Genomic DNA, 115,343 nt, shown 5'->3' with positions numbered 1-115,343 from the left:
CCGGCACAATACGCCTGTTCTGAGAGCGCGCCTCCTCTTCTAGGATGTCCTCTAGCGTCGAGTTTCCATACCCTATCACAATCACGTCTTCTGTCGGGCTATAGGCATTCAGTATATCCATGTTGATGTTGGCCAGCGTCTTGTTAAGTGGGTACAGTGGGTTCTCTGCATAGTACTTGGAGCCGAGCAGCCCTTTCTCCTCAGCCGTGACTGCCAGGAAAAGAATTGAGCGTTCAGGTTTGGTGGGTAGTTCAGCGAAAGCCTCGGCAAGTTCCAGAAGTCCGGCGGTGCCGGTCGCATTGTCGAGTGCACCGTTGTATACCTGGTCTCCCTTCAGCTTGTCGTCTTTGCCCAAGTGGTCCCAATGAGCTGTGTATACCACATACTCCTCCTTGAGTTGCGGGTCAGCGCCCTCCAACTTGGCGACAATGTTTCTGGATTTTATTTCGCGCAGCTGGTTCTTAATAGTGAAGTTAGCCTTTGCGTTCAGAGCGACAGGCTTGAAGCCTTTCTGCTTGGCGGCCTCCTTCAGCCTTTCAAAGTTATTGCCGGCAGCCGTGAAAAGCTCTCGGGCCTTGCCCTCCGTTATCCAGGACTCCACCGCCACACGATCCATGTTTTTGCCGGGGTTGCTGATGTCGAAGTTCTCGCGGCTCCAGCTGCCTGACACCACCTCGTAAGGATAGCCAGCAGGCTCCGTCTCGTGGATGATGATGGCAGCGGCGGCGCCTTTCTCAGCGGCTATCTCATATTTGTATGTCCAGCGGCCGTAGTAGGTCATGGCCTTTCCCCCGAACATAGTACTGTCGAGTTGGTTTGGGTTTCCCGGGCTAGGTATAGGCGGGTCGTTGATAAGCATCACAATCGTCTTGCCTTTCACATCTATACCTTTGTAGTCGTCCCAGCCGTATTCGGGTGCCACAATGCCGTAACCTACAAAGACGATGTCTGAGTTGTTGACGTTGACATCTGGCACAAAGCGACGCGAAACCGCCACATAGTCGCTTGGGAAATTCAGGTTGATGGTTTTGCCGCCTGCTGTAAGGTTGGCTTTTGGTTGTGCTGTGAAACCGAACATGGGCACTTCCTGCACAAAGGTGCCATCCGGGTTGCCGGGTTGCAGTCCTATGCGCTTGAACTCACGAGTGAGGTAGTTGACTGTGGAGTCTTCGCCGGCGGTGCCAGGGCCTCGGCCTTCAAAGGCGTCTGAGGCAAGCACTTGGGTATGGCGCAGCAAATCGTCGGTAGTGATGCTTTGCAGAGCGGGCTGCAGGTTCGTGCTGTCGTTGACTGCTTCTGTTCCGTTCTCCTCTTCAGTGGTTTCGGCCACTTCACGGGAGCTCTCGTTGCAGGCAAACGCGAGCAGGCCAAGCAGTGCCAGGCAGGCTACATTCTTTTTCATAGGGTAGGTTGCTAGTTTAGGTACTGAAGATAATACTTTAATTCATACCTATAGTTGCACCACCCCGCGTTTTGGTCAGGCTGCTACCTGCCAACTGGGCGGCACACCCCGGTGCAGCTCCCGTATCAGCGTGATACAGCCATCCAGATTATCTCGCAACTGGCACTCCCAGATGACGAGCTGATGCCATCCAGCTTCCCGGTACATCATCTTGTAACGTTCATCGCGTTGCTGGTTCCGGCGGAACTTCTCCTCCCAGAACGGCTGGTTTGATTTAGGGAAAGCCGGTTGGCAGTGAGGGCACCGGTGCCAGAAACAGCCATGCACAAAGATGGCTAGCCTTCTGGAGGGATAGCAGATATCAGGCTTGCCGGGAGCTTTACGCCAGTGCAGACGGTAGCCACGCAAGCCGTTTTCCCATAGCGCACTGCGTAGCAGCAGCTCAGGTATGGTATTTTTGGCTTTGTTGCCCCGCATATAACGCGCTGTTTTCTCCTGTGCGGTAAGAGGGGCCGCTGCGGCCGTGGCTTTATATTTCTTAGTTCTCTTTTTGGTAGCCAATGGTGCTTCTCGTGTTGCTCTACCAAAACAACCATTGGCCGCTATAAGTGCCTATGTTTCTATTTACTTCTGCTTCGCTTCGCAACAGGCTATACATCAATCAAAAAGTACATAAGCGGGGAAAGACGCCGCTGCTCTTGCCGATGTCTTAGGGATAACAACTTAGACTAATACAGGTATAAGGGTATGGTAGCTAGTTGTAAAACAGGCATATTTGTGTATGCGAATACATAAAGTTTGATTTCTTGTAAATACTCATAACTTTGCCTTTACACACAGCCGTAAAGTTGACTATGGATAAATATACCTATATCGCCAATGCGCATGGTGCCTACATCGATGAGTTGTACAAAGCTTATCAGCAGGACCCGGAGTCAGTAGACTTTGGATGGCGCAAATTTTTTGAAGGCTTTGAGTTCTCAACAGCCTATACCGAAAACGGACATGAGGCAGATGGCGCAGCCAAAGCCGCTCCAGCCAAGGCTCCTGTAGCCGCCGGTGAATCAGACAAGGAAGTGGCCGTCCGTAATTTTATATATGCCTACCGCACCCGCGGCCACCTGCGTTCCAAGACTAACCCGGTGCGCGAGCGCAAAGACCGTAAGGCCCTGCTCGACCTGAAAGACTTCGGTCTCTCCGAGGCAGACCTGGATACGGTGTTCCAGGTGGGTGAAATCATTGGCATCGGGCCCGCTAAGCTGCGCGACATCGTGGCAGCCGTACAGAAAATCTACGAAGGTCCGATTGGCTACGAGTACATGTATATCCGTGACCCGGAGACGCTGGCTTGGCTGCAGAATAAAATCGAGAAAGAGTTCCTGACCTTCAACCCGGGTATAGAATACAAAAAGCGCATCCTGTCTAAGCTGAACGAGGCGGTGGTGTTTGAGAACTTCCTGCATACGAAGTTCCTTGGCCAGAAACGCTTCTCGCTGGAAGGCGGCGAAACGACTATACCTGCCTTGGATGCTATCATTGACAAAGCGTCCGAACTGGGCACAAAAGAGGTGGTGATAGGTATGGCTCACCGCGGTCGCCTGAACGTGCTGGCCAACATCATGGGCAAGACCTATGAGCAGATTTTCTCTGAGTTTGAAGGCACAGCCGTTCCGGATTTGACCTATGGTGACGGGGACGTGAAATACCACATGGGCTTCTCTTCTGAGGTGGTGACTCCGTCAGGTAATACTGTAAACCTGAAGCTGGCCCCGAACCCATCGCACCTGGAGGCGGTGAACCCGGTGGTGGAAGGCTTTGTGCGTGCCAAGATTGACTGCATGTACGACAGAGACCCGAAGCAAATCCTGCCGATACTGATTCATGGAGACGCGGCCTTGGCTGGTCAGGGAATTGTGTACGAGGTGACGCAGATGGCCAAACTAAACGGCTACCAGACCGGCGGCACGATACACTTCGTCATCAACAACCAAGTAGGTTTCACTACTGATTTCGAAGACGCCCGCTCTTCTATTTACTGTACTGACGTAGCCAAGATAATCGATGCACCAGTGCTGCACGTGAACGGAGACGACCCGGAAGCGGTGGTGTTTGCCGTGCGTTTGGCAACTGAGTATCGTCAGAGGTTCGGAAACGACATCTTTATCGACATGGTGTGCTACCGCCGTCATGGCCACAACGAGGCGGACGAGCCGAAGTTCACCCAGCCACACTTGTACAACCTGATATCCAAGCACCCGAACCCGCGCGAGGTATACAACAAAGAGTTGATAAGCCACGGCGAGATTGATGCAGAACTGGCCCAATCAATGGACAAGGAGTTCCGGCAGATGCTGCAGGACCGCTTGGATATGGTGAAGCAGAAGCCGCTTCCTTACAACTACCAGAGCCTGGAGAAGGAGTGGCAGTCGCTGCGTCGCTCCAAGCCTGAAGATTTCAACCAGTCGCCAGAGACAGGTATATCCGAAGAGGCGATAGCCAAAGTAGGGCAGGCGCTTTCGTCTGTGCCGCAGGGCTTCAAGCCGCTTAAGCAGATTGAGAAGCTGCTTAAGGAGCGCCGGGATATGTTCTTTGAGAGCCGTCAGCTGAACTGGGCTGCCGCCGAACTGCTGGCCTACGGTTCTGTCCTGTTGGAAGGAAAAGTTGTACGCCTGAGCGGGCAGGATGTGCAGCGTGGCACGTTCTCACACCGTCATGCCGTGCTGCGCGATGCCAACACAAGTGCCCCTTACTCCAGCCTAAACTACATTCAGGAAAAACAGCCAAAACTGGAGATTTACAACTCCCTGCTTTCAGAGTATGGCGTGCTAGGCTTTGAGTTCGGTTACGCCATGGCCAACCCGAACGCGCTGGTTATATGGGAGGCTCAGTTCGGCGACTTCGCCAACGGCGCCCAGGTAATGATAGACCAGTTCATCTCTGCCACTGAGTCGAAGTGGCAGCGCATGAACGGCGTAGTGATGCTGTTGCCGCACGGCTACGAAGGCCAAGGCCCGGAGCACTCCAATGCCCGTCCGGAACGCTTCCTGCAGCTGTCTGCCGAAAACAATATGTACGTGACAAACATCACGACACCTGCTAACTTCTTCCACTTCCTGCGCCGGCAATTGGCGCTGCCGTTCCGCAAGCCAGCCATCAACATGGCGCCTAAGTCATTGCTGCGCCACCCGAACGTGGTTTCTCCGGTGGAGGAGTTCACGAAAGGAGGGTTCAGGGAAGTGATTGGCGATGCGAACGCATCTGCAAAATCTGTGAAGAAAGTATTGCTGTGCACTGGTAAGGTATACTTCGACCTGTTGGAAGAGCAGCAGAAGAACAACCGTACCGATGTGGCCATCATCCGTATGGAGCAGCTGGCCCCGTTCCCGAAAGTGCAGCTGGAGGCGGAGCTGAAGCAGTACAAAAATGCGAAAGTATACTGGGTGCAGGAAGAGCCGGAGAACATGGGCAGCTGGATGTACATCCTGCGCACCATGCGCCACGGTGTGGAAGATGTGGTGGCTCGCAAGCCAAGCGCATCGCCTGCCACCGGCTACAACAAGATACACGGCAAAGAGCAGCAGGAGCTGGTTGAGCGCGCGTTTGCCATCTAATCATGGGCAGGTATAGGGGATAATCCAACATGGTGTTGTCCGCTATACCTGCGCATGCGTAATTCATAATTCGTAATTCATAATTGATAAAAAAATATGAGCTTAGAAGTAAAAGTGCCTGCTGTAGGTGAGTCAATCACCGAGGTGACCATAGCCCAGTGGCTAAAGAAAGACGGCGACCGTGTGGAGATGGATGAGGTAATTGCTGAGCTGGAATCTGACAAAGCCACCTTCGAACTGCCCGCTGAAGCCGCAGGCATTTTACGCATCGTTGCGCAGGAAGGCGATACCATTGAAGTAGGCGCCACCATCTGCCGCATCGAGCAGAACGGAGCGACAGGCAGCGCACCGGCTGCGGCCCCTGCCGCCAAACAGGAAACGGCAGCCCCTGCTGCCCAACAAGCCGCCGCTCCTGCTCAAGATTCAGCTCCGGCTGCTGCGCAAGGCACCGCCGAAACTGTGGAGATGCGCGTACCGACCGTAGGTGAGTCTATCACGGAAGTGACCATAGCCAACTGGTTGAAGAACGACGGAGACCAGGTTGCCATGGACGAGGTTATCGCCGAGTTGGAATCAGACAAGGCGACCTTTGAACTGCCAGCCGAGGCTGCCGGTACACTGCAAATTGTAGCCCAGCAGGGCGACACAGTAGAAATTGGCGGGCTGCTTTGCCGCATTGTGGCAGGAGCCGGTGCAGGCGCTGCTAGACCAGCTGCTCAACCAAGTGCTCCTGCTGCCCAGCAGGCGGCTCAGCCAGCCGCTGCCGCTGCGACAGGCGCTCAGACTTATGCTTCTGGCACACCGTCTCCGGCCGCCGGTAAAATATTGGCTGAGAAAGGCATCAACCCAGGTGATGTACAGGGTTCAGGTCGTGACGGCCGCATCACCAAAGAGGACGCGCAGAACGCCCAGGCAAGACCTGCCGCTCAGCCAGCTGCGGCCCAGTCCGCGGCTCCGGCCGCCAAGCAGGAGGCTGCTGCTCCTGCTGCTAGTGGCGACCGCAATCAGCGCCGTGAGAAAATGAGCTCACTGCGTAAGACAGTTGCCCGACGCCTGGTACAGGTGAAAAACGAGACGGCCATGCTGACTACCTTCAACGAGGTAGACATGAAGCCTATCATGGACATCCGCGCGAAGTACAAAGACAAGTTCAAGGAGAAGCACGAGGTGGGCCTTGGTTTCATGTCCTTCTTCACGAAGGCGTGTACCGTTGCCCTCCAGGAGTGGCCAGCGGTAAACGCTATGATTGACGGAAATGACATGGTGTTCAACGATTTCTGCGACATCTCCATCGCCGTCTCTTCTCCAAAAGGCCTGGTGGTGCCGGTTATCCGCAACGCGGAGCAGCTGACGCTGGATGGCATCGAGAAAGAAGTGATTCGTCTGGCCAAAAAAGCGCGCGACGGTAAATTGTCTATTGAGGAGATGACGGGCGGTACCTTCACCATCACCAATGGTGGTGTATTCGGCTCCATGATGTCGACGCCAATCATCAACGCGCCGCAGTCGGCTATACTAGGTATGCACAACATCGTGCAGCGCCCGGTTGCCGTGAACGGACAGGTGGAGATTCGCCCGATGATGTATTTGGCGCTCTCTTATGACCACCGCATCATCGATGGACGTGAGTCCGTGAGCTTCCTGGTTCGTGTGAAAGAGCTGTTGGAAGATCCAATGAGACTGCTGTTAGGCGTTTAATTTATTGAAAGAATGGAGGAGGGGTAAGCGACAGAGTTTGCTCCTCCTTTTTTTGCTTAGAATCAAATACAGAACGAGGGTTCGGCTCTCACTAAAGTATAAAACAAATGAAATACGATGTAACCGTAATCGGTTCTGGTCCTGGCGGATATGTGGCGGCTATACGCTGTGCACAGCTGGGGCTTAAGACTGCTATTGTTGAAAAGTATAACGTGCTGGGTGGTACCTGTCTGAACGTAGGCTGTATACCTTCCAAGGCGCTGCTCGACTCATCGGAGCACTACCACAATGCGGCGCATACCTTCCAGACGCACGGCATTGAGTTGGACAACCTGCAGGTGAACATCCAGCAGATGATTAAACGCAAGGGCGAAGTGGTGAAGTCAAACAACGACGGCATTGCGTTCCTGATGAAGAAGAACAAGATTGACACATACTATGGCCTGGGTTCTTTCGTGGACAAGAACAGAATCAAGGTAGCAGGTATAGACGGCAACGTGCAGGAGATTGAGACAGACAAGACCATCATCGCGACAGGTTCTAAACCGACAGCGCTGCCCTTCCTGCCAATTGAGAAGAAACGCATCATCACGTCTACAGAGGCTTTGTCGTTGACAGAGGTTCCGAAGAAGATGGTCATCATTGGCGGTGGTGTGATTGGTCTGGAACTTGGGTCTGTGTATGCGCGCCTGGGTACCAAGGTGCAGGTGGTAGAGTACATGGATGCCATCATCCCGACCATGGACCGCTCGCTGGGCAAAGAGCTGCAGCGCATCCTGAAGAAGACGCTCGGCTTTGAGTTCTTCTTCAACCACAAAGTGACCGGTGCCACCAACGAAGGCGAGACCGTGACTGTGACGGCCGAAAACCCGAAAGGGGAGACGGTGACTTTTGATGGGGACTACGTGCTGGTATCGGTAGGACGCAGGCCATATACCGAAGGCCTTGGCCTGGAGAATGCGGGCGTGCAGATGGGAGAGCGCGGCATGATAGCCGTAAACGACCACCTGGAGACGAATGTACCGGGCATATATGCCATAGGCGACGTGGTGCGTGGCGCTATGCTGGCCCACAAAGCCGAAGAAGAAGGTGTGTTTGTGGCCGAGCACATGGTAGGGCAGAAGCCGCACATCAATTATAACCTGATTCCGGGTGTGGTGTATACCTGGCCGGAAGTGGCAGGCGTAGGCTTTACAGAGGAGCAGTTGAAGGAGCAGGGCCGTGCCTACAAGACAGGTTCCTTCCCGTTCAAAGCCTCTGGCCGTGCCAAAGCGTCTATGGACACCGACGGGTTTGTGAAGGTGCTGGCCGATAAGGAAACGGATGAGATTCTGGGCGTGCACATGATTGGCCCGCGTATAGCCGACCTCATTGCCGAAGCGGTGGTAGCAATGGAATTCCGTGCCTCTGCAGAAGACATCGCCCGCATGAGCCATGCCCACCCAACCTATACCGAAGCCATGAAAGAAGCCTGCCTGGCCGCTACGGATAACCGTGCGCTGCACATTTAGTGATTAGCCTTAAAGCAAGGTATAGAAGAGCCACCTCCTAAAGTGGCTCTTTTTTTATAACTATATAGCAATACCAACTTTATAACGATGTAGCCGTAAAGCTATAACATGGAATATTTATAATGTTATAAACGGCCTTGCTATGGAGCAGATGAAGCGCGTACCCGGAAACACCATCAGGTTGATTTTTGTATTGGGCTTTATTCTGCCCCTGCTACTGGCAGGCTACGTCGGCGGCAGTGTAGGCGCAGGTATAGCAGAAGTATTCCTAGTCTTTTGTATGGTCTTCCTGTTCAGTTTTTTGTCCTATTGGATAGTCGCCAGGGCAGTGGTGCTGCAACTGGAAGAATAAGTCAGCCAACCATACCTTACCCTGGCAACAAAGCCTGTTTGGTAGCAGCACCGATAGTTGATGATTTTATAGCACGTCGGATAATATCATTGCTGTTAACGATAAAGACAGATACCCACATAATAAAACAGGCAGTGCTATTCTTAGGAGTAGCACTGCCTGTTTTGATTTATCTCAATCTGTTATTTCTTGGGTTTGTCGATGTGCCTGATGGCGGCGCTGATGTATAAGTAGCTGTTCGTGATGGTGCTTTTCGTAAGTTGCAGGGTGATGTCAGGAGTCAGCCCTTTGCCGTATACCCTGCCGCTGCGGTCCGCCGCTCTGGAGGAGGTCAAGTTCAGCCACGCACCATCCGATAAAACTCTTGGGTTATTGCCGGTGGTCAACCCAACTGTGTTGGTGCCTATGAGCTTTGTATGCTTCCTGCCTACAAACGCGATGGCCGTCATTTCGCCTGAGCTTGCGGTGCTGCTTCCTATCAGCACTGCTATGGGCAGGTTCTTGCTTTTTACCGTGTATGGCTTTTCAATGCTATGCTCCAGGCTGTCGAACAGGCCGGTGACTGCCCCATTCTTGTAGGTCTGGTAGGTTATCTTGTTATCTGCATCTGCCCAGCCAATCAGTTTCCCTTCCCCTAACAAAGGTATCAAACCCGCATACATTGGTTCCAGGTTTCCACCTTGGTTCAGGCGCAAGTCTATAATCCAGCCTTTGGGGTTCTGCGCATCCAAAAATTTGATTACGCTCTGCACAGAGTCTACAAAAGCGAGCTGTTCTTTGTTCTGCATAGCAGCAAAACCAGGTATGGAGATAAAGGCATACTTCCCGTCAATCATGTTTCCTGTTGGCATAGGCAGCTTTTGAGTAGTTGTTCCGGCATACCCTGATTCTTTCAAAGAACGGATGATTTCGGGCTCGTATAGCCTGCTGTGGCCGTCCTTCAGTTCCGCTAAGGCATAGTTGATAGCCGGGTAGGCTTCTTTTATGGTGCTGACGTTCTTCGCTTTCTCAAAGGTCTGGGCATAGACTTTGTCCCAATCCACCTGGTGCTTGTGGATGGATTCTCTCTTCATGATATCCAGCGCCTGCGTCACATAGGCCTTCACGGAGTCGGGCATTGTTTGGGCGAAAGAGAGCTGTACAGAGGCAAAAAGAAGAACGAAGATGCAGAGTGGCTTTTTCATGGGTATAGTGTGTGTTGTGTCTGTAGCGATTAACTGATACAAACATACACGCCCCGGAGCAGGCCTAGCGAACACAATACACCAACCGGCGTTTTCAGTTGACGAACGCCAGATGAGGGGCAGAAACAGGTTGCTACAGCAGGTATAGCGGTTGCTGTATGTTTTTACTTAGTTGGTATATTTTGCTAGTCATATTCAAATCTATTCTTCTATTTTTAGGGATGAATAAGAAGAAAATCATCCTCTTCCACTGCCTGTTCTGGTTCTTCGACTTCTTCAAGGACACGATTTACGGCTTCCAGTATTACTACTTCTATGATGCCCAGTACACACTGGCCTCGCTCTATAAAACCACGGCCATCGACTTTGTGCGCACGCTGCTGACAGCGGCATTGTTTTATGTCAATGCGCTGGTGCTGGTACCCTGCTTTTTCGGCAAGGGCAGGTATGGGCTGTATGCGCTGAGCGTGCTGCTGCTGCTGGTGGCCTTTACGCCGGTACACTACCTGCTGGAAATCATCCTTTTGAAGTACTTCAGTTGGGCCACCTATGGACGCGAAATTACGATGGTCTGGATTTTCCAGAGTGTGCTCAACGCGAGCCTGATGTACCTGATGCTAGGTATAGCTTATGGCTATGTGGTGGACTATTTCAAGGCGCAGGACGAGAAGAAGGAGCTGGAGAAGGCAAAACTGACCACGGAACTAGCCTTCCTGAAGTCGCAGATAAACCCACACTTCCTGTTCAACACCATCAACGACATTTACGCGCTCACCTACCAGAAATCAGACCTTGCGCCCAATGCCCTGCTTAAGCTGTCGGGTTTGCTGCGCTACATGCTGCGCGAGAGCGAGCAGGAGCGAGTGCCGCTCAGCAAGGAGGCCGATTACCTGCAGGATGTCGTGGAGCTGCAGAAAATCGGGCTAAAAGGGAATGCCTACATCAGGTATAGCTGCGCAGGAAACATGGCAAAAAACCATATTGCGCCGCTCCTGCTCATCTCCTTCGTAGAGAACGCCTTCAAACACGGCATCTGCACAGACCCGGCCCACCCGATAGACATCCGGCTGCAGGTAGAAGGTGGCACGCTGCTGTTCAGGGTGTATAACCGGAAAAACAGAGACCAGAAAGACAGGACCGGCGGCATCGGGCTGGCCAATGTGCGCCGCCGACTGGAGTTGCTATACCCGGACAGGTATGACCTGGGTATCTCTGAAGACGAGCATACCTATACCGTCAACCTCACTCTACAACTGCACAACATCCTGGCTGCCAAAGCCAAAACGATGAAAGCCAAGGCTATACCTGCAGAGGCACTTTAGAACTGAATAAGACACACCATGAAAACAATACGCTGCCTTGTGGTAGACGACAAACCCCTGGCCCTGGACATCCTCACAGACTACATCAACAAGATAGATTTCCTGGAGTTTGTGGCCAGTACCACCAGTGCGCTGGAGGCGCTCCGGCTCGTGGAGCAGGAAAAGATAGACCTACTCTTCCTGGACATACAGATGCCTGAGCTGACAGGTATACAGGTGATGAAGATTCTGGGGGACAAGTGCCGCGTCATCCTGACGACCGCCTACACCGAGTATGCGCTGGAGGGCTATGAGCACAATGTCATAGACTACCTGCTCAAGCCCATCGCCTTTGACCGGTTTTACAAGGCGGCGCAAAAGGCACGGCAGCTCCTCGAAATGCAACAATCCAACGTGCCGGCTCCCGCGCCTCAACCGATAGAAAACGCAGTTGATAAGATTTCCCGCGACATCATCTTTGTGAAGACGGAGTATAAAATCGTCAAAGTGAGGTTGGATGACATTCTGTATGTGGAGGGTCTGCAGAACTACGTGTCCATCTACACGAAGACGGAGCGGATACTTTCGCTGCGGAACATCAAGAAGATGGAAGAGCAGCTTCCGGGCCAGCAGTTCGTGCGGGTGCACAAGTCCTACATCATCTCCCTTGACAAGATAGACTCCATCGAGCGGAACAGGATTTTCATAGGCGAGGCCGTCATACCTGTAGGCGAAACCTACAAAGAGAACTTCTTGGCGATGATTGAGCACCTGAATACTTCCCCCAGCAAACCCTAATCCTGGATAATAAAGCAAGCTATACCTAAGCCAGCAAACCGAGCACCCGCTCAAAACCCGCTGCTGCACCTAGGTCTTTTACGGGTGGCAGCCCCAGCCACTCCACCCGCACCCGGTTGACCAGCTGTACATCAAGGGCAGGTATGTCTGATTGTCTGGAAGCGATGCTGGCGGCCAATGCCGTCTTGGGTGTGTTGGCTTTGATGCGCCAGGTATGGGGGGAGTAACGGGCCGGGTGCAGGTGCACATGCCTACCGGCCACAGTGCCCCAGCGCAGTATCCAGCCGGAGCCATCCGATAGGGGCAGGGTGCTATAGTCTGCGCCACCAGCGTTGAGGTGGAGCCGGAATGCGGCGGGCCGCAGCAGGCTCTGGCTTTGCAGGTATACCACTACCTCCTCGGCTATCTGTGCCACTGTCATCTGCCCGATATAGACATCCATTTGCGAGGAGCCCAGCGTGCGCAAGGCCGCTTGCAGTTCCGCCGTGGGAGCATGCAAACCTTGCTCTATGAACGCTTTGGCATACCCCAGGTGGTGTTTCAGAGGGTGAAAAAGGACCGGTTCAGGCAAATCAGGTGAGAACATGGGCTTAAATACAGAAGCGGAGGCAAATTTTCAGGCAATTCGTAGTTGTTTTATTGTAAATATTATATATTTAAACGAACCAATATTTACTTCTATGATGACAAGCGCAGACATTACTTTCGGTGGACTAGGTCCTTTTGAGTTGCTCCTGCTCACGCTTCCCGTGGCCCTATGGGGTTTTGCCATTTTTGAGGTGATGACCAGCTCGTTCAAAGAGTCTACGGATAAACTCATTTGGTTGCTTGTGGTGGTGGTGCTGCCTGTAGTGGGCATGGTATTCTACTACGCTTTCGGCAAAAAAAACCTAGTGCCATCGCCCGAAGAAGCCTGATTCACATCCTATTTGATTCATTAACAATGTAACAGGCCTGCTTCTGCAGGTCTTTTTTTTATGCCCTTCGCAGCCGTATGGCCTATCCCATACCTGGTGCTGCTCAAAAAACAGGGAAGCACAGGCAACCTTCACTCATCCTGCGGCATCTATTCCAACAAGAGGTGCTGTTAGCTCAAAACCGGTTTGCTTTTTACTTAAGGAAGGTAGGCTTTGGCTAAAAAACTTCCACATTCAAGCTAAAAATTACTGGGTTTGGTAGAAAACCAAGAGCAGTTTGTCGAGAATGAAGCGTTGTAGGTATAATACAGCGTAAAGATTAACAAAATATATAGTACCTTGTATTGCAAACTAGCGTACACATAGTTACCGGCATATCCATTCTCCGCCTATGATACACTTACACAACATTCACAAGTACTATGCGGTGGGGCACAACAAGTTGCATGTGCTCAAAGGTATAGACATGGAAGTGCACGAAGGGGAGTTGGTGTCCATCATGGGCTCTTCCGGCTCCGGCAAGTCTACCCTGCTCAACATACTGGGCATACTGGATGACTATGACATGGGCGAGTATACCTTGGCCGGAACCCCCATTCGCAACCTGTCGGCTGCGAAGGCGGCCTATTACCGCAACAAGTTCCTGGGGTTTGTTTTCCAGTCGTTCAACCTGCTCTCCTTCAAAAATGCCATGGAGAACGTGGCGCTGCCGCTCTACTACCAGAACGTAGGCCGCAAGCAGCGCAACAAACTGGCCCTGGAGTACCTGGACAGGGTAGGGCTGAGAGACTGGGCAGAGCACTCGCCAAACGAGCTATCGGGTGGGCAGAAGCAGCGCGTCGCCATTGCTCGGGCCCTTATTTCGCAGCCCAAGCTCATACTGGCCGACGAACCGACCGGAGCCCTCGACACGCAGACCTCTTACGATGTGATGGACATCTTCAAGGATGTGAACCGCAAGGGCATGACTGTCATCATCGTGACGCACGAGAATGATATCGCCGCCCAGACGCAACGCATCATACGCTTGAAAGATGGGCTAATCATGGACAACGACCAACAGGCAGAGGAGACAATCTTGGCTGCAGAAGCCGTCGCGGCCAAGGGTTAGGCAAAAGACATATACTACCAATCAACCACCACCAGTAACCAGCAAAGAGATGTTCGATGTAGACAAATGGCAGGAGATATTGGGCACGATGCAGAAAAACAAGCTGCGTACGTTCCTAACGGCTTTTGGCGTGTTCTGGGGCATCTTCATGCTGGTGCTGCTGCTGGGAGCGGGCAAGGGCCTAGAGAATGGCGTGTATAACCGTTTTGGGGCGGGCGCGAAGAACAGCATCTACGTGTGGAGTGGCAAGACGGCGCTGGCGCACAAAGGCATGCCGCCGGGCCGGGAGGTGAAGTTCACGAATCAGGATTTGAGCGCACTGGAGCGGGAGGTGAGCGACATCAACACACTGGCACCCCGCAACCGGGTGATGGGCGAGTATACCATCAACTACAAAAACCAGAACGGTTCTTACCAGGTGTTTGGTGCGGAGCCCGGCTTCCTGAAACTCAACGGGGAGATACCTTTTCGGGGGCGCCTGCTGAACGAGTACGATGAGCGGGAGAAGCGCAAGGTGGTGGTGCTAGGCGACCAGGCGAGCCAGGTGCTGTTTGGAGAGGAGGCAGACCCGGTGGGCGAGTACGTCAACATACGGGGTATACATTTCAAAGTGGTGGGCACTTTTAAGATGCGCGGCAACAACAGCAGCCGCCGCGAAGAACGTGCTTATATTCCCTTCTCAACGCTTCAGACCGCCTTCAACCAACCCAACCAAGTGCAGATGATGGCGCTGGTGGCCGAGCCTGGTGTGAGCGCCGAGGTCATGGAGGACCGCCTTCGGAACCTGCTAGCGCAACGGCACAAGTTCGCTACAGAAGATGAGATGGCCATCGGCATCGAGAATACTGAGGCTGAATTCCTCAAGGTGATGGGCCTGTTCACCGGCATCAAGATTTTTGTCTGGATTGTAGGTATAGGCACTTTGATAGCGGGTATAGTCGGAGTGAGCAACATCATGCTCATCATTGTGAAGGAAAGAACCCGTGAGATTGGCGTACGCAAGGCGCTGGGGGCGACACCCATGTCCATCGTCAGCCTCATCCTGCAGGAGTCCGTGGTGATTACGGCCTTCTCGGGTTACCTGGGGCTACTGACCGGAACGGGTGTGCTAGCCGGGCTGGAGTACATGATGGAGTCGTCGGGGGAGGAGGCGCCTTTCTTCGCCAACCCGGAGGTAGACCCTGGCGTGGCATTGGCAGCCACCCTGGTGCTGGTGGTATCAGGCGCCCTGGCCGGTTTGATGCCCGCCCTGAAAGCAGCCAGAATAAAACCGATTGAAGCGCTGCGGGCGGATTAAGATGGTGGTTGGTTTTCAACAGTAGGTGTGGATTCAGCTACGCGCAATTACTGTCGCTTCAACGCATGCCTATCAAAGAGCAAGACATTTTCCAATCAAAGACACAATGATTGACATCGATAAATGGACCGAGATTTACAACACCGTGAAGAAGCACAAGCTCCGCACGGCGCTGACGGCTTTCGGGGTGTTTTGGGGCATTTTCATGCTGGTGTTGCTGTTGGGAGCCGGCAAGGGTCTTGAGAAGGGCATCGTGAGTGAGTTCAACATCGCCAAGAACGCCGTGTTCTTGTGGACGCAACGCACTAGTGTGCCTTACATGGGGCTGAAGGCGGGCCGCACCATCCAGATGACTAACGACGATGTGGCGGCTATACGCGCCTTTGTGCCGGAGGTGGCCGTCATCGCGCCAAGCAACCAGTTGCGCGGAAGCTTTTCGGTGGTGTACGGCACCAAGAGCTCGGCCTTCACCGTGAACGGCGAGACACCCGAGGTGCTGCAGGTGAAGCCGACCAATGTGACCAGCGGGCGCTTCATCAACCAGAAGGACATAGACGAGAAACGGAAAGTGGCCGTGGTGGGTCCTCGCACGCTGGAGCTGCTGTTCGAGAAAGGGGAGAACCCCATTGGCAAGTACATCAGCATCAAAGGCATCTACTTCCAGGTGGTGGGTGTGTTTGAGCCGCTGGGCAAAGACGAGGACGTGGTGGAGGACGCACAGACGATTTATATACCCAATACCACGTTGCAGCAGGCCTTCAACCAACCAAATCAGGTAGGCTTTCTTGCCTTGACGCCCAAGCCAGGTATACCAGCCGAGGTGGTGGAGGAGAAGGTGAAAACCCTGCTCATGAAACGCCACAATGTGGCACCCACCGATCTTAAGGCCTTTGGCTCAGCCAACATAGAAAAGGAGTTTCAGGACGTGCAGGGGCTGTTTGCAGGTATAGCGGGCTTCAGTTGGCTTGTGAGCATCGGCACTATCCTGGCCGGTATCATTGGGGTGGGAAACATCATGCTGATTGTGGTGAAGGAGCGTACCAAAGAGATAGGTATACGCAAGGCGCTGGGGGCCACGCCGATTTCTATCGTCAGCCTGATTATACAGGAGTCTATTGTCATCACAGGTTTTGCCGGCTATACCGGCCTGCTGGCCGGCACCGGATTGATTGCCCTCATAGAGTACATCATGGTGAAGAACGAGGTGCAGGCGGGCTTCTTCGGGCCTCCAGAGGTGAACCTGGGCGTCGCCGTGACGGCCACTGTGCTGCTGGTGGCGGCTGGTGCGCTGGCCGGTCTTATACCTGCCACCAAAGCCGCGCGGGTCAACCCGGTGGTGGCGCTGCAGGAAGAGTGATTTTAGCGGAGTATCAACACAAACAAACACACATTAGCATCTATCCCTATGAAAAAGGTATTTATCGGACTGTTCGTACTGGTCTTCCTGGCGCTGTCGGTGTGGCTGGGCAACTACTTCTACAAGAAATCGAACACAGACCCGGTAGTCTACAAAACAGAGGCGCCCTTCACCACCGACATCGTGAAGAAAACAGTGGCCACCGGTTCCATCGTGCCCCGCAAGGAAGTGCAGGTGAAGTCGCAGGTGTCTGGCATCGTGGAGGAGCTATACGTGGAGGCAGGCCAGATTGTGAAGCAGGGGCAGCTGCTGGCTAAAATCAAAATCGTGCCCAACATTGTGAACGTGAACAACGCGCAGAACACGCTGGAGACCGCCCGCATCAACTTCGACGAGGCCAAACGTGAACTGGAGCGGTATGAGCAACTGTATGCTAAGAAGGTGATTCCGGAGCAGGAGTACCGCAAGTACAAGGCAGACTTCAGCCTGAAGCGCGAGGCGCTGCAGTCAGCGGAGAACAACCTGCAGCTGGTGCGCGAAGGCGCGTCTAAGCGCAGCGGACAGGCCTCCAATCTGGTCTATTCCACCATCGACGGCATGCTGCTGGACGTGCCGGTGAAAGCGGGTACCTCCATCATCGAGCGCAACAACTTCAACGAGGGCACCACCATCGCCATCGTGGCCGATATGCGCAGCCTCGTGTTTGAGGGCAAGATAGACGAGTCGGAGGTGGGCAAGCTGAAGGAGAACATGGACCTGCTGCTGACCATAGGCGCCATCGAGGGCCGCGTGTTCAATGCCAAGCTAGAATACATCGCCCCGAAAGGGATATTGGAGGAAGGCTCCATCAAGTTCCCCATCCGGGCCAAGGTGATGCTCGACGAGAAGGATTTCATCCGGGCAGGGTATAGCGCCAACGCTGATATCGTGCTGGACAAGCGCGAGAAAGTGCTGGCCATCAAGGAGAGCATGCTCAAGTTTGAGAAGGACAAGCCGTACGTGGAGGTGGAGAAAGCGCCGCAGGTGTTCGAGAGACGCGAAGTGAAAACCGGCATATCAGACGGTATCAACATAGAAGTGGTGTCGGGGCTCAAGACCTCTGAGAAGGTGAAGGTGCCGGACGCCAATTCCCCACAAAGTATTTAGTGTTTGTTTAAGGTGAGTAAGAAAGCGGGTTCTGCCCGCTTTTTTATTGCCCCTGGTTAGTTGAAAATCCACTGCAGCAGCAAGTGCGAGGGCAGGTATATGCCTACTGGGAAGAAGAGCAGGGCCAGCACCAGGTATAGCCCAGGCGAAATGCTACGCTGTGGCTCGTCGCCCAGACCAAATACCCAGTTGACGTTCTCCTTCGGGTCGGTGTACAGATAGCAGAGCGGCAGCACCACCCAGGCCAGGGCCGTCTGGTAAAAAATAGCGCGGGTATCGTAGCCCCACTCCACCAGCAGCCAGATGACAATGGCCGGCAGAAAGACATGGAACAACGACAGTCCCCGCAGGAACAGGCTCTTGTCTTTATGGAACATGTAGTTGCTCAGTCCCAGTAGTCGCCTGCGTGTGAGCAGCCGCCCGAAGTAGTCCAAGTTCCAGACGAGCTCCAGCCCCAGCACCCCCACGGCCATCATGCTCAGCAGCAGGCGGCTCTCCGTCCACAGCACGATGCCTACTGAGAACAGCGCCACATCGGAGAACCACAGGAAGTTGCCGGGGCCGTAGTGCCGCCAGTACACGGGCACCAGCACCAGCAGAAACAAGGTATAGGCGATGGGTAACCAAAGGGAGATGGTCTGGTCCATAAGCTGCAGACAAGGATTTGAAAGTCCAAGAGGTATACTGCTGATGCCGTGGAAAAGATAGGGTGTAGCAGCTTGCTCATTTGGCACTGCCCTTACCTTCCCGTAAATTTGCAGAAATCACGTACCCAATATGCATACCACCGATTCCGAAGCAACCGTACAGATACTGGATTTCGAGTCGCAGCACGCCGACATGTTCCGTGCTCTGAATGAAGAATGGATAACCCGGTATTTCGTGCTGGAGGAGGCGGACCGCAAATCGCTCGGCGACCCGCAGGGCTATATCCTAGACAAAGGCGGACATATCCTGATGGCGCGTTACAAAGACGAGATAGTGGGTACCTGCGCCCTGCTGAACGATGGAGAAGGAATATACGAACTGGCCAAAATGGCTGTGACGCCCAAGGCGCAAGGTCTTAAAGTAGGAAAACTGTTGGGGGAAGCGGCCATTCGGAAAGCCAGAGAAATCGGGGCATCCAAGGTATACCTGGTATCGAACAGAAAACTGGTTCCGGCGCTTAATCTATACCGCCGGCTGGGCTTTGTGGAGGTGCCCATGCCGCCAAGCATCTACGAGCGCGCCGACATCAGAATGGAACTGGCGCTGTAGGCAAATCCGATTTGTGCCATACCTGCTCTTGTAAAAAGGTGAATATTAAATCAGGCTGCTCTGCCTGTTGCTGGCGTCCTGGCGTGCTACGCCCACGGTCATCCAACAGCCTTTGTACATGCCTTTGCGCTGCTTCGCCAGAATGAACAGGTAAGCGGCTTCTTCGCCATTCGCCCCTCTCACCAGCACCAATTGGTAGGCCGTGTCATCGGTTGTCACCAATTTTCCGGTTTTGTACGAAACAAAGTTCAGCATAGGACTGTAGGCCGGGTCGCGCACCATCATCCGGAAGTGGTTTAAAGGCCCGAGGCTCACGCGGCTGGCCGGTGAAGAGAAGTTGAAGACCGTGATGATGCCGCTGTCGCTTATGTCGTTCCGCTGCAGGGCGTGCAGCTGTATTTTGATGACCTGGCGTGGCGAAAGTGCTTTGGAAGGCTTTAAAAAGCGGGCTTTGGAGTTGAGCACCACCTCCGACTCATCGGAGGTATAGCGAATGTGGTCTTGCGCATCCATCTCTGGTATTGCCGGAAACTGCACCCACAGCAACCCCAGCAATACAACCCCTACACCGAGCAGGAGTTTGTCGTACATATATTCAAACCCTCTCATAGGAATATGTACTTTATATATACCTAAGAAGTTGTCAGTAAACAGTTTTACCATGTAGACAGGCCTTTTTCAAGGGCTAACCGTATTTTGGGTCAAACTATTTGAGGGGATTTCGTATTTAGATTGGACTTTTCTCCTATGAAAAATTTTCTCACGCCCCTGTTCCATACCTTTATCGCCTGGCTGGCCCGGCAACCACTTGTGCAGCGGCTGCAGCGTCGTTTCCCCAGAGCCTTCCGTTTTCTGCTGCGGCGCTTCGACACGACTACCTTCATTGGTCTGCCCCTGACCATACTGGTATTGGTGATTGGCATCAATGCGGCGTTGCTCTCGCAACTGGCGGAGGACGTGGTGGAGTCAGAGGGAGTGGTGGCGCTGGACGAAAAATTCACGGCCTTCCTGTACGGCATCCGGAGCAATTGGCTCAGCCAGCTGCTTTACTCTTTTACGCAACTGGGCACGCGGGAAGCCGTGTTCGCCATGGGCGGGCTGGCGACGGTTATTTTCCTATACCGCCGGCGCTATACGGCCATTCTTGTTTTCTGGCTCACCATGGCGGGCGTGGGGCTCTCGGTGCAGTACGGCAAGAAACTCATCAGCCGTGAGCGGCCTGATAAGGTGGCGTTTTACCCGGAGCACAATTTCTCGTTCCCGAGTGGCCACGCGACCACGGCCATGGGCCTTTACGGCATGCTGGCCTATTTCCTGTACCGGCACTTCAGGGGGCAGCGGCGCGAGCGGCGGCTGTCGCTGCTGGCTACAGGTATAGCTATTGTCCTGATTGGTTTCAGCAGGATATACCTGGGGGTACATTTCCTGTCCGATGTGCTGGCGGGGTTCATACTGGGTGCCATGTGGGTGCTGCTGGGTATCAGCCTGATGGAAGTGCTTACCTACGTGCAGCAGCGCAAGCCCGCTAGGGCCGGTTGAATATAGGGGCTATACTATCTATTATCAGGAAACTGCGTACAACACCATACGCACACCTGCCTTTATGAACCGTAACACCCTTATCCGATTAGTAGCCGGCATACCTGTCGTTCTGCTGCTGTTACTGGCCAATCCCGCCAAGGGGTATGGCGTGCTGACGCACCAGGCCGTCATCGACGCCGCCTGGAAAGACTCTCTGGAACCTTTGCTGCGCAAGCGCTTCCCCAAGGCCACGGAAGAGGAATTGCAGGCCGCACATGCCTATGCCTATGGTGGCTCCATCCTGCAGGATATGGGGTACTTTCCCTTCGGCAACACCTTCTTCACAGACCTGACACACTACGTGCGCAGCGGCGACTTCGTGGAGAACCTACTCAACGCATCCACTACCCTGGAGGAATACGCCTTTGCACTAGGAGCCATGTCGCATTACAACGCGGATATACATGGGCACCCGCTCGGCACCAACAAGGCGGTGGCGCTGGTATACCCCAAGGTGAAGGCGGAGCATGGGAAGGAAGTGACCTACGCTGAAGACCCGGTAGCGCATATTAAAACAGAATTCGGCTTTGATGTGCTGCAGGTGGCTCGAGGCAATTACGCACCGGAGGCTTACCAGTCCTTCATTGGGTTCAAGGTGGCAAAGGAGGTGCTGGAGCGGGCTTTTGTCCAGACGTACGGGCTTGAACTCAACGAGGTGTTCCTCAACGTGCCGCTTGCCATTGGCACCTATCGCTACACCATCAGAGGCTTCCTTCCCGACCTGACCAAGTCGGCCTGGCAAGCCAAGAAAGGAGACATACAGAAAGCCAGTCCGGGCACTACCCGGCGGGAGTTCCAGTACCACATGAGCCGGGCGGAGTTCCACAAGAACTGGGGAGCCGATTACCAGCGCCCCAACCTGCTGGCGCGCGCTGTCGCCTGGGTCATCAAGGTGCTTCCCAAGCTTGGCCCGCTCAAGCCACTATCCTTCAAGCCGCCCACCCCGGAGGCAGAGAAGCTGTTCTACCACAGCTTCAACACCACCGTGGAGAACTATACCCGGCTCATCGCGCAAATCAGGCAGCAAGGCACTCCCAAACTTCCCAACACCCAGCTTGATACGGGCCGGCCTACCCGGGCAGGCACCTACAAACCCACCGACGAAGCCTATGCCGAACTGGTTCTCCGTCTCAGCAAATCAGACTTCAAGCATACCTCCCCCTCCCTACGTCAGGATATCCTGACGTTTTACCAGCAGGAAAAAGCCAAAGAAAAAATGGAGCCGGAGGAGCGGCAAGAGGTGACTGTAGCGCTGTCAAAGCTCAAATCTGTTCATTTGTAGTGCTATTTATGCACTGTGCTTGCTGAAGGCAGCATGCACGCCATGGGAGCGCACAGAGGCCGTTGACTCAGGATATGACTATAAGAGGGCATTGTTGTGCAGAAGATGGAACAGTCAGAAAAGTGCAACCATCTGCGCCCAAAACCGATACATATAAGTCTGATGTTCTGGCTCAAAGCCTACAGTAAGTGGGCACTAAGAAGCCAGAGCAGCTACATTAAGTTCATATAAACTTCATACAACTATGGAAAACAAAGGAAATAAAAACCCGCAGTCCAACATGAATCCCAACGCGCAGAGCAACCAGCAGTCTGGCACCAGCGCGCAGTCTAATACAGCAACAGGCTCAGCTAGCCAGTCTTCCGCTAACCAGTTTTCATCTGGTAGCTCTGCCAACCAATCCGGTAGTTCCAGTGGCAGCTCTATGAACAAATCCGGTACTTCCGGCAAAGGCGGGCTGAACAACATCACCAGCAAGCTGCAGGAGTTTGGCAATTCTACCCTGAACAAGGTGAACAACCTGAGCACCACCCAGAAAGTGGTAGGCGGTTCGCTGTTAGCCCTGGGAGCAGGCTGGGTAGCGATGAACTCGAAGAACAAGAACAAGTTGAAAAACCTGGGTTCGAACATGACAGGAGCGAAAAACTCAAACAAAAAGAACCCCAACAGAAACGCGTAGTCTCAAAAGACTTGCTAAAAACAAAAAGCCGGGCAGCAGTGTCCGGCTTTTTGTGTCGTAGGGTATACCTGCCGCATCGGTTGGCGAAGTGTTTTCCCCATCCGTAGACTGCTGGTTGCGTATACACCCAAATGCTACACATTTGAACCAACAAAGACTATACCTATGAACATGATGAAAGCGTTGGCGGGAGGGCTGGCAGGAGCCGTGGTCCTGACCGTCGCCCACGAGACCCTCAGGCGATTCGTGCCGCAGGCTCCGCGCATGGATGTGCTGGGAATGCGCGCCATAGCCAAGACGATGAAGAAAGTTGGCAAGGAGCCGCCTGCCGACGGTGACCTGCATACCTGGGCGCTGGTAGGCGATGTGATTTCCAACTCGCTTTACTATAGCCTGGCAGGAACAGGCAAGGGCGCTTGGCTTCGAGGCGGATTCTTGGGAGCCAGCGCAGGCGCAGGCGCGCTGTTGTTGCCCGGCCCTATGGGCCTAGGCTCCGACCCAAGCAACCGCTCCACCGAAACCCAGGCCATGACCGTGGGGCTATACCTGCTGGGTGGTCTGGTGGCCGCCGCTGTAGGCAGCGCAATAGCCTCCGAAGAAGATTAACAGACAAAAACCTAAAGGTCCTCTGTGCGAAAGGTTGACTTACTCCGGTAGGTTGGCGCAGGTGCAGAGGACTTCTCTTTTCGGCTCCACCGGTTGGTAATCGGGTAAGGTGTATTCCTTCATGTACACCACCTGCAGCTCGCGCACCGGGTTGTGTGGGTTGGCCTCGTTCCAGCGGCGCACCAGGTAGTTGCAGTAGTACGGGCGCAGGAAGGCATAATTCACAAACAGATAGTTCTCAGAATATTTCCGCCATCGGTCGTTCTTGAACAGCGACACCACAGAGGATGGTTTAGCGTAGTCAGCGGCCTCTCCTTCCCGGTTCAGGTCAATCAGTTGCCCCTTGTTGTTGTGGCCCTCCAGCACGTACCAGCCATCGTCTTTGAACACCGCCGGCGCAAACATACCCCAGCGCTGGTCCACCCGCAGGAGATTGCCCAGCCAAGTGGTATGCCCCGTCATGGCAGGCACACGTGCATCAGCTCCCGATAGGTTCCACCAGATGCAGTAGAAGAGGATGAAGCTCACAAAGCCTTCGCGTAGGTAGCGCAGTTGTGCCTGGGACAGGAGTGGCTTATCCAAACTAAGCCGTACTTGAAGGGTAGCCGGGCTTTTGAGGCCCCTGAAGATGCGCTGGAACTGCCCCGTGAGCGGACGCCTGAACGAGGAAAGCAAATGCTTCTCCACCCAATCCATGGCTTTGGGAGGAAGCATGCCGGCAATGGAGGCAATGTTGATGAGGTAGAACAAGCCCACAAACAGTGTCAGGCTAATGCCGATGTGGAACCCGAACAGCACACCGACCACCACCAGGCGGAAGAAGCTATTGTAAAAGGGAATGAGCAGCAGAAAGGGCAGGAGCAATTCGACATACCAGGTAGTAAGCGTCAGGAACTCCAGCAACTCTGGGTAAGGGTATATCAGGCGGCCCACCGGCATCAGAATCTGGTCGAGGCTGAGGGCGTAGTAGAGGGCGGTGCCTTCGGTATGCCACTCGGGCGAGTTCTTGAGGAGAGCGGTGCAGAAGTATACCAGGAAAATCTGTAAGATATAGGCTGCCGTGGCAGCACTGAAATACGTTGTCTGCTGCAGTCCAGGCTCCCTGGACTTGGCGGCATCGTAGCTGTAGAATTTTCCCCAAGGCAGGAACATGCCCCAGAAGAGCAGCATGCGCAGCAGGTCATCGCCGCCCTGCGAGATAAAAGTGTTCCGGTTCTGCAACGACACCAGCAGCACCCAACTGACGATGGTGGCAGTGCGGGTCTTGTAGCCTAGCAGCAGGCACACGGCAAATGCAGCCGCAATGAGAAAGAGGATAGCCTGAATCTGCCACAGCCCGCTCAGGGTATGGAAAGAGAAATGGTAGGGGTTCCAGCCGAACTGGTGCAGCACATGCAGCGGCAAAACGCCCATGTTAGAGTAGTGCGCCTCCAGGTCGGTAGCCCGAATGGCCAGGTCTGTCAGGATGATGCCGGCCACCCAGATGCGCATGATGGCCAATGCACGAAGGTCAACTGTGAAAACCTTTCGCAGGTATCGGTGCAGTTGATTCATGGCATGTCAGGTTAAGGGTTGAATAAAGCAAAAAGGCAAAAACCCGGAGGTGCTTGCCTTTCTGCTGCTATACTAGTACGTGTTCGGTTACTAGCGTGGAGTTGTACCCATTGTGGTAGTACCGCCAGTAGTTGTACTACTTGTAGTTGTACCAGAGGTAGTTCCTGTCGTTGTGCCGGTAGTAGTACCAGTTGTTGTTCCAGTAGTGGTACCTGTAGTCGTACCGGTTGTGGTACCTGTGGTTGTTCCGGTAGTAGTACCTGTAGTGGTTCCAGTAGTGGTACCTGTCGTTGTACCGGTAGTAGTGCCTGTTGTAGTACCAGTTGTGGTTCCGGTAGTAGTGCCAGTTGTCGTACCCGTAGTGGTTCCAGTTGTGGTACCTGTCGTTGTACCGGTAGTAGTACCCGTTGTAGTGCCAGTGGTTGTGGTACCGGTTGTGGTTCCAGTCGTCGTGCCGTATTCAGTGTCGGTTTCCGTTGCATCTGTTTCGGTGCCAGTTGTGGTGGTGTCAGCACATCCTGACATAACCGTAGCTAGTACAAAAGAAGATGCGAGTAGATTAATGAATGTTTTTTTCATAGTCTTAATTCGTTATACTGTGTTAGTTTAAATTTCAGTATCCTTTTTACGGCTCTTTAAAGATTTGGATAAGTTTTTTACTATTTAAGTCTTTCGGAAGATGGGTAATTAGCGTTTTCTCCACGTCAATACTAGGTAGAAGTACGGAAAAGTGCAGCTGCGTTTAGTCAATCCTGGTTGTAGTGCAGGTAGAATTGTGTTGATACTGGCAACCTTGGAAACCATCAGGCATTGGCCTGCTGCTGCAGGTAATCCAGCCGGGCCTGGTCCAGTTCATCCAGAATCTCCTGCCGCTGCAGCCTGAGCTGGTTTGCCATGGAGTCCTTGCTCAGCGAGAGCCGCAGTAAGCGCCACCGCCCACGGGCATGGAGCAGCATGTTCCAGTACTGTAGTGTGAAAAAGCCGGCTGGCGGCAGGCTGAGCAAGTAAAGCAGCAGGGAGGCAGGTTCAGGGAGCAGCTGCCAGAAAAGCACCGCCTGCAAGGTATAGCACAACGGAAAGCTGAAGATGCCCACCGATAGCATGATGGGAGCCAGGAACTCCTCTTCCTCGGTGAGTGCATTTGCCACCCTGGCAGGCAGGACGTAAGGGAGGTAGTTGTTCAGCAGCCCGTACAGGTATACAGGGAAGCCTGCCACCAAGAACAAGGTAGTTCTGACGCCCCACCAGGACAGGGAGTTGCTCTTCTGCTCCGCCGTCACATGCGATAGCCCCAGGTCTTGTAGCAGCCTGTCGTAGGAGCGGAGCTTTTCCTGCAGCCTGGTCACCCGGTGTGGCTGCGTGCTAATAAAGTGCGCCAGGCTTTTCGCGATGGCTTTTGTGAGCAGGAAATCCTGCCCCTGGCTTGATGGTGTCACGGGCGTATGCGCCGCTAGTCTGTCTTTGTACACTGACTCAATCTGGCGTACTAATTCGTCCTCCTCATCTGTGGGTGTCACAACAATCAAATCTTCCAGCTGCGCCCGCATCTGCTCTGTCAATTCTGTAACGGTCCGTACGCCATCCTGCCTATACCTCTCCAGGAAACCAGCCACTTCTATGGGTTGGCCAACGTTCACAAACACATCGCTGCGAAAGCGCGTGGGGGCCGAGTAGTTCAGTCCGACGGGGAGAAGCTTTAGGTTGGCTGCCAGTCCTGCGTCTGCGGCGCTAAGCGCCATGCGAGCAGCTCCCGTCTTGAGTTTGCGCAGGCGTCTTTCGTTGAAGCTGTTCCCCTCCGGGAAGATGAGCAGCGTTTTGCCTGTGGCCAAAGCCTGGTTGCTCGCCCGAAACGTTTCCTCGTTGTTGATGGGTTGGTCCGGTGCATCCTCGCGGCGGTGGATGGGGATGAGGTTCATGCGTTGCAGCAGCCACTTCTTGAAAAGAGAGTTGAAGACCGTGCTTTTCGCGATGAAGTATACCTGCTGCCGCAGCAGCGAGGCGATGGCGATAGGGTCCATGAATGTGTTGGGGTGGTTGGCTACAATCAGCAGCGGACCCTGCTCTGGCAACAGGTGCCGGTTGCGCACTTCAAACCTCCTGAAGAAAACCCAGAGGCCGATTCTGTAAATCAGTTTCAGTATTGCGTACAGCATGTGCCAATATAGGGATTTTGCTTTGGCTTTACATAAGATGAGGCGAGGGCATGGCGGCTGTGATTTTCACGCTACAGGTATACCCAAAACAGCGACACGCGTAGTTAGGGCAGAACCCTATTCCTGAGCATCAGCAGACTCTTTGCCCATGGAACACCTCTGGCTACTTGCAGGCTTACTTATCATTTTGGTGACGGTGGCAGACCTCGCCTTTACCACCTTGTCCTCCAGCGGGGCGGGTTACTTCACGAACCTGATTACGAATACCATCTGGCGAGTAGGGTTGGGTATGGCCGGGAATGATGGGTCTAAGAAGTTTCTGGAGAAGGCAGGTATTGTCACCATCGGCTGCGTAATTGCTTTCTGGTTTCTCTCCATTTGGTTGGGTAGCGCGCTTATTTTCTGCTTCTCCGAATCATCGGTTGTGTATGGTCAGACAGGGCGGCTCACTACTGCCGCAGAGAAGTTCTACTACAGTGGTTTCACGCTGAGCACGCTTGGGGTGGGCGATTACGTAGCCAATGGCGATGGCTGGCGGATTTTTACGGTGGTGCTATCACTCACCGGCTTCATGTTGATTACAACCGCCATCACGTACATGCTCCCTGTGCTTTCTGCGGATGTGGAGAAAAAACGAATCAGCACCTTTGTCAACTCGATGGGCAGCAGCCCACAGGAGATTCTAATCAACCACTGGCAAAACGGTGAATTCAAGGGGTTGGAGAGCCATGCGCTCCAACTGGCCGACCACCTCATCATGCACAGCCAACAACTGCTGGCTTACCCCGTTTTGTACAGCTTTCACAACTCCGACCTAGAGAAGTCCGTCGCAGTTAGCATTGGCAAGCTGGATGAGGCCCTGACCATTCTGCTGGTACACATACCTGAAGCGCACAGGCCGAAGGGGCGCGCCATCATCACGCTCAGGAGAGCGATTACCCATTACCTGGTCACCCAAAAAAATTATTTCCTGAACATGCAAGAGGAGGAGCTGAATGAAATACAGATGCCAGACCTGCAGGAGCTCGAGGCCCAAGGTATACCTTTGTTGGAAATTGGGGAAGAGGTAAAGCAGCAGCAGCGGAAGCTTCTTAAAAGGAAGTCTTACATGAAACTGATTCTACGAAACGAAGGCCGCAAGCTAGAAGATATCTACAAAGCAGGTATGCCCGCTCACGCTGAGCTGGAGTTGTGAGCGTCGTGGCTAAGGTGCTTTTTACTCTTTTGACACAAGCCAGTCGTAGGCAGAGGTCAGGTCCTCGAATTCCTTCATTTCAAAGGGAAGTCGCTTTTTGGTGCTGAAAATCTGGTGCACCTGCTGGTCAGCCGTCGGGTCGAAGGGGCACAGGGAGGCGGAGCGTTTGAGCGGCAGTTTACGGAAAGCCTGTGCGTATACGTCCTTTGTCCAAGCCAAATCATCGGGCTGGAGCGGTGAAAGCAGCCGGCTGTCGGTGATGGCGTAGGAGGGGGCTAGTTGCTTGGCCAGACGGATAACCTGGATGAGCGCCTGCCGGTACTGCAGGCTGCTGCACTTGCCATACCACTGACTCAGCAATACGTTATTGGCGGCATGGTACTCTACAAGAAGGTAGTCGGTCTGGAAGTACACCATAGTTCCTGAGTTAAACTGGTGAAATACAGGCTAATGATAAATAAAAATCATGAATGTGCCAAATGTTCTTAACAATTTAAACCACTATTAATATTGTAAAATTTATATATATCTGCAGCTATATGAGTTTGTGAGGCTAAAAGCTGCAAAAGTGGGGAAAGAAAACACGATATGCTTCGGGATTAGGCAGTTAACTTAAAAAATAAGCCGCAACAAGAAGCAAATTTTTTGCTCTTGTTGCGGCTTAGGAATGTGCAGTGATTTTACTTTGTGCGCAAGTTGTTGGCATTGCTGCCGTCCAGTTCCCGTGTGTCTTTCTCTTCTTTGGCGGCCACGTTGCCCCCTTCTTCCTTGCCCTCCGGCTCCGGGTCCAATATGTCACGGTCTTCTTTTTTGATACCTTCAAGTGGCTCTGGGCTCTCGTCTGGCAGGCGCTCGCTTTCCTCTGAGTTGGTGATGTAATCGTCTTCGCGTGGTGTTTGCATGGCGTTTTAGGTTTAGGTTATACCTTGTGTACGGCTTCCGCCCCGAAGGTTTGGGTACAGGCTATGTTATACCTCGCGTGCGGAGGCGCCGGTCTGTGAATTTTCGGCTGGGCTCAGTTTTCTTTTGCCTGCCCGAACATTTTGCGCTAACTTTGGGCAATTTATACCTACCCAAGCACATGCCTAGAGACACCAGTATTAAATCCGTTCTGATTATTGGTTCTGGCCCCATCGTTATCGGCCAGGCCTGCGAGTTTGATTATTCCGGCTCCCAAGCCTCCCGCTCCCTCCGCGAAGAGGGGATTGAGGTGACCCTCATCAACTCCAATCCCGCCACTATCATGACCGATAACATCACGGCGGACAACGTATACCTGAAGCCTCTGGAGAAGAAGTACATCATCGAGATTCTGGAGAAACATAAAATCGATGCCGTGTTGCCGACCATGGGCGGGCAGACCGCCCTGAACCTGGCCATCGAGTGCGACAAGGCCGGAATCTGGCAGAAGTATGGCGTCAAGATAATCGGTGTGGACATCAAGGCCATCGAGACCACCGAAGACCGCGAGCAATTCCGCCTGAAGATGCTGGAGCTCGGGGTGAATGTCTGCAAAGGCGAAACGGCCACCTCGTTCCTGGAAGGAAAAGAGATTGCGCAGGAAATCGGCTTCCCACTCGTGATTCGCCCTTCGTTTACCCTTGGCGGTACGGGGGGCGGTTTTGTAAATACCCCTGAAGAGTTTGACGCCGCCCTGACTCGTGGCCTGCACGCCTCGCCTACGCACGAGGTGCTGGTGGAGCAGAGCATCATGGGTTGGAAGGAGTACGAACTGGAGCTGCTCCGCGACAACCTGGGCAACGTCATCATCATCTGCTCCATCGAGAACTTCGACCCGATGGGCGTGCACACCGGCGACTCCATCACGGTGGCCCCGGCCATGACGCTGCCCGACACGGTATACCAGCAGATGCGCGACCTGGCCATCAAGATGATGAACGGCATCGGGCAGTTTGCCGGCGGCTGCAACGTGCAGTTCTCCGTGAATCCCGCCGACGATACCATCATCGCCATAGAAATAAACCCGCGCGTATCCCGCTCATCGGCCCTGGCCTCCAAAGCGACAGGTTACCCCATTGCGAAGATTGCCGCCAAGCTGGCCATCGGTTATAACCTGGACGAGCTCAAGAACGCCATCACCAAAACCACATCGGCCTACTTTGAGCCGGCGCTGGACTACGTGATTGTGAAGATACCACGCTGGAACTTCGACAAATTCAAAGGCGCCAACCGCACGCTGGGTCTGCAGATGAAGTCTGTGGGCGAGGTGATGGGCATAGGCCGCACCTTCCAGGAGGCGCTGCAGAAGGCCTGCCAGAGCCTGGAGATAAAGCGCAACGGTCTGGGCGCCGACGGCAAGGAGATGACTGACTACAACGAGCTAGTCTATAACCTCAAGAACCCAAGCTGGAACCGTCTGTTCTGCATCAAGGACGCCATGCGCATCGGTATACCTACCAGCACCATCCAGAACCTAACTAAGATTGACCCGTGGTTCCTGAACCAGATTGAGGAACTGGACATGCTGGAGAAGGAGATGGAGAAGTATACCCTAGCCACGCTCCCTGCCGAGCTGCTCCGCGAAGCCAAGGTGAAAGGCTACGCTGACCGCCAGATTGCGCACATCCTGCGCTGCCTGGAGAGCGAGGTGCACGCCAAGCGTATGGAACTAGGTATACAGCGTGTGTTCAAAATGGTGGATACCTGCGCGGCCGAGTTTGAAGCCAAGACGCCTTACTACTACAGCACCTTCGATGGCGAGAACGAGAGCATCGTGAGCGATAAGAAGAAAATCGTGGTGTTGGGTTCCGGTCCGAACCGCATCGGACAGGGTATAGAGTTCGACTACAGCTGCGTGCATGGGGTGCTGGCGGCGCGTGAGTGCGGCTACGAGACCATCATGATTAACTGCAACCCCGAGACGGTTTCGACTGACTTCGACATCTCGGACAAGCTGTACTTTGAGCCGGTATTCTGGGAGCACATCTACGACATCATACAGCACGAGAAGCCCGAAGGCGTGATTGTGCAGCTAGGCGGACAGACAGCCCTGAAACTGGCCGAGAAACTGGACCGCTACGGCATCAAGGTGATTGGCACGAGCTACAAGGCGCTTGACCTGGCCGAGGACCGTGGTTCGTTCTCCTCGCTACTGCGCGACCTGAACATCCCATACCCTCCGTTCGGCGTGATTGAATCGGCTGAGGAGGCGCTGGAGCTGTGCAAGGAGCTGAAGTTCCCACTGCTGGTGCGCCCGAGTTATGTGCTGGGAGGCCAGAGCATGAAAATCGTGATAAACGAGAAGGAACTGGAAGCCCATGTGATTGACCTGCTGAAGGACCACCCGGGCAATAAGGTGCTGCTCGACCACTTCCTTGACCATGCCATAGAGGCAGAGGCCGATGCCATCAGTGACGGCGAAGACGTATACATTTGCGGCATCATGGAGCACATCGAGCCGGCCGGTATCCACTCCGGTGACTCTTACGCGGTGCTGCCTACGTTTGACCTGAGCGACAACGTGATTGGGCAGATTGAGGATTACACCAAGCGAATCGCGCTGGCACTGAACACGGTGGGCATCATCAACATCCAGTTTGCCGTGAAGAACGAGGTGGTGTATGTGATTGAGGCCAACCCGCGTGCGTCGCGTACCATTCCGTTTATTGCCAAAGCCTACCGCGAGCCATACATCAACTACGCCACCAAGCTCATGCTGGGCGAGAAGAAGATAAAGGACTTCACGTTCAACCCGCACAAGGAAGGGTATGCGATTAAGGTGCCGGTGTTCTCGCACAACAAGTTCCCGGAAGTGAACAAGGAGCTCGGGCCGGAGATGAAATCGACAGGCGAGGCCATCTACTTCATCGACAACCTGCAGGACGATTACTTCGTGAAGATTTATTCCGAACGGAACCTATACCTGAGCGTGTAGTGAGCCGCTGATAAACCAAAAGGCCTCTTCTGTCATGGGAGAGGCCTCTTGTGTTTTAGGGAGGAGTAGTCAGCACAAGTTTGTGAGAATAATTTTAAGCGTTGTAGCGGCGGCCTTGCTATTTGTTCGCTGCGTCGCTCCGTGGCCGCGGTTGCAAGTATGTCCGCTATACCTGCCAATGTGCGAGGGCTATGAAGCATACACCAGCACACAGTCAATTCCCAAGGCTCCCCTCCTTAGATAAGGAGGGGCAGGGGTGGTTGGACCCGGCACAGTGGCCGGCGATGCAGGTATACCGGTGCACGATAGACACACCCTTGCCCCCTTCGAAGGGGGAGTTTTTGCATTACTTCTCAGAAGGTATAGACACTGTAGCGTAGAACACTGGCAGGTATAGCAAGGGGTTTCCAGGTCGGTTCCATAATTCGTATCTTTGTGTAAGCTCCGCCGAAATGGCAGGCATTAACCTTTTGGCAGGAGAATTGTATCAGAAAGGGTACTGTTTTTGTTAACTGATAGTCGGCTGCGCAATGCCGGCTATACCTTAACCGACTAGCATGATCAAGTTCATATTTGTTACCATACTCGTTATCTTTTTCATCAGGCTGGTAGCCCCAGTCCTGTTCCGCTGGCTGCTGGCCTTCTTTATCAAGAAGAGCATCCGCAACGGCACATTCTTCTACTCTAACATGAACCGTGGGCAGCGCCCTTCCTACCAGGAGCCGCCGCCGAATGGCAGCGGCAGGCAGCAGGGCGGGGTCAAGATTGACTACGTGCCGGAGCAGCCGGAGCGCCGGGATTTCAACGGCGGCCAGTACGTGGATTATGAAGAAATAAAATAAAAGTCCTATCTTTCAACCTCTATTTCGAGGTTTCTGAAAGATATGATGGCTTCTATTGACTTTAAGCGCGATGTGCTCCCGCACCTGGTCGCGGTTCTGATTTTCCTTCTTCTTACTGCCGTATACTTCGCGCCGGTCCTGTTTGAGGACAAGGCCATGGCGCAGCACGACATCCTGCAGTTCAAGGGAGGCGCCAAAGAGATTCAGGATTTCCGCGAGGCCACCGGGGAGGAGACCCTCTGGACGAACTCCATGTTCAGCGGCATGCCCTCTTACCTCATCAACACCCGCTACCCCGGCGATTTCTCCGGCGTCATTCATACCATCCTAACCTTCAATTTGCCGGCTATGGCGGGCAATATCTTCATCACGCTGCTGTGCGCCTACGTGCTGCTGGTCACGCTGCGGCTCAACACCTGGCTGGCCGTAGTGGGCGCCATCGCCTTTGCCTTCACCTCCTATAACTTCATCATACTGGAGGCAGGCCACAACACCAAATCGCTGACCATCGCCTACATTCCGCTGGTGCTGGCAGGTATGTTCTACGCGCTGCGGCGGAACCTCTGGATAGGGGCGGCCATCTTCGCGCTGGGACTCACGCTCAACCTGCACTTCAACCACTTGCAGATGACTTATTACATGCTGCTCATGGTGCTCGTGTTCATCGTGGTGGAGATTATCTTTGCCATCAAGAAGGGAACGTTCGCGGAGTTGGTGAAGCGCGGCCTGGTGCTGGGTATAGCGGCTGTGCTGGCGGTGGGCGTGAACTTTGGCAGGCTTTATACCGTGGCTGAGTACAGCAAGCACAGCATCCGGGGCAAGTCGGAGTTGAGCGTGGCCAACAGCGGCGACAAAACCTCTAGCGGCCTGGACCGCGACTACGCCTTTAGTTGGAGCTATGGCGTGGGCGAGACCATGACCTTGCTCATTCCTAACTTCTATGGCGGGGGCAGCAGCACGCCGCTCGACGAGGATTCTGAGAGCTACAAAGCCTTTATGGGAATGGGGATGCCACCGGTACAGGCCGAGCAGATTGTGAAGCAGGGCCTGCCTACCTATTGGGGGCCGCAGCCGATGACGAGCGGGCCGGTATACGTGGGGGCTATCATCTGCTTCCTGTTCGTGCTGGGACTGCTCATCGTGAACAAACCCACCCGCATCTGGATTCTGGCGGCTACCATCCTCTCCATTGTGCTGGCTTGGGGCAAGAACTTTGAGGCCTTCAACTATTTCATGTTCGACTTTTTTCCGGGCTATAACAAGTTCAGGGCAGTGTCCTCGGCTTTGGTCATCGCCCAGATCACGATTCCGCTGCTGGGTATGCTGGCGCTTTACAGGGTTATCCGTGACCGGAACGTCATCCAGAAACTTGATAAAAAGCTACTCATAGCCGGCGGCATTACGGCAGGCATCTGTCTGCTGGTGTGGCTGTTTGCCGGCACCGCCAGCTTCGTGGGCACGGTTGATTCGCAGTTGCAGCAGTCATACTTCCCGGTTGATGCCATCCGCGCCGACCGCGAGAGCATGATGCGCTCCGATGCGCTGCGCTCCTTCGCCTTCATCGCGTTGGCCGTGGGCTTGCTCTACTTCTACCTCAAAGGTAAGTTGTCGGCTACCCTGGCCATTGCAGGTATAGGCGTGCTGGTGCTGGTGGATTTGTGGGGAGTGAACAAGCGCTACCTCAACGACGGAGACTTTGAGAAGCGCGTAGTGGAGAACCACTTCCAGCCTACGAAGGCCGACCAGATGATTTTGCAGGACAAAGACCTGAGCTACCGTGTGCTATACCTGCCCAACCCGTTCAACGATGCCCGCACGTCTTATTTCCACAAATCGGTGGGAGGCTACCACGGTGCCAAACTGCGCCGCTACCAGGACGTGATTGACCGCCACATCGCGCAGAACAACATGGAGGTGCTGCGTATGTTGAACACCCGCTACGTCATCACAGGAAATGAGCAGCAGCCGGTGCAGCGCATACCCGGAGCTCTAGGCAATGCTTGGTTTGTGGAGAAAGTGAAGACAGTCAACAATCCGGATGAAGAGATTGAGGCGCTGACTGATTTGGATGCCGGCACCACCGCAGTGGTGGATGTGTCGAAGTTCAAAGTGCCGGCCCAAGACTTCAGCGCAGAAGGCTCTACCATCACCCTGACCGAGTACCAGCCCAACTACCTGAAATATGAGGCAGCCGCGGCCCAGGATGGTTTGGTGGTGTTCTCAGAGGTATATTATGAAGACGGCTGGCAGGCCTACCTGGACGGACAGCCGGTAGACCACATCCGGGCCAACTACATCCTGCGCGCTATGCCGGTGCCGGCGGGCAAGCATACCATCGAGTTCCGCTTCGCGCCGAAGTCTTATGAGATAGGAAACACTATATCGCTGGTGTCCTCGGTGTTGCTGCTGCTCGTGCTGGGAGGGGCCATCTTCTACAGCATCCGCAGGAAGCCGGAAGAAGAGAAAGTGAAGGTATAGCATGACCCCACACGAGGCCCCGGTACCGTAACCGGGGCCTCGGTTTTTAATATCCGTCACATGGAAGCACCACTGCAACAACTCCACAGTCCGCTCCTGGACAAGCGAGGTATAGCGCTTTGGGTGAAGCGCGAGGATTTGCTACACCCGACCATTTCAGGCAACAAGTGGCGCAAGCTCAAGTACAACCTGCAGGAGGCGAAGCGGCTGCGGCACGACACGCTGCTAACTTTTGGAGGCGCCTATTCCAACCACATCGCGGCCGTGGCGGCGGCAGGGCAGGAGTTCGGCTTCCGGACCATCGGCATCATACGCGGGGAGGAGCACCTGCCACTCAACCCTACATTGGAGTTTGCAACGGCGGCAGGTATGGCGCTGCACTACGTCTCCCGCGAAGCCTACCGGCAGAAAACCGATGTAGACTTTCTAGAGCAGCTTTCACAGCAGTTCGCCCAGCCTTACATCATACCCGAAGGTGGCACGAATGCCCTGGCCCTGAAGGGCTGCACCGAAATCGTTTCGGACATCCCCATGGAATATGACTACATCTGCTGCGCCTGTGGCACGGGAGGGACCCTAGCGGGCATCATTGCCGGGCTGGAAGGAAAGCGTCAGGTGCTGGGCTTTCCTGCTCTGAAGGGAGGTGGTTTTCTGGAGAAGGAGATAGAACAACTGATTGAAAGCTACAACGGACAGCACTTCGCCAACTGGCGCCTCATCACCGATTACCACTTCGGCGGCTATGCCAAAGTAAAGCCGGAACTGCTAAATTTCATGCGCGATTTCCAGATAGAGCACCAGTTGCCGGTGGAGCCCATCTATACCGGCAAGCTTTTATACGGCCTCATGGACCTGATTCAGAAAGGTCACTTCCCGAGGGGCAGCCGCGTCATCGCCGTGCACACCGGCGGGCTACAAGGTAATGCGGGTTTCAGGGAGCGGTTGGGGATAGAGGTCTAGGAATGAACTTTAGCACCAAAATTGCTGTGTTGTCAGAAGAGAGAACTTAAAACGCCCACATGTCCCTTATCAGATTCTTGTTCCGTTTGCTGCCGCTCCTGCTGTTCATCCTGGCTGCTGTCTTCATCTGGAGTAGCTTCAAGGGTTCCTGGTTCGGCTCAGAAGAAAAGCAGCCGGAGGTCATCGTGAACCACAATACCATCCTGACGACGGTGGAGGAACTGGGCAGAATGGAACTAGTACGCTACAACTTCAAAGACGTGGTGGAGTATGAGAAGGATGTGTCGCGGTGGGTGCCTAACTCCAAGGTGGTGCTGGTGGTGACGGGCGAGGCGGTCGGCTGCGTGGATTTCGCGAAGCTGGAGGAGCAGGACATCCGGTTCTATGGAGACTCGCTGGTGCAAATCAGCCTACCCGAGCCGGAGGTATGCTACTACAAGATAGACCACAGCAAATCCAAAGTTTTTTCGAAGGAGAACACCTACTTTCAGGATGCGGACCTGGTGCAGGAGAGCTACCGCTACGCGGAGGCCAACGTGAAGGAGGCGGCCATCAATTCCGGTATCCTACGCCAGACCACGGTGAACGCCGAGAAGGTGCTCAAGCCGATGCTGGAGGAGATAACGGGCCGCAAAGTGGTGCTGGTGCCCCAGAGGCGCATGAAGAACCCGGAGATGCCAGCGAAGCGGTAGGGGTTGATTGTTGATTGGCTCAAGAAAAACGACGTTACTTGTGACGTCACTTCTGAACTCATACCTCCTAAGCTCCTAGACTCTTTATCGCGTCTTGTACCAAGTCATTCTCATAGCCCTTGCTGACAAGGAAATAGGTGAGTTTCTGGCGGCGGGTGAAGGGATTTTTCTCTTTCTCTGTGCTGTTCTTTTTCTCGAGCAGCTGCAATAGATTCTGCTCGTATACCTCAAAATCAATTTCTTTCAGGCCCTGCTTGATGCAGTAGTCGGAGATGCCTTTGGCCTTCAGCCCCTGCACGATTTTGCGGCGCCCCCACTTCTTCAGACCATACTTGCCTCGCACATACGATTGGGCGTAGCGCTCCTCGTCCAGCAACTTCTCCTGGCTGAGGCGCACAATCAACTCTTCCACGTCATCGGGCTCCAGACCATACGAAAACAGTTTCGTGCGCACTTCCTGCTGCGTTCGCTCCTGGTAGGCGCAGTAGGCCGCTGCCTTTATCAGGGCTTCTTTCGGGGTATAGGTTTTCTTGTTCTTCTGCTGTTCCAAATCAAGTGTATTGCTTCGTTATACAACATGCGTAGGCTCCCAAGAGTTGCGGGTGACGGGGTGTTTCATTGTCAAATGTATGGAATCTGTACCTAAGTTTGCTTGTGCTTTGTAGCTACTGTCTTTGCTGCTTGCCCGCTGAGTTGTTTCATAGCTCGCCTGCCGGCGGGGCCTTACTTTTTTCCCTGATGAAAATCGAGGGCCCCTACCCCCAAAGTAAGCAAAAGTATCAAGACGCTTTTAAACTCGCTGACCGCTCGAACAAAAAATCGTCAGCGGTGCACCTGGCTCAGGCCGTTGCTGCGTGGCTGATGTTGTAAGTATGTCTGCTATACCTGTCAGCGGTCTGTGCTACAACGCTTCAGTATTATGAACAATAGCGGCAGAAACTCCCCCTTCGAAGGGGCAGGGGGATGTTCATAGCAGCGAATACTCCTCTCTTGAGAAAGGCAGGGGGATGTCAATCATGCACAGGTATATCCTACACTGCCGGTCACGGCCCCGGGTCCAACCACCCCTGCCCCTCCTTGTCCAAGGAGAGGCGCCTGCCGCTGCTGCTGGTCAGGTATAGGCGCTGTAGCTGATGCCACTCATGTTTGAAGGACGCAGCTAGTGGAAACCCACCAAGGACGAAGCACCCGCGGCTTAAGCACTCGAACAGCAGCAACGCTGTTGTGAGTATAGGGCACCATAACGGCAGTAGCCATGCTAAGGGAACAAGTTTAGGTATAATAATAACCAATGCCCTGAACTGTTACCCGCAAAAAAACACACATCTAACCATAATATACCTGACCTTTGCGAGGTTAAATCGATTCTATGTTTACAAAAGGAATCCGGTATATGCTGCTGTCCACGCTGTTTTTCGCGCTCATGAACGTGTGCGTGAAGCTGGTGCCGCATATACCTGCCATCGAGGTGATTCTGTTCCGGTCGGGCGTGTCGTTGGTGATGAGCTACGTGATGCTGCGCAGCCAGCGGGTGAGCGTGTGGGGCAGCAACCACGGACTCCTGGTAGCCCGTGGCGTGGCCGGAGCCATCGCGCTGGCGCTCTTCTTCACCACCCTGCAGAAGATGCCGCTGGCCACCGCAGCCACCATACAGTACCTGTCGCCCATCTTCACCACCATCATGGGCATCTTCATCGTCAAAGAGAAGGTGAAGCCGTGGCAGTGGCTGTTCTTCGCGCTGTCTTTCTGCGGCATCCTGATAATCGAGGGGGTGGACACGCGGGTGGAGTCGCTGTATGTGTGGATGGGTGTGCTGAGTGCGCTGTTCGCCGGCCTGGCCTACAACTTTATCCGTCGTCTCAATACGCGGGAGCATCCGCTCGTCATTGTGTTTTATTTCCCGATGGTGGCGCTGCCGCTGGCGGGTCTCTACTCCATTTTCAACTGGGTGCAGCCGCAGGGCTGGGACTGGGGCATTCTGCTGCTGGTGGGTGTGTTCACGCAGTTCGGGCAGTACTACATGACCATGTCCTACCAGGCGGAGGAGATTTCCAAGGTCGCCACCCTGAACTACATCGGCATCATTTACGCCCTCTCGCTGGGGTATATCCTGTTCGGGGAGGAGTTTGAGTTGGCGACCTACTTGGGGATGGCCCTGGTGCTGGTCGGCGTGATTCTGAACGTGCGCTACAAGCACCAACTAGCGAAGCGGGAAAGTAAAGTGCCAGAAAAGAAGCCTGGCTGAATGTCCCAGGTATAGCTTCTCCTAGCCAGATATTAGAAGAATGGGAAACACGAAGCGCTGGTTTCATCGTTAGTCCTTAAACTGTATACCTCATCACGCTACTATTAACCTTACGTGCATGCGCCCTGCTTTTCTGTTCTTCCTGCTATACCTCCTGCCAGCCATCACGCTTGCCGGCACGCTGCGTGGCCGCATCACGGACGAGAAAAACCAGGGATTGCCCTTTGCCAGCATCTACATCAAAGAGACCGCCAGCGGCACCGCCTCCAACGACCAGGGAGATTTCCAGCTGCAGTTGCCCCCGGGTACCTATACCCTGGAGTTCAAATACGTGGGCTACAAAGCCAGGACAGAGACCGTGACCATAGGCGATGCCCCCCAGGAGCTGAACGTGCAGCTGGTGCCGGAGGTGCTCAACCTCAAAGAGGTGGTGGTGCGGGCCGCCGATGAGGACCCGGCCTACGGCATCATGCGCAACGCCATTAGGCTGCGGAAGTATCACCGCGACGAGGTGAACGCCTGGAGCGCCCGCGTGTACATGAAAGGCGTGGCGCGCATGGACAAAGTGCCCGGCAAGGTGCTGGGCGTGCGGGTGGTGGACGTGGATACAGGCATCGTATACCTGTCGGAGTCGGTGTCGGAGCTGCACTTCAAAAAGCCGAACAAGGTACATGAGCGCGTGATTTCATCTAAAGTAAGCGGCAAGAAACAAGGATTCAGCTTCAACCAGGCCTCGGAGATGAACATCAGCTTTTATGAAAATCTGCTGCGGGTGGAGGGGCTGAGTGAGCGGGGTTTCGTGTCGCCGCTGGCCAACAACGCGCTTTTCTTCTACCGCTACGAATACCTGGGCACTTTCCAGGAGAACGGCCGCACCATCAACAAAATCAAAGTCATACCACGGCGGAAGAACGACCCGGTTTTCCGGGGGAACATCTACATTGTGGACGGCAGCTGGCGCATCCACAGCACCGACCTCACGCTCACCAAGAACGCGGGGATTGAGTTCGTCGATTTCATACGGGTGCGGCAGGTATACGCGCCGGTGCATGGCGAGGTATGGATGCCAGTGTCGCAGCGCTTCACCTTCGAGGCGGCGGGCTTTGGCTTCAAGGGCGGCGGTTATGCAACGGGTGTGTACTCTAAGTATAAAGTGCAGCCTGCCTACAGCAAGCCGCCGGTCCTGCAGGAGCAACCCGAGCCAACCGAGACCCAGGATGCCATCGTGGCTGAAACCAAACTAGCCCGCCGCCAACGGCCGCGTCTCATAAAGCCTGAACAGGTGGAGCCGCAGGAGCAGCAACCTATACAGGACGATAAAATCTTCAGCCGCGAGGTGCTGGTGGTGGAGCGGGAGGCCAACACCCGCGACTCCGCCTACTGGGATGACATCCGCCCCGTGCCCCTCACGCAGGAGGAGGTACTGGATTATCAGGTGAAAGACAGCCTGGAGGTGATTCGGGAATCGCGCGTGTACAAAGACTCCGTGGACCGCATCCGGAACAAACCTTCCTTCGGGAGTTTTTTCCTGCGGGGCTATACCTACTCCAACACCTATCTGAAGAAATACTACAACCTGGACCCGCTGCTGAGCTTCACCGGTGGCCCCAGCATCCTTCAATACAACACCGTGGAGGGCGCCGTAGCCAACGTGGGAGTGGAGTACCGAAGGGAATTTGAAGACCGCCGCCGCTACGAGATACAGCCCACCGTGCGCTACGGTTTCTCCAACGAGAAACTGAACGCCAAGCTGCGTCTGAGCTATACCTACAACCCCATCCGCAGGAGCAATGTCACGGTGGAGGGTGGCCGCTTCGTGGACCAGATTAACTCCACCGACCCGATTTCGCCGTTCGCCAACACCGTCTATACCTTGCTGTTGCACAAAAACTACCTCAAGCTGTACCAGCGCGACTACGGACGCATCAACTTCCGCTCGGAGGTGCTGAATGGCGTGACCCTGCTCACCTCGCTGGATTACGCGCACCGCATGCCGCTGCAGAACAGCACCGACTATACCTTCCGGGAGGGTTCGCCTGGCAAAGCCTTCACCTCCAACGTGCCCGAGAACGCTGAACTGGCCGATGCCTCTTTTGAAGAACACCAGGCCCTGACAGCCGCCTTCACAGTGAGCTTCCGGCCGGGTATGGAGTACATCTCCCGTCCTGACCGCAAAATCAACATCGGCTCAAGTTGGCCCACGTTCTCGCTCGGCTACCGGGGAGGCATCAAGGCGTTGGGCGGCGATGTGAAGTACCACACCATGGCGGTGCGCATTTCTGACGACTTAAGCCTAGGCCTGCTGGGCAGCAGCGAGTACAGCTTCACCGGCGGCACCTTCTGGGGCAAAGAGGACATGCGCCTGATGGACTACCGCCACTTCAACGGCAACCGCACCGTGTTTGCGGGCGTGTACACTGGCTTCCAGCTGCTGGACTACTACCGTTACAGCACCAACAACCGCTACCTGGAGGGGCACTACGAGCACCATTTCAATGGCTTCCTGTTCAACAAGATACCGCTGTTCCGCCGCCTCAAGTGGCAGGAGGTGGTCAGCCTGCATTACCTCAACACCCGGGAGTCGGACAACTATTTCGAGCTGGGGCTGGGCGTGGAGCACATCTTCAAGGTGCTGCGCGTGGACTTCGTGACCTCGTTCCAGCAGGGGCAGAAGGCGCACACGGGGCTTCGGGTAGGGCTGGGCTTCTAAGGCTGGCTTAGAGGCTGTAAGGAAGCTGTCTTACAACCAAATGCCTGTAGGGACGTTAAAAAATGGAGTTTAAGAACCCAATTTGAAACGAATATGAAAAATTTGAAAGATATACTTAAAACCGGGTTTGCCCTAGCGGTTGTAACCACCTTAACGGTGAGTTGCGGTGAGCGGCCCGCATCGGACCCGGCTGACGATACCAGCACCGCAGAAGCGATAACAGAGAAAAGCAAGTCGACGCAGAACCTGAACGAGCCCCGCCCTGCTCCCATAGGGGACACCGCCGTGACCGGCGAGCAGGCCGACCAGTTTGGCAACCTGCCTCCTAACGTAGACTCCGTGTCGCGCGAGCGGGTGGAGCTGGACAAGCAAAGACAGCTGAAAGAAAACCCAAACCAGCGGCCTAAAATCTCGACGCAGCCGAACCGCAGCGCGGATGGCAGCCGGGAGCAATAGCCTATAAAGTAAAGCAAACGAAGAAGGCCATACCTGTACGCATAGCAGGCATGGCCTCCTTCGTTTTAAGGCAGGTCTACTTCACCACGGCCGTCGTGCCCACAGGAGGTATGACCACGCCTGCGCCGGTCTCCTTGCGGCCTTTCAGGTTAATATTGTAGATAATCACCGAGATGAAAATCAGCGCGTAAGCCACCACCTTCACCAGCGTGGTCTCCTCATTAAAGTACAGGAAGGCCACCACAAAGTTGAGGATGGGGTTGATGTACATGAGGATGCCGATGGTGCCGGAGGTGAGTTCCTTTAGCGCAAACAGGTTCAGGAACAGCGGCAGCACCGTAAAGAGGACACTCAGTATACCTGTCATCAGAAAGAAATGCGAATCCAAGGCCACGGCAGCGTCGCCGGTAAGCTGGCTGTAGAAGGGCGCGATGAAGATAAATGAGAGCAGCAGCTGCAGCGTGAGCAGCACAATCTTGTCGTATACCTTGAGGATTCGCTGGGTAATCAGGTAAAAGGCGTAACTCAACGCGATAAGCAGACTGAAGAGCAGGCTAGTCAGTTCGCCGGTGCCAATCAACACGCAGCTCAGCGCGCTCAGCCCAATCGCCATCCACTGATTTGGCCGCAGCTCCTCCTTCAGCAGCAGGAAGCCGAGCACCGCCGTCAGGATAGGGCAGAGCAGGTAAGAAAAGGAGCCCGTCTGGATGTTGATGTGGTTGATGACGTAGATGAACGCCAGCCAGTTGATGGTCAGCAAGGAGCCGCCCAGGAAGGTGAAGAGCAGGAACCTGCGTGCCTCCCGCGGCTTAGACGCCTTCACCTGCGCCAGCGTCTGCAGCAGGTTCTTGCGCCGGAACAGCAGCGTGATGAGCAGCAGCAGGCACACTGAGAGCGCCACCCGGAAGAACAGGATTTGCCCGCTCGGGTAATCGGCCAGCGCCTTGAGCGGGAACGGGATAAAGCCCCAGATGACGAAAGCCGCTATACCTGCCGCGTAATAAGGTTTGTTATTGGAAGTCTCCATTTCAGCATAAAAGAGCGCAAAGGTATAGCTTTCCTGGAAAATAAGTTAATATATAGCGTGTAGGGGATGTAGGAAGTAAACGATTTGACCTTGTTCGTGGCGGTGGACTTAAGCCTTTTGCCAACTGAGTTGCTCTGTAGCTTGCCCTGGCCGGGCGGGCCTCACTTTTTGTCTTGACACAAAAAGTAAGCAAAAAGGTCAAGACGCTCCAAACTCGCTGAACGCTCGGACAGTGGAGCGCCGAAAGATGCACCTGGCCTATGCCGTTGCATCGTAGTGCAGGTGCAAGTATGTATGCTATACCTATACCTACTACTAAAAGCAACACGCTCCCATTCCATCCCTCCTCCTACTGTCATTCCGACGAAAGGAGGAATCTGTTACCACAGCCACCGCCGGTGCGAGCGCAGCGGGAACCGGCGGTGGTTATGGGGGCTGGACTGCACTTGGGTTGTTCCTCTATTCCCTCTCTTCCCCGCCGTCCTCAGAAAAGCCGCATCGGCGCTGGCGCTGGATTCGCGGCAAGAAAGGTATGAGATTCCTCCTATCGTCGGAATGACAGAAATAAAGGAAAGGCAGTTAGTACAGTAAGAGTCCCTCCTCGAAAGGGGGTGGGTGAAACATAATGGTATACCCGAAGGCTGCAGCCAAGATGTGTCCTACCCAGTCCTTGGGTGGAGCGCCTTGTAGGTTTCCGGTGCCGCAGGCATTGCGACCGTAGGAGCAAAGGAAAGATACACAGCGCGAGGGCCAAGGACGATGCCCCGCGGCTTGAGCGCTCTAGCCGAAGCAACGCAGCTGTAGGCACCAGGAGCACCGGAACGGCAGAAACTATGCAACAACAGTACTGCCAGCTAGCAGCAAGCCTACACCACACTTCAACACGAAACACTATCTTTGCCCCTGTTAACCACATCCCCTATGCTTACCTTTCAGCAGCTTCTTCCCATCACCGGCGGCAGCCTTGTGCAGCAGGCGCAGGACATGCCTGTGACGCACCTGCTCACCGACAGCCGCAAGCTCTCACAACCGGCCGGCACGCTTTTCTTAGCCATCCGGGGCCGGCACAACGACGGGCACCAGTACCTGAAGCAGCTCTACCGGCAGGGCGTGCGGCAATTTGTAGTGGAGGCGGCGCAGGGGCTGGAGAAGCTGCTCCAGGAGGCCAACATCCTGCAAGTGCACAGCAGTCTGGAGGCGCTGCAGGCCGTAGCCGCCTGGCACAGGTCACAATTTCATGTGCCGGTGTTGGGCATCACCGGCAGCAACGGCAAAACTATTGTAAAGGAGTGGCTGGCGCAGTTGCTGAGCCCTGACGAGATGGTCGTGAAAAGCCCCCGCAGCTACAACTCCCAGATTGGCGTCCCCCTGTCGGTTTGGCAGTTGGCGCCGCATCATACCTGGGGTATACTCGAGGCAGGCATCTCTCAGACCGGCGAGATGCAGAAGCTGCAGCGCATCATCCATCCCACGCTAGGCTTAATCACCAACTTGGGCAGTGCCCACGACGAAGGCTTTGCCAGCAGACAGGAGAAGGTGAACGAGAAGCTGCAGCTATTTAAGCAAGTTGAGCTGCTTTTCTACTGCTCAGACCAGGAGCTGGTGCACGAGGCGGTGCAGACCAAAGAAATTAAGACCTTCACCTGGTCCAGAAAGCGGCCAGCGGATGTCTCCATCACCTCCAGTAAGATTTCCGGTCACCATACCATCGTGAGCTATACCTATCGGGAGGAGCGGCACAGCCTGGCTATACCTTTCACAGACGAGGCCTCGGTAGAAAACGCCTTGCATTGCCTGGCGGTGCTGTTGTACCGGAGGCTTTCCTTGACGGATATACAGGACCGGCTGGACCGGCTGCAGCCTGTGGCCATGCGCCTCGAGATGAAAGAGGCCATCAACGGCTGCTACCTCATCGACGATACCTATAACAATGACCTGGCAGGCCTATCAATCGCCCTGGACCTGTTGGCTAGCCAACCCGGGCAGGGGCGGCGCACACTCATCCTTTCCGATTTGCTCGAGTCAGGTATGGCAGAAGACAAATTGTACGCCGAAGTGGCATCATTGGCAAAGGGCCACAACGTGGAGCGATTAATAGGTATAGGGCCGACCATACAGGCGCATGCCGCGAGCTTCAGTGGCGAGTGTGCCTTCTTTCCCACTACATCGGACTTTCTGAAGCACTTCAAGTCTGAGCAGTTCCGCAATGAACTGGTGCTGGTGAAGGGGGCCCGTGTGTTCGGTTTCGAGAAAATCGTGCAGGCCTTTCAGCAGAAGGTGCACGGCACGGTGCTGGAGGTCAACCTCGATGCGTTGGTGCACAACCTCAACTACTACCGCTCCAAACTCGCCCCCGGCACCAAACTGATGGTGATGGTGAAGGCCTTCGCTTACGGCAGCGGCAGCTTCGAGGTAGCCAACCTGTTGCAGTTCCATCGGGCGGACTACCTAGCTGTGGCCTATGTCGACGAGGGAGTAAGCCTGCGGGAGAGAGGCATTACGCTGCCCATCATGGTGATGAACCCATCGCCGGACAGTTTTACCAAACTGCACCAGTACAACCTGGAGCCTGAAATCTACTCGCTGGAGCAGCTGCAGGAGTTCCTGTCCACGGCACAGCCTGAGGCAGCGCACAGAATCCATCTGAAGCTCGATACAGGTATGCACCGGCTCGGCTTCACCGATGAGGATTTGACCAGCCTGTTCCGCCTGCTGAAGGAGCATCCGCAGGTGCGGGTGGTGAGCGCCTTCAGTCACCTGGCGGGAGCCGATGAGGCCTTGCACAACGATTTCTCCCAACAGCAGATTGCCACGTTCCGGAGACTAGCGGCAGAAGTGGAGGCACAACTGGGTTATCCAGTGCTGAAGCACATCCTCAACTCGGCGGGTATTGTCCGTTTCCCAGACCACCAACTGGACATGGTGCGGCTCGGCATCGGGCTGTACGGTGTGGAGGCGACCGGCTCGGAGCAGGAGGCGCTGCAGCCGGTGAGCACCCTCAAAACGACCATCTCGCAGATTAAGTCCATTCGAAAAGGCGAGACCGTGGGCTACAGCCGCAAAGGTATAGCCGACACCGACAAGACCATCGCTACCATTGCCATAGGCTACGCCGACGGCTACGACCGCCGCTTCAGCAATGGTGTCGGAGAGGTTATCGTCAACGAACAGCGGGCGCCCATCATCGGCAACGTGTGCATGGACATGTGCATGGTCGATATCACAGGTATAGCCGCCAAGGCAGGTGACGAAGTGGTGGTGTTCGGGCCGCAGCTGACGCTGGTGGAGCTGGCCAGCCGCATCGGCACCATTCCTTACGAGCTCCTCACGAACGTCAGCACGCGCGTTAAACGCGTGTTCTTCGCGGAGTAAGCTCTAAATCAACCTTATCTTTTGCTTTAAAGCGCGACAGCTTGTAACTTGCAGTTGTTTATAAACAGTCTAAATAAAAGGAAGATAGTGGTGCAGAACAGCTCAGAAGACCAGCAAGGACAAAAGACTGTCCGAGACATGAAAATAGGGGAGCGGGGGGAGATTTGCTGCCTCAACGACCCGGAAATGGCACTCAAACTGCTCGAAATGGGCTGTATACCTGGCACGGAGGTGAAGCTGAACAGCAAAGCCCCACTCGGAGACCCCATCACCATCATCGTGAATGACTATACCCTCTCCCTCCGTTTAGACGAAGCTGAAACTATTCTGCTGAAGAAGAGATAATTACCACATGGCTGCAACCATACAGGCGGAAGCGCCGGAGGCCAAGAAAGCACCTGTACACCAGCCAGTGGCCAGGATTGCGCTCATTGGCAACCCAAACTCCGGTAAGACCTCCCTCTTTAACCAACTGACCGGCCTTAACCAAAAGGTGGGCAATTTCCCAGGTGTCACCGTCGACAAAAAGACCGGCATCAGCCAACTGACTCCTGGCTTTAAGGCGCAGATAATCGACCTGCCCGGCACCTATAGCTTATACCCCAAGTCGCTGGATGAGCGCATCATCATCGACCTGCTCTACGACCCGGCCTCCAAACACTACCCTGACCTGGTCATTGTAACAGCCGACGCCTCCAACCTGAAGCGCAACCTGCTGCTTTTCACGCAACTCGCCGACCTCAACATGCCCACCGTGCTGGCCCTCAACATGATGGATGTGGCCGAGACCGAAGGCGTGAAGATAGACGTGGAGGCGCTGCAGCGGGAACTGGGTGTGCCGGTGATTCCGATGAACGCCCGCAAGGGGGTAGGTATAGCGGCACTTAAGATAGTGACCTCACAGCAGTTGGCGTCCCCAGGCGCCACCTTTTTCCAGATACCAGCTGACTTAAGACCTCTTGTAGACCAGATAAAGGAGCGCTTCGGCCTCCGCAACGATTACCTGGCGCTGCACTACGCGCACCAGTACAAGAGCCTGCGCTTTCTTTCCGAAGAAAACAAGGTATGGCTGGACCACTTGGTGGAGAAGGAGGGCTTCAGGTCGAACGCCGTGCAGGCCAGCGAGACCATTGCCCGTTACGCGCGCATCAATGAGCTGCTGCTGGACGTGGTGCGTGTGGAGAAAGTCAAAGAGGAGGAGAAGTTCAGCAACCGCCTCGACCAAGTGCTCACCCACAAGGTGTTCGGCTACCTGATTTTCCTGGCGCTGCTGTTTCTGGTGTTCCAGGCGGTGTTCGCCTGGGCCAGCTACCCCATGGATTTGATTGACCAAGGTATAGCCGCCATCAACACGCTCATACAGGAGAACTTCAGCGGGCCGCTCATCAACCTGCTTACTGAAGGCGTCATTGCCGGCCTGGGCGGTGTGCTCATCTTCATTCCCCAGATTGCCATCTTATTCGCGTTCATCGCCATACTGGAAGAAACCGGCTATATGGCCCGCGTCACTTTCATGATGGACAAAATCATGCGCAAATTCGGTTTGAACGGCAAAAGCGTGGTGCCACTCATATCGGGCGTAGCCTGTGCCGTGCCGGCGGTGATGTCGGCGCGCACCATTGAGAACTGGAAGGACCGGATGATTACCATCTTCGTGACGCCGCTCATGAGTTGCTCTGCCCGCATACCTGTCTATACTGTGCTGATAGCGCTGGTGGTGCCGGAGGTCTATTACTTTGGCTTCCTCAACCTGCAGGGCATTGTGCTGATGGGGCTATACCTGCTCGGCTTCGTGTCGGCCATCCTGTCGGCAATGCTGCTCAAAGTGTTGCTCAAGGCGCGTGAGCGGAGCTATTTCATCATGGAGTTCCCAGTATACAAGATGCCGCGCTGGAAGAACGTAGGCCTGACGATTATCGAGAAGACCAAGGCTTTTGTGCTGGAGGCGGGTAAAATCATCGTGGCGGTATCCATCATCCTGTGGGTAATGGCCTCCTACGGCCCCGGCGACAGCTTTGAGCGGGCGGAACAGCGCGTGCAGGCCGAGGCGCAGGCCAAAGGCTATACCCAAACGCAGACCGAGAATGCCGTGGCGGCAGCCCAGCTGGAATCGTCCTACGCAGGTATGTTCGGCCGCACCATAGAGCCGGTCATCAAGCCGCTGGGCTACGACTGGAAGATAGGTATCGCCCTACTCACTTCCTTTGCCGCCCGTGAGGTGTTTGTGGGTACCATTTCCACCATCTACAGCATAGGGGAGGAGGAGAACGTGACGACCATCAAGGACAAGCTGCTAGCTGAGAAGGACGCCGATGGCAACCCGTTCTTTACCCCAGCGCGCGCCTTCTCCCTGCTCATCTTCTACGCCTTTGCCATGCAGTGCATGAGCACGCTGGCCGTGGTGCGCCGCGAGACCAAGAGCTGGACCTGGCCACTGGCGCAGCTTGTCTACATGAGTGGGCTGGCCTACGTGGCTGCCTTCATCACCTTCCAGTTGATGAAGTAACCTTAGTACATACATCATTTAAGCAAAAGAGCCTGCCCCACGCTGGGGCAGGCTCTTTTGCTTTCTAAGCGGAGGCATCTGCCTTTTCCGGTAACACAAAGACAACGAAGCATACGGTAAGATAATAATAGGATTATTCCGTACGTATTTAGTGTATTTTTATTTGAATGTATCGTATAAAGTTGTAATTGTCATAACCATTGTCTTTCTAGCGCTGTATAAAGCAGATGATGCAGGAGAGGGAGCAGCTATCCCTATATGGAGATACTTTCTTGTTACGCAAGGGTTTACAGCCTGCTGCAGCCATTATATTCTCTCACTAACGGTCGCCACCTTGGCGCCGGGACCTAATGCTTACCTCTGAACGGCCGCCTGTCGCGCCGGGAATCAACATTGGCCTTCTTTGAACGGCGCCCATCTGGTGCCGGTGAATCAAGTTAGCTGTCTGCAGCTAGCCCACCTATCTGTACTACTCACCTAAAACAAGAATGCAATGAGGAAACTTTTAACATTGAGCCTCTTACTAGTGTTTGCACTGCAACTGCAGGTACTGGCTCAGGGAAGGGTCATTACCGGCAGGGTAATAGATGCTTCCACGAATCAGCCTTTGCCAGGGGTAGCGGTCCTGGTCAAAGGAACAACTGTGGGTACCGCTACCGGCGCCGAAGGCAACTACTCCCTTACCGTGCCAGACGATGCCACCACACTGGAGTTCCGGTTCATCGGCTATCAGACCACAGAACGGCCAATCGGCACTTCCACCACAATCGACGTCAGCCTTCCACTTGCCACAGAGCAACTGAGCGAGGTGGTGGTGACCGCCCTGGGCATAGAGCGTAACAAAAACGAACTGGCCTACTCGGCCCAGCAGGTGAGCGGGGAGGAGATTACCCGTACCAGAAGCGCCGACTTTGTGAACACGCTGTCCGGAAAAGTGGCGGGCCTTGACATACGCTCCAACAACACCATGGGCGGGTCCACGAACGTCATCATACGGGGTTACAAATCCATTACCGGAAACAACCAGGCACTGTTCGTGATTGACGGTGTGCCCGTAAGTAACGCCAACACCAACACGGCTGACCAACAGTCTGGTAGGGTAGGTACCGACTTTGGCAACGCCGCTGCTGACTTGAACCCGGACAACATTGAATCCGTGAACGTGCTGAAAGGCGCCGCCGCCACCGCGCTTTACGGTTCGCGCGCAGCCAACGGCGTGATTATGATCACCACTAAGAAAGGTGCCAAGAACAGCCTGAACGTCAGCGTCAACAGCGGTGTCACTTGGAGCACCATGGACAGGAGCACGTATGTGGATTACCAGAAAGAGTACGGGGCAGGCTATTCGCAGGAGTTCCGTCCACCCCAGGATTTAGGCAGCGGAGTGGCACCCGTGGTGCTCTTTCAGGATGATGCCTCCTACGGCCCACGGTTCGACCCGAACCTGCAGGTATACCAATGGGATGCCATTGACCCGCTCCACCCGAACTTTGGAAGAACCAGACCCTGGGTGGCCGCCGAGAATGACCCGCGCGACTTCTATGAAACTGGCGTCAACTCCAACCAAAGCATCATCATAAGCGGAGGCGGGGACAAGACCACCGTCAAGTTGGCCTATACCCGAAACGACATCAAAGGCAACCTGCCCAATTCCACACTGGATAAGGACCTGTTCAACTTCACGGGCACCTATGATGCAACCGAGAAAATATCTGTGAGTGCTTCTGCTAACTATGCCCGCACGGTAGGTGTTGGCCGATATGGAACCGGTTATAACGGCCGTAACCCCAACCAGCAGTTCAGGCAGTGGTGGCAGACCAACGTAGACATAAAAGAGCAGGAAGAGGCTTACTTCAGGAACCGCCAGAACATCACCTGGAACTGGAACGCTGATAACACGGCCCCTATCTACTCCGACAACCCCTACTGGACCAGGTTCGAGAACTACTCCAACGACGCCAGGGACAACTTCTACGGATATGCGTCTGCCACTTATAAGTTCACCGACTGGCTGAACCTGTTTGGCAGGGTCACCTACAACACCACCACCGACTTGCAGGAGGAGCGGGTGGCCATAGGAAGTGCCGACGTGAGTGAGTACGAGCGGTATGACAAGGAGTTCAACGAGACCAACTACGACCTCTTCCTGAACTTCAACAGGAACATCACGGAGGAAATCAGCCTGAACGGTTTGATAGGTACCAACCTCAACAGAAGCCGTTTACGTGACATCAGGGCTAGCACGAACGGTGGTCTCGTTATACCTAGGTTGTATGCCCTGTCAAACACGACTAACCCTATCCAGGCTCCGATTGAAAACTTTGAACGCCAAGGAGTAGACGGTATCTTTGCGAACGCGAACATCGGCTTCCGGGAGACTTATTTCCTGGAGCTCTCGGCACGCCGCGATAAATCCACCACTCTGCCAGAAGAGGATAACTCTTATTTCTATCCTTCCATAGCGGGTAACGTGGTGTTTTCCAACCTGCTTCAGGTGCCGTGGCTGTCAGGGGGCAAGCTCCGGGTGAACTACGCCGAGGTAGGCAACAGTGCGCAGCCATTGAGTATATTCGATGTGTACACCCAGCCAACAGGCTTAGGTTCGGTTCCTATCTTCTCGCTGCCGAACACCAAAAACAACGAGAACCTGAAGCCGGAGAGAACCAAGAGCTTTGAGGCAGGTGTGGAGGCGGACTTCTTCAACAACCTGTTCGGGTTTGACTTCACTTACTACCGTTCCAGCACAGTTGACCAGATTATCAACGTGTCTACTACCGGTGCCACCGGCTACACAGCCCAGTGGGTGAACGCGGGTGAAGTGGAGAACAAGGGATTTGAGGTGGCCGCCTTTGCCACGCCGATACAGGCAGGGGACTTCACCTGGAACATCAACATAAACTTTGCCCGCAACCGCAATGAGGTAATAAGTTTGTACCAGGATGTACAGAACATCCCCTTGGCCACGTTCCAGGGTGGTGTGTCGCTCAACGCAGCAGTAGGCCATCCGTTCGGTGTAATCAGAGGCACTGACTTTGTGTATACCAACGGAGAAAAGACCGTTAACGCAGATGGTTACTACCTGAACTCAGGCAATGCCTCCGATATCATCGGTGACCCGAACCCAGATTGGACCGGCGGTGTGAACAACACCATCAGCTTCAAAGGTGTGTCGCTGGGCTTCCTAATCGATGTTCGCCACGGCGGCGATATATTCTCCCTTGACCAGTGGTATGGTGAGGCGACAGGCCTTTATCCGAACTCTGCGGGGTTGAACGACAAAGGCAACCCGTCCCGTCTCCCGGTAGATCAAGGCGGTGGCATACTGCTGCCCGGCGTGAAAGAGGACGGAAGCCGCAACGACGTATACGCAGAGAACCTCGACGGCAACGGCAACACACCCTTTGGATATGCCGCTGGCGGTATAGAGGCGCCACGGGCGATGTATGTGTTCGATGGTAGCTTCGTGAAGCTGAGAGAGGTAGCTCTTTCCTATGCGCTGCCACAGGCCCTGCTTGAGAACATCGGCTTCATAAAAGGGGTTGACCTGCAGCTGATTGGCCGCAACCTGTGGATTATCCACAAGAACATGGAGTTTTCAGACCCGGAAGAAGGTCTGAGCTCAGGCAACGCCGCCAGAGGTTACCAGTCAGGAGCTTACCCGGCTTTCAGAACCTACGGATTTAACGTTAGATTTAATTTCTAAACTATCAAGAGATGAAGAAACTTATCATATGCCTATTCTCGCTGGTGTTTATGGCAGCGTGCGTAGACGACCTGGATGAATATAACATCGACACGAAGCGAGCGACAGACGTCCCGCCCGCTACCTTGTTCACCAGTGCCTTGCTAAACCTGACGGATGTGCTGACCACGCCGAACGTGAACACGAACAACATCAGGCTGTATGTGCAGCATTGGGCCACGACGCAGTACGTGGAGGAGCCCCGGTATAACATGACCGGCCGTCTGATTCCGCAGAACTTCTGGAATGCGCTGTACCGCGACGTGCTGGCCGACCTGAACGAGGCCAAACGGATATTGCAGGCGGACGAGACAATCAATGAGACGCTGAGAAACAACCAGCTAGCCCAGATTGAAATCATGGAGGTATACGCCTGGTCTGTTCTGGTGACTACCTTTGGTGATGTCCCCTACACAGAGGCCCTTGACCCGACCAATACCCAGCCGGTGTATGACGATGACCAGGCGATTTACAACGACATCCTGGAGCGCCTGGACAGAGCACTCGGCCTAATCAACACCGAAGCACCTGGGTTTGGAGACGGAGATGTGCTCTATAACGGAGACATGGGGCAATGGGTGAAGTTCGGCAATTCCCTGAAACTGCGGCTGGCCATGGTGATTGCCGATGTGGATGAAGCCAGAGCCAGAACACTGGTGACAGAAGCAGCGCCCAACGTGTTCGAGAGCAATGACGACAACGCCATATTCCCCTACACGGCTGCCACCCCGAACAACAACCCCATCTCCGACAACGTTTATGGTGCCCTTTCCAGAAGGCAGGACTTCATTGCGGCCAGCACACTGGTCAATTTGATGAATGAGTTGAACGACCCCAGAAGGCCGCAGTACTTTACGAGTGTCAACGGAGCGTACGTAGGAGGCCGAGTCGGCTTCTCGAACAGTTTCTCAACAAACTCTACGGTTAGTGAGAAGATTTCGCAGCTTGATTTCCCCGGTGTATTGTTAGACTACGCTGAAGTAGAGTTCCTGCTGGCAGAGGCTGCCGAACGCGGCTTTATTGCAGAGCCAGCTGCAGAGCATTACAATGCCGCCATCAGGGCATCCATCCTGTACTGGGGAGGAACAGAGGCCGAGGCTGACGCATACCTGGCCCAGCCTGGCGTGAATTACGCAACAGCCCCCGGCGACTGGCGACAGAAGATTGGCCGGCAAGCCTGGATAGCCTTCTTCAACCGGGGTTACGAAGCTTGGCTGACTTGGCGAAGATTGGATGCCCCAACCCTGACACCTCCGGTAGAAGGCTTGATTGTACCAACCAGGCTGATTTACCCTGTGAACGAGCAGACGCTGAACCCAAATAACCGTGGCGCAGCTGCCGCAGCCATTGGCGGCGACGAAAGCTCGACGAAGCTGTTCTGGGATGTGCGGTAAATCGCCCTGCCCCGAAAGACAAACTTGATAGTAGTTTTCTGCCGAAAATGCCCCCGGGGTCCGGGGGCATTTTCCTTTTCAGGTGGGCTGGCTTCCAAGTTGAAGAGCCTAGGTTAACGCGTTTATAAAGAATAGCGATTTTTTAATTGTTGCGTTTATTGATTTTCCTGTAGATTTTTTTGTAGCTTAGGTATAGCATTCGTGAATCTTTCCTTAGTCTATGAAAAAACATCTACAGCGCTTGGCGCTTTTTGTACTGCCTGCTGCCTTGCTTCTCCTGAGCGCAGGAACCGCAACCGCGCAAATCCTATACCCCATTGGGGGCGACCAGTACTCCTCAGCCACCAGCAAGCTCTTCAATGAGGCCTACAACTCCTCCACCGATTCCACAGCCGTGCCTGTCAGGATGACCAAGATTACCCGGGGCAGGACCGTAGACACCACGCCCTTGGTGAAGGCATTTCCACAGCACCGTATTCCGGCAACTGCCATACCTGTGGCACTGCCTGATATGTCTGGCTACGTCGATACGGTGGCATTGCTCTGGTACCTGCGCAACCCCCTGCGCCCTAGCGTCGGCGTGGTGAACGTGATGCTCATCGCACAGACGCAGAACCAGGAGATTGTGTACTTCGTGGACAGCAACAACAACGGCAGTTTCCTGGACGACCGCAAGCCCTTTCAGTTCAGGCCCGGGGAGAAAGAGCGACAGGTGCAGATATACGACAACCGTTTGGGAGAGGTAACGCTGCTGCTGCGCAACCTTATACCCAATGTGCCCCCAACCACCCCAGGCCAGCAGGCGCCCGCAGCACAGCCGGCCACAGCAGGTCAGCCAGAGCAGAAGCCTGTAGCAGAAAAGGAGAACTTGGCACCCAAGCGTTTCGCCATACACTTTATAGGAGGACTGTCCTCTGGCTCCGGCGATGCCTCCATGTTCTTCCGGGTGATGGACAAGCCCGACTCCGATGAGACTAACAAATCCTACCACTACACGGCCAAGTACTTCGCCTCGCTCAACACGCAGCTAGGTATAGCCTTCTCTTACCGCAACTTCTACATCGGGGGAAGCGGCAGCTACGAACTCTCACAGGTAGGGGAGCAAAACCTAACCACCCGGCTCGACAAAGCAGGCACACCAACCAGTCGGTTTCAGAATAACCAGGGCAACTGGCCCTATACCCGTTTTAACATGACGGTTTTTGCGGAATATGACATACGCCTGAACAGCAAGTTGAAGCTGGCGCCCACGATTTCCTACACGAGCTACGATATTCTCACGGAGCAGCCTTTCCGGGTTTTTGGCGAAGCCAAGCTCAACGACTACTTCCGCGACCGGTATGCCTACTCTTATGGAGGCAAATTGAAGTACGTTATGTCAGATAAGGCGATGCTTTTTGCAGAACTCTACCGCCGCGAGAACCACTTCGATGCTACTTCCTATTTCCCTGATATTGTGGATGGAAGCTTCCGGATGGAGCTGAACCAGATATACGGCGGGGTGGGCATCCAAGTAAGAGTCTTTGATTTGTGATAGGTCCAACAAGAAAAGTGACATTAAGCTTTGGCTTGAGTTCGTCCTTTTTTATCAATTGACGTATAAGGAGCAACTATCCCCAACGAGATTCATATATAGGTAATACTGTGAAATTTGGCCCCTACAGCAAGGTTTTTCGAGAGGCACTGCTGGAGCCAAGGCAGGCAAATATTTTCAGAAGCAGACTAGTGAAGCAGGAGCCGAATGGTAAAAAAAGTGTTAAATATTTGTTAAAACCGAAAACATTCCCTAAAATTGACCTTATCTCACCTTAAACAAACATTAACATGAAAAGACTTATACTTCTGATTGAGTCATTACGCATCCATTGCAGCTTCACATCAGCATTCAGCTAACAATTTCTTAAACCAGCTAATAAGCTTTTGGCGCATTTGAGCCACGGCTTGTAGTGCATTTTTTAGGCGTTCAACCTAAGGCAGCTATTCTGTGCTTTATCTATAGGTTTGACTAAATTATGTGCTATCTTTTCTAAGCTAGATTCAATCATTTTGTCAGAAAGATATTGATTTAAAGCTGGTGGGTTTCTATATGTGGCTCAGCAAGTTAGTCCATAACAAGTCACATACAAAGTTCTGTCAGTCAGGTGTTTCAAGTACTGACTCACTCGTGCAAGGGAAGGAGGTGAAAGAAGAGAGACAGAAAACGCTTAGTCGATTTCAAACAAACATATCACCATCTGCAGCCAGGTACAGGCAAGATGGCAAAGTCAATACCTTAACTCAATTATTACTTACCTAAAACAAACAGCGCAATGAAAAAACTTCTAATGCTATGCCTGTTACTTGTGTCCGCCCTGCTGCAGCAGGCCATGGCGCAGGTGCGGGCAATCACCGGTAAGGTGACAGATGCTACCACGAGCCAACCTTTGCCAGGGGTAACGGTGTTGGTGAAAGGCACCACAGTGGGTACCGCCACTGGTGCGGATGGTAATTACTCCATCAATGTGCCGCAAGGCAGCAACACCCTCGAATTCAGATTTGTAGGCTACGGCACGGTAGAGAGAGCCATTGGCGCGGCTTCTACGATTGACGTGGCCATGGGCATCGATTCAAAGCAGCTTGGCGAGGTGGTGGTAACCGCCCTCGGTATCGAGCGTGAGAAGAAAGCCCTCGGTTATGCCATACAGGAAGTGTCTGGCGAGAGCGCCAACCAAGCCCGTGAGACCAACGTGGTGAACTCCCTGAATGGTAAAGTAGCCGGTGTTCAGATTGTGAACTCAAGCGGTGCGGTAGGTGCATCTTCCCGTATCACACTGCGTGGCAACAACTCTTTGACTGGTGACAACCAGCCGCTCTTCGTAGTGGACGGTGTTCCAATCAATAACTCTACAAACGGAAACGACGGTTACGGTGGTGTTGACTACGGTAACGCCGCTTCTGATATCAACCCGAACGACATCGCGTCTATCTCTGTACTGAAAGGTGCCAACGCGGCCGCCCTTTACGGTTCACGCGCGGCCAACGGTGTGATCATCATCACGACCAAGTCTGGTAAAGGAACACAAGGCTTGGGCATCACGTTGGACCACAGCACCACGTTTGACACACCGCTTCGCTTGCCTGACTACCAGAACGAGTATGGCCAGGGCTACAACGGCGTGTTCGAATACGTAGACGGTGCCGGTGGCGGTGACCAGGACGGTGTGGATGAAAGCTGGGGCCCTCGCCTGGACGGCAGCACCAAGAACCAGTTCTTCGGAAGCGGCCCTTGGCAAGCACACCCTGACAACGTGAAGAACTTCTTCGAAACAGGTATCACGCACAACACCAACGTAGGTATAACAGCTGGCTCCGAGAAAGCGAACATCCGTTTGTCTTTGGGTAGCATTGACCAGACTGGTATCGTGCCAAACACTGACCTGCGCCGCTACTCTGTAGGCCTGAACGCAGGTATGCAGCTGAGCCCTAAACTGAGCGCCAACGCCAGCGTGAACTATGTTCAGAACGCGAGCGACAACCGCCCAGCCAACGGATACGCCGGTGACAACGTTATGCAGCAGTTCGTGTGGTTCGGTCGTCAGGTAGACATCGAGCGACTGAAGAACTACAAGAACGCCGACGGTACCCAGTACAACTGGAATTACAACTACCACAACAACCCATACTGGATTGTAAACGAGAACCTGAACTCCAACCAGCGTGACCGTATTATTGGTAACGCCTCTTTGAAGTATAACTTCACTGATTGGTTGAACCTGATGGTGCGTGGCGGTAGCGACTTCTACACAGACGACCGCAAGCGTATCTGGGCCGTGAACACAATCGACTATCCAGAAGGCAGCTTCTACGAGCAGAGCCTGTACCGCAATGAGACCAACTTCGACTTCTTGCTGGGTGCCAACAAAGACATCACAAGCGACATCTCGATAGCAGCTTCATTTGGTGGTAACAACCGTCGCAACACTTACAGAATGAACGATGTGCTGGTACGCGCTCTTGCCGTTCCTGGCATCTACAACATCTCTAACTCGAAGGGCAACCCATCGCCAGAGAACTACAGAAGCCAGAAAGAGGTGAACAGCTTGTACGGTACTGGTACGTTCGGCTTCAAAGACTTCTTCTTTGTGGACGTGACTGCCCGTAACGACTGGTCTTCTTCTTTGCCAAAGGCTAACAACTCCTTCTTCTACCCATCAGTATCTACCAGCTTGGTGTTTACAGATGCATTCGGCCTGAACTCCAATGTACTGTCTTACGGTAAGTTGAGAGCGAGCTGGGCACAGGTAGGTAACGACACTGACCCATACAGAACCGCTGGTACTTTTGGTGCCTTCGACCCATGGGATGGCCGTCCGAACCTGTCTTACACAAACACACTGGCTAACGCTAACCTGAAGCCTGAGCAGACAACCTCTTTTGAGGTGGGTACAGACCTGCGCTTCCTGCAGGACAGAGCCTATGTGGACCTTACTTACTTCGACAAGAGCACCACTGACCAGATTGTGAACGTTACCCGCTCAGGCGCATCCGGCTTCACTAGCCAGATTGTGAACATCGGTGAGATTACGAACAAAGGTCTGGAACTGCAGTTGGGCGGTTCTCCAATCAAAACTGCCGGTGGCTTCACTTGGGATGTGTTGGTGAACTTCGCTAAAATCCAGAACGAAGTGGTGTCCCTGACAGAAGGCCTTGAGGCTTACCAGCTGGGTCTGTACTGGGGTGTGAGCCTTCAGGCAAAACCAGGTGAGAAATTCGGTTCACTGGTAGGTACTACTTACCTGAGAGACGACCAGGGCAGGCTGATGCTGAACGCTGCAGGCCGTCCGAGAGTTGGTCCAACTGAAACACTGGGCAGCATTGTGCCAGACTGGACAGGTGGTGTTCGCAACTCTTTCTCTTACAAAGGTTTCAACTTCAACTTCCTGATTGACGCGCGAAAAGGCGGTGACGTGTTCTCTGTAACGCACATGTTTGGTCAGTATGCCGGTGTGCTCGAAGAGTCACTGGAAGGACGTGAGGAAGGTCTCCTGATTGAAGGTGTAGGTCCTAACGGCCAGCCAAACACGGTTAGAACTCCTGCTCAGCAATACTGGCAAGGTCTGTACGGCCTGCATGAGGCGCACGTGTTCGATGGTAGCTTCGTGAAGCTGCGTGAGGTGGTAGTAGGTTACGACCTGCCACAGTCCATCACCAGCAGAGTGAAACTGAGAGGTGCCAGCATCAACCTGATTGGCCGCAACCTGTGGCTGATTCATGCTAACGCTCCGCACATCGACCCAGAGACAGCTTTCGGTGCTGATATTGCCAGCCAGGGCTTTGAGTTTGGTGCACTGCCATCTACCAAGAGCTGGGGTGTTAACCTGAGACTGACGCTGTAATTTTATTAAGAGTTCAAACTCAAACAGATTGTAAAATGACCAGATTTTCAAAATATAAATTGTGCATCGCGCTGCTGATGGGCCTTGGCCTGAGCTCGTGCGATAAGGATTTCGAGGAAATCAACACCAACCCCAACGCCCCTGAAGATGTTCCGGCAAGCGTTATCCTGCCTGCTTCGCAGCAGTCGGCCGTTAGCCGCCTGTTCGGTGCTAGCGTGAACCTTACCTATACAGCTACCTGGGCGCAGCAAATCGCCAAAATCCAGTACATTGACGAGGACCGCTATAACTTCAGAGCGTCTGACTTCTCTACGCATTGGGATGCGCTTTACGCGGGCCCGTTGTTGGATGCCCGCCTGGTAGTGCAGAAAGGCGAAGAGAACGGTGATGCTGCCATGGAAGGCGTTGGCCGTACCTGGCAGACCTGGATTTTCCAGAACGTGACGGACCTTTGGGGTGATATACCTTACTCTGAGGCCCTGCGTGGCACAGAGGGTAACATGACCCCGAAGTATGATAGCCAGGAGTCCATTTACATGGACATGCTTGACCAGTTGGAGACAGCCAATACGCTGCTTGCTCAAGGCGGTAGCGTGGGTGGAGACCTGATTTATGGTGGTAGCGCTGCTCAGTGGCAGAAATTCGCGAACTCCCTGCGTCTGCGTCTGCTTATCCACATGGCTAACGTAGCTCCAAACAAAGCCAAGGAAGGTATAGAGGCCATCATGGCTGACCGCGCGAAGTACCCTATCTTCACGAGCAATGCCGATAACGCAGAGCTTGCTTACCTGGGTGCTCAGCCTTACCGTAACCCATGGTTCGAGAACTCCATCACACGTGATGACCATGCTATCAGTAAGACAATGGTAGACGTGCTTGCCTCCAAGAACGACCCACGTGTAACTGTATATGCAGAGCCAGCGGCTCAGCCTGCGGCAGGAGCTGGCTTCACTTACATGGGCAAAACCTATGTGGGCCAGCAGAACGGTGCGGCTTCCCAGCCATCGCTGGCTACTGTGTCACGCATTGGTAACATGTACCGTAAAACTGCTACGCAGCCTATGTACATCATGACGCATGCCGAGGTGATGTTCATTCTGGCTGAGGCTGCTCAGCGTGGATGGAACGTGGGTATGACTGCTCAAGAGGCGTACAACGCTGGTATCCGCTCTAGCATGGAGCTGAATGGCCTGACTGGTGCTGCTGTGGAGGCTTACCTGCTTCAGCCATCTGTGAACTTCGCCACCCAGACGAACAAGCTGGAGGCTATCAGCGTGCAGAAGTGGATTGCCCTGTTCGGTAACGGCATCGAGGCCTTCACTGAGTACAGAAGAACAGGCTTCCCAAGCACAATCAAGGAGGTACCGGCTTCCTTCTTCCCTGGAAGAGGCGTTCCGCTGCGTTTCTCTTACACCAACCAAGAGCGAAGCACTAACAGAGCCAACGTAGAGGCTGCCAGCACAGGCATCGTTGACTTCCTGTTCGGCAAGCCGGTATGGTGGGATGTTAACTAACGGAGCATACTAATAAAATAGATTACCTTATAGATTAGAGTAATAATCAGGAGTAGATTATAAATATTAGGTAGTAGTCTTCTTCATTTGAAAAAGGCCCCCAGAATCTGGGGGCCTTTTCTGTTTTTGGATGGTACCTAACGCCAGAAGCAAGGTGCAATGTATTCTGTCACGACCAATTAGCTCCATAACTAATCAGGGGATGTACGCAGAGGTATAGGGGCACTGAATGAAAGCTTTAAAAAGAGCAAGCATGTGAGGATAAGATTCGTATACTCATAATTAAAAATATTAAAATACCATACCGCATGCTCCACAAGATAATGGCGTTGCTTCTAATAGCGTTCTTGCTGAGCCAGCAGGTATGGGCCCAATCAGGGGGCAAGCAATATAAGTTATCAGGCACCGTGAGAGGGGGCTGGGGTGAAAAAGTGGAAAACGCATATCTTATGATTGCGCCAGTGAAGAAGGGAGCGCTGACTGATAAGCAAGGCCGCTTCGCTGTGATGCTGGACAAGGGCACTTACGTCATCACCTGCCAGTATATAGGTATGGCACCTCTCAGAGAGACCATCACGGTTGACGGGGACATGGAAATAGAGCTGAAGCTACTGTTGCGGAACTTCAGCTTGAGAGAGGTGGAGATCACGGCCAGGCCAGTGACCGATATTAACTCCACCCACATGGGAAGCTCCTTCCTGGACCAGAAGATGCTGACCCGGATGCCAAAGCTGTTGGGAGAGGCGGATGTGTTGAGAAGTGTTTCGGCGTTGCCGGGCGTGGTGAATGCGGGAGAGGGAACATCCGGTTTTTTTGTGCGCGGCGGTAGTTCGGACCAGAACCTGGTGCTCATGGATGATGCGCCTCTCTTCAACGCGAACCACTTATTCGGTTTCTACTCGGTGTATAACCCGGATATCCTGAAAAGTTATGAGCTCCACCGCAGTGGAATCTCGGCCAGGTATGGGAGCAGGATTTCGTCAATTCTGGATGTGAGCCTGCGGGATGGGAACGAGGAGCGGATGAGGTATGAGATAGGACTGTCTCCGATAACAGCCAAGTTCAGTATGGATGGTCCGCTGTCGGAGAAGGCTACCATGCTGGTCGCCCTAAGGGGAGCTTATCCGGGTTACATCATGAGGCTCTTTCCCAATGACAACATTAAAAACAGTTCAGGCCATTTTTACGACGGCAACCTGAAATTCAGGTATAGGCTCAATGAAAGCAACAGCCTGAGCTTCTCTGGTTACCATAGCGCCGATGGCTTCAAGTTTCCGAATGACACCACCTACCAGTGGAAAAACACGCTTGGCAGCCTGAAGTGGAATCATCTTTTCAACAACAACTTTACAGGTATAGCCACGCTGGTCAAGAGCGTGTATGAGAACGAAGTGGAGGGTCTGTCTGCGGGAGAGGAGTTCAAACTGCGCTCAGGTATAGATTTGACACAGGTGAAGCTGGACTTTGGTTTTTTCGGGAAGGCGAAGCACCAGCTGGATTTCGGGGGAGAGGCTTCGCTATATACCATCAAACCGGGCGACCTGGTGTCTTACGGTACTTCGAGCCTGAACCGGCGTACCCTCGAAGAAGACAAAGGAGTAGAAACAGTCGCCTATCTGAACGATGAAATCACCCTCAACAACAGGCTATCCATCTCGTTGGGGCTTCGCTACTCCCGGTTTTACAAGATAGGCCCATCCGCTACATACGTTTATGCGGAAGGCCAACCAAGAAGTGATTTGACGATTGTCGACACCCTTAGGTATGGCGCCGGAAGTGTGGTGCAGACCTACGGTGGAATTGAACCACGCGCCTCCTTTAAGTTCTCTTTGACAGACAACACCTCCCTGAAGGGGGGCTATAGCAGAACGCGGCAGTACATCCAAATCATCTCCAATACGGCGGCAATCACCCCGGTGGATGTCTGGAAGCTGTCAAACAGGTACATGGAGCCACAGGCGGCAGACCAACTGGCCCTGGGTTATTTTTACACGCAACCAGAAAAGAGGTATGACTTCAGTTGGGAGGTATATTACAAAATGCTCTACAACCAGGTAGATTACAAGGACGGCGCCACCATTCTGCTCAACCCCACCTTGGAATCGGATTTGGTGTTCGGAGATGGGTATGCGTATGGGTCTGAATGGATGCTGAAAAAGAACCAGGGGCGGCTGACGGGCTGGGTGAGCCTGACCTATTCCAGGGCGTTCAGGAAGATAGCCGGAGAGACTGCCGCCGAGACCATCAACGATGGTGAGGCATACCCGTCCAACTACGATAAGCCCGTCAACCTGAACATCTTTGCGGATTATCACCTCTGGCCCAACTGGAAATTATCAGGCAACTTCACCTATACCTCCGGAAGGCCCGTGACGGCGGCCGACTCCTGGTACTGGTTCCAGGGCCAGATATTCTCCAACTACGCCGGCCGGAACCAGGAGCGCATGCCCGATTACCACCGGCTGGATGTGGCTTTGAACCGAGAGATAATCAAGCGGGGGAGAGCGGAGTATAGCGGGAGCATCTCTGTCTACAACCTGTACGGCCGGAAGAACGCCTACTCCATGCTGTACCAGCATTACTATGGGGAGCCACCCAGCGCGTACAAACTATCAGTAATTGGGGTGCCGATTCCATCTATCAACTTCAATGTCAAATTCTAAATGGGTATGCTGGTAAGGTGGCTGTCATTTGCGCTTTTGCTCCTGGTGGGCTGCATAGACCCTGTGGAGGTTGACTTGGACAAACAGCGGGAGCACCTGGTGGTGGAAGGCTATTTCACGAATGTGGCCAGTCTCAATTATGTGCGCCTGAGTTATTCACAGCCCCATTCCTCGCCCTACAACGAGTTTGAGGAGAAGGCCATGGTCAGCGTAACGAGCAGCGAAGGCGCGAACTACGCTTTCGCGTACGACAAGGCCGGGTATTATTTCCCTGTCGCGGACAGCAATGCAATTGGAGTGACGGGCCATACCTACGTGCTGAACATTATGGTAGGCAGCAAGCTTTACCAGTCCAAGCCGGTTGTCATGACTGAGCCTATACCTATAGACGCCATTCATTTTGAGGTAGACGAGCAGACATTCGCCTTTTACGGCGTGCGCGAAAAACAGCTATACTCCGGGTATAGCGTGTTGGTGGATTATCAGGACCCGGCATCGGCAAAGAACTTCCTGCGCTGGTCGTTCGCAACGGAATACGAAGTCGCTACACAGCCAGACGAATACGTGAACCCTAGTACAGGATTGCCTGCCCCCAAGGAGTGCTGTGTCCAGTGCTTTTTCGAGGAGAAACTGGAAATCCTTAAAGTGACGGATGACCGCCTGACGAACGGGAACCGAGTACTGAACCAGAACGTGCTGTTCATTCCCTTTGAAAAGTATCTGGGGGTAAAGAACCGACTGACGGTCTATCAGCACGCCATCACAGAAGACGCCTACAATTACTTCCGCATCCTGGAAAAGCAGAAAGAGGCCACTGGCACCGTGTTCGACCCGCCACCGGCCGAGGTGAAGGGAAATATGTACAACGAGGGCGATGAACGGGAAACGGTGATTGGGTTCTTCGATGTGTCCGGAGTCAGCGTGAAGCAGGTCACCATCAGGCGCACTGACATTGACTATGCCTTCAGCCCGTTCCGTTTCGCAGACGATTGCCAGTTGTTGAGAGGCGCCACCCGAACTCCGCCTGACAATTGGTAGTTATACCAATACAGTGGCCTTCCAAGTCTGTTAATCAGGTATGGCGAGCCAAACTCTTTATTTATAAATCAGAAAAACGGCTGGTTGCTTGTGTATGTCGGGCAGCTGGGACTTCCATTCAGAAATGGTTTTGGTTTGGATGAGCTCGTGCTCCGGAGAGGTGATGTTGGCCGCGATGCAGAGGCGGGTGCCGCCGCTCAGGGTCTGCACCAGGTCCTCGAGCAGCTTGTTGTTGCGGTAGGGCGTCTCCATGAAAATCTGGGTCTGGTCCCGCTGCTGCATTTCCTTCTCCAAAGCGCGCAGCGCCTGCAGGCGGGGCCCCTTCTCGATGGGCAGGTAGCCGTGGAAGGCGAAGCGCTGCCCGTTAAAGCCGCTACCCATCAGACTCAGCAAAATAGCCGACGGGCCGGCAAAGGGCACGACTCGTATACCTTTCTGATGCGCATACTTCACCACCTCCGCGCCGGGGTCGGCTATACCTGGGCAACCCGCTTCAGAGATAATCCCGGCGTCTATACCTTGTTCCAGCAGCGGTTTCAGCGAGGCCTGCACCTGGGCGGGCGTGGCGTCTTTGTCCACCTGCACGAAGTTCAGTTGCTCAATAACCAGCTCCGGGCAGATGCTCTTGACATAGCGGCGGGCCGTGCGCAGGTTCTCCACAATGAAATAGGAGAGGTGGCGCACCGTGTCCTTCACCTGCGGCGATATCACCTGGTCGGCGGTGCCTTCAGCGAGGATGGTCGGGATGAGGTATAGCGTGCCGGTCTTCTTCATGGGTGCAAAGGTACTGCATTGTTGGATTGAAGATTCGATTAATTCCTGTGGCCTGCATACTTACCAACGCAAACTGCCACGGCTTGGTCGGCCGTGGCAGTTGCAGGTATGGCGTTCATAGATTACTGTGATGTCAGCGCCTGTTTCAGTCCGTGGACAGGAACGTTGTCACCAGCTCGTATACCTGGTCCGGGGCCTCGGCATGCACCCAGTGGCCGGCATTGGGTATGGTCTCCACCTCTACCAAAGTGAAGAGGCGCTCGATGCTGCCATACACGTCTTCCGGCAGAATATACCGCGACCTGCCGCCTTTGATGAAGAGCGTGCTTTTCTTGAAAGGCGTATCGGAGGTGATGGCGGCGGCGACATTCGCATAGTTCCTGTCAATGGCATCGAGGTTCATGCGCCAGCCGAAGGTGTTGTCTTCCTTGCGGTACAGATTCTTCATCAGGAACAGCCGTACTTCGTCTGATTCGATGTATTTAGCCAGCTGCGCATCGATTTCGCCCCGGCTGGTGGCGCCTTCCAGATTCACCGACTGCAGCGCCTCTATGATTTCGTCGTGGTGCGGCGGGTAAGCCTTTGGAGCGATGTCCACCACAATCAGCTTGGTGATGCGGGTCGGGTATTTCAAAGCGTATTTCATCGCCACTTTGCCGCCCATGGAATGGCCCATGATGGCCGGCGTCGGAATCTTCAAATCATCCACCAGGCGCAGCACGTCATCGGCCATGATGTCGTAGGTATGCTCTTCGCTGTGCGGTGAGCGGCCGTGGTTGCGCAGGTCCACCAAAAACACGTTGTAGTGTTCGGCGAGGCGCTTGGCCAGTGTCTGCCAGTTGTCCAATGTGCCAAACAGGCCGTGCAGTATCAGCAGCGGCTGTCCGTGGCCCATTTCCTTGTAGTGTAGTTTCATGTCTTCTCTGGATAATAGGTTCTTATAGTACCTCAATCAGGTGCTGAGAGTTTCCGCGTTCCTTCAGTATACCCAGTGGCTCTAGCTGCAGCCCATGCTGGGCGAACACCTGCAGCACCACTTCGCGGCCGGCGGGGTCAACGGCCACCAGCAGGCCGCCGCTGGTCTGCGGGTCGCAGAGCAGGTGCTTCTGGTCCGGAGTGAGTTCGGCTATCTTGTGGCCGTAGCTGTCGAAGTTGCGGTGCGTGCCGCCAGGTATGGCTTTCTGCGCCATGTACTCCAGGGCCTCCGGCAGCACGGGCACTTTGTCCAGGTACACTTCAGCGCTCAGGTTGCTGCCCTCGCACATCTCTGAAAGGTGGCCAAGCAGACCGAAACCGGTCACGTCGGTCATGGCTTTCACCTGCGGCAGCTTGCCCAGTTCTGCGCCTATTTTGTTGAGCTGCATCATCTGCTGCGGCGCCAGGTGCGCATGCTCCGGCTTCAGTATGGCTTTCTTCTGCGCGGTGGTCAGGATGCCCACGCCGAGCGGCTTGGTCAGGTATAGCTCGCAGCCGGCGGTGGCCGTGTCGTTGCGTTTCAGGTTGGGGATGTCGAGCATGCCGGTTACGGCCAATCCAAATATGGGCTCCGGGCTGTCGATGCTATGACCACCGGCCAGAGGTATACCTGCCTCGTGGCAGATGCTGCGGCTGCCTTCAATCACGCGTTTGGCCACCTCCGGTGCCAGCTTGTCGATGGGCCAGCCCAGCACGGCGATAGCCATGGTAGGTATACCGCCCATGGCGTACACATCCGAAATGGCGTTGGCGGAGGCGATGCGACCAAAGTCGTAGGCATCATCCACGATGGGCATGAAGAAGTCGGTGGTGCTGATGACGGCGCGGCCGTTGCCGATGTCGTACACGGCCGCGTCGTCGCGGGAGCTGTTGCCCACCAGCAGTTTCTCGTTTTCGGGGTAATGGATATCGGTGTGCAGAATCTGGTCCAGCACTTTGGGGGATATTTTGCAGCCGCAGCCAGCGCCGTGGCTGTACTGGGTCAGTTTTATGTCTTGTTGTGTCGTCTCTTCCATGGTTAGATAAGTTGATGCTGTTTTGCGAGTGCCAGGACCCGCTGAGCGTTTTCTTCGGGGTTTAGGCTTTCCAAGTGAAGCGGCAGTACCCGCTGTTTTTTGGCCAGGTCGTAGGTATAAGTCTTGTCGTAATAGGCGAGCGCGATATCCACCATCTTCTCCATGTCACCCGCCTCAATGGCCTCCAGCGCCTCCTTGGTGGCCAGGCCTCCCAGTCGCTTCTTTATTTTCAGGATGGATGCCTCCAATAAGGTTTTGTCAGTGCGGCAGTATTCCTCGGCCAGCTTCCGCACGCGCAGCTGCCGGGGCACTTCCAGCACAATGGCTGGGGAATCCTGCATCTGGTCATAAAGCGGTTTGGGCAACTGCACCCGACCAATACTGATGCTCTCGTCCTCCAGCCAAAGTGGTCTGTTTTCCTGCAATTTCAGGAATTCCATCCCCAGCAGGTTCTCGAAGTGCTCGCTGCTGGGCTGTGGCGGCATCCCGATGCTTCCGAAGGCAGAGCCCTTGTGGTTGGCTATACCTTCCAAATCTATCGCTTGCTGGCCGAGCTGTTGCAGGTAGGGTAGCAGGTCCGTTTTGCCGCTGCCCGTCAATCCACCCAGCACGAGCAGAGGGCGGGGCTTCTCGAACTGCTCCTGCATCAGGTGCCGGTAGGCTTTGTATCCTCCCTGTAGCAGATGCACCTTGAAGCCGGAGAAATCGAGTAGCCAGGCCATGGAGCCGCTGCGCATGCCGCCGCGCCAGCAGTGTACCAGCAGTTCCCTGTCGCGCGCCAGTTTCTCGGCCTGCTTCACAAAACCCGACATTTTCGGACCAAACAAATCCAGGCCAATCAGCACTGCCGGGTCGTGGCCCTGCTGCTTGTAGGCCGTGCCCACCTTTGCCCGTTCCTCATCCGTGAAAATAGGGAAACTGTGCGCCTGTGGAATGTGTCCGACGCCGTATTCCTTGGGCGCGCGCACATCCAGCACGGGCAACTGCGTCGCCTTCTGCAGGAATTCTTCTATGGGGATGGTGTTGACCACGGTTATTTCAGCTGACGCAGGTATAGCTGGATGGCGTTCTCCAAGCCAAGATATAGCGCATCGCAAATCAGGGCGTGGCCGATGCTCACCTCCAGCAGCCCCGGCAGCGTGTGTTTTAAATACTTGAGGTTATCGAGGTCCAGGTCGTGGCCGGCATTGAGTCCAATGCCCAGTTCCTGCGCCTTCTGGGCCGCCACCAGGTAAGGGCGGATGGCTTCTTCAGGATTGGAAGGGTAGCCCTGGGCATAGGCCTCGGTATACAGCTCTACCCGGTCTGTGCCCACCATAGAAGCGCCTTCTATCATACGCACATCCGGGTCCACAAAGATGGAGGTGCGTATACCCAGTTCCTTTAATTCCGAGATAACATCGGTCAGGAAGTCCTTGTATGTAAGCGTATCCCAGCCGGCGTTGGAGGTGATGGCGTCCGGCGCGTCCGGCACCAGGGTGGCCTGCGCCGGCCGGATTTCCTTCACCAGCCTCAGAAAGTCGGGTGTCGGGTTGCCCTCTATGTTGAACTCCGTCGTCACGACTTCCTTCAAATCGTACACGTCGCGGTAGCGGATGTGGCGCTCGTCGGGGCGGGGATGTACTGTAATGCCTTGGGCCCCGAACCGCTCGCAGTCCCTGGCTGCCTGCACCACGTTGGGCCTGTCGCCGCCGCGGGCGTTCCGAAGCGTGGCTATTTTGTTTATATTTACACTTAGTTTAGTCATGGGTATGTGTGTTGCAGCCTTGCGGCTTCTATACATATGCTATACGGAGAGACTAAATTAGTGGAATTTTGCTTAAGATGATAACCTATGGCCTTTGCCGTAGTAGTGTATAAACAGAAGGCAGGGCGCATGCCTTTCGCCGCGAACTATAAATCAAAATAAAACCATGAGTTTAAAACAACGCATTGAAGCGGACATCAAGCAAGCGATGCTTGCCCAGGACAAACCCCGCCTGCAGGCGCTCCGAAGCATCAAATCACTCATCATGCTGGCCGAGACCGAGAAAGGCGGCGGCGAAGGCCTCACCCCAGACACGGAGATGAAGCTGCTGAACAGGGCAGCCAAGCAGCGCCGCGAGTCCGCTGAGGTATACGCGCAGCAGCAGCGCGCCGATTTGGAGCAGGTGGAGCTGGCCGAGCTAGCCGTGATAGAAGAGTACCTACCCAAGCAGCTGGACGAAGGCGATTTGCGCGTGCGCCTGTTGGACATCATTCAGCGCGTGGGTGCTACAGGGCCTTCTGATTTGGGCAGAGTGATGGGTGTGGCGTCCAAAGAACTAGCCGGTCAGGCGGATGGGCGCGCCATCTCCAAAGCAGTAAGCGACCTGCTCAACAACACAGATTTTTAGGAAACACCTCCATTTCCCGGCCATCCGGGTTATGACGAGTGCAGCTTTTAAATTATATTTGAAGGCAGGAGTGGTGACGAAACTGCTCCTGCCTTCAACTATTTTACAGCGTGAGCACTTTCGATTTTTTTCTGGCGCTGCCGATTCTCTTCGGCGCATTCATGGGTTTCCGCAAGGGGCTGCTCTTGGAGCTCATCTCCCTGCTGGCCTTGGTGTTAGGTATACTGTTGGGCCTGAAACTGCTGGACTCGGCCTTGCCCGTTATGCGCGATTACATTGGCGATGCGGGCGGCCTGCTGCCCTTCGTCACTTTCCTGGTGGTGTTCGTCGCCATCATCCTGGGGGTGCGTGTGCTGGGGCTTCTCCTCAAAAAAATCATCGACTTCACTCCCTTCGGGCTATTTGATAACATACTGGGCGCCCTGCTGGGAGCGCTGAAGTGGTGCCTGGCCCTGAGCCTGCTACTATACGTATCCGATATGGCTGGCATTTCCATCACCGCCGAGACGGCGGCCGACTCCATGGTATACCCAGTGGTGCTGAAGACAACCCCTTATGCTTTGGGCGTCGTGAGTTATGTGCTGCCTTTCGTGAAGGCACTGCTGCTCTCGCTCAAGGACCAATTCTAATCCTTCTGCCCGCTCATGCTGTTGCTGCTCGACAACTTCGACTCCTTCACTTACAACCTCGTCGACTATTTTGGGCAACTGGGGGTAGAGGCGCATGTGGTGCGCAACGATGTGCCGCTGGAAGAGATAAAAAAGCTGCCTATCACGGCTGTGGTGCTGTCGCCGGGCCCTGGTGAGCCGCAGGGAGCAGGCGTAATGCCAGCGGTCATACGCCACTACCATGAACGGGTGCCCATGCTGGGTATCTGCCTGGGGCACCAAGCCTTAGGGGAGTTCTTCGGAGCCACCTTAGCAAAAGGAATAAAACCCATGCACGGCAAGATTTCAGAGATAAGCTGCGAGCCTGACCCGATTTTCAAAGGACTGCCTGCTCAGATGCCTGTGGTGCGCTACCACTCGCTGGTGCTGCAGCACATTCCTGACTGCATCGTGCCGCTTGCGTATACAGCAGAACGTGAGCTTATGGCGTTCCGCCACCGGGACCTGCCGCTGTATGCGCTGCAGTTTCATCCGGAGGCCGCCCTGACGACTTATGGGCTCGATATGCTGCGAAATTGGGTTAGTATTGCTAATATTGCGTATTGAAATGCAGGGCATTTATAGTAGAAGTAGCTAATATAGAGTATCCGAAATGAATCTACAGGTCAAACAAGAAGGCGATTTCCAGTACATTGATGAAGGTGAAGGCGAAGTGATGTTGCTGCTGCACGGGCTCTTTGGCGCGTTGAGCAACTGGCATGGCGTGGTAGATTATTTTTCGAGGCAGTACCGTGTCGTTATCCCGTTGATGCCCATTTACGAGATGGCGCTGCACAAGGCAGGGGTGCCCGGACTTGTTGCTTTCATTGAAGATTTCGTTAAATTTAAGAAACTGAGTGACCTGACGCTGCTTGGCAATTCCCTTGGGGGCCATGTGGCATTAGTCTATACCTTGAACAACCCCAAAAAAGTGAAGCACCTGGTGCTGACCGGCAGCTCGGGCCTGTTCGAGGACTCTATGGGCGGCTCGTTCCCCAAGCGTGGCAACTACGATTATGTGAAGGAGCGCGTGGAGTATACCTTCTACAGTCCGGCAACGGCCACAAAAGAGCTGGTGGATGAAGTGTTTGACATCACCAACAGCAACTCTAAGTGTCTCCGCATCATCGCCATCGCCAAATCGGCGCAACGCCACAACTTGGGCAAAGATTTAGAGAACATAAAGGTGCCCACACTGTTGATATGGGGACTGAATGACACGATTACACCGCCCTTGGTAGCGCACGAGTTCAACCGGCTCATCAAGAATTCGGAGCTATACTTTATAGATAAGTGTGGACATGCTCCCATGATGGAACATCCGGACAGGTTTAACAGTATCTTAAATAAATTTTTGGCCAGGACAGAAGCACGGGAAACAGCCTCATGATAGCAGAAGAACTCATCAACCAAATGATACCGCCGCTGAAGCTTTACGATACAGTCGATAAAGCCCTGCGATGGATGGATGAGTTCCGCGTAAACGAGCTGCCTGTGTCCAAAAACCGCAAGTACATGGGCCTGGCTACCGAGAGCAACCTGATTGAGCTGAATGACCGCAGCCAGACGCTGGAGCAGGTGCAACTGGAGTTCCAGGATGTGCATGTGATGCATCAACAGCACTTCTACGATGTGATGGAGGCGGCCATTAAAAACAAGATACAGGTGGTGCCCGTGCTCGACGAGGAGCAGGACTACATGGGCATTATCACCATCAACGACACCCTAGCCGCCTTTGGACAGATGTCGGCGCTGCAGGGGCAGGGGAGCATCCTGGTGCTTTCGATGCCGGAGCGCGACTATTCCCTCAGTCAAATCAGCCGCCTGATAGAGGAGGAGAACACCAAAATCCTGAGCGCCTATGTGTCGCCGGATGAGGTGGACCCTTACAGCATCAAGCTGACCCTCAAACTCAATACCACTGACCTTACCCGCATCATAGCCACGCTGGAGCGATTCGAATATAGAGTCACGGCCCAGTTCCAGGACAGCACCAAGTATGATGTTGGTCGCGACCGCCTGGACATGCTGTTCAAATACCTCGACATTTAGGGTGCAGCCAGTGCGCTTTTGTATTGTCGCCTGTCTGCTGCTGTTGCTGGGCCATACCCTTGCAGCCGCCCCTTGCGATAGCCTGAAGGTAGTCATTGATGCCATCCGGATGGAAGGCAATGAGACCACCAAAGAGAAGGTGCTGCTGTTCGAGCTGAACATGGCCGTGGGAGACACGCTGGATTCCGCCAGCCTGGAGCAACGACTGGAGGAGAACAGGAGGCGCCTTTTCAACCTGCGCCTTTTTCATGAGGTGGGCTATACCTATACCTGTGAAGAGGGGCGGGTATCGGTGGTCTATACCATGCAGGAGCGCTGGTACCTGTACCCGCTGCCCGTCCTGACGCTAGCCGACCGCAACTTCAACGCGTGGCTCGACAAGAAGGATTTGAGTCGTGTGGATTATGGCGTCAACATCATCCGGCGGAATTTCCGAGGACGGAATGAGGAGGTGCGGCTGCGGGTGCAGCGTGGCTTCAATAAGCGACTAGAACTGGTGTATCGAGTGCCTTATGTCAGCCGCAGTCACAAGGTGGGCTTCGACTTAGGTATAGCCGACTACCGCAGCCGCGTGATAGACTACAGGACAACCAACAACCGGCAGCGCTTCTTTGAGCAGGAGCAGGGATTGCCTATTAAACGTTTCTCGGTATCAACAGGGCTTATACATAGGCAGAGTGTGCAGCGGCAGGAGGGGCTGCGGTTTTCATTTGTAGATGAGGCTGTGTCAGATTCAGTGCTGCTCCTGAACCCGGAGTATTTCAGGCAAAGTGTGCGGGAGCGGCAGTACATGCGTATAGAGCTCTCAAAAGTTATCAACCTGCGCAACTCCTTCATCTATCCGCTCACCGGAAGCTATTTTGAGGCCATTGCCGCGCAGACTTTATTTATCAAAAACACTGGAGCACCGATTACCACCTTGCGGGCTAAGTATGTTAAATACCTCAAGTTGCCAGGCAAGTACTATTATAGTATAGGAGGTGAGGTGCAAGCCAGACTGTCAAAGCGCTATGCGTATGCCGATAATGTGGCACTGGGTTTCAGGTCGCTGGTGCGGGGCTATGAGCTAAATGTGGTAGGTGGACAGCACTTTGGGCTTTTCAAGCAAGGCCTGACGCGGGAATTGTTTCAGCATGAGGGTATCCAACTTAAATTTATCAAGAGCCCAAAATTCAACAAGGTGCCGTTGGCGCTCTATGCCAATGCGTTTACAGACGCAGGCTATGTGGCAGACCAAGTGTTTGAGCAAGGTAACCAGTTAGCAAACCGCCTGCTGCTGGGTGGGGGTATTGGCCTGCACATGGTCACCTTCTATGACTTTGTTTTCCGCGCTGAATACACAGTAAACAGGGAGGGCAACAAGGGATTTTACCTAAGCGGAAGATTTCCTTTCTGAAGAAATAGTAGTTTATATGAAAATAGCTATATTGGGCAAACCTTTCGGTGAGGAGTACGAGCCGTTCATTCAAAACCTGTTTGATGAGTTGCTGCGCCGGAAGGCGGAGGTGACCGTGGTGGAGCATTTCAGCCTGTTTCTCAGTAACAGGATTAACTTGCCCACCGGCCTTGGCACGTTCAGCCGGGGCGACAAGCTAGAGGGGGTGGACATTGTCCTGAGCATTGGAGGGGACGGTACCTTGCTGGATACAGTCACTTACGTGGGGGCATTGCAAATCCCTATTCTGGGCATCAACACCGGGAGGCTAGGATTTCTGGCCACCATTGCCCATGATAGTATCAACCTAGCCCTGGATGCCTTGTTCAAAGGCCACTATAACCTGGATGACCGGGCGCTCATACGCGTAGATTCAGATCAAGAGATATTTGATGGCATCAACTTCGGATTGAACGAGTTCAGTCTGCTTAAGCGCGATTCATCGGCCATGATAGCTGTTCATGCGTATATAGATGGTGAATATTTGAACACATATTGGGCTGATGGCTTGGTTGTAGCGACACCGACAGGCTCTACAGGTTACTCCCTGAGTTGTGGTGGTCCGTTGGTGCTGCCACAGACCAACAATTTCGTAATTTCACCCGTATGCCCGCATAATTTGAACGTGCGGCCCATGATTGTCTCTGACAGAAGCGTGATTTCGTTTGAGGTAGAAGGCAGAAGCAGCACCTACTTGGCCACGCTTGACTCAAGGTCGATGCCCGTAGACATGTCTGTTCAGATAGCGGTACGCCGCGAAGCCTTTGTTGCTAGGCTTGTCAAGCTGCACCACGTCAATTTCCTGACGACACTGCGGGGCAAGCTGAACTGGGGGCTAGACAAGCGGACCAATATATTTAAGTAAAATATATTTAAAATTTTGCATACAATTTTTATAGCAATAAAATATCGCTATTTTTGTCACTGTAGTTTAGTTTGCAATAGGTGTAAGCCCTGCGTTTTTGCTTTAAAAGAAATTGGTTCGCTATGAAGAAATTTATTACTCTGTTACTACTGTTTGTTATTACAATCTCTTTTGCCCCCCTGGATGCAGAGGCGCAGCGTTTTACGGTGCGTAAGCGGTACGCCACCGTGGGTGTGACATTAGGAGCCAGTAACTATTTTGGGGACTTGGTGCCAGAGCCTGATTTTACCAGTTTCCGGTTGGGGTCTACGCGTCATAGTGTCGGTATAAACTATACAAAGCGGCATTTCCCGCGTATCTCTTCTCGGATTGCCTTCAACTGGAATCGCATAGCGGGTGATGATGCAAAAGCGGCCTCTCCGGATGAAGGAGAGAACGAAGGCCGCTACAGAAGAAACCTTTCTTTCCGTAACGACATCAAGGAACTGAGCGCCGTGGCTATCATCGACTTGTTCGAGAACCGTAACTACTACCGCCGTCGCCCTGACTTTGTTCCTTACGGTTTTGTGGGTATCGCTTTGTTCCACCACAACCCGAAAGCCTATTATGAGGCAGGTTCTCATCCTGGTATAGGGGCAGCGGATGACATTGAGACAGGTTGGTATGCACTGCAGCCGCTGGGAACGGAGGGGCAATTTACAGATGCTGAAGGTACACCGAACGAGCCATACAAAAGAGTTCAGGTTGCCATTCCGTTCGGTCTTGGTGTAAGATATAAGTTGGACAGAAACTGGGACTTCAGTTTTGAAATGAGCTGGAGAGCTACCTTCACTGATTATTTGGATGATGTGAGCACAGCGCACGTTAACAAAAATGATTTGCTAAATGGCGGTGGCGATAACCCTAAAGCTTCGGTTATATTTTCTGACAGAAGCGCTGAGAGTGGGTTTGGGAATATATTAGATGATCCATCCGGTACGCCGTACAAACGCTTGCAGCACTACGGCGTTAACAACAACCGTACAAGAGGAAATAGCTCCGATAACGATTGGTACATCCAGACGAACCTAGGTGTGAATTATATTCTAAATCCTCGCGTAAGAAGACCGAAGTTTAGATAATAGAACGAAGCACCCTTCGTTGTTTTCCTAAACTCCGAAATTCAGCATACATGACTTTTAATACGATTAAGCAGGCGCTCCTCATTTGTCTCATTCTGCAAATAGGGAGCGTCTTTTTTGTTGGCAAAGCCCAAGCTCAGGCTCGGCAACCATTAACCACCAGTGAAATAGGAGGAGGTATAGGAGGCGCCAATTATAAAGGCGAAATATCGCCAAAGTATAGACTCCTGAATAACCAACCTGCTTTCACAGTGTTCTACCGCCGTGACATCTCAGCACCATTGACTTTTCGCGCCGCCTTCATGGGAAGCCACCGCATCTTTGAGCACAAAGCTTTTCGGGATAACTCTCAAGACCTTCCATATCATGATTGGCGAGATTACGATTTGAAATTAAGCCTAGCAGAGTTTTCTCTAGCAATGGAGTACAATTTCCTTGACTATTATGAAGATATACGAAAACCCCACCGTGTGTCTCCTTACTTATTTGCGGGAGTTGCTCTGTTAAACTACAATCATCAACTATCAGAGGACGGAGACATTCATGAGCCTTTCGATAATAAATTCACAGTCTCTGTCCCATTTGGGGTAGGGGTGAAGTATGCTTTGAGTCGTCACTGGAACTTGGGGGCAGAGTTCGGAGCACGTAAGATGTTCAATGATGTCATAGACTACATGCATGAAGATTCTAGCGGACCAGTTCTGGGGCCAAAGGGTGCGAGTGACAGAAGTGCGATTGCCAACCCTTTTGACAAAGACATGTACTTCTACAACGGTATCAGCCTCTCCTACACTATCTACCGTATAAATTGCCCTCCTGTATACAAGCGGAAAGCGGGTGTGTTGGATTAACAAGTTAAAATTTCATTAAATTTCCTTGCTTTTTGTAACTTGCAGGGAAATTGTGGTTTAATGGATTTTAAGGAAAAAGTAGATTTGGACAATTTGCCAAGACACATTGCCGTTATCATGGACGGAAATGGACGTTGGGCAAAAAAGCGGGGAGGTTTACGGATATTTGGTCATCAGAGTGCGATTACAGCCGTGCGAGAAACAGTAGAGGCTGCAGCAGAGATGGGTATAGAATACCTTACGTTGTACGCCTTCTCTACTGAGAATTGGTCACGTCCTGCCACAGAGGTTTCTGCGCTGATGCAACTGTTGGTGTCAACCATCAGAAAAGAAACCGCCACCCTAAATAAAAACAACATCCGCCTTCAGACCATCGGGAACAGGGATAGCCTGCCGGCTGCTTGCCAGCGCGAGTTGCTGGAGGCGATTGAAATAACAAAAGATAACACGCGTATGACGCTGGTACTGGCGCTCAGTTACAGTGGACGCTGGGACATCGCGCAGGCCATGCAACGAATAGCTCAAAAAGTGGGTCAAGGAAGTATAGACCCTAATCAAATCAGTGAGACAACTGTTGCGCAGCATCTTTCTACAGCCGGTATACCGGATCCAGAGCTTTTGATAAGAACGAGTGGTGAGCAGCGGATCAGCAATTTCCTGCTTTGGCAGTTGGCTTACACCGAACTCTATATTACAGAGTTGCTTTGGCCTGATTTCAGAAAAGAGCATCTTTACGAAGCCATTGTGGCCTATCAAAGGCGGGAACGCCGCTTTGGCAAAACAAGTGAACAACTAACAAAGTGAACAGATTAATGACAAGATGCATATGGGTGCTTGTGTTTCTGCTAGTTACAGGCACAGCTTCTTCACAAGTCCTAAATAATCCTCCTCAGAACAATACGATTGACTACGCACAGCCGAAGCAGTACCGTATAGGTGGCATCGAGTTCACCGGCACTAAGTTCCTGGACCCCGCTTCCCTCACCTCATTCACTGGCTTAAAGGTAGGAGACGAAATCACTGTTCCTGGCGAGGATATCAGCCGTGCCATCCAAAAGATTTGGGACCAAGGTATCTTGGGTGATATTGAGGTATACGTAACTAAAGTAGAGGGCAATGAGATATACCTGAACTTCGATTTGAAGGAACGGCCACGTTTGTCCCGTTTTGAGTTCACGGGTATAAACAAGTCACAGCAGGACGCCCTGCGCGAGAAGATAAACCTGATAAGAGGTAAGGTTGTGACAGATGCCGTGTTGAACAGCACCCGCAACATCATACGTAAGTATTTTGCTGAGAAGAGCTACCTGAATGCTAAGATAAACATCGTGCAGCGGCCTGACTCACTGCTGCCCAATAGCGTGGTGCTAAACATCAACATAGACCGAGGCGATAAAGTAAAAATTTCCGAGATTGTATTTGAAGGCAACGAAGCATTTTCTGACAAAAAGCTGAAGCGTCAGCTGAAGAAGACCAAAGAGAAGCGCCTTTATAAGTTGTTTACTTCTTCTAAGTTCCAGCGCTCAGAGTATGAGAATGATAAACAGCTGCTGCTGGATTTCTATAACTCTGAAGGCTACAGAGACGCAATCATCGTGTCAGACTCAGTGTACAACACGAGCGAAGACCGCTTAGGTATACGTATCACAGTAGATGAGGGCAACCGCTACTACTACCGCAACATCACCTGGAACGGCAACTACCTGTATGATGACGCTTATTTGACCCGTGTGCTAGGTATAGACAAAGGGGAGGTATACAACAAGCAGGAACTAGACAAGCGCTTGAACTACAACCCGAATGGCATTGACGTATCTGCCCTTTACCAGAACGACGGTTATCTGTTCTTCCAGATTGACCCGGTAGAGGTGAAAGTGGAAGGAGACTCCATAGATGTAGAGATGCGCGTATCTGAAGGGCCGCAGGCTACTATCAGCAAAGTGACGGTAACAGGAAACACGAAAACCAGTGATCATGTGGTGCTGCGTGAAATCCGTACGCTGCCTGGCCAAAAGTATAGCCGTGAAGATCTTATCCGTTCCAGAAATGAGTTGGCCGGTTTGGGTTACTTTGACCCAGAGACAATCGGTCTGAATCCTATTCCGAACCCGGCTGAGGGCACTGTGGACATCAATTACACAGTGACTGAGCGGCCGAATGACCAGATTAGCCTCTCCGGCGGCTGGGGTGGACCTATCGGTGCGGTGGGTACCGTTGGCCTTACCTTGAACAACTTCTCGACACGCAAGCTGTTAAACCTGTCGGAGTGGAGACCATTGCCAAGTGGTGATGGACAGCGTCTTGCTCTAAACGTACAAGCAAACGGCAAATATTACCAGTCCTACTCCCTCTCCTTTACGGAACCATGGTTAGGTGGTCGTAAGCCAAACTCCCTTACTGTAAGCTTGTTCAAAACTATACGCAGAGATTCAAGGCAAGACATTGATAGCAGGTTGAACGTAGATGGCGCCTCTGTTAGTTTAGGACGCAGGCTGCAGTGGCCCGACAACTTCTTCCAACTGAGCCACTCACTGGGTTATAACCGCTATACCTTGAAGAACTATAGGTTGTTCGGCAACGAGCTGAATAACGGAAATGGCACATCTAACAGTATTTCTTTTAACAACACACTCGCTCGAGTAAGCATTGACAACCCGACATTCCCTAGGAGAGGCTCACAAATATCGTTGAGTTTGAACTTAACACCTCCCTACTCACTGTTTACAGATAAGAAGGACAACTATGAATATGTAGAGTTCAATAAATGGATGTTCGACGCCTCTTGGTTTGTAAATGTGGCAGGGAATTTGGTATTGAACACACGAGCCCACTTCGGTTTTCTGGGCAAGTACAGTTCAAATGCCAGCATTGGGCCATTTGAACGTTTCAGACTGGGCGGTTCGGGCTTAGGGGGCGGTAATATCTTTGTGGGTACCGAGTACATCGGTCTACGTGGCTATGATGATGAATCAGTGATAAACAACGCAGATCCTACTTTGGCCAACACAGGCGGTATTGCCTACAACAAGTTTGTACTGGAGGCAAGGCAGTTGATTTCGCCTAACCCTGGGGCTACCATCTATGGTCTGGCGTTCCTGGAGGCAGGAAACAACTTTGGCTCATACGACCGCTACACGCCGTTCAAACTGTACCGCTCCGGTGGTGTGGGTGTACGCATCTTTATGGCTGCCTTTGGTTTGCTTGGCTTTGACTACGGCTGGAGATTTGATGACTTGCCTGGTCAGCCAGCAGATGCCAAACGTGGCCAGTTCCACTTCATGATTGGACAGCAGTTACGGTAATGAATTAGTATGAAAAAGTTTTTGTTCATCTTTTTGGCAGCATTTCTGCTTTCCAATGTTTCGGAGGCGCAGAAGTTTGGTTATATTGATTCAAACTTCATTTTGAGCAAGATGCCTGCCTACGCCAAAGCGCAAACGGAGTTGGACAAGTATACTGAGGCTTGGCAGAAGGAGATTGAAGGCATGTACCAGGCTGTGGAGAAGATGAAGCAGGACTACAAGGCCGAGGAAGTGTTGCTCACCGAAGAGATGAAGCAAAAGCGACAAGCCGAAATAGCCAAAAAAGAAAATGAGGTGCGAGAATACCAGCGCAAGGTTTTCGGCTTCGAAGGCATGATGTTCAAGCGCCGACAGGACCTGATAAGGCCGATACAAGATGAGGTTTTTACAGCTGTTGAGAAAGTAGCGAAGGCAAAAGGCCTTCAGACAGTTTTTGACAAATCAGGAGACCTGGTTATGATTTACACAAATCCGGTACATGACTATACCGAATATGTGCTGGAGGAGTTAGGTCTGGCCTCTGATAAGCAAAATACACCGGGACAGCGGCCAGCCAATGGCGTTGTAGATGACCCGAACGCTTTGCCAGAGACAGGTATAGAGAGCGACGAAAACCAAAGCAAGACACAGCAACAGCAGAATACTAAGCAGAAAGCAACACCAACAAAGAAGAAGTCTAATAACTAAACTACTGAACAATCAATTAACCAACCCATGATGAACAAAATCAAAACCTTAGTAGCAGCATTTTTATTGATTAGCTTCGCTTCATTTGCCCAGACAAATGACCAGCCAGTAAAAATCGGGTATGCTAACGTAGAAGAAATCCTGAGCAAGATGCCTGAAAGAGCAACTATGCAGAAGGACCTCGAACTGTATGGCCAAAAGCTGCAGGAGCAGTTCGCTTCAAAGGAAACCGAGTATAACACCAAACTGCAGGCCTATCAGAAAGGTGCCACTACAATGGACAAAGTAGTGCGTGAAGATAAGGAGAGAGAATTAGTTAACTTGGAGCAGTCTATCCAAAAGTTCCAGTATGACGCGCAGATGTCCATCCGTGAGAAGGAGCAGTCCCTGATTCAGCCGGTTCTGGTGAAAATCGAGAACGCTATCAAGGAAGTAGCCAAAGAGAACGGCTATACCTACATCCTGAGTGAGCAGGCAATCTTAGAAGGTCCGGACAATGGCAATATCAACAACCTGGTGTTCAAGAAGCTAGGCGTAAATCCAGCCACCCAGCCAGCGGTACAGCAGCAGCCAGCAGCAGCGAAGCCTGCCACGCAGACACCTGCTAACACAACAACTCCTGCCAAGAAGAAGAAAAAATAAAGACTCCATTCTAACAGTACCAGGAAAGCCGATGTTCTATACCTCGGCTTTCTTTTTGTTTATACCAGATTCAGATTGATTACCTATGATTGATATTGTAGAGCAAGAAAGCATTGAGGATTCCGATGAGTTGTATGAACACCACCGGATAGTGGTGGACAAAGGCCAAGCGCTGCTACGCATAGATAAGTTCTTGATGGACCGCTTGCCCAATGTGACACGGAATAAGCTTCAAGGCGCTATACGCTCAGAGTCGGTGCAGGTGAACCAGAGGCCAGTGAAGGTAAGTTATAAGGTCAAGCCCCTGGATATGATTACCATCACCCTTGCTAATCCGCCTCGTGACACGGATATCGTTCCGGAAGATATTCCCTTGGATATTATCTATGAGGATGAGGAACTGTTGCTAGTGAATAAACCGGCAGGTATGGTGGTGCATCCGGCTTATAATAACTGGACCGGGACGCTTGTGAATGCCCTTACATATTATCTACAAAACCTCCCTACGACACGGAATGGGGAAGGTAGGCCTGGCCTGGTACATCGCATAGACAAAGACACCTCGGGCTTGCTGGTAATCGCCAAGTCAGAGTATAGCATGGCTTTTCTAGCGAAACAATTTTTCCACCATACCATTGAACGCACCTATTATGCCTTAGTATGGGGAGTCCCTAAGCAGGAGCAGGGTACTATAATAGGAAATGTAGGGCGTAGCGCAAAGGACCGAAGGGTTATGGCTGTATATCCGGATGGGGAATATGGAAAGCACGCCGTTACACACTACAAAGTGCTGCGCAGCTTCAAATATGTGTCGCTGGTGCAGTGTAACCTTGAGACGGGCCGTACGCATCAAATAAGGGCACACATGAAGCACCTCGGGCATCCCTTATTCTCTGATGCTACTTATGGAGGGGATAAGATTCTACAAGGTATGCCTGTAGGCTCTTACAAGACATTTGTCGAGAATGCCTTTAGACTGATGCCGCGTCAGGCGCTCCATGCCAAGTCGCTCGGTTTCAAACACCCTGTCACTAAAGAGGCAATCCATTTTGATTCAGAATTACCAGCTGATTTCCAGTCTGTCTTGGAAAAGTGGGCCTTATACGAGAATCAGTAACCAGCTGCATTGGTATACAAATAGGTGTAAAATAAAAAGGCCAGCTCCTTCAGGAGCTGGCCTTTTTAATATGACTACCGGCTATAGTTATTTCTTCTTAGCGCGCGGAGTCTTATTGATTTCAGCAAGCGCTGTTTCTGCCTGCGTATTTGTCGGGTCAAGTGTCTTCACTTCCGTCCAGTACTTAATGGCATTGTCGCGTTCTCCCTTCAGGTAGTAGTAGTAACCCAGGTAGGTATTCGCTTCAACTAGTTCTTTCTTGAACTTTTCTTTGTCCTGTCCGGCTAGGTTGATGAACTCCTCATAGTGCGGCTTTGCTAGTCCCTTCTCTGTCTCAGGGTCCAGGTTGGCTTGTGCACGTGCTCTCCAAAGGTGAGCATAGGCATAGGTTGGGTTGGCATCAGTGATTTTCTTATACGTCTCATCAGCCTTCTCATACTGCTCTGCCATCATGTAGGCGTTACCCAAGTGGAAGTAATCCGTGTTAGAGGCACCGAGCTTCTCCTGCTTTCTGTTATGCACTTCAACCGCCTTGTCAAATTGCTTCTCGCGGGCATATTGGTTGGCTAGGTCATAATAAAGCTCAGGCTTGGTAGGCTCCATGGCAATTGCCTTCTCCAGGTTCTCGATAGCCTTTGCTGGCTGGTTGTTTCTACCCAGAATCTTGCCATAGTATTCATAGTCACTGGCAATCAACTTGCTTTGGTCCACCTTGGTCAGGTAGTTCTCCATGGCCTGAAGCGCTTCTTCCGGTCTGCCTAATTCTAAGTAAGAATAAGCCAGCAGACGGTTCATGGTAGGGTTATTCGGGTCAGATTTCAGCACTTCCTGTACTTCGTTCAGTGTACCTTCGTAGTCCTTGGTTAGGAACAGGAATGACGCATATTTGGCACGCGTATCCGGCGTGTTCTCAGCCATGTCAACGTACTGCTTGAAGGTAGACAGTGCTCTGTCGTATTGACCGGCAAAGTAGTACAGCTCACCCAAATCACGGTATGCTGGTGCATAGTTAGGGTCTACTTCAATCGCTTTCTTATAAGCGGCCTCTGCCTCATTATAGTTACGCGAGCCGGTAAACAACTGCCCTCTTCTTAGGTGCGCCTTTGCATATTTATCGTCTATCTGAGTTGCACGGTCGTAGCTGGTCATAGCCTGGCCACCGTTCTTAAGCTTCAGGTAAGCATCACCCATCAGCACGTAGGCCATGGCGTTGTTCTTGTCACGGTCAACGGCCTCCTTCAGGTGCTCAATAGCTTTGTTCAAGTCCTGCTCTGTTGCATTAGGCGATTCGATATAGGCCTCCGCAATCATAGAACGTACAAACGGGTCTTTCTTGCCTCTCTTAAGTGCGTCTTCGAAATGCTTCTCTGCAGCTGCTTTGTTGCCTTTCTCTAACTCTACTTTACCCAGGCCCACCATATTGATGGATGACTTGGAGTCTTTGGCTAGGCCTTGATTGAAATAATAGGCTGCAGAGTCTACGTTTTCGGAACGAAGGTATACATCACCTAAGGCAAAGTAGGCATTTCCAGCGTCTTTGCCATTTAGCTGCCCTTTGTAATATGATTTAGCCTCTTGGTAACGCTCTAGGTCCACTGCTCTTCTGCCTTGGTTGCCTGACTGCGCAAAAGCTGAAGCAGTAGGAAACATAGCTGCAATCAACAAGGCATATTTCCAGTTATTTGTCATTGTGATTTAGTTTAGTTTGTGTGTTATATACTTGTTTGTTGTTATTCGAATTGGCTGGGCCTGTTATTGAAGCCCACTACCCGGACAGGCATTGTCGCCGGCACAAGTCCTGACTTCAAAATAATGCGTTGTCCCTTATCACTAGCTACATATGATGCAAAACCTGTGCCAAGCCCGGTACGGCCCTCCGTGCTGATGATGTAAAGAAACCTGCGGAGTGGATATTCTCCTTGTGCTATATACGCTTGATACGGCTGAAAGTAGCTATCGGTCGTGATTGGATTTTCTTCTTTGCTTATACCTATAACTTTTATCTGGTTCAAAAAATTCAGGGAGGTGGTGTCGTCACGGTCGCTAACCCAATTTACGCCAATCACACCAATGGCATTTTCATTCTTCGCCACATAATCAACCAGAGCAGCATGGGAATTGCTCGCTGATGCATTAGGAGGAAGTGGCTGGCCCGCCATCACAGTGTCGCGCATGTAGCGGGCTGTGCTGGAACTGTTGTTATCAAACACAATGGTGATGTCCTTCAGGTTGCTCTCCCCATTGATATCTGCCCAGCGCTTGGCCTTTCCCGTAAAAATGTCTCGCACCTGATTCATGGTCAGGAGCGTGTCCGGGTTCTTGGGGTTCACAATGAGTGCAACGGCATCTATGGCTATTTTGGTATACCTAGGGGTGATGTTTCGTTTATCGAAAACCGCTTTTTCGTCAGCAGTTAGTTTGCGTGACACAATGGCTATCCGTGTACTGTCATCGAGAATGTCTTTGAACACACCACCCTCGGCTTTATACTGCGGGTTGAGGTTGGCATACTTGTAAATACCTTCAAACGTGTTTACTTGGCTTTCGATGATAGGTTGGAAAGACTCGTCAACGCTTATGGATATGGTGCCTCTTGTGGTTGTGTCTTGGCTAGTCTCTGGGTTGCCGCCGCATGCCGCTAAAGCCAACATACTTATAGCCAGTATCGTTTTGGCTGTTCTAGTCATCGTATTTGTTCCGGTTGGATTTAGAGTTCACTTGGTATGCTCTAATGAATCTGACGATTCCGTACAATATCAGTATGCCTCCAAATATCATTCTGGCGGTCTCTGACATGTTGATGTTGTACTCAGCTGTATCCATGAAGATGAGAAAAAGCCCTAGTGCAACATATATCAGCGTCATGAGCATGCCGAAATAGCGCGCAAACTTGTTGAACGTGTTAACAGTAGTTTTATTTCTGTCTCTTTCAGGTCTAAGCATGCGTGCTGTTTCTGTTTGTAGGCTTAAATTTAATGTATATACTTTAAAAAAACTAAAGCAGAAGCCATAGCTGTCAGTTCATTGGCTTCTGCTTTATACTTTATTGGGTTGTTTATCGTTTCATGCTGAACCTGATTGGTAAGGTGTAGCGTACGGCCACTGGCTTCCCATTCTGTTTTCCTGGCTTCCACTTGGGCATGCTGCCCACTACGCGCAGAGCCTCCTCATCAGTCCCATAGCCTAAGCCCTTGAGTATGGCGGCATTTGTTATTTCACCTTGCCTGTTCACGACAAAGCTCACCACTACTATACCTTCTACTTGCTCCTGTACCGCCAGCCTTGGATACTTTATTCGTTTACCTATGTATTTGAGCATAGCCTCTTCTCCGCCTTCAAAGTTTGGCATTTCTGCGGCGAACTCGTAGACTGCGTTGATATCTGTCGCTTCTCCACCTGTTCCGTCCTCGCCAGCTGTTGCGTCAGGAAGCCCTGTACTTGACGCTTCTCCCTCCTGAGTTTCTGTTCCTATTACGGCACTTGCCAATTGGTTTACATCTGGCATTTCCGGTCCCGTCTCAGGTGCATCATTAGGTACTACCTTTGGTTTAGTGAAGGCTATTGTCTTAACTGCCTTTTCTATCGGCTGTACCCGTGGTTGCTCAGCTATCGGCTCTGGCGCTGGGGGGGGAGGAGGCATGATATGGGGTACATCCAAAATTGTGATTGTTCCTTTATTGTCTGGCTCTGATATGGCTTTCGTCGCTGCCTCTGTTTTGCCAGGACTCAATAGTGGCCATGCTAAACTCGTCGTGAAGACAGATGTGGCTACTACAGCCGCGAAGATGATGTGCCTACTGTACGCGTGGCGCAGCACATAAGCACCATAGGCTTTGTTTCTCCCGGCAAACACTTCATCGTTGAAGGTCATGTCAAATAAATAGCTCTCGTTCATGGCTTAGTTGTTTTAAGTGAATCAATAGCATCTCTAATGCTTTCTCTGATGATGCACTCAAACCAACTATTCCATAAATGCTATCTATATTTATTTGATTTTTTGTTCAACTATTCTTTTCAAGAACCTCTATAAAACAAAAAGGCCCTGACGTGCAGGGCCTTTTTGTTTTATAGAGTCTGATTACTTGATAGCAAATCGTACTGGCAAGGTATAGCGAACTGGTACCGTTCTACCATTCTGCTTGCCTGGCGACCATTTCGGCATTGTTTTTACAACGCGCATGGCCTCTTCGTCAGTACCTGAACCAAGGCTTTTCACCACCTGTATCTCAGATATCTCGCCTGTACGGCTAACAACAAAGGAAAGTACTACTAGACCTTCTACACCGGCACGTTGTGCTGCGGCTGGGTAGCGGATGTTCTTGCCAAGATACTTTAACATTTCGCTTTCACCACCTGGGAATTCAGGCATCTGCTCTACGTAAGTATAAGGCTTTTCTTCTACTACTTCTGCCACTACATCGCTTGTACCGTCGATGTCACCTAGGTCCATTGGGGCGCCTTTTACGCCTTCAACCGTTTCTGTTCCGATGTCAACGTCTTCTAATTCTGACTGATCAGGCACCTTCTCTTCTTCCTGAACCTCCTGGTCACGCTTCACAACTGGTGGCGTGAATTTCACCTGTGCACGCACGGGTGGCGGCGGCGGCGGAAGGTCTGGCGGCGGCGGCGGCGGCGGAGGCGGCGTTGCCTCATCAAGTGGTGGCGGCGGTGCTAGGTCTACTTCTGTTACAATTCGCTCTACCATTTGTGCTTCATCCTGGTCACCTTTAATCATTTTCGTAATCAAAGGTATACTGAGGAAGAGGAAGAACAGTGCAATTGCTACGGTTGCGGCAATTGTGATATGCTTGTTGTAAATTTTGCGAAGTAGGTAGGCACCGTACGCCCTGTTTCGTCCTTCGAAGACGATATCGTCGAGCGATGCTTTTGCTAACTTGCTAACTTCCATATCTTAGTTTCCTATTTGTTCTTGTACCAATTTCTTGTCTGACTCGGCAATATCTACCATGGCAAACCTCTTGGTATCCGTTATTTTTAACTCGTCCAGGATATCCACTACATTTTTGTATCGAGACTCCTCCATTGGCTTCACCATAACAGTCATCTTATCATTTGATTTCACCTGCGGTGACACCAAAACTTTGCGGATGCCGCCTGGTGAATAATTAGACTCGATTACTTCTGGATTATCTTCAGCCAATCCAAAGTAGTAGTACAGCTTGTCGTCCTCGCCAAGTAAAATAGTCATGGCGTTACTCGCTTTCAAAGCTATCTGCTCCTCTGGGTTGTCGACCTTCTTAGGCATGTTAATCTCCATGGTCTGAGGCTTGTTGAAGGTCGTGGTAAGCATGAAGAACGTAATCAGAAGGGCGGCAAGGTCTACCAACGGTGTCATGTCAATTTTGGTCGACTGGCGTTTGGCGCGTTTCTTGCCACCTTTGCCGGAGTCGGCCTGTTGTTGCATTTCTGCCATTTTCTTATCTCCTTTCTAATTATAGATTCGTTGGCTTTACCTCCATGTCAGTAATCAGGTTAAACCTGTCTACCTTCTTCTCCTGCAGGATGTCCATCACTCGCTTGATTGTTGGGTAGCTTGTGTCCTGGTCGCCCTTGATGGCAATTACCACCTGAGGGTTTGTAAGACGTGTCTGCAATACCCAATCACCTAATTCATTACGAGTAGAGTCAATCGGAATCCCCGGCTGGTTTACCTCCTTACGTGCATTTGACTCCATAGCCAGGAAAGATTTCAGTTGGCTTACCGGCACACCGAAGTTGCTTAGAAGAGAGAAAGTCTTCCTCTCTTCTGCGGTAAAGCCGACTCCATACTTACCTGCTATCTTATCAAGTAGTACTTCCTTTGTCTGCTGTCCGTCTACCCCAAAGAACACGCGGTCATTTTTGTCAACCGTAATTGTGATTACGTTTGTATCCGGGATCTTGATTTCTGAAGCAGATGAAGGTGTATCTACTATAACAGCCTCATCTGGTCTGGCTGTCGCAGTCAACATAAAGAAAGTAACCAGCAAGAAGAATAAGTCCACCATTGGCGTCATATCCAATGAAGGGTTCGTTCTTTTTACTTTTACTTTAGGCATCTTATCTGGTTAAATACGGTTTAACTTATACAGTGTGTGGTCTTGCAGCTGGTGTTTCGTGCTGAGCTGTGAAAGTAGACACCATGCTGAAGCCTGCTTCGTCGATGCCGTAAGTAAGCTCATCGATTTTGCTTGTAAAGTAGTTGTACGCGATAATCGCGAGAGTAGAACCAGTGATACCCAAGGCAGTGTTGATAAGGGCCTCAGAGATACCGTTTGCAAGAGCTACTGAGTCAGGAGCACCTGAAGTCGCAAGAGCCGAGAAGGCCTTAATCATACCAAGTACTGTACCAATCAGACCAACCAGTGTGGAGATAGAGGCGATAGTTGAGATAACTACCAGGTTTTTCTCCAGCATTGGCAGCTCAAGAGAAGTAGACTCTTCGATTTCCTTCTGGATAGTAGCTACTTTTTCTGCTTTCAGCAGTTCTGGCTCATGCTGCATTTCCTTGTACTTCAGCAGACCGGATTTCACTACGTTAGCAACGGATCCTTTCTGAGCATCGCAGGCAGCAATTGCGCCATTGATATCGTTCTGCTTCAGTCTAGCAGAAATAGTGCGCACAAACTGGGCAACACCTCCTTTGCCTTTTGCCTTGCTGATTGTCAGGGCACGCTCAATAGCGAAGATGAATACCAACAGGTTAAGAGCAAGCAAAACTGGTACTACCCAGCCACCTTTGTAAACAATTCCAAGATAGTTGCCCGGAAGCGGGTGGTTAGCTGGGTCGTTGCCTTCGAAGTTGGCAGGATTGCCAAAAACGAACATATAGATAAGCACAGAGGCTATCAACGCAAGCGGAATAACAATGCTCGCAAATACGCCGCCAATCGGGCTTGGGGTTTTTTCTACATTAGCATCTTTGCTCACTACTGCAGTCTTTTTTTCCATTTTGTTTAAAAGTTTAAAGTTTAGCTGTTTGTGTTGTAATAAAAAATGTTTGTGTAATGTAAGAATGTAATTGTTTCGGATTTAGTTCTTTAATGGTTTTGCAATTTCTGCTTTTTCTTCAATTTTCAAATGTTTTGGCGCCTTAAATTTTATAAATTCTATTTGTCGTACCTAAACTTATGCTGAATTACCTCTTAATAGTGTGGGTTATAACGGTAAATATTGCGCGTTTACAAATATATTTATTTTGACTTTCTATCCAAAGTTTAAACTTCATCTTCGCGCCTCGGCTACCCTTTGTAGGTGCTTCACTACAGCAAACCCGTATTTAGAGAGTCATTTCTGCAGACTTGACTGCGTATGAATCAGCTAGAAACTGTGCAATAGCCATGGAAGGTACGAATACCTTGTTAGCCGAGTTCGTTAATACGAGGGTAATGTCACTGGCAATTTAAACTAATAGGATGATTGCTTACTTACTTAATTAAGTCTGTTGGATGAAGATGGGGAGCATTGAAGGCATAAATATACACGCTCTAAACGAAAACCTATATGCAAGCCTACTGCTTTTTTGCTTCATTCCAATAAAAATCCATTTCTGTCAATGTCATGTCCTGCAGCCGTTTGCCTTCTTTCGCTGCCTCCCGCTCCATATACTTGAACCGGTCAATAAACTTAAGGTTGGTTTTCTCCAGCGCTTCTTCCGGGTTAATGTCGATAAAGCGGGCGAAGTTGATGAGTGAAAAGAGTAAATCACCAAACTCTGCCGTTGCTCTTGTATGGTCTATCGTGTTGGTGTCTAGAATGTTAAACTCCGATGCGAACTCGTTTAGTTCCTCCTGCACCTTTTCCCATACCTGAGATTTGTCGTCCCAGTCGAATCCGGCTCCCCTGGCCTTTTCTTGAATACGCATTGCTTTAACCAGTGCAGGAAGCGAGGCTGGCACGCCTCCTAACACCGATTTGTTGCCTTCCTTCAGCTTCAGCTTTTCCCAATTTTGTTTTACTTCCTCCTCAGTATTGGCAGTGGTATCTCCATAAATGTGCGGATGCCTGAATATGAGTTTCTCACACAGGGCGTTAAGCACATCTGCTATGTCGAACGTCTGTTGTTCTGAGGCTATCTTAGCATAAAACACCATGTGCAGCATGATGTCCCCAATCTCCTTCTTGATTTCGGGCATGTCCTCCCGCAGTATAGCGTCCGAAAGCTCATAGGTTTCCTCTATAGTGAGGTGGCGCAGGCTGTTCATGGTCTGCTTTCTGTCCCAAGGGCATTTTTCCCGCAATTCGTCCATCACGTCCAGTACCCGGTTAAAGGCCTGCAACTGCCTTCCGCGGGGGGTGTCATCAAAGTTTATGCTGTTCATAAAAGCAAATATAATAAAATCTGGGCGCAGGTAGCTTGTACTGCATGGTGTCTACGTGTGATGATGCATGGCTAATGTTTTTTCCATAAAATATTTTTGAAAAACATTGCAAGAGCCAATTGGCGCCTGCCTTAACAGTATGCCAGGGCACGAAAGGATAGAAAGTTCTCAGTATTAAAACCAAATTGTTATTTTTGCAGCCGAATAATATATACGACTAGTGGCTTTAATAAAATCAATTTCAGGAATAAGAGGTACGATAGGTGGACAGGCTGGAGACGCGCTCACACCTGTTGATGTGGTGAAATTTGCCGCAGCTTTCGGTACCTGGGTGTTACAGACCACCAATAATAACACCATCGTAGTAGGCCGCGATGCGCGCATCTCAGGTGACATGGTGAACAAATTGGTATGCGCCACCCTGCAGGGTTTGGGTATAAACGTGATTGACTTGGGCCTGTCCACCACGCCCACCGTGGAGATGGCGGTGCCGGCTCGCAAGGCAGGCGGTGGCATTATTCTCACTGCCAGCCACAACCCTAAACAATGGAATGCCCTGAAGTTGCTCAACCAGAAAGGTGAGTTTATATCGGATGTGGAAGGAAAGCTTGTGCTTGATTTAGCGGAGCAGGAGGCATTTGATTTTGCGCAGGTGAACGAACTGGGCAGCTACCAGCAAAGCAATGAAGACTTGAAGCAACACATCGACGCTATCCTGGCGCTGCCCTTGGTAGATGTGGATGCCATCAAAGCCAAAGATTTCAGTGTGGCCATTGACTGCGTGAATTCCAGCGGAGGTATAGCCCTCCCGATGCTGCTAGAAGCGCTGGGTGTTACCAAGATTGAAAAGCTTTTCTGCGAGCCCGATGGCAACTTCGCCCATAACCCGGAGCCGCTCCCCGAGAACCTGCGCGAAATCTCCCGCGTGATAGAGAAAGGAAAGTTTGATTTAGGTATAGTAGTAGACCCGGATGTGGATCGTTTGGCGCTCATCAATGAAGACGGCAGCATGTTTGGCGAGGAGTATACCTTGGTGGCCGTAGCCGATTACGTGCTGCAGAACCAGGTGGGGAACACCGTGTCAAACCTTTCCTCAACCAGGGCTTTGCGTGATGTGACCGAGAAAGCCGGTGGCAGCTATTATGCAGCAGCGGTGGGAGAGGTGAACGTGGTGAACATGATGAAAGCCCAGAATGCCATTATCGGTGGTGAGGGCAATGGAGGCATCATCTACCCTGAGCTGCACTACGGCCGTGATGCCTTGGTAGGTATAGCCCTGTTCTTGACGCACCTGGCAAAGTCCGGCATGAGCATGACACGCCTGCGCGCCTCATACCCAAGCTACTTCATCTCCAAGAACAAAATCGAACTGACGCCGGAGGTGAACGTGGACCAGGTGCTACAGCAGATGCAGGAACGCTACGCCAAGCAGCCTATCAATACGATAGACGGTGTAAAGATAGAGTTCGGGAAAGAATGGGTGCACCTGCGCAAGTCCAACACGGAGCCTATCATCCGAATTTATGCTGAGTCAGAGAGTAACGCCACGGCAGACCACCTGGCGAACAAAATCATCAACGACATCCGGGAAATTATTTCCATATAGGTATAATGGGCTGTTGTTGCACATGTAAGTTACAATAAGCTAGACCTGTTGCGCCAGGGCAAGAGAAGCATATTCTTTGCCCTGGCGCAACTTTTTTTGATACTTTAGTAGTTCGATTAGAATAAGATAAAAAAACAAAGACATGCGCGTTTACCTAGACAATGCTGCTACCACTCCACTAGATAAGGAGGTTTTTGACACGATGGCGCCATTCATGCTGGAGCATTTCGGCAACCCCTCGTCCATACATTCGCATGGGCGTGAGGTGAGGTCAGCCATTGAAAAGGCCCGGAAAACAGTGGCGACGCTGCTGAATACCTCGCCTGCCGAAGTCTTCTTTACTTCAGGTGGCACCGAGGCGGATAACGCAGCCATAGTCTGCACGTGCCGCTCATTAGGTATAAAGCATGCCATCTCAACCAAGTTGGAGCACCACGCAGTACTGCATACCATGGAGATGCTGGAGAAGAGCGGCGATGTACAGGTAAGCTACCTGCGCCACGACGAGCGCGGCGTGCTGGACTTGGAGCATCTGGAGGAACTGTTGGCTAGCCAGCCACGCACCTTGGTGTCCATCATGCATGCCAACAACGAGATTGGCACCCTGAACGACATCCAGACCATTGGTGAAATCTGCAGGAAATATGATGCCATCTTCCATTCTGACACCGTGCAGACCATGGGCCATTACAAGCACGACCTGCAGCAGCTAGGAGCTAACTTCATAGTGGGTTCTGCGCACAAGTTCCATGGGCCAAAAGGCGTTGGTTTCCTGTACTGCGACGCGGGCACCAAGATACAGCCATTAATTCAGGGAGGTGCACAGGAGCGTAACATGCGAGGCGGCACCGAGAACGTATATGGCATCATCGGGCTGGCCAAGGCGATGGAGATTGCTTACCGCGATATGGGCGAGCATGCCAGGCACATACAAGGGCTGAAGGACCGCATGGTTCACAAGCTAAGGGAGCAACTGGAGGACGTGAGCTTCAATGGCATGTCGGAGTTCGGCGACAAGAGCCTGTACACGGTGCTCAATGTGAGCCTGCCCGCCTCTGACATCAACGAGATGCTGCTCTTCAGCCTGGACATCAACAAGATTTCAGCTTCTGGCGGAAGCGCCTGCAGCAGTGGAGCCAATGCGGGTTCGCACGTACTGCGTGCCCTTGGCACAGACCCAGCGCGTGGCAACATCCGTTTTTCTTTCAGCAAGTACAACACCGCCGAGGAGATTGACTACGCCGTGGAGACGCTGGCGAAGATGTACAAAAAGATACCGGCGTAGTAACTGAAATTTATAATGAAAAGCGAAGGCCTCAGCAGCAATGTTGGAGCCTTTGTTTATACCTGATACAATAGACTAAGCAGACAAGTATAGCAGATGAAGAGTATAGGAGTGTTTTGTGGCGCCAACACAGGGAACCAAGCAGTATACCAGGAGGCATCGGAGAGACTAGGCAGTTTGATGGCAGCCCAAGGTATAAAATTGGTGTTTGGTGGCGGGAAGGTAGGTTTGATGGGGACCATTGCAGATGCCGTGCTGGCAGCAGGGGGCGTCGCTATTGGTGTCATACCTCAGAGCTTGGTGGACAAAGAAGTGGCGCATACCCGCCTGCAGGAACTGCATGTGGTGCAGACCATGCACGAGCGCAAAGCCATGATGGCAGCCCGCTCCGATGCTTTTATCGCCATGCCGGGAGGCTTCGGTACTTTTGACGAAATCTGCGAAATCATTACCTGGAACCAACTGGGTATTATCAAAAAGCCTGTGGCCTTTTACAACATCAATGGCTACTATGACAGGTTCTTCGACATGATAAATCATACCGTTGCAGAGGGATTCGTGAAGCTGGACCAGCGGCAGAACTTGATAGTGGAGTCAGATGCGGAGATGCTATTGCAGAAACTGAGAGCCTATGCTGATGCCACTTCCGATTACTGGATTGACTTCAAACGGATTTAGTGGTTGATTTTTGCTGCGCTTTTTTTCAATACAAGGTATAAGTGCTTTACCTATACCTTGTATAGTCCTCAGGTCCCACAGGTACATGATTACATTAATGTAGGAGGGCCGCTGCGATTCCGCAGCGGCCCTCTTTTTTATATTTATAACTGCTCGTATACCTATACCTGCTCGAGCTCTCACATCAGGTTACGTCAATTCAGGCGCTTCTCGCTAGTTCCGCAGCACCATCTCCTTCACGGCATCCACCCACATAGGCTCAGAGTTCAGGCTTTCCACGAGTTGCCATTTCTCTCCGCCTGCTTCCAGAAACATCTCTTTGAATTCCTCGCCCACCTCAATGGTTGTCTCCAGGCAGTCTGCCACAAAGGCGGGGCTATACGCCAATACCTTTTTGATGCCTCTCTCCGGCAGTGTCTTCAGCACCTCGTCGGTATAAGGCTGCAGCCACGGGTCTTTCAGCAGCCTGGACTGGAAGGTGACTGTATATTGGTCTTCGCTTAGGCCCAACTCTGCCGCCAGTAGCCTGGAGGTGGCAAAACAGGAGGCGCGGTAGCAGTACTTGTTACGCTTGTTGTAGCTGTTGCAGCAGGCACCAAGCTGGCAATAGCCTTTGTCGCTGCCTTTCAGCACCTGGCGCTCGGGCAGGCCATGGTAGCTGAAAATCACGTGGTCGTAGGCGTCCTGCGCCATGTGCTGCTTGCCCAACTCTGCAAAGCATTTGATGAAGCCGGGGTCATCGCAGAAGGTGGAGATGAAGTTTATGCTAGGTATAACCCACCACTCTTTCACAATTTCCATCACTTTATCCTGCACCGAGCCAGTAGAGGCAGCCGCATACTGCGGGAACAGCGGCAGCACGATGATGCGGTCCACGCTCTGCTCGCGTAGCTCCTCCAGTGCACTGGCTATACTGGGGCTCTGGTAGCGCATACCAAACGCCACATAATAGCCGTTGCCGAGCGCATCCTGCAGCTTCTTCTGCAGGTCCAGCCCGTGGTAAAGGAGTGGGGAGCCACGTTCCGTCCAGAGTTGCTTGTATACCTTGGCAGATTTTGGGGCGCGGAATGGAGCAATGACACCATTCACCAATGCATAGCGTCCCACAGGATTTATGTCGATTACGCGCGGGTCCAGGAGAAACTCGCGCAGGTATTTCCTTACGTCAGGAGTGTTGGGGGTGTCCGGTGTACCCAGGTTCACCAGCAAAACCCCAATCTTTCCGGTTGCTTTCTTGCTCATCTATACTTTAAAGTGCTTTTGCCTTACAAAGATACGAAGTATAACCTGTTAGTTGGATATTGATAATTTCTATGCCTTCATAGATGCTGGGCAGAGGATAAAGCGGAAACCAGGCAAAATGTTTTGGTGACGTTCTGTCCCTGCCGCTTTTTAAATCTGTGGTGAAAGATTCATGTCTGCATCCTGAAGCTGCTAATGTCTACACCAGTCGGAGGAGTAGAGTTCACACTTCAAATCGAAATCCGCACATTTTCACCACGTTTCGTAAAAAAGGAGTAATTTTGCATCCTTAAATTTTACAACATGTCTGATACTTCGCACAAAGCCGGTTTTGTAAGTATAGTGGGAAAGCCGAACGTGGGCAAGTCTACGCTCATGAACGCCCTGGTAGGGGAGAAGCTGTCCATCATCACTTCCAAGGCCCAGACCACGCGGCACCGCATCATGGGCATCCTGAACGGCGAAGATTTCCAGATTGTGTATTCTGACACGCCGGGCATCATCAAGCCGCAGTATGCTTTGCATGAGTCCATGATGAGTTTCGTGCGAACCTCGCTGGAGGACGCCGACATCATCCTGTTCGTGACGGACATCTACGAAAAGCACGACGAGGACGATGTAATCAAGCGCCTGCAGCACGCCGAGGTGCCGATTCTGCTGCTCATCAACAAAATTGACCAGGCTACGGAGGAGGAAGTGAACGAGAAGGTGGCTTACTGGCAGGAGAAGATGAACCCGACTGAAATACATCCGATTTCGGCCTTGCATAATTTCGGGGTAGAGCAGTTGTTCAACCGCTTGATGGAGTTATTGCCGGAGCATCCCGCTTTTTATCCCAAAGATGAACTGACGGACAAGCCGGAGCGTTTCTTTGTGTCGGAGATTATCCGAGAGAAGATTTTCCTCAATTACAAGAAGGAGATTCCCTACAGCTGCGAAGTGGTGGTGGAGGAGTTCAAGGAAGAAGAGGATATCATCCGCATCAGGGCCGAAATCAGCGTGGAGCGCAAAAGCCAGAAAGGCATTGTGATTGGCCACAAGGGCGAAGCGCTGAAGAAGGTAGGCACACAGGCCCGCCTGGATATGGAGCAGTTTTTCCAGAAAAAAATATTTCTTGATTTATACGTGCGCGTGAACGAGAACTGGCGAACCGACCAGAAGCTACTACGCCGATTCGGCTACAGCGAGTAGCGCACTATTAAAGCTTCGGGGCAAGGCGCTCCGGGGGCACTTTAACTATTTTATTTTTATTAGATGTCAACCAACATCATTGCAATCGTAGGACGCCCGAACGTGGGCAAGTCTACACTTTTCAACCGCTTAGTCGGACGCCGGCAGGCCATCATGGACAACGAGAGCGGCGTGACCCGCGACCGCAGCTACGGCCACGGCGACTGGACAGGCAAGTATTACACCGTGATTGACACAGGTGGCTACGTACACGGCTCCGACGATATATTCGAAGGAGAAATCAACAAGCAGGTAGAATTGGCCATCAAAGAGGCTGATGTTATCCTGTTCATGGTGGATGTGGATGCCGGCCTGACCGGGCTGGACGAAGAGTTCGCCAACGTGCTGCGCCGCACCGACAAGCCCATTTACATAGTAGCCAACAAAGCCGACACCAATGCCCGCGCGCACCAGATTGGCGAGTTCTATTCGCTGGGCGTAGGTATAGATATTTTCCCGGTATCGTCACAGAGCGGCTCCGGAACAGGCGAGCTGCTGGACGAGGTGGTAAAGCACTTTAAAACCGAAGGCACGGAAGACCCGGATGCAGGTATACCTAGACTGGCTGTGCTAGGCCGACCAAACGTGGGAAAATCCTCGTTCGTGAACATGCTGCTGGGTGTGGAACGCAACATCGTGACGGACATTGCCGGTACCACCCGCGACGCCATCGACTCCCGCTACAACGCCTTCGGCAAAGAGTTCATCATCGTAGACACGGCCGGTCTGCGCCGCAAGAGCAAAGTGAGCGAAGACATCGAGTTCTACTCCGTGATGCGCTCGGTGCGCGCCCTAGAGGATGCCGATGTATGTATCGTGATGCTGGATGCCACCCGAGGTGTGGAGTCCCAGGACGTGAACATCATCACACTGGCTGAAAAGAACCGCAAGGGCATCGTGATTCTGGTGAACAAGTGGGACCTGGTGGAGAAGGATACGCACTCTACCAAGCACTTTGAGGAGGCGATACTGGAGGCGATTGCGCCAATCAAGTATGTTCCTGTCATCTTCACCTCGGTGGTGACGAAGCAGCGGGTGCACAAAGCCATTGAGACGGCGATGGAGGTATACGAGCAGAAAACGCGCAAAATACCTACTTCCAAGCTGAACGACCTGATACTACCAGACATCGAGCGCTACCCGCCGCCGTCTGTAAAGGGCAAGTTCATCAAAATCAAGTACGTGACGCAACTGCCTACGCACAACCCGACGTTTGCGTTCTTCTGTAACCTGCCGCAGTACGTGAAGGAACCCTACGCCCGCTACCTGGAAAACAGCATCCGGAAGCACTTCGGCTTTGAGGGTGTGCCTATCAAAGTGTTGTTCAAGAAAAAATAGGTTCCAAGTATATTAACATATGAAAATATTTAAGTAAACTTGAAGCTTCATTTTCATAAAATAACAAAACAACATGAAAAAGGTATTTGGCTTACTATTCGTTGCTGGTCTTTTCGCTTTCGCGTCTTGCAACAGCGCAGAAGAAACTGCAACTGAGGTTGAATCTACTGAGACAGTAGAGGAAGTAGAAGTGACTGACGTAGACACAGCTGCTACTACAGTTGACACTACTGCTACTCCTGTTGATACAACGCAGGTTCAGTAATCAGCAACAGTACCAAACATCGCTCCGGCCTGGCCGGGGCTAAGGAAAGCACTCTTCGGGGTGCTTTCCTTATTTAACACAACCAAGGTTATGGGCTAGCGTATTGGTGTCCGTGATGTAGTGCCGGAAAAGCCGCTAAGGCTTTTGCGGCACTACATCACATTCACTTAAACCTAAACTACATGAAAAAGCCAATCTATTTTTTGATGGTCGCAGGTCTGTTCACGTTCGCATCATGCGAGTCGCGTGAGGAGAACAGAGCCGAAGAAGGTATGGAAGAAGTGGAAGGCGCTGCCGAAGAGGCAGGAGATGAAGTAGAAGAAGCCGCCGACGAAGCAGAAGATGCCACAGACCGCAATAACTAACACGACACTTGACAGCAGGACCCAAAAAGTCCTGCTGTTTCAGTTGGATGCGTACCCTGCTGCTCGGGTATGACGGGGTAGGGAAGGCTCTTTACGATACGATTTATATATATACCTAAACCAATGTTGGCAACCTGCGTATTGCCTTTCAAGCTACTGTGCAGGAGGTGGTGCACGCAGCTACAACCAATCATTTTTCCACCATCACCCTAAATCCATAAACATGAAAAAGTCAATTTACCTTTTCCTGGCCGCTGGTCTTTTCACTTTCACATTCGCGTCTTGCGACTCACCAGCCGATGAAAGAGCTGACCAAGTAGAAGATTCTGCAGAACAGCAGGCAGACCAGATTGAAGAAGCCGGTGAGCAGGAAGCTGACCGCATTGAAGACGGCGACACGACTGCAGTAGTTCAGTAGGCTGCCTTCAGGTATAAAATCAAAAGAGCGGGCTCGTCACGAGCCCGCTCTTTTGATTTTGGCTTGGACCCACTACGCGCCCAGTCGCTTCTGAATCATACTGTTAACCAGACTGAAAAGCCGCTTGGGGGTATAGGTGCGCCAGTGCACATCGTCAAGAGTGCCGCCGTAATTGATGTAGGAGTCAAGGTTGTAGCTGCGCATCTCGCTCAGCACGAAATCGCGGAAGCTGATGGCCGCAATCCAGCCTTCCTCCACATCCTCAAACCACTCTTCGTAGTAGTCGTCCTCGGAGCCATGGAAGTTGAAGACGTTCTCGCCAATCAGGATGAAGTGTTTGATGCCCTCCTGCACCAGCGGGTCTATGATGTTGCGCTTGAGTTTCATGATGTCGTTGTTCAAGGCGTCGTTCCACTCGCCAATGAACTCGATGATGGTATAGCCCTTGTCGTAGTCGGTATAGAGAATCTTCAGGTATAGCGTTTCGGAGTCGATGTCGTCCCACTGCGGATGGATGTAGTAGCCGTAGATGGTATTGGTATAGTGCGTGAGGCTGTTCTCGGCGCCATACAGCGGGGACCGGGGGTCGTCAGTGGCAGAATACAGCTCCAGCCAGTTATAAAAGGGTTCTATCGTATGCATAAAATTGGCCGTCTTTGCAGTAGGTCGGATTTGATTTATCTACTTAAAGCATCTGCTCAAAGTTGGCAATAGTGATTGGTTTTTGCACATTTGTAGAGGGTGCTAACACCACCTGCACCACAAAATGCGCCAACGACTCAACTCTGCCGCTGCCTTGCAGGTATAAACAGGTAAAATTTGGCGCCGCCTATGCGAACGCTCCTTAGCACGCGTTATTAACTTTATGTTCCCCTTGATAACACCCTTTGCTACATGATGCCACGATTGAAACCACTTCTTGCCATACCATTGTTCCTACTGCTGCTGCTTTCCTGCCCCATCACAGGATACGGTACCAGCGTGGCAGGGCCAGACTATGTGAAGGTATACCACCCGCTCATCAACCAGGCCGAGCGCCTGATTCAGGGCAAGGACTACGCCGGTGCTTTGGATGCCTACCGAACTGCTTTTTCGGCTGTGCCCAGGGCCTTTGCAAGAGATTACTACAATGCCGCCACCTGCGCCATGCTCACCGAGAATGAGAAACTCACCATCAAGTACCTGGAGAAGCTGGTGGAGAAAGGGGTGAGCCTGGAGTACCTGGAGAAACAGGAGGCTTTCGCTCCGCTGCAGGAGAAAAAGAGCTGGAAGAAGTTTGTGAAGAAGTACCCGAAGCGGCGCAAGGAATTCCGGGAGACTGCCGACCTGGATTTGCGTGCCGATTTGGATGAGCTGTGGGCGCGCGACCAGTACTTCCGGCAGGCGAAGGGAGGTTTGAAAGTGCACGGCGACACGCTGCGCAAGATAGAGGCCGACAACGTGAAAAAGCTCCTCGCCTGGATGGAACAGCACGGCGGTTTCCCGGATGAGAACCTGATAGGCGTGGCCGATACCCTGGAGCAGCTGCCTCGCTTCAGCATTGTGATACAAAGGCAGACGGTGGCCCGCAATGGGTATGACTTTACGCCGGTACTGACCAAAGCCGTGCACGACGGTAGGCTCGACCCGCATGCTGCCGCCTACCTGATGGACCAGCAGCAGGGCAAAAACCTGTATAAGTCGAAGATACTGGCCAAAGTGAATTGCAACAAGCCCAAGGACTGCGAGGAAGACGAGGAACTGGGGAACGTCAGCAACCGCTACCTGACCGAGCGGATAAGCGAGACCGAGGAGGAGAAGGTGAACGAGATGCGTGCCGCCCTAGGCTTGGAAACCGTTGCCGACTACCGTACCAAGATGCTATACGCTACAGGAGACCCACGCTTCAAACTGGGATATGATTGGGCCGTTGTAAACTACAAAGTGCCAAGCAAAGAGGCAGCCAAGGTGCTGACAGAACGCTTGGTAGCGGCAGAGTAACAACAAAAGACATATCAAACAGGAAGAGGGCAGCTGAATGGCTGCCCTCTTCCTGTTTATTCCTTTTCTCCATTTCGGTAGGCTTCAATGGCCGCCCGCACGCTGCCATACTTCTGGAGCAGGGCGGCTGCCTCGGGCTTTGTGAGTTGCAGTTCCTCCATTAGCATGCGGGTGCCGCGCTCCACTAGCTTGTGGTTGGACAGCTGCATATCCACCATCTTGTTGCCTTTCACGTGTCCCAGTTGTACCATGGTGGCGGTGGTCAGCATGTTCAGGACGAGCTTCTGCGCCGTTCCGGCCTTCATACGGGTGCTGCCGGTCACAAATTCAGGACCCGTGAAGATTTCAACGGGGTAGTCAGCCTCAGCGGCGATTGGACTGTTGGCGTTGCAGACGATGCAGCCAGTGGCTATACCTCTGCTGCGGCAGGCTTGCAGTCCACCTACCACGTAGGGGGTGCTGCCTGAGGCGGCTATACCTACCACTATGTCCTGCTCCGTCACCTGGTGCTCCTGCAGGTCCTTCCAAGCCTGTGTGGTGTCGTCCTCTGCGAACTCCACGGCCTTGCGTATGGCGCCGTCTCCGCCGGCAATGATGCCTATGATCAGGCCATGGGGCACACCGTAGGTAGGAGGGCACTCAGATGCATCTACTATACCTAGCCTGCCACTTGTGCCGGCGCCTATGTAAAAGAGCCGGCCCCCTTGCTTCAGCCTATCCACGGTGGCGTTTACCAGCGCCTCTACCTGAGGAATGGCGCGCTCTACCGCAAGAGGAACGGATTGGTCTTCCCGGTTTATGTTCTCCAGGAGCTCCCGCAGGGGCATGCTCTCCAGGCCGTCATAGTTCGATGCAGATTCGGTTGTAGACACTTTCTATCAGTATAAAATGAATTCCCTATACCTCATACGGCAGAGTTACGCCTGAGCGCCCTGTGCCTTCAGCAATTCCTGGTGGTAGTTTACCAGCCCCTCACCCGGGCTCTGGATAATGACGCCGATTTGCGCGCCGTACTTCTTGGCCACCAGCTTCAGCGTGTCGGCGAAAAAGAAGGCAATGGAGCCAACGAAGTTCACAGGCAGCTGCCCGAAGCCTTCGTACTTGCTCACATGACGCTCGAAGAACTCCTCGAAGTTCTCATATATCATCTCCTTGATAATCGGGTTCTTGCGCTTCTCATGCATAAACTTGGCAAAGGTGGCCAGGTAGCGGCTAGGTATATCAGAGCCATACACAGCGTCGATGATGCCGTTCTTGGTCAGGTTGTAGCGGTTCTTCAGAGATTGCGCCAGCTCGTCGGGCAGTTCGCGGTAAAGGTAGGCCTTGATGAGCAGCTTGCCCATGTAAGCCCCGCTGCCTTCGTCGCCCATCAGGAACCCCAGCGAAGGCACGTTGTCTACAATGTTCCTCCCATCATAGAGGCAGGAGTTGGAGCCAGTCCCCAGTATGCAGGCGATGCCGGGCTGATGCCCACAGACCGCGCGGGCAGCCGCCAGCAGGTCATGGTCTACGTATACCTCACTAGACGGAAAAGCCATGCGCAGGGCATCCTCCACGCGTTTGTTTCGTTCTGGTGAGCTGCAGCCGGCTCCGTAATAGTAGATAGCATGGATGTTTTTTTCTTTCAGCTGTGGGAGCAGTTCGTTCTCGAATATGGCGTAAATCTTCTCCGTCTCGAGGTACTGCGGGTTGATGCCAGTGGTGAAAGCCTGCTCATGTACGTTATCGGCATCAATTATGCGCCAGTCTGTCTTGGTAGAACCACTATCTGCTATCAGAATCATTGTATGCGTGTTTATGGTGATGTGAGAAGGACTGCTGCTTGGTGGGGCGGCAGGTTCTCCAGCTGTTTATTTCCTGTATACTGAATTTTTGATGAGACCGATTACCTCAAATTTATCAAACACATATTCTGTGTGCGGAGCATCCTTGAGTTCCTCGGTCAGGTCCTGGCCAGCCCAATGCTCGTAGTGGTTGCCAGAGCGCCACAGCCTCGATTTCTTCACGTCGTAGATACGCCCTTTGTACCCTACCCATACCTCATCCCGGTCCTGCCCGTTGCGGGACGCCAGTTGCTGCAATGTGTATTCTGGCAGGTTGTCTGTCATGGGTAATTCAGGTTGGGGTGGCGAATATGCAAAAAAATAAGGCAGCCCCATAGTGCCGTGTGCAAATGCCGCTGAAAATCAGAGGCAATTTTTACACGTGGCGGCTCTTGGTGTCAGGTATGGCAGCGCTGTCGTTCCGGCCTTAGCCGATGCGGGCTTGGGTGAGAATCCAGCGGTTGGGCACCTCGCCTTTGATGGCCTGCAGGTAGTCTTCGTAGCTGCAGGGCACGATGCGGGGACCTTTGTCATCGGAGAGCGGTTCCACCTCCAGCCACCATTTCTCGCTTTTCTTGCTTTTGTAGAAGACCATGCGGTCGGGGTTGTCGTTGAAGGCCACGGCGTATTTGGTGAACTTGCTGCTGCTGAACTCTGTCTCGTTCTTGCGGTGGTAAAAGCCCTCTATAAAATACCAGACCATGGTGGCGATGGTGGTTGCCGTCAGTTCCCGGTCATCCAACTCTGGGTCGTACTCATAGATGCCCAGCGAGGTCATGTTATCGTTGAGGCCGGCATACCAGCACAGTTGGCAGGCTTCTTCGCCGGTCAGGCCAAAGGGGTTAGCCGGTGTGGAGCCAGGAGCGTCTTGGTGACGTATGGCGGATATGTCGAAGGTGAGTAAATCGGCCATGCGCACTACCGGCTCCATCTCCTGCATGCTGCGGTGCACTTCGCCCACGCGGTAAGCCTCAAAATGCAGTTTTTCCAGCGTGGCCATCACCTCCGGGTCCACCAAGTAAGACTGGTATCCAACTTGGCCCAGGCTGAAGAGGAAGTTGGGCTCGTGCATCAGAATCTGGCGCAGTTGCTTTCTGTTGGCTGGCACATCCAAGTCCTCGGTCATGTCTACGCTGCTGTCCACGGTTACCATGTTCACCACGCGCTCCATGTGCTCGTAGCCCATATACTGCCCGTACTCCAGGTCATGGGAGCCACCGATGATAACGGGTATGGTGTTGTGAGATATGAGGACTTCCACAATTTCCTTCAGCCGCAGGTAGGTGTCATCCAGCGTAATTCCCGGGCGCAGGTTGCCCAAGTCCACAATATGGCAGCGGCCGGCGCCTTTGTGGAGGTTGTAAAGCTTTTGACGGACTACGCGGGCAGGGGCTACGCTGTGCTGTTCTACTGTGCCCTGGCCTCGCCGTTCATTCACGCCTATCAAAGCGATGTCGGCGGAGCGCCAGTCTGGGAATTTGCCTGTGAAGCGGCCAATGTAGGCACCCAGCGTGCGAGGCTTGTCCAGTTGGGCGAATATATCCTCGTTCAGAGGCTCGAAAAAGATGGAGAGGTTCATAGGGGTCAGAACAGAAAAACCAAATATAGCGAAAAGCAGGATTTGAAGTGCGCCCTTCGTGTAAGTAGAATTTTTTATTGTAAAATGCTCTATAAATAGAAGTTTCTAAATATTTGTATTCTAATCAGTAGAAGTTTCAGGAAAAAATTGTTAAAATGCAGTAGAGAATAGCCGTATAAGTTTGTGATCTAATACAAAAGGGTTTCTTATGACAGAACTCACACTAACACCAGCAAGCACAATGAACATAACCCGGGCCCTTGACCTGCTGCCTTATCAGCTGCAGCACTCACCTCAGCCAGACTTCCTGGCCTCCAAAGTAAACGGACAGTGGGTGAAATACAGCACACAAGAGGTGCAGGATATCGCCAATCAGGTAAGTCTGGGGCTGTTGAAGCTTGGCCTCGGCAAAGACGACAAAGTAGCCATCATCTCCCTCAACCGCCCGGAGTGGGTGTTCGTGGATTTCGGCATACAGCAGATAGGCGCCATCAGCGTGCCCATGTACCCCACCATCACCGTGGAAGACTACCGCTACATCTTCAACGATGCGGAGGTGAAGGCCGTGTTCGTGTCAGATAGCGAGTTATACAATAAGGTGGTTGCCGCCACCACAGGTATGGAAGGCATCAAGGAAATCTATACCTTCGATGAGATACACGGCGCTACCCACTGGAAGGAAGTGGTTGCCTTAGGCAAAGGGGAGGACCCGGCACAGCTGGAGCCTTTGAAAGCCGCCGTCAACCCAGACGATACGCTCACCATCATCTATACCTCCGGCACGACCGGCAACCCGAAGGGTGTGATGCTCACGCACCGCAACCTGGTGAGCAACGTGACGGGCACTTTGCCTTACGTGCCGGTGAACAAGGACCACCGCGCCCTGAGCTTCCTGCCGCTCTGCCACATCTTTGAGCGCATGCTGCTATACCTGTACACGCGCATTGGGGTCTCTATTTATTATGCCGAGAGCATTGAGAAAGTGGCCGACAACCTGAAGGAGGTGCAGCCGCACGTGTTCACCACGGTGCCACGCCTGCTGGAAAAGGTGTATGACAAGATAGTGGCCAAAGGTATGGAGTTGACTGGCGTGAAACGTAACCTGTTTTTCTGGGCGCTGGAGCTGGGCCTGAAGTACGATACCCGCGAGAACCAAGGCTGGTGGTACAACAAGCAGCTGGAGCTAGCCAACAAACTTATCTTCAGCAAATGGCGCGAGGCGCTGGGTGGCAACGTCATCGCCATCGTGTCAGGCGGGGCCGCGCTGCAGCCGCGTCTGGCCCGTGTGTTCTGGTCAGCCAACATCCGGGTGATGGAAGGGTATGGCTTGACGGAGACCTCGCCCGTAATCACTGTGAACCGCTACGAGCCGGAGAACAACGTAATTGGTACCGTAGGTATGGCGATAGACGGCGTGGAGGTGAAGATAGCCGAGGACGGTGAAATCCTGACCCGCGGACCGCACGTCATGAAAGGCTACTATAAGAGACCAGACCTTACCTCTGAGGCGATTGACGCTGACGGCTGGTTCCATACCGGCGATATAGGCGAGATGGTGGAAGGCAAGTTCCTGAAGATAACCGACCGCAAGAAAGAGATGTTCAAAACCTCGGGCGGCAAGTATGTGGCTCCGCAGCCAATTGAGAACAAGCTCAAGGAGTCCGTGGTGATAGAGCAGGCCATGGTCGTAGGCGCCGGGCAGAAATACGCTGCCGCGCTCATCGTGCCGTCGTTCCTGGGGCTGCAGGACTGGTGCCAGCACAAGGGCATCAAGTATACCTCGGATGCGGAGATGATTAAGAATCCGGAGATTCTGGACAAGTACAAGCGTGAGGTGGAGAAGGCGAACGAGGGCCTGGCCCAGTACGAGACCATCAAGAAGTTCAGGCTGATACCGAACATGTGGACGGTGGAGACCGGCGAACTGACGCCTACGCTCAAGGTGAAGCGCAAAAACATCACCGCCAATTACCAGAAAGAGATAGACAGCATGTTCTAATGCTTCTTCAATAACAAAAAAGCCCTTCCATACCGGAAGGGCTTTTTTGTTTGTAACCATTCCGCTCAATTACACATAGACTATAGCAAACGGTACTTTACAGGTATGGCTGCCGCAGCAAGCGCTGGGAGGGGCTGATTTTTTTGTTAAATTAGTATGCAAGCATAACATTTATTTCTATATTTGGTATAAACACAGTGATGCATGAAGCCTGAAGAAACAGTAGACTATAACGTAAAAGTGTGTTGGCATGCCATCTCCCGCATGTATAACACGGAGGCGGCCAAGAACGATATTACCACCTCCATTGGGTTCGTGTTGCTGAACATCAACCAGGAGACAGGCACACCCGCCACCAAAATCGCCCCTTTGCTGGGCCTGGAGGCCCGGAGCCTGACCCGCATCCTGAAGAGCATGGAGGAGAAAGGCCTCATCTATAAAGTTTCTGATGACCGTGACAAGCGCCTGGTGCGCATCTTCCTGACCGAGAAGGGGCTGGAGAAGAAGGAGATTTCCCGCAAGACCGTGCTCCACTTCAACTATAAGGTGCAGGAGTCGATTCCGCAGGAGGAGCTGGATACGTTCTTCCGCGTGTCGGGCCGTATCATCAGCATGATTGAAAACAAAGAAATTTTCTAACCATAGTAGACCATCAAGCTTTTTCTATGAAAAGAATTATTAAGAAAGTAGCCGTGCTGGGCTCTGGCGTAATGGGCTCCCGCATTGCCTGCCACTTTGCCAACATAGGTGTGCAGGTGCTGCTGCTCGACATCGTGCCACGGGAGCTGACGCCCGACGAAGAGAAAAAAGGGCTGACGCTAGAGAACAAGAACGTGCGCAACCGCATTGTGAACAGCGCGCTGCAGGCGGCCGTCAACTCCAACCCCTCGCCTCTCTACCGCAAGGCCGATGCCCGCCTCATCCAGACGGGTAACTTCGAAGACAACATGAAGGAAATCGCCACCGCCGACTGGACCATTGAGGTGGTGGTGGAGAACCTCAAGATAAAGAAGACGGTGTTTGACCAGGTGGAGCAGTACCGCAAGCCGGGTACCCTCATCACCTCTAACACCTCCGGTATACCTATCCACATGATGCTGGATGGCCGCTCCGATGACTTCCGGAAGCATTTCTGCGGAACGCACTTCTTCAACCCGCCACGCTACCTCAAGCTCCTCGAAATCATACCTACTCCGGAGACAGACCAAAGTGTGGTGGATTTCCTGATGCACTACGGCGACCTATACCTGGGCAAGACCACGGTACTGGCCAAAGACACACCGGCATTCATCGCGAACCGAGTAGGCATCTACGCCATCATGCAGGGCATGCAGGTGATGGACAAGCTCGGACTGAACGTGGATGAGGTGGATAGAATCTCCGGCCCGATTATCGGTCGTCCGAAATCCGCTACCTTCCGCACCTTGGATGTGGTGGGTCTGGATACGCTGGCTAATGTTGCCAATGGTTTGTACCAGACCGGTGAGCAGGACGAATCGAGAGACTTGTTCCAACTGCCGGGATACCTGCAGAAGATGGTGGAAAACAAGTGGCTGGGCGATAAGACCGGCCAGGGCTTCTACAAGAAAACCAAGGATGCAAAGGGCAAGACTGAAATTCTGACGCTCGACCTGAACACACTGGAGTACGGACCGAAGCAACGGGCGAAGTTCCAGAGCCTGGAGACGCTCAAGCCGATTGAAGACCTGAAGCAGCGCGTGAAGGCCTTCTCGAAGCAGAATGACAAGGCTGCGCAATTCTTCAACGAGTCGCTGTTCGGTCTGTTCCAGTACGTAAGCAACCGCATACCTGAAATCTCCGACGAGTTATACCGTATTGACGATGCCATGCGTGCCGGCTTCGGCTGGGAACTGGGGCCGTTCGAATACTGGGACGTGATGGGAGCCCGCGAAGGCGTGCAGCGCATGATAGAGGCCGGTTACCAGCCAGCCGCCTGGGTAGAAGACATGCTGAACCACGGCAAAGAGTCCTTCTACATCGTGCAGGAGGGCAAGCGCCGTTACTACGACATCCAGAGCAAAGAATACAAGGCTATACCTGGTGCTGAGAATTTCATCATACTGGAAAACCTGCGTAGCAACAAAGTGGTCTGGAAGAACTCAGGTGTCAGCCTCATCGACTTAGGCGACGGCATCCTGAACGTGGAGTTCCACACCAAGATGAACACCATCGGGGGCGATGTGGCCCTAGGTCTGAACAAAGGCATTGAGATAGCCGAGAAAGAATTCAGAGGTATGGTGGTCGGTAGCCAGGGGGCTAATTTCTCTGCCGGTGCCAACGTGGGGCTCATCTACATGTATGCCATAGAGCAGGAGTACGATGAAATCAACTTCATGATCAAGCAGTTCCAAGACACCATGATGCGCATGCGCTACTCGGCTATACCTGTGGTGGGCGCTCCGTACGGCCTGACGCTGGGCGGTGGCTGCGAACTCAACCTGCACTGCGACCATGTACAGGCGTCCGCTGAGACCTACATGGGTTTGGTAGAGTTTGGCGTAGGCCTTATACCTGGCGGCGGCGGCACCAAGGAGATGACGCTGCGCGCTGCCGCGATGTACGAAGAAGGGGACATTGAGCTCAATACGCTCAAGAACATCTACCTCAACATAGGTATGGCCAAGGTATCCACCTCCGCCAAAGAGGCCATAGACTTAGGCTACATACGTTCCAGCGACGGCATCACGCTCAACAGCAACCGGCTCATTGCCGATGCCAAGGCGCAGGCCATACGTCTGGCCGAGGCAGGGTATACGCAGCCGGCCAGGAAGACCAACATCAAAGTACAAGGCAAAGGTGCGTTGGGTATGTTCCTGACAGGAGCCAGCGCCATGGTGACAGGCGGCTACATCTCGGAGCACGACCGCAAGATATCGGAGAAGTTGGCCTACGTGATGTGTGGCGGCGATTTGTCTGTCCCTACCGATGTGAGCGAGCAGTACCTGTTGGACCTCGAGCGCGAAGCCTTCCTGTCCCTGACAGGCGAACGCAAGACCCTGGAGCGTATCCAGAGCATCCTGACTACGGGTAAGCCGCTGAGAAACTAAGTTTAGTACAAACTATAAAAGAGCATCAACATGAACAATGCATATATAGTAGCCGGATTTCGTAGCGCAGTAGGCAAGGCCAACCGTGGCGGCTTCCGGTTCACCAGACCTGATGACCTGGCCGCCGATGTCATCAAGCACCTGCTGGCCTCTGTGCCTGCCCTTGACCCGGAGCGCGTGGATGACCTCATTGTAGGCAACGCCGTGCCGGAGGCGGAGCAGGGCTTGCAGATAGGCCGTATGATTGCCCTGCTGTCGCTGCCCATGTCTGTGTCCGGTATGACCGTGAACCGCTACTGCGGCTCCGGCGTGGAAACCATCGCCATTGCCTGCAACCGGATAGCGGCAGGTATGGCCGACTGCATCGTAGCGGGCGGTACCGAGTCCATGTCGCTGGTGCCGACGGTGGGCTGGAAGACGGTCCCGAATTACAACATCGCGAAGAAAAACCCAGATTGGTACCTGAGCATGGGCCTAACGGCGGAGGCCGTAGCCAAGGATTACAATGTTTCACGTGAAGACCAGGACGAGTTCGCTTATAACTCACATCAAAAGGCCATCAACGCCATCAAGAACGGTTACTTCAAAGAGCAAATCGTGCCCATCACGGTGGAGGAGACCTTCATCGACGAGAACGGCAAGAAAAAGACCCGCACCTATGTGGTAGACACCGACGAAGGCCCACGCGCCGATACCTCTATGGAAGCATTGGCCCGACTGAAGCCGGTGTTTGCGGCCGGAGGAACCGTGACGGCCGGTAACTCCTCCCAGACCTCAGACGGAGCCGCCTTTGTGATTGTGATGAGCGAGCGCATGGTGAAGGAGCTGAACCTGGAGCCAATCGCCCGCTTGGTAAGCTACGGAACCGGCGGCGTAGATCCGCGCATCATGGGTATGGGACCTATCGCAGCGGTGCCAAAAGCCTTGAAAATGGCGGGTCTGACGCTCAACGACATTGACCTGATTGAGATGAACGAGGCCTTCGCGGCCCAGTCCATTGCCGTGATGCGCCACCTCGATTTTGACCCGGACAAGCTCAACATCAGCGGCGGTGCCATCGCTCTGGGCCACCCGCTCGGCTGCTCCGGCGCCAAACTGAGCGTGCAGCAGTTCCACGAGCTGCGCCGCCTTGGCAAGAAATACGGTATGGTCACGGCCTGTGTGGGTGGCGGCCAAGGCGTAGCCGGTATCTATGAACTGCTGAAGTAACATCCCAAAGTATCTAAAACATCTAAAAACATAAATCGAATGGAAACTCAAAATAAGACCGCTAGCATCAAAGGTGGAGAGTTCCTGATAAAGGAAACCAGTCCGCAGGACGTGTTTATACCTGCCGAGTTCAGCGAGGAGCAGCGCATGATGGCGCAGACCTGCCTGGACTTTGTGCGTGAAGAAGTGAACCCACTCCTCGACCGCCTCGACAACCACGAGGAGGGCCTGATGGAAGGCCTGATGAAGAAAGCCGGTGAACTGGGACTGTTCGCTGTATCGATGCCGGAGCAGTACGGCGGTCTGAACATGGACTTCAACACGTCGCTGCTGGTGACCGAGTCAGTAGGAGGCGGGCACTCGTTCCCAGTGGCTTTCGCGGCGCACACAGGTATAGGTATGCTGCCGATTCTGTACTTTGGTACGGACGAGCAGAAAGAGAAATACCTACCGAAGCTGACCTCTGGCGAGTGGGCGGCAGCTTACTGCCTTACCGAGCCTGGCTCTGGCTCCGATGCCTTGGCTGCCAAAACCAAAGCCGTATTGAACGAAGCCGGTACGCACTACATCCTGAACGGACAGAAAATGTGGATTACGAACGCCGGCTTTGCCGATGTGTTCATTGTGTTCGCGCAAGTGGATGGCGACAAGTTCACAGGCTTCATCGTAGAGCGAGGCTATCCAGGCCTGAGCCTTGGTAACGAAGAGCATAAGATGGGTATCAAAGGCTCGTCTACACGCCAGGTGTTCCTGTCTGACTGTGAAGTGCCGAAAGAGAATGTGCTGGGAGAGATTGGCAAAGGCCACCTGATTGCCTTCAACATTCTGAACATCGGCCGAATCAAGCTTTGTGCGGCTACGCTGGGTGCCGCTAAGAAAGTGGCAGACCTGTCGGTGAAGTATGCCAACGAGCGGCAGCAGTTCAAACTCCCAATCGCCAAGTTCGGTGCTATACGCCATAAACTGGCAGAGCAGGCTATTCGCATCTACGCAGTGGAGTCGGCGCTATACCGTTGTGGTATGGACATCTACCGCAAAGAGCAGGAGTTGCTGGCGGCCGGCAAAGGTGAGAACGAAGCCATGCTGGGTGCCGCCCGCGAGTTTGCCGTAGAGTGTGCTATCTTGAAAGTGGAGGGCTCTGAAGTGCTGGATTACGTGGTGGACGAAGGCGTACAGATTTACGGTGGCTACGGCTTCTCGGCTGACTATCCAATGGACCGCGCTTACCGTGACTCCCGCATCAACCGCATCTTCGAGGGCACCAACGAAATCAACCGCATGCTCACCGTGGACATGATTCTGAAGAAGGCCATGAATGGCGAGTTGGACTTGATGGGACCTGCACAGAACGTGCAAAACGAGCTGATGGCTATACCTGATTTCGGTTCGGAGGAAGAAGGCCTGTTCGCTGCAGAGCATAGGGCAATCCGAAACCTGAAGAAAGCTATCTTAATGGTGGCTGGTACGGCTGTGCAGAAGTACATGAACTCACTGGCCAAAGAGCAGGAAATTCTGATGAACATCGCTGACATGGCCATCAAGACCTACGTGGCTGAATCAACGCTGCTGCGCGTGGAGAAACTGGTGGGTATGAAAGGCGAAGAGGCCGTGGCAAACCAAATTGACATTGTGCGCGTGACCGTGAACGATGCCGTGGACACTGCCTTCCTGGCCGGCAAGGATGCCATTGCCTCTATGGTGGAAGGAGATGAGCAGCGTCTGCTGTTCATGGGCCTGAAGCGCTTCACCAAGAAAGACCTCTACAATACCAAAGAGGCACGCCGCCGCATAGCCGCCGCTATGATTGAGGCAAATGAGTTTGTATACTAGATTCTGACAAATCTATAGTTTTGGAAAGGCTGCTCCTTCAGGGGGCAGCCTTTTTTTGACGGTGCAAGAAAATTTGCAAGTGAGGAGAAGAGGAAATAAGTTAGCGGCTGAAATTCGGTTTTATCCGTACATTAAATGACTCAAAAATTGGCTAACCAGGAATTCTATATATGAAGGTGACGTGTCTTATTCCTTTCTATAATGAGCGGGAGCGGATTGCGCAGGTGTTGGAGGTCGTGACGCAGGTAGGAAGCATAAACCAGGTGGTATGCGTGGACGACGGCTCTACGGATGGAGCCGCAGACTTTGTGAGACACCACTGGCCGGAGGTGGAGGTGGTTCGCCTGGAGCAGAACCAAGGCAAAGCCGCCGCCATACAACACGGACTGAAAGACGCGCAGCACGAATTGATTCTGCTCATGGACGCTGACCTGCAGGAACTGCAGAAGGAGGAGTTGGATGAGGCGATAGAGGCCTTCTGCCACCATGGCGTAGACATGCTCATACTGCGCCGGATTAACTCTCCCTGGTTCGTGAAATGGTACCGGAGCGACATCCTGTTATCTGGAGAGCGGCTGCTGTATAGAAAAGACCTGGAGGAGGTGATGTCGCAGCCTGTGGAACGGTACCAACTCGAGGTGGCGATAAACCGCTACATGATAAACCGCCGCAAACTGGTGCGTTGGATGCCCTGGTCAGCCATGAATACTTACAAAGTAGACAAGTTGGGCGTGCTGGAGGGCTCGCTGCGGGAGTTTTACATGTATGTGGAAATCGTGCACTACGTAGGGTTTGTGCACATGATGGTACAGCTCAGCTCCTTCACCCGCAAGCTCAAAAAACAGAAAGGCGCCGCCCAAAGCAGGCCGCGCCTTTTGCAAAGCATCAAGCTTTTCTGATTCTACTTTATCTGGAGCCGGCGCAACTGCAGGCTGTTTGCTTTCTTGGATGGCCTTACCACAGCCACCAGGTCTTTGTCGGTGAGCCAGGCGGTGAAATCCTTCACGTAGGCGATGTCCTCGTTGTCGGCTACTTTAAGGCCGGCTGCCTTGGGTGCCTCGGCTTTGCCGTTGCTGGTGTCGATGCGGCGCAGGTATAGGTCGTATTTGCCATTCAGGTCTTCGAGCGTGAGCAGGTGCAGCGAGTTGCCGGCCATGTTGTACTTGTACGATATGCCTGTGAAGGCCTCGTCAGCCGGGGCTTTTTGGTGCTTCATCAGCACGGAACTCCAGGCGGTGCCCATGTACTCGTCGTAGGCGAAAAGGTGAATCTCGTTGGCGTAGTAAGGCGAATTCTCGCCGCCTTCCATGTACTTTTTCTCTGCCAGCACAATCAGTTTGCCGTCCGGTGTCAAAATCAAGTCGGAGAGGTAGATGTCTTCTAAACGCTTCGCTTTGGGAGCTCCGCTTTTATCAAGGTTGTTTACGCTAGCCAGGTACTCTGGCGTGAACTTGAACTCTTCGGCAAACACCATGTCCTCTTTCTCGAAATTGAACTTCACTGCCTTCAGACTGTAGTATTCCCCGGTCTTCTCATCTGCAGTCAGCACGGCGCCGTAGAGGTTGCCGTTGGGCTGTAGCCCATACTTGCTATCCACGATGTATACCTTCTTGCCATCGAACACGCCCCCCACGAGCACCGACATCACCTTCGCATCCTTGGATTGGATGGTGTACTGCCGCACTGTCAGGCGGTTCATGTTCTCCGATATCAGGCTGATGAACTGGTCGCCAGCATTGTTCAGGATAACTTCCGCTGACAAAATGCCGCGCAGGTCGCTCAGATTGTAGTTGGTGTCCTTTACCTTCTGGAGTTTGCCGTCGTATAGGTTGCCGCTGATGCTGCGCAACGCCTTGTTAGCGTCGGTGCTATACCGGTAGGCCAGCAGTTTGGTGCCGTCCGGCGAGGTGGCTATACCTGCTTTACGGTCTTTGGCAGGCGCATCCAGCAGAAGAACGGGCTCAGCTTTCTGGCCATTTCTCAGGTCCACGCGGTGGGCATGGATTTCCTGTTTGCCATTGCCGTTATCGCGGTGCGTTACCAGGATGGCGGCTTCATCATTGTGTAAAAAGGCTTCTACGGTTTCGGTGCCGGTAAGAGGTACGGTAGCCGTCCAGGCCTTCTTCAAAGAAGCGTTATAGCGCTCTATGGCATACTCGTTGGGCTTGCTCTTGCTGAGAATCACGAAGCCGTCGGGACCCAGCGGCAGTGTCTTGTTGCGGATGCTCTGGTTGTACTGGTCCTCGGTTGCGTCCGGAATATAGTTGAAAGGTATGGCCGCTTTTCTTTGTGCGTGGGCAGGTGATAGGCCACACAGCAGGGAAAGCAGCAGGAGGGGAAGCAGGTA

98 protein-coding genes (2 of these 98 cut by a window edge) are annotated in these 115,343 nt (G+C 52.9%); 64 read left to right on the top strand and 34 right to left on the bottom strand.

Annotated elements, in window-relative coordinates:
* Both B051_RS0119980 and B051_RS0119975 read right to left on the bottom strand, forming a co-directional pair.
* Positions 1–1,402 carry the 5' portion of a M28 family metallopeptidase gene (locus B051_RS0119980; protein ID WP_018480011.1) on the bottom strand. 338 nt of this gene lie to the left of the window's left edge, so the window shows 1,402 of its 1,740 coding nt (coding positions 1–1,402); the start codon lies at positions 1,400–1,402; the stop codon falls past the left edge of the window.
* A gap of 75 nt (positions 1,403–1,477) precedes the next feature.
* A complete protein-coding gene (locus B051_RS0119975; RefSeq protein WP_018480010.1) occupies positions 1,478–1,963 on the bottom strand; it encodes a very short patch repair endonuclease in 486 nt (161 codons plus the stop codon).
* Between the two features lie 293 nt (positions 1,964–2,256).
* On the opposite strand from B051_RS0119975, the gene B051_RS0119970 reads away from it, so the two are divergent.
* From B051_RS0119970 to B051_RS0119955, 4 genes are all read left to right on the top strand, one after another.
* Positions 2,257–5,013, top strand: coding sequence for a 2-oxoglutarate dehydrogenase E1 component (locus tag B051_RS0119970; RefSeq protein WP_018480009.1), 2,757 nt, complete (start codon positions 2,257–2,259; stop codon positions 5,011–5,013).
* A 96-nt stretch (positions 5,014–5,109) separates the two neighbouring features.
* Complete coding sequence (gene odhB, locus B051_RS0119965) at positions 5,110–6,711, top strand: 2-oxoglutarate dehydrogenase complex dihydrolipoyllysine-residue succinyltransferase (protein ID WP_018480008.1); 1,602 nt, start codon at positions 5,110–5,112, stop codon at positions 6,709–6,711.
* 107 nt (positions 6,712–6,818) lie between these two features.
* Positions 6,819–8,222 carry a dihydrolipoyl dehydrogenase gene (lpdA, locus tag B051_RS0119960; RefSeq protein WP_018480007.1) on the top strand — a complete coding sequence of 468 codons (1,404 nt, stop codon included), beginning with the start codon at positions 6,819–6,821 and terminating at the stop codon, positions 8,220–8,222.
* 142 nt (positions 8,223–8,364) lie between these two features.
* On the top strand, positions 8,365–8,574 hold the full coding sequence (locus B051_RS0119955) for a hypothetical protein (protein WP_018480006.1): 210 nt from the start codon (positions 8,365–8,367) through the stop codon (positions 8,572–8,574).
* Positions 8,575–8,756: 182 nt separating this feature from the next.
* On the opposite strand, the gene B051_RS0119950 is transcribed toward B051_RS0119955, so the two are convergent.
* Positions 8,757–9,758 (bottom strand): S41 family peptidase, encoded by a 1,002-nt coding sequence (locus B051_RS0119950; RefSeq protein ID WP_018480005.1) that lies wholly within the window; start codon positions 9,756–9,758, stop codon positions 8,757–8,759.
* Between the two features lie 221 nt (positions 9,759–9,979).
* On the opposite strand from B051_RS0119950, the gene B051_RS21700 reads away from it, so the two are divergent.
* Positions 9,980–11,080, top strand: a complete 1,101-nt coding sequence (locus B051_RS21700; protein ID WP_018480004.1) for a sensor histidine kinase — start codon at positions 9,980–9,982, stop codon at positions 11,078–11,080.
* Between the two features lie 18 nt (positions 11,081–11,098).
* On the top strand, positions 11,099–11,857 hold the full coding sequence (locus tag B051_RS0119940) for a LytR/AlgR family response regulator transcription factor (protein WP_018480003.1): 759 nt from the start codon (positions 11,099–11,101) through the stop codon (positions 11,855–11,857).
* Positions 11,858–11,882: 25 nt separating this feature from the next.
* Here the strand turns inward: B051_RS0119940 and B051_RS0119935 are convergent, their stop codons facing one another.
* Complete coding sequence (locus B051_RS0119935; protein ID WP_018480002.1) at positions 11,883–12,443, bottom strand: hypothetical protein; 561 nt, start codon at positions 12,441–12,443, stop codon at positions 11,883–11,885.
* Positions 12,444–12,537: 94 nt separating this feature from the next.
* Here B051_RS0119935 and B051_RS21695 point away from each other — a divergent pair, with 94 nt between their 5' ends.
* The 5 genes from B051_RS21695 (at position 12,538) to B051_RS0119910 (ending at position 17,685) form a co-directional block, all read left to right on the top strand.
* The gene (locus B051_RS21695; RefSeq protein ID WP_018480001.1) at positions 12,538–12,774 is read left to right on the top strand and encodes a PLDc N-terminal domain-containing protein; all 237 of its coding nucleotides are present in this window, start codon (positions 12,538–12,540) and stop codon (positions 12,772–12,774) included.
* Between the two features lie 391 nt (positions 12,775–13,165).
* Positions 13,166–13,885: an ABC transporter ATP-binding protein gene (locus B051_RS0119925; RefSeq protein WP_018480000.1), complete on the top strand. Its 720-nt coding sequence runs from the start codon at positions 13,166–13,168 to the stop codon at positions 13,883–13,885.
* 49 nt (positions 13,886–13,934) lie between these two features.
* Positions 13,935–15,182 carry an ABC transporter permease gene (locus B051_RS0119920; protein ID WP_018479999.1) on the top strand — a complete coding sequence of 416 codons (1,248 nt, stop codon included), beginning with the start codon at positions 13,935–13,937 and terminating at the stop codon, positions 15,180–15,182.
* 106 nt (positions 15,183–15,288) lie between these two features.
* Complete coding sequence (locus tag B051_RS0119915) at positions 15,289–16,539, top strand: ABC transporter permease (protein ID WP_018479998.1); 1,251 nt, start codon at positions 15,289–15,291, stop codon at positions 16,537–16,539.
* A gap of 48 nt (positions 16,540–16,587) precedes the next feature.
* Positions 16,588–17,685, top strand: a complete 1,098-nt coding sequence (locus tag B051_RS0119910) for an efflux RND transporter periplasmic adaptor subunit (RefSeq protein ID WP_018479997.1) — start codon at positions 16,588–16,590, stop codon at positions 17,683–17,685.
* A gap of 56 nt (positions 17,686–17,741) precedes the next feature.
* Here the strand turns inward: B051_RS0119910 and B051_RS0119905 are convergent, their stop codons facing one another.
* On the bottom strand, positions 17,742–18,332 hold the full coding sequence (locus B051_RS0119905; RefSeq protein WP_018479996.1) for a hypothetical protein: 591 nt from the start codon (positions 18,330–18,332) through the stop codon (positions 17,742–17,744).
* Positions 18,333–18,462: 130 nt separating this feature from the next.
* On the opposite strand from B051_RS0119905, the gene B051_RS0119900 reads away from it, so the two are divergent.
* A complete protein-coding gene (locus B051_RS0119900; RefSeq protein ID WP_018479995.1) occupies positions 18,463–18,942 on the top strand; it encodes a GNAT family N-acetyltransferase in 480 nt (159 codons plus the stop codon).
* Positions 18,943–18,987: 45 nt separating this feature from the next.
* On the opposite strand, the gene B051_RS22110 is transcribed toward B051_RS0119900, so the two are convergent.
* The gene (locus B051_RS22110) at positions 18,988–19,533 is read right to left on the bottom strand and encodes a DUF4864 domain-containing protein (protein WP_018479994.1); all 546 of its coding nucleotides are present in this window, start codon (positions 19,531–19,533) and stop codon (positions 18,988–18,990) included.
* Positions 19,534–19,689: 156 nt separating this feature from the next.
* On the opposite strand from B051_RS22110, the gene B051_RS0119890 reads away from it, so the two are divergent.
* The 4 genes from B051_RS0119890 (at position 19,690) to B051_RS0119875 (ending at position 23,090) form a co-directional block, all read left to right on the top strand.
* Positions 19,690–20,481, top strand: a complete 792-nt coding sequence (locus B051_RS0119890) for a phosphatase PAP2 family protein (RefSeq protein WP_018479993.1) — start codon at positions 19,690–19,692, stop codon at positions 20,479–20,481.
* Between the two features lie 64 nt (positions 20,482–20,545).
* On the top strand, positions 20,546–21,805 hold the full coding sequence (locus tag B051_RS0119885; protein ID WP_018479992.1) for a zinc dependent phospholipase C family protein: 1,260 nt from the start codon (positions 20,546–20,548) through the stop codon (positions 21,803–21,805).
* 244 nt (positions 21,806–22,049) lie between these two features.
* The gene (locus B051_RS0119880; RefSeq protein WP_018479991.1) at positions 22,050–22,484 is read left to right on the top strand and encodes a hypothetical protein; all 435 of its coding nucleotides are present in this window, start codon (positions 22,050–22,052) and stop codon (positions 22,482–22,484) included.
* 165 nt (positions 22,485–22,649) lie between these two features.
* Positions 22,650–23,090 carry a hypothetical protein gene (locus tag B051_RS0119875; RefSeq protein WP_018479990.1) on the top strand — a complete coding sequence of 147 codons (441 nt, stop codon included), beginning with the start codon at positions 22,650–22,652 and terminating at the stop codon, positions 23,088–23,090.
* Positions 23,091–23,129: 39 nt separating this feature from the next.
* On the opposite strand, the gene B051_RS0119870 is transcribed toward B051_RS0119875, so the two are convergent.
* From B051_RS0119870 to B051_RS0119865, 3 genes are all read right to left on the bottom strand, one after another.
* Positions 23,130–24,644: an HTTM domain-containing protein gene (locus tag B051_RS0119870; RefSeq protein WP_033317069.1), complete on the bottom strand. Its 1,515-nt coding sequence runs from the start codon at positions 24,642–24,644 to the stop codon at positions 23,130–23,132.
* Between the two features lie 90 nt (positions 24,645–24,734).
* The gene (locus tag B051_RS22275) at positions 24,735–25,223 is read right to left on the bottom strand and encodes a hypothetical protein (protein ID WP_157579124.1); all 489 of its coding nucleotides are present in this window, start codon (positions 25,221–25,223) and stop codon (positions 24,735–24,737) included.
* A 224-nt stretch (positions 25,224–25,447) separates the two neighbouring features.
* The gene (locus B051_RS0119865) at positions 25,448–26,797 is read right to left on the bottom strand and encodes a lysophospholipid acyltransferase family protein (protein ID WP_018479988.1); all 1,350 of its coding nucleotides are present in this window, start codon (positions 26,795–26,797) and stop codon (positions 25,448–25,450) included.
* Between the two features lie 148 nt (positions 26,798–26,945).
* Here B051_RS0119865 and B051_RS0119860 point away from each other — a divergent pair, with 148 nt between their 5' ends.
* A complete protein-coding gene (locus tag B051_RS0119860; RefSeq protein WP_018479987.1) occupies positions 26,946–27,992 on the top strand; it encodes a potassium channel family protein in 1,047 nt (348 codons plus the stop codon).
* 21 nt (positions 27,993–28,013) lie between these two features.
* Here the strand turns inward: B051_RS0119860 and B051_RS0119855 are convergent, their stop codons facing one another.
* Both B051_RS0119855 and B051_RS0119850 read right to left on the bottom strand, forming a co-directional pair.
* On the bottom strand, positions 28,014–28,409 hold the full coding sequence (locus tag B051_RS0119855; RefSeq protein ID WP_018479986.1) for a hypothetical protein: 396 nt from the start codon (positions 28,407–28,409) through the stop codon (positions 28,014–28,016).
* 263 nt (positions 28,410–28,672) lie between these two features.
* Positions 28,673–28,894, bottom strand: coding sequence for a hypothetical protein (locus B051_RS0119850; protein ID WP_018479985.1), 222 nt, complete (start codon positions 28,892–28,894; stop codon positions 28,673–28,675).
* Positions 28,895–29,073: 179 nt separating this feature from the next.
* On the opposite strand from B051_RS0119850, the gene carB reads away from it, so the two are divergent.
* From carB to B051_RS0119820, 5 genes are all read left to right on the top strand, one after another.
* On the top strand, positions 29,074–31,887 hold the full coding sequence (gene carB / locus B051_RS0119845; protein ID WP_018479984.1) for a carbamoyl-phosphate synthase large subunit: 2,814 nt from the start codon (positions 29,074–29,076) through the stop codon (positions 31,885–31,887).
* Between the two features lie 557 nt (positions 31,888–32,444).
* Entirely contained in the window at positions 32,445–32,729 is a 285-nt protein-coding gene (locus B051_RS0119835) for a DUF4834 family protein (RefSeq protein WP_018479982.1), read from the top strand.
* 42 nt (positions 32,730–32,771) lie between these two features.
* Positions 32,772–35,207 (top strand): YfhO family protein, encoded by a 2,436-nt coding sequence (locus tag B051_RS0119830; RefSeq protein WP_018479981.1) that lies wholly within the window; start codon positions 32,772–32,774, stop codon positions 35,205–35,207.
* A 60-nt stretch (positions 35,208–35,267) separates the two neighbouring features.
* The gene (locus tag B051_RS0119825; RefSeq protein WP_018479980.1) at positions 35,268–36,167 is read left to right on the top strand and encodes a 1-aminocyclopropane-1-carboxylate deaminase/D-cysteine desulfhydrase; all 900 of its coding nucleotides are present in this window, start codon (positions 35,268–35,270) and stop codon (positions 36,165–36,167) included.
* A 59-nt stretch (positions 36,168–36,226) separates the two neighbouring features.
* Entirely contained in the window at positions 36,227–36,859 is a 633-nt protein-coding gene (locus B051_RS0119820) for a DUF4230 domain-containing protein (RefSeq protein WP_018479979.1), read from the top strand.
* Between the two features lie 67 nt (positions 36,860–36,926).
* Here the strand turns inward: B051_RS0119820 and B051_RS0119815 are convergent, their stop codons facing one another.
* Positions 36,927–37,409 carry a regulatory protein RecX gene (locus tag B051_RS0119815; RefSeq protein WP_018479978.1) on the bottom strand — a complete coding sequence of 161 codons (483 nt, stop codon included), beginning with the start codon at positions 37,407–37,409 and terminating at the stop codon, positions 36,927–36,929.
* A gap of 819 nt (positions 37,410–38,228) precedes the next feature.
* Here B051_RS0119815 and B051_RS0119805 point away from each other — a divergent pair.
* From B051_RS0119805 to B051_RS0119795, 3 genes are all read left to right on the top strand, one after another.
* Positions 38,229–39,104 carry a DMT family transporter gene (locus B051_RS0119805; protein WP_018479976.1) on the top strand — a complete coding sequence of 292 codons (876 nt, stop codon included), beginning with the start codon at positions 38,229–38,231 and terminating at the stop codon, positions 39,102–39,104.
* Between the two features lie 118 nt (positions 39,105–39,222).
* Entirely contained in the window at positions 39,223–41,814 is a 2,592-nt protein-coding gene (locus tag B051_RS0119800; RefSeq protein WP_018479975.1) for a DUF5686 and carboxypeptidase regulatory-like domain-containing protein, read from the top strand.
* Between the two features lie 93 nt (positions 41,815–41,907).
* On the top strand, positions 41,908–42,270 hold the full coding sequence (locus B051_RS0119795) for a hypothetical protein (RefSeq protein WP_018479974.1): 363 nt from the start codon (positions 41,908–41,910) through the stop codon (positions 42,268–42,270).
* A 76-nt stretch (positions 42,271–42,346) separates the two neighbouring features.
* Here B051_RS0119795 and B051_RS0119790 read toward each other — a convergent pair whose 3' ends face one another.
* A complete protein-coding gene (locus B051_RS0119790) occupies positions 42,347–43,297 on the bottom strand; it encodes an EamA family transporter (protein WP_018479973.1) in 951 nt (316 codons plus the stop codon).
* A gap of 921 nt (positions 43,298–44,218) precedes the next feature.
* Here B051_RS0119790 and B051_RS0119785 point away from each other — a divergent pair.
* From B051_RS0119785 to B051_RS0119735, 10 genes are all read left to right on the top strand, one after another.
* Positions 44,219–46,669, top strand: a complete 2,451-nt coding sequence (locus tag B051_RS0119785) for a bifunctional UDP-N-acetylmuramoyl-tripeptide:D-alanyl-D-alanine ligase/alanine racemase (protein ID WP_018479972.1) — start codon at positions 44,219–44,221, stop codon at positions 46,667–46,669.
* A gap of 138 nt (positions 46,670–46,807) precedes the next feature.
* A complete protein-coding gene (locus tag B051_RS0119780) occupies positions 46,808–47,014 on the top strand; it encodes a FeoA family protein (RefSeq protein WP_033317073.1) in 207 nt (68 codons plus the stop codon).
* A 7-nt stretch (positions 47,015–47,021) separates the two neighbouring features.
* Positions 47,022–49,175, top strand: a complete 2,154-nt coding sequence (gene feoB, locus B051_RS0119775; protein ID WP_018479970.1) for a ferrous iron transport protein B — start codon at positions 47,022–47,024, stop codon at positions 49,173–49,175.
* Between the two features lie 493 nt (positions 49,176–49,668).
* Positions 49,669–52,878, top strand: a complete 3,210-nt coding sequence (locus B051_RS0119770; RefSeq protein ID WP_033317068.1) for a SusC/RagA family TonB-linked outer membrane protein — start codon at positions 49,669–49,671, stop codon at positions 52,876–52,878.
* 11 nt (positions 52,879–52,889) lie between these two features.
* Positions 52,890–54,311 (top strand): SusD/RagB family nutrient-binding outer membrane lipoprotein, encoded by a 1,422-nt coding sequence (locus tag B051_RS0119765; protein ID WP_018479968.1) that lies wholly within the window; start codon positions 52,890–52,892, stop codon positions 54,309–54,311.
* Positions 54,312–54,531: 220 nt separating this feature from the next.
* Entirely contained in the window at positions 54,532–55,845 is a 1,314-nt protein-coding gene (locus B051_RS22105) for a hypothetical protein (protein ID WP_018479967.1), read from the top strand.
* Between the two features lie 775 nt (positions 55,846–56,620).
* Complete coding sequence (locus B051_RS0119755; protein WP_026236553.1) at positions 56,621–59,686, top strand: SusC/RagA family TonB-linked outer membrane protein; 3,066 nt, start codon at positions 56,621–56,623, stop codon at positions 59,684–59,686.
* A 35-nt stretch (positions 59,687–59,721) separates the two neighbouring features.
* Entirely contained in the window at positions 59,722–61,200 is a 1,479-nt protein-coding gene (locus B051_RS0119750) for a SusD/RagB family nutrient-binding outer membrane lipoprotein (RefSeq protein WP_083919483.1), read from the top strand.
* A gap of 308 nt (positions 61,201–61,508) precedes the next feature.
* Positions 61,509–63,863, top strand: coding sequence for a TonB-dependent receptor (locus tag B051_RS0119740; RefSeq protein WP_018479963.1), 2,355 nt, complete (start codon positions 61,509–61,511; stop codon positions 63,861–63,863).
* 6 nt (positions 63,864–63,869) lie between these two features.
* Positions 63,870–64,901 carry a DUF4249 domain-containing protein gene (locus tag B051_RS0119735; protein ID WP_157579122.1) on the top strand — a complete coding sequence of 344 codons (1,032 nt, stop codon included), beginning with the start codon at positions 63,870–63,872 and terminating at the stop codon, positions 64,899–64,901.
* A 57-nt stretch (positions 64,902–64,958) separates the two neighbouring features.
* Here B051_RS0119735 and B051_RS0119730 read toward each other — a convergent pair whose 3' ends face one another.
* From B051_RS0119730 to B051_RS0119710, 5 genes are all read right to left on the bottom strand, one after another.
* Positions 64,959–65,675 (bottom strand): SAM-dependent methyltransferase, encoded by a 717-nt coding sequence (locus tag B051_RS0119730; protein ID WP_018479961.1) that lies wholly within the window; start codon positions 65,673–65,675, stop codon positions 64,959–64,961.
* A 145-nt stretch (positions 65,676–65,820) separates the two neighbouring features.
* On the bottom strand, positions 65,821–66,591 hold the full coding sequence (locus tag B051_RS0119725) for an alpha/beta fold hydrolase (protein ID WP_018479960.1): 771 nt from the start codon (positions 66,589–66,591) through the stop codon (positions 65,821–65,823).
* Between the two features lie 22 nt (positions 66,592–66,613).
* Positions 66,614–67,666, bottom strand: a complete 1,053-nt coding sequence (selD, locus tag B051_RS0119720) for a selenide, water dikinase SelD (RefSeq protein ID WP_018479959.1) — start codon at positions 67,664–67,666, stop codon at positions 66,614–66,616.
* A 2-nt stretch (positions 67,667–67,668) separates the two neighbouring features.
* On the bottom strand, positions 67,669–68,697 hold the full coding sequence (gene mnmH, locus B051_RS0119715; protein ID WP_018479958.1) for a tRNA 2-selenouridine(34) synthase MnmH: 1,029 nt from the start codon (positions 68,695–68,697) through the stop codon (positions 67,669–67,671).
* 2 nt (positions 68,698–68,699) lie between these two features.
* Positions 68,700–69,413 (bottom strand): pyridoxine 5'-phosphate synthase, encoded by a 714-nt coding sequence (locus tag B051_RS0119710; protein ID WP_026236551.1) that lies wholly within the window; start codon positions 69,411–69,413, stop codon positions 68,700–68,702.
* A 166-nt stretch (positions 69,414–69,579) separates the two neighbouring features.
* On the opposite strand from B051_RS0119710, the gene B051_RS0119705 reads away from it, so the two are divergent.
* The 14 genes from B051_RS0119705 to B051_RS0119640 all read left to right on the top strand — a co-directional run bounded on the left by B051_RS0119705 (position 69,580) and on the right by B051_RS0119640 (position 82,760).
* Entirely contained in the window at positions 69,580–70,041 is a 462-nt protein-coding gene (locus tag B051_RS0119705) for a GatB/YqeY domain-containing protein (protein WP_018479956.1), read from the top strand.
* Positions 70,042–70,151: 110 nt separating this feature from the next.
* Positions 70,152–70,670, top strand: a complete 519-nt coding sequence (locus B051_RS0119700; protein ID WP_018479955.1) for a CvpA family protein — start codon at positions 70,152–70,154, stop codon at positions 70,668–70,670.
* 15 nt (positions 70,671–70,685) lie between these two features.
* Complete coding sequence (locus B051_RS0119695; protein ID WP_018479954.1) at positions 70,686–71,255, top strand: anthranilate synthase component II; 570 nt, start codon at positions 70,686–70,688, stop codon at positions 71,253–71,255.
* 46 nt (positions 71,256–71,301) lie between these two features.
* Positions 71,302–72,078: an alpha/beta fold hydrolase gene (locus B051_RS0119690; protein WP_018479953.1), complete on the top strand. Its 777-nt coding sequence runs from the start codon at positions 71,302–71,304 to the stop codon at positions 72,076–72,078.
* Entirely contained in the window at positions 72,075–72,740 is a 666-nt protein-coding gene (locus B051_RS0119685; protein ID WP_018479952.1) for a CBS domain-containing protein, read from the top strand. The genes B051_RS0119690 and B051_RS0119685 overlap by 4 nt, the downstream gene beginning before the upstream one ends.
* A gap of 10 nt (positions 72,741–72,750) precedes the next feature.
* Positions 72,751–74,136, top strand: a complete 1,386-nt coding sequence (locus tag B051_RS0119680) for a POTRA domain-containing protein (RefSeq protein ID WP_245539673.1) — start codon at positions 72,751–72,753, stop codon at positions 74,134–74,136.
* A 16-nt stretch (positions 74,137–74,152) separates the two neighbouring features.
* Positions 74,153–75,040, top strand: a complete 888-nt coding sequence (locus B051_RS0119675; RefSeq protein WP_018479950.1) for an NAD kinase — start codon at positions 74,153–74,155, stop codon at positions 75,038–75,040.
* A gap of 122 nt (positions 75,041–75,162) precedes the next feature.
* On the top strand, positions 75,163–76,161 hold the full coding sequence (locus B051_RS0119670; protein WP_018479949.1) for a DUF6089 family protein: 999 nt from the start codon (positions 75,163–75,165) through the stop codon (positions 76,159–76,161).
* A gap of 50 nt (positions 76,162–76,211) precedes the next feature.
* Positions 76,212–77,012, top strand: coding sequence for a type IX secretion system protein PorG (porG, locus tag B051_RS0119665; protein WP_018479948.1), 801 nt, complete (start codon positions 76,212–76,214; stop codon positions 77,010–77,012).
* A 60-nt stretch (positions 77,013–77,072) separates the two neighbouring features.
* Positions 77,073–77,816 carry an isoprenyl transferase gene (locus B051_RS0119660; RefSeq protein WP_018479947.1) on the top strand — a complete coding sequence of 248 codons (744 nt, stop codon included), beginning with the start codon at positions 77,073–77,075 and terminating at the stop codon, positions 77,814–77,816.
* 8 nt (positions 77,817–77,824) lie between these two features.
* A complete protein-coding gene (gene bamA, locus B051_RS0119655; RefSeq protein WP_018479946.1) occupies positions 77,825–80,314 on the top strand; it encodes an outer membrane protein assembly factor BamA in 2,490 nt (829 codons plus the stop codon).
* Positions 80,315–80,323: 9 nt separating this feature from the next.
* Positions 80,324–81,001, top strand: coding sequence for an OmpH family outer membrane protein (locus B051_RS0119650; RefSeq protein WP_018479945.1), 678 nt, complete (start codon positions 80,324–80,326; stop codon positions 80,999–81,001).
* 27 nt (positions 81,002–81,028) lie between these two features.
* Positions 81,029–81,643, top strand: coding sequence for an OmpH family outer membrane protein (locus B051_RS0119645; protein WP_018479944.1), 615 nt, complete (start codon positions 81,029–81,031; stop codon positions 81,641–81,643).
* Between the two features lie 85 nt (positions 81,644–81,728).
* Positions 81,729–82,760, top strand: coding sequence for an RluA family pseudouridine synthase (locus tag B051_RS0119640; protein WP_018479943.1), 1,032 nt, complete (start codon positions 81,729–81,731; stop codon positions 82,758–82,760).
* An 87-nt stretch (positions 82,761–82,847) separates the two neighbouring features.
* On the opposite strand, the gene B051_RS0119635 is transcribed toward B051_RS0119640, so the two are convergent.
* The 9 genes from B051_RS0119635 to mazG all read right to left on the bottom strand — a co-directional run bounded on the left by B051_RS0119635 (position 82,848) and on the right by mazG (position 91,081).
* Positions 82,848–84,449 (bottom strand): tetratricopeptide repeat protein, encoded by a 1,602-nt coding sequence (locus B051_RS0119635; RefSeq protein WP_018479942.1) that lies wholly within the window; start codon positions 84,447–84,449, stop codon positions 82,848–82,850.
* 41 nt (positions 84,450–84,490) lie between these two features.
* The gene (locus B051_RS0119630; RefSeq protein WP_018479941.1) at positions 84,491–85,447 is read right to left on the bottom strand and encodes a PstS family phosphate ABC transporter substrate-binding protein; all 957 of its coding nucleotides are present in this window, start codon (positions 85,445–85,447) and stop codon (positions 84,491–84,493) included.
* Complete coding sequence (locus B051_RS22785) at positions 85,440–85,703, bottom strand: hypothetical protein (RefSeq protein ID WP_018479940.1); 264 nt, start codon at positions 85,701–85,703, stop codon at positions 85,440–85,442. Before B051_RS22785 ends, B051_RS0119630 begins: the two co-directional genes overlap by 8 nt.
* A 112-nt stretch (positions 85,704–85,815) precedes the next feature.
* Positions 85,816–86,655: an energy transducer TonB gene (locus B051_RS0119620; RefSeq protein WP_018479939.1), complete on the bottom strand. Its 840-nt coding sequence runs from the start codon at positions 86,653–86,655 to the stop codon at positions 85,816–85,818.
* Between the two features lie 183 nt (positions 86,656–86,838).
* Complete coding sequence (locus tag B051_RS0119615; RefSeq protein ID WP_018479938.1) at positions 86,839–87,669, bottom strand: energy transducer TonB; 831 nt, start codon at positions 87,667–87,669, stop codon at positions 86,839–86,841.
* Between the two features lie 3 nt (positions 87,670–87,672).
* Positions 87,673–88,194 (bottom strand): ExbD/TolR family protein, encoded by a 522-nt coding sequence (locus B051_RS0119610; RefSeq protein WP_018479937.1) that lies wholly within the window; start codon positions 88,192–88,194, stop codon positions 87,673–87,675.
* A 19-nt stretch (positions 88,195–88,213) separates the two neighbouring features.
* A complete protein-coding gene (locus B051_RS0119605) occupies positions 88,214–88,819 on the bottom strand; it encodes an ExbD/TolR family protein (protein ID WP_018479936.1) in 606 nt (201 codons plus the stop codon).
* Between the two features lie 25 nt (positions 88,820–88,844).
* On the bottom strand, positions 88,845–89,711 hold the full coding sequence (locus B051_RS0119600) for a MotA/TolQ/ExbB proton channel family protein (RefSeq protein WP_018479935.1): 867 nt from the start codon (positions 89,709–89,711) through the stop codon (positions 88,845–88,847).
* Between the two features lie 560 nt (positions 89,712–90,271).
* Positions 90,272–91,081, bottom strand: a complete 810-nt coding sequence (mazG, locus tag B051_RS0119595; RefSeq protein ID WP_018479934.1) for a nucleoside triphosphate pyrophosphohydrolase — start codon at positions 91,079–91,081, stop codon at positions 90,272–90,274.
* Between the two features lie 220 nt (positions 91,082–91,301).
* Here mazG and glmM point away from each other — a divergent pair, with 220 nt between their 5' ends.
* From glmM to B051_RS0119575, 3 genes are all read left to right on the top strand, one after another.
* A complete protein-coding gene (glmM, locus tag B051_RS0119590; protein ID WP_026236550.1) occupies positions 91,302–92,687 on the top strand; it encodes a phosphoglucosamine mutase in 1,386 nt (461 codons plus the stop codon).
* Positions 92,688–92,829: 142 nt separating this feature from the next.
* Positions 92,830–93,972: a cysteine desulfurase family protein gene (locus tag B051_RS0119580; protein WP_018479931.1), complete on the top strand. Its 1,143-nt coding sequence runs from the start codon at positions 92,830–92,832 to the stop codon at positions 93,970–93,972.
* 96 nt (positions 93,973–94,068) lie between these two features.
* Entirely contained in the window at positions 94,069–94,650 is a 582-nt protein-coding gene (locus B051_RS0119575; RefSeq protein ID WP_018479930.1) for an LOG family protein, read from the top strand.
* 213 nt (positions 94,651–94,863) lie between these two features.
* Here the strand turns inward: B051_RS0119575 and hemH are convergent, their stop codons facing one another.
* Positions 94,864–95,892, bottom strand: a complete 1,029-nt coding sequence (gene hemH, locus B051_RS0119570; protein WP_018479929.1) for a ferrochelatase — start codon at positions 95,890–95,892, stop codon at positions 94,864–94,866.
* 303 nt (positions 95,893–96,195) lie between these two features.
* Between hemH and era the strand changes: the two genes are divergently transcribed.
* The 5 genes from era (at position 96,196) to B051_RS21680 (ending at position 99,508) form a co-directional block, all read left to right on the top strand.
* A complete protein-coding gene (gene era, locus B051_RS0119565) occupies positions 96,196–97,083 on the top strand; it encodes a GTPase Era (protein ID WP_018479928.1) in 888 nt (295 codons plus the stop codon).
* A 63-nt stretch (positions 97,084–97,146) separates the two neighbouring features.
* The gene (gene der, locus B051_RS0119560) at positions 97,147–98,460 is read left to right on the top strand and encodes a ribosome biogenesis GTPase Der (RefSeq protein ID WP_018479927.1); all 1,314 of its coding nucleotides are present in this window, start codon (positions 97,147–97,149) and stop codon (positions 98,458–98,460) included.
* Between the two features lie 73 nt (positions 98,461–98,533).
* Positions 98,534–98,725 (top strand): hypothetical protein, encoded by a 192-nt coding sequence (locus B051_RS0119555; protein ID WP_018479926.1) that lies wholly within the window; start codon positions 98,534–98,536, stop codon positions 98,723–98,725.
* Between the two features lie 182 nt (positions 98,726–98,907).
* A complete protein-coding gene (locus B051_RS0119550; RefSeq protein ID WP_018479925.1) occupies positions 98,908–99,090 on the top strand; it encodes a hypothetical protein in 183 nt (60 codons plus the stop codon).
* A gap of 223 nt (positions 99,091–99,313) precedes the next feature.
* A complete protein-coding gene (locus tag B051_RS21680; protein WP_018479924.1) occupies positions 99,314–99,508 on the top strand; it encodes a hypothetical protein in 195 nt (64 codons plus the stop codon).
* 72 nt (positions 99,509–99,580) lie between these two features.
* Here B051_RS21680 and B051_RS0119540 read toward each other — a convergent pair whose 3' ends face one another.
* Positions 99,581–100,150: a hypothetical protein gene (locus B051_RS0119540; RefSeq protein ID WP_018479923.1), complete on the bottom strand. Its 570-nt coding sequence runs from the start codon at positions 100,148–100,150 to the stop codon at positions 99,581–99,583.
* Positions 100,151–100,402: 252 nt separating this feature from the next.
* On the opposite strand from B051_RS0119540, the gene B051_RS0119530 reads away from it, so the two are divergent.
* Entirely contained in the window at positions 100,403–101,488 is a 1,086-nt protein-coding gene (locus B051_RS0119530) for a hypothetical protein (RefSeq protein ID WP_157579120.1), read from the top strand.
* Positions 101,489–101,544: 56 nt separating this feature from the next.
* Here B051_RS0119530 and murQ read toward each other — a convergent pair whose 3' ends face one another.
* The 4 genes from murQ to B051_RS0119510 all read right to left on the bottom strand — a co-directional run bounded on the left by murQ (position 101,545) and on the right by B051_RS0119510 (position 104,890).
* The gene (murQ, locus tag B051_RS0119525; protein WP_026236549.1) at positions 101,545–102,360 is read right to left on the bottom strand and encodes an N-acetylmuramic acid 6-phosphate etherase; all 816 of its coding nucleotides are present in this window, start codon (positions 102,358–102,360) and stop codon (positions 101,545–101,547) included.
* 45 nt (positions 102,361–102,405) lie between these two features.
* A complete protein-coding gene (locus B051_RS0119520) occupies positions 102,406–103,272 on the bottom strand; it encodes a BadF/BadG/BcrA/BcrD ATPase family protein (RefSeq protein WP_018479919.1) in 867 nt (288 codons plus the stop codon).
* Between the two features lie 66 nt (positions 103,273–103,338).
* Positions 103,339–103,596 (bottom strand): cytochrome b5 domain-containing protein, encoded by a 258-nt coding sequence (locus B051_RS0119515; RefSeq protein ID WP_018479918.1) that lies wholly within the window; start codon positions 103,594–103,596, stop codon positions 103,339–103,341.
* Positions 103,597–103,738: 142 nt separating this feature from the next.
* Positions 103,739–104,890 carry a formimidoylglutamase gene (locus tag B051_RS0119510; protein ID WP_018479917.1) on the bottom strand — a complete coding sequence of 384 codons (1,152 nt, stop codon included), beginning with the start codon at positions 104,888–104,890 and terminating at the stop codon, positions 103,739–103,741.
* A gap of 241 nt (positions 104,891–105,131) precedes the next feature.
* Between B051_RS0119510 and B051_RS0119505 the strand changes: the two genes are divergently transcribed.
* The 6 genes from B051_RS0119505 (at position 105,132) to B051_RS0119480 (ending at position 113,895) form a co-directional block, all read left to right on the top strand.
* Positions 105,132–106,889, top strand: a complete 1,758-nt coding sequence (locus B051_RS0119505; RefSeq protein WP_018479916.1) for an AMP-dependent synthetase/ligase — start codon at positions 105,132–105,134, stop codon at positions 106,887–106,889.
* 204 nt (positions 106,890–107,093) lie between these two features.
* Positions 107,094–107,528 carry a MarR family winged helix-turn-helix transcriptional regulator gene (locus tag B051_RS0119500; RefSeq protein WP_018479915.1) on the top strand — a complete coding sequence of 145 codons (435 nt, stop codon included), beginning with the start codon at positions 107,094–107,096 and terminating at the stop codon, positions 107,526–107,528.
* A 26-nt stretch (positions 107,529–107,554) separates the two neighbouring features.
* Positions 107,555–109,957, top strand: coding sequence for a 3-hydroxyacyl-CoA dehydrogenase/enoyl-CoA hydratase family protein (locus tag B051_RS0119495; protein WP_018479914.1), 2,403 nt, complete (start codon positions 107,555–107,557; stop codon positions 109,955–109,957).
* A 30-nt stretch (positions 109,958–109,987) separates the two neighbouring features.
* The gene (locus B051_RS0119490; RefSeq protein ID WP_018479913.1) at positions 109,988–111,166 is read left to right on the top strand and encodes a thiolase family protein; all 1,179 of its coding nucleotides are present in this window, start codon (positions 109,988–109,990) and stop codon (positions 111,164–111,166) included.
* Positions 111,167–111,205: 39 nt separating this feature from the next.
* Positions 111,206–112,996 carry an acyl-CoA dehydrogenase family protein gene (locus tag B051_RS0119485; protein WP_018479912.1) on the top strand — a complete coding sequence of 597 codons (1,791 nt, stop codon included), beginning with the start codon at positions 111,206–111,208 and terminating at the stop codon, positions 112,994–112,996.
* Positions 112,997–113,166: 170 nt separating this feature from the next.
* A complete protein-coding gene (locus B051_RS0119480) occupies positions 113,167–113,895 on the top strand; it encodes a glycosyltransferase family 2 protein (RefSeq protein WP_018479911.1) in 729 nt (242 codons plus the stop codon).
* Positions 113,896–113,897: 2 nt separating this feature from the next.
* Here the strand turns inward: B051_RS0119480 and B051_RS0119475 are convergent, their stop codons facing one another.
* Positions 113,898–115,343, bottom strand: the 3' portion of a protein-coding gene (locus B051_RS0119475; protein ID WP_018479910.1) for a hypothetical protein. It continues 12 nt past the right edge of the window; only the last 1,446 of its 1,458 coding nucleotides appear in the window; the start codon falls outside the window, past its right edge — the gene reads right to left on this strand; the stop codon is at positions 113,898–113,900.

The sequence above is a fragment of the Pontibacter roseus DSM 17521 genome (assembly GCF_000373265.1).
Classification (GTDB): Bacteria; Bacteroidota; Bacteroidia; order Cytophagales; family Hymenobacteraceae; genus Pontibacter; species Pontibacter roseus.
Note: the sequence above shows the minus strand (reverse complement) of the source record. Positions and strands in the feature narration are given on the sequence as shown.

Excerpts from the sequence above, each read along its gene's own strand:
- B051_RS0119970 (WP_018480009.1), top strand. The coding sequence starts at position 2,257 with ATGGATAAATATACCTATATCGCCAATGCGCATGGTGCCTACATCGAT.
- odhB (WP_018480008.1), top strand. The coding sequence starts at position 5,110 with ATGAGCTTAGAAGTAAAAGTGCCTGCTGTAGGTGAGTCAATCACCGAG.
- lpdA (WP_018480007.1), top strand. The coding sequence starts at position 6,819 with ATGAAATACGATGTAACCGTAATCGGTTCTGGTCCTGGCGGATATGTG.
- B051_RS0119955 (WP_018480006.1), top strand. The coding sequence starts at position 8,365 with ATGGAGCAGATGAAGCGCGTACCCGGAAACACCATCAGGTTGATTTTT.
- B051_RS0119950 (WP_018480005.1), bottom strand. The coding sequence starts at position 9,758 with ATGAAAAAGCCACTCTGCATCTTCGTTCTTCTTTTTGCCTCTGTACAG.
- B051_RS21700 (WP_018480004.1), top strand. The coding sequence starts at position 9,980 with ATGAATAAGAAGAAAATCATCCTCTTCCACTGCCTGTTCTGGTTCTTC.
- B051_RS0119940 (WP_018480003.1), top strand. The coding sequence starts at position 11,099 with ATGAAAACAATACGCTGCCTTGTGGTAGACGACAAACCCCTGGCCCTG.
- B051_RS0119935 (WP_018480002.1), bottom strand. The coding sequence starts at position 12,443 with ATGTTCTCACCTGATTTGCCTGAACCGGTCCTTTTTCACCCTCTGAAA.
- B051_RS21695 (WP_018480001.1), top strand. The coding sequence starts at position 12,538 with ATGATGACAAGCGCAGACATTACTTTCGGTGGACTAGGTCCTTTTGAG.
- B051_RS0119925 (WP_018480000.1), top strand. The coding sequence starts at position 13,166 with ATGATACACTTACACAACATTCACAAGTACTATGCGGTGGGGCACAAC.
- B051_RS0119920 (WP_018479999.1), top strand. The coding sequence starts at position 13,935 with ATGTTCGATGTAGACAAATGGCAGGAGATATTGGGCACGATGCAGAAA.
- B051_RS0119915 (WP_018479998.1), top strand. The coding sequence starts at position 15,289 with ATGATTGACATCGATAAATGGACCGAGATTTACAACACCGTGAAGAAG.
- B051_RS0119910 (WP_018479997.1), top strand. The coding sequence starts at position 16,588 with ATGAAAAAGGTATTTATCGGACTGTTCGTACTGGTCTTCCTGGCGCTG.
- B051_RS0119905 (WP_018479996.1), bottom strand. The coding sequence starts at position 18,332 with ATGGACCAGACCATCTCCCTTTGGTTACCCATCGCCTATACCTTGTTT.
- B051_RS0119900 (WP_018479995.1), top strand. The coding sequence starts at position 18,463 with ATGCATACCACCGATTCCGAAGCAACCGTACAGATACTGGATTTCGAG.
- B051_RS22110 (WP_018479994.1), bottom strand. The coding sequence starts at position 19,533 with ATGTACGACAAACTCCTGCTCGGTGTAGGGGTTGTATTGCTGGGGTTG.
- B051_RS0119890 (WP_018479993.1), top strand. The coding sequence starts at position 19,690 with ATGAAAAATTTTCTCACGCCCCTGTTCCATACCTTTATCGCCTGGCTG.
- B051_RS0119885 (WP_018479992.1), top strand. The coding sequence starts at position 20,546 with ATGAACCGTAACACCCTTATCCGATTAGTAGCCGGCATACCTGTCGTT.
- B051_RS0119880 (WP_018479991.1), top strand. The coding sequence starts at position 22,050 with ATGGAAAACAAAGGAAATAAAAACCCGCAGTCCAACATGAATCCCAAC.
- B051_RS0119875 (WP_018479990.1), top strand. The coding sequence starts at position 22,650 with ATGAACATGATGAAAGCGTTGGCGGGAGGGCTGGCAGGAGCCGTGGTC.
- B051_RS0119870 (WP_033317069.1), bottom strand. The coding sequence starts at position 24,644 with ATGAATCAACTGCACCGATACCTGCGAAAGGTTTTCACAGTTGACCTT.
- B051_RS22275 (WP_157579124.1), bottom strand. The coding sequence starts at position 25,223 with ATGAAAAAAACATTCATTAATCTACTCGCATCTTCTTTTGTACTAGCT.
- B051_RS0119865 (WP_018479988.1), bottom strand. The coding sequence starts at position 26,797 with ATGCTGTACGCAATACTGAAACTGATTTACAGAATCGGCCTCTGGGTT.
- B051_RS0119860 (WP_018479987.1), top strand. The coding sequence starts at position 26,946 with ATGGAACACCTCTGGCTACTTGCAGGCTTACTTATCATTTTGGTGACG.
- B051_RS0119855 (WP_018479986.1), bottom strand. The coding sequence starts at position 28,409 with ATGGTGTACTTCCAGACCGACTACCTTCTTGTAGAGTACCATGCCGCC.
- B051_RS0119850 (WP_018479985.1), bottom strand. The coding sequence starts at position 28,894 with ATGCAAACACCACGCGAAGACGATTACATCACCAACTCAGAGGAAAGC.
- carB (WP_018479984.1), top strand. The coding sequence starts at position 29,074 with ATGCCTAGAGACACCAGTATTAAATCCGTTCTGATTATTGGTTCTGGC.
- B051_RS0119835 (WP_018479982.1), top strand. The coding sequence starts at position 32,445 with ATGATCAAGTTCATATTTGTTACCATACTCGTTATCTTTTTCATCAGG.
- B051_RS0119830 (WP_018479981.1), top strand. The coding sequence starts at position 32,772 with ATGATGGCTTCTATTGACTTTAAGCGCGATGTGCTCCCGCACCTGGTC.
- B051_RS0119825 (WP_018479980.1), top strand. The coding sequence starts at position 35,268 with ATGGAAGCACCACTGCAACAACTCCACAGTCCGCTCCTGGACAAGCGA.
- B051_RS0119820 (WP_018479979.1), top strand. The coding sequence starts at position 36,227 with ATGTCCCTTATCAGATTCTTGTTCCGTTTGCTGCCGCTCCTGCTGTTC.
- B051_RS0119805 (WP_018479976.1), top strand. The coding sequence starts at position 38,229 with ATGTTTACAAAAGGAATCCGGTATATGCTGCTGTCCACGCTGTTTTTC.
- B051_RS0119800 (WP_018479975.1), top strand. The coding sequence starts at position 39,223 with ATGCGCCCTGCTTTTCTGTTCTTCCTGCTATACCTCCTGCCAGCCATC.
- B051_RS0119795 (WP_018479974.1), top strand. The coding sequence starts at position 41,908 with ATGAAAAATTTGAAAGATATACTTAAAACCGGGTTTGCCCTAGCGGTT.
- B051_RS0119790 (WP_018479973.1), bottom strand. The coding sequence starts at position 43,297 with ATGGAGACTTCCAATAACAAACCTTATTACGCGGCAGGTATAGCGGCT.
- B051_RS0119785 (WP_018479972.1), top strand. The coding sequence starts at position 44,219 with ATGCTTACCTTTCAGCAGCTTCTTCCCATCACCGGCGGCAGCCTTGTG.
- B051_RS0119780 (WP_033317073.1), top strand. The coding sequence starts at position 46,808 with ATGAAAATAGGGGAGCGGGGGGAGATTTGCTGCCTCAACGACCCGGAA.
- feoB (WP_018479970.1), top strand. The coding sequence starts at position 47,022 with ATGGCTGCAACCATACAGGCGGAAGCGCCGGAGGCCAAGAAAGCACCT.
- B051_RS0119770 (WP_033317068.1), top strand. The coding sequence starts at position 49,669 with ATGAGGAAACTTTTAACATTGAGCCTCTTACTAGTGTTTGCACTGCAA.
- B051_RS0119765 (WP_018479968.1), top strand. The coding sequence starts at position 52,890 with ATGAAGAAACTTATCATATGCCTATTCTCGCTGGTGTTTATGGCAGCG.
- B051_RS22105 (WP_018479967.1), top strand. The coding sequence starts at position 54,532 with ATGAAAAAACATCTACAGCGCTTGGCGCTTTTTGTACTGCCTGCTGCC.
- B051_RS0119755 (WP_026236553.1), top strand. The coding sequence starts at position 56,621 with ATGAAAAAACTTCTAATGCTATGCCTGTTACTTGTGTCCGCCCTGCTG.
- B051_RS0119750 (WP_083919483.1), top strand. The coding sequence starts at position 59,722 with ATGACCAGATTTTCAAAATATAAATTGTGCATCGCGCTGCTGATGGGC.
- B051_RS0119740 (WP_018479963.1), top strand. The coding sequence starts at position 61,509 with ATGCTCCACAAGATAATGGCGTTGCTTCTAATAGCGTTCTTGCTGAGC.
- B051_RS0119735 (WP_157579122.1), top strand. The coding sequence starts at position 63,870 with ATGCTGGTAAGGTGGCTGTCATTTGCGCTTTTGCTCCTGGTGGGCTGC.
- B051_RS0119730 (WP_018479961.1), bottom strand. The coding sequence starts at position 65,675 with ATGAAGAAGACCGGCACGCTATACCTCATCCCGACCATCCTCGCTGAA.
- B051_RS0119725 (WP_018479960.1), bottom strand. The coding sequence starts at position 66,591 with ATGAAACTACACTACAAGGAAATGGGCCACGGACAGCCGCTGCTGATA.
- selD (WP_018479959.1), bottom strand. The coding sequence starts at position 67,666 with ATGGAAGAGACGACACAACAAGACATAAAACTGACCCAGTACAGCCAC.
- B051_RS0119710 (WP_026236551.1), bottom strand. The coding sequence starts at position 69,413 with ATGACTAAACTAAGTGTAAATATAAACAAAATAGCCACGCTTCGGAAC.
- B051_RS0119705 (WP_018479956.1), top strand. The coding sequence starts at position 69,580 with ATGAGTTTAAAACAACGCATTGAAGCGGACATCAAGCAAGCGATGCTT.
- B051_RS0119695 (WP_018479954.1), top strand. The coding sequence starts at position 70,686 with ATGCTGTTGCTGCTCGACAACTTCGACTCCTTCACTTACAACCTCGTC.
- B051_RS0119690 (WP_018479953.1), top strand. The coding sequence starts at position 71,302 with ATGAATCTACAGGTCAAACAAGAAGGCGATTTCCAGTACATTGATGAA.
- B051_RS0119685 (WP_018479952.1), top strand. The coding sequence starts at position 72,075 with ATGATAGCAGAAGAACTCATCAACCAAATGATACCGCCGCTGAAGCTT.
- B051_RS0119675 (WP_018479950.1), top strand. The coding sequence starts at position 74,153 with ATGAAAATAGCTATATTGGGCAAACCTTTCGGTGAGGAGTACGAGCCG.
- B051_RS0119670 (WP_018479949.1), top strand. The coding sequence starts at position 75,163 with ATGAAGAAATTTATTACTCTGTTACTACTGTTTGTTATTACAATCTCT.
- porG (WP_018479948.1), top strand. The coding sequence starts at position 76,212 with ATGACTTTTAATACGATTAAGCAGGCGCTCCTCATTTGTCTCATTCTG.
- B051_RS0119660 (WP_018479947.1), top strand. The coding sequence starts at position 77,073 with ATGGATTTTAAGGAAAAAGTAGATTTGGACAATTTGCCAAGACACATT.
- bamA (WP_018479946.1), top strand. The coding sequence starts at position 77,825 with ATGACAAGATGCATATGGGTGCTTGTGTTTCTGCTAGTTACAGGCACA.
- B051_RS0119650 (WP_018479945.1), top strand. The coding sequence starts at position 80,324 with ATGAAAAAGTTTTTGTTCATCTTTTTGGCAGCATTTCTGCTTTCCAAT.
- B051_RS0119645 (WP_018479944.1), top strand. The coding sequence starts at position 81,029 with ATGATGAACAAAATCAAAACCTTAGTAGCAGCATTTTTATTGATTAGC.
- B051_RS0119640 (WP_018479943.1), top strand. The coding sequence starts at position 81,729 with ATGATTGATATTGTAGAGCAAGAAAGCATTGAGGATTCCGATGAGTTG.
- B051_RS0119635 (WP_018479942.1), bottom strand. The coding sequence starts at position 84,449 with ATGACAAATAACTGGAAATATGCCTTGTTGATTGCAGCTATGTTTCCT.
- B051_RS0119630 (WP_018479941.1), bottom strand. The coding sequence starts at position 85,447 with ATGACTAGAACAGCCAAAACGATACTGGCTATAAGTATGTTGGCTTTA.
- B051_RS22785 (WP_018479940.1), bottom strand. The coding sequence starts at position 85,703 with ATGCTTAGACCTGAAAGAGACAGAAATAAAACTACTGTTAACACGTTC.
- B051_RS0119620 (WP_018479939.1), bottom strand. The coding sequence starts at position 86,655 with ATGAACGAGAGCTATTTATTTGACATGACCTTCAACGATGAAGTGTTT.
- B051_RS0119615 (WP_018479938.1), bottom strand. The coding sequence starts at position 87,669 with ATGGAAGTTAGCAAGTTAGCAAAAGCATCGCTCGACGATATCGTCTTC.
- B051_RS0119610 (WP_018479937.1), bottom strand. The coding sequence starts at position 88,194 with ATGGCAGAAATGCAACAACAGGCCGACTCCGGCAAAGGTGGCAAGAAA.
- B051_RS0119605 (WP_018479936.1), bottom strand. The coding sequence starts at position 88,819 with ATGCCTAAAGTAAAAGTAAAAAGAACGAACCCTTCATTGGATATGACG.
- B051_RS0119600 (WP_018479935.1), bottom strand. The coding sequence starts at position 89,711 with ATGGAAAAAAAGACTGCAGTAGTGAGCAAAGATGCTAATGTAGAAAAA.
- mazG (WP_018479934.1), bottom strand. The coding sequence starts at position 91,081 with ATGAACAGCATAAACTTTGATGACACCCCCCGCGGAAGGCAGTTGCAG.
- B051_RS0119580 (WP_018479931.1), top strand. The coding sequence starts at position 92,830 with ATGCGCGTTTACCTAGACAATGCTGCTACCACTCCACTAGATAAGGAG.
- B051_RS0119575 (WP_018479930.1), top strand. The coding sequence starts at position 94,069 with ATGAAGAGTATAGGAGTGTTTTGTGGCGCCAACACAGGGAACCAAGCA.
- hemH (WP_018479929.1), bottom strand. The coding sequence starts at position 95,892 with ATGAGCAAGAAAGCAACCGGAAAGATTGGGGTTTTGCTGGTGAACCTG.
- era (WP_018479928.1), top strand. The coding sequence starts at position 96,196 with ATGTCTGATACTTCGCACAAAGCCGGTTTTGTAAGTATAGTGGGAAAG.
- der (WP_018479927.1), top strand. The coding sequence starts at position 97,147 with ATGTCAACCAACATCATTGCAATCGTAGGACGCCCGAACGTGGGCAAG.
- B051_RS0119555 (WP_018479926.1), top strand. The coding sequence starts at position 98,534 with ATGAAAAAGGTATTTGGCTTACTATTCGTTGCTGGTCTTTTCGCTTTC.
- B051_RS0119550 (WP_018479925.1), top strand. The coding sequence starts at position 98,908 with ATGAAAAAGCCAATCTATTTTTTGATGGTCGCAGGTCTGTTCACGTTC.
- B051_RS21680 (WP_018479924.1), top strand. The coding sequence starts at position 99,314 with ATGAAAAAGTCAATTTACCTTTTCCTGGCCGCTGGTCTTTTCACTTTC.
- B051_RS0119540 (WP_018479923.1), bottom strand. The coding sequence starts at position 100,150 with ATGCATACGATAGAACCCTTTTATAACTGGCTGGAGCTGTATTCTGCC.
- B051_RS0119530 (WP_157579120.1), top strand. The coding sequence starts at position 100,403 with ATGATGCCACGATTGAAACCACTTCTTGCCATACCATTGTTCCTACTG.
- B051_RS0119520 (WP_018479919.1), bottom strand. The coding sequence starts at position 103,272 with ATGATTCTGATAGCAGATAGTGGTTCTACCAAGACAGACTGGCGCATA.
- B051_RS0119515 (WP_018479918.1), bottom strand. The coding sequence starts at position 103,596 with ATGACAGACAACCTGCCAGAATACACATTGCAGCAACTGGCGTCCCGC.
- B051_RS0119510 (WP_018479917.1), bottom strand. The coding sequence starts at position 104,890 with ATGAACCTCTCCATCTTTTTCGAGCCTCTGAACGAGGATATATTCGCC.
- B051_RS0119505 (WP_018479916.1), top strand. The coding sequence starts at position 105,132 with ATGAACATAACCCGGGCCCTTGACCTGCTGCCTTATCAGCTGCAGCAC.
- B051_RS0119500 (WP_018479915.1), top strand. The coding sequence starts at position 107,094 with ATGAAGCCTGAAGAAACAGTAGACTATAACGTAAAAGTGTGTTGGCAT.
- B051_RS0119495 (WP_018479914.1), top strand. The coding sequence starts at position 107,555 with ATGAAAAGAATTATTAAGAAAGTAGCCGTGCTGGGCTCTGGCGTAATG.
- B051_RS0119490 (WP_018479913.1), top strand. The coding sequence starts at position 109,988 with ATGAACAATGCATATATAGTAGCCGGATTTCGTAGCGCAGTAGGCAAG.
- B051_RS0119485 (WP_018479912.1), top strand. The coding sequence starts at position 111,206 with ATGGAAACTCAAAATAAGACCGCTAGCATCAAAGGTGGAGAGTTCCTG.
- B051_RS0119480 (WP_018479911.1), top strand. The coding sequence starts at position 113,167 with ATGAAGGTGACGTGTCTTATTCCTTTCTATAATGAGCGGGAGCGGATT.